Genomic DNA, 83,490 nt, shown 5'->3' with positions numbered 1-83,490 from the left:
AGAAAATTAAGCCTGCTACCTTAGCAGGCTTAATGATAAGAAATATAGGGGCGTAGCTCAGTTGGTAGAGCACCGGTCTCCAAAACCGGGTGTCGCGAGTTCGAGTCTCTCCGCCCCTGCCAGAAACAATCCTTAGCATTTTTGCTAAGGATTTTTTTTATCTGAAAATCACGCCACCTTCATACTGTTTATTTCCTGTTTCCGGCATCCTTGCCAGCGTCCATTTTAATCATCCAGAATATTCGTTTTCAGCAGATCGCAGATAAGCGTATGTTTATCGCTATTTTGTAGCCAGACCGCATACAACGGACGTGAAAGTGTCGTGCTGTCAGAAACTATATGGAGATCGCTTTTTGTTTTCGCCCAACACACGGGAAGCCAACTAAAACCCTTCAGTACAGGAAGTTGCTGTCTTGCTAGCTCAGCAGAACTGGTGGTTAGCACTGGTACTTCGTCGCCGGCAACTAATCCCGCTTCGTGTTGTTGAAAATCAGGTCCCCACTCCAGACGCAGATAATTCAGTTCATCTTTTGTTTGTGATGGAGCGCTGCAATAGAGCGCCAGCGTGAAATACCCCAGTAGTTGACTGCTAAATTCGTCCATTTTTGGGGATTCAGTAGTAATCAGCAGATCAAGCTGTCGTTCATGGAGTTGCTTTACTAGCGACTGGCGCTGCGCGATCCTGGCTTCAAACTGCAGGCTGGTTTGCGGCACCTGCGACTGATATAAACGACCCAGCCAGCCATTGAGCATGCATTCCCAAAGGGAAGCGCTGGCACCGATAGAGAACTCATTATGGCGTGAGGTATTTGCGACCTCCTTACGTGCTGCTTGCCACGTATTCATCAGCGTTTCAGCATATGGCAATAATTTTTCACCCGCAGCGGTTAAACGGATATTGTTTCTGTGTCGGGTGAAGAGGTTCACACCCAGTTGATTTTCCAGTTGTCTGATGCGAAAACTGACCGCCGATTGGGTCAAATAGAGCGCTTCAGCTGCCCGGCCAAAGTGGCGCGTTCGGCTAACTTCCAGGAAAGTCTTTAACAATTCCGTATCCACAACTCACTCCATAAAATTATTTGTCGTTATGATTTAAATCTTTTGTTTGACGCTCTGTCAAGCGTAACTAATACTCCGCGCCATAAATAGCTCGGCCAAAGAATTAGGAGCGTGCAGGATGGCGGAAAGCTTTACGACGACTAATCGATATTTCGACAATAAATATTACCCCCGCGGATTCTCCCGTCATGGTGATTTCACCATTAAAGAGGCACAGCTGCTTGAGCGTCACGGTTATGCCTTTAATGAGCTGGATCTGGGCAAGCGTGAGCCGGTAACTGAAGAAGAGAAGTTGTTTGTGGCGGTATGCCGTGGTGAACGTGAGCCGGTTACCGAAGCGGAACGTGTGTGGTCTAAATACATGACGCGTATTAAGCGTCCAAAACGTTTCCACACGCTGTCTGGCGGCAAACCTCAGGTAGAAGGTGCGGAAGATTACACCGAGTCAGAGGATTAATAAAAAAAGGGCGAAAGCCCTTTTTTTATGCCAGTAGTTTCTGTAAATGGATTAACAACCTGTCTATTGCCCGATAGCCAACGGCTTCCTGTAAATGTTGACGGGTGATCTGGTCACATTGCTCAATATCCGCAATTGTGCGAGCGACCTTTATCAAGCGCAGCCATGCGCGGATGGACAATCCAAGATGTGCTAACGTTTCCTCCAGCCAGCGTGCGTCATCCCTGTGTAAGACGCAGAATTGATGTATATCCTGGCTGCCCAGATGCGCATTTAACTTATTTTGCCGCTGATACTGGCGCTCACGCGCGGCCATAACCCGTTTCTTCACCGTCTCACTGTCTTCTCCCTTTGCTGCTCGCTGACTGAGTATACCGGGCGGTGGAAGGGGTATTTCGAGGGACAAATCGAAGCGGTCGAGAAAAGGGCCAGATAAGCGATTGAGGTAACGTAGCGTTTGCTCTGGGGTACAACGGTTGTGGTTTCCCTGATAGTGCCCTGTTGGGCTTGGATTCATTGCTGCTATCAATTGAAAGCGTGCCGGGTAGGTTATTTTTGCCCGGGTGCGTGATAAATGAATCTGTCCGGATTCAATAGGCTCACGCAGGGCATCCAGCGTACGGCGTTCAAACTCGGGCAATTCATCCAGAAATAATATGCCGTTATGTGCCAGAGAAATCTCACCCGGTGCCGGTATCGATCCTCCTCCTACCATTGCGGTTAAGGACGCGCTGTGATGGGGTGAGCGAAAGGGGCGTTGCTTCCACTGTTTTTGTATGGTGTCGGAATTGACCAGGCTGAGAATTGCCGCGCTTTCCAGAGCCTCATCATTACTTAACGGTGGTAACAATCCGCGAAGGCGACTGGCAAGCATCGTTTTTCCCGTACCCGGCGGGCCGATGAGCAAGAGATTGTGGCCGCCTGCAGCGGTAATCTCCAGCCCTCGCTTGCCCTGTTCCTGGCCGATGACGTCACTGAGGTCATCAGATGAGCCTGAAGGTGGAATCTCTACGCAAACAGGCCTTTCTAATTCATGCTTACCTTCGAGAAATGCGCACACGGCTTGCAGGTGATCGGCAATCAGGCAGCCCTCGCCGTGTATTAGCCCCACTTCTGCAGCGTTCTCTTTTGCGACAATAATTCGCCTACCTGCGCGAATTGCTTCAGTTGCGCTGGATATTGCTCCGGGAACGCCACGTAGAGCACCTGTAAGCGCTAGTTCACCGACTAACTCATAAGTATCGAGATTATGTGTTGTAAGCTGCTCTGACGCAGCCAGAAGCGCAATGGCGATAGGTAAATCATATCTCCCTCCTTCTTTAGGCAGATCTGCCGGGGCAAGGTTGATGGTTATCTTCTTGGCCGGAAATTCATACCCGCTATTAATAATCGCACTGCGAACTCGATCTCGAGCCTCTTTCACGGTGGTTTCGGGTAGTCCAACCATGGTTAAACCGGGCAAGCCATTACTAATATGGACTTCAATAGTAATGGGTGGTGCATTGACGCCTAATGCGGCGCGCGTGTGGACTATCGACAGTGACATAACCCCTCCTGATGCAGGCATTATGTCTTAATAGATGGCGACGATATCTTGCTTGATTGATACTTTTAGATGCTGATTCATGTATTTTTATGCAAGGGTTAATATTTTACGTAACCTCTGGAACAACGCTCACAAGCGCCGCTCAAAGTGCCGCCTGCAGAGGGAAAACATGATCGTGTTTACTGAATAACGTGAAATATTTTCATTTTCTATTTTTTGTATAAAAAACAACGCGATTTATAGAAACCGTTAACCGTGTCAGAAAAATGAATGCAGAAATATCTTGTGCCATAGTGAAACTCTATGGTAACTCTTTAGGTATTCCTTCGAACAAGATGCAAGAAAATACAAAAATGACAGCCCTTCTACGAGTGATTAGCCTGGTCGTGATTAGCGTGGTGGTGATTATTATCCCACCGTGCGGGGCTGCACTTGGACGAGGAAAGGCTTAAAAAACAAGCCTTAACGAACTAAGACCCCCGCACCGAAAGGTTCGGGGGTTTTTTTTGACCTTAAAAACTTAAACGAGGAGCAGAAAGTGAACACTAGCATAAAATTCTGTTTCTCAAGATTTACGGCGGGGATGTAACTATGAATGGGGCACAGTGGGTGGTACATGCGTTGCGTGCACAAGGGGTGAAAACCGTCTTTGGCTATCCCGGTGGCGCAATTATGCCGGTTTACGATGCGTTGTACGACGGCGGCGTAGAACACCTGTTGTGTCGACACGAGCAGGGGGCGGCGATGGCGGCGATTGGCTATGCCCGCTCAACCGGTAAAACCGGTGTCTGTATCGCGACTTCCGGTCCTGGTGCAACCAACCTGATCACCGGCCTGGCAGATGCGCTGTTAGATTCCGTTCCCGTTGTGGCGATCACTGGTCAAGTCTCTTCCCCGTTTATCGGCACCGATGCGTTCCAGGAAGTGGATGTACTCGGCATGTCGCTGTCATGTACCAAACATAGTTTCCTGGTGCAGTCGCTGGAAGAGTTGCCGCGTATCATGGCCGAGGCCTTCGACGTGGCGAACTCTGGTCGTCCGGGTCCGGTTCTGGTTGATATCCCGAAAGACATTCAGTTAGCCAGTGGTACGCTGGAGCCCTATTTCACCACCGTCGAAAACGTAGTTGCTTTCCCACATGCTGAGATTGAACAAGCCCGCAAGATGTTGGCGAAGGCACAGAAACCCGTGCTGTACGTAGGTGGTGGCGTAGGGATGGCGCAGGCAGTTCCAGCGCTGCGTGAGTTTATCGCCGCAACGCATGTGCCGGTGGTTTGTACGTTGAAAGGCCTTGGCGCGGTGGATGCAGATTACCCGTACTATCTGGGTATGCTGGGCATGCATGGCACCAAAGCGGCAAACTTTGCGGTGCAGGAGTGCGATTTGCTGATCGCCGTCGGTGCGCGTTTTGATGACCGGGTGACTGGCAAGCTGAACACTTTCGCCCCCAATGCCAGCGTGATCCACATGGATATCGATCCGGCCGAGATGAACAAACTGCGCCTGGCACACGTTGCGCTGCAAGGCGATTTAAATACGCTGTTACCTGCATTGCAACAACCGCTGGCCATCAACGAATGGTGCCAGTATGCCGCCGACATGCGTGCAGAACATGCCTGGCGCTATGATCATCCGGGGGAGGCTATTTACGCTCCGCTGTTGTTAAAACAGCTGTCCGAAAGGAAACATAAGGATAGCGTGGTGACGACGGATGTTGGTCAGCATCAGATGTGGTCAGCACAACACATGACCTACACTCGCCCGGAGAACTTCATCACCTCCAGCGGCCTGGGGACGATGGGCTTTGGCTTACCTGCAGCAGTGGGGGCGCAGGTGGCCCGTCCGAATGATACGGTCATCTGTATCTCCGGTGATGGCTCCTTCATGATGAATGTGCAGGAGCTGGGCACCGTAAAACGCAAGCAGTTGCCGCTGAAAATCGTCTTACTCGACAACCAGCGGTTAGGCATGGTGCGACAATGGCAGCAGCTGTTTTTCCAGGAACGCTATAGCGAAACTACCCTGACCGATAATCCCGATTTCCTTATGTTGGCCGGCGCCTTCGGCATCCCTGGCCAACACATCACCCGTAAAGACCAGGTTGAAGCGGCTCTCGACACCATGCTGAACAGTAATGGGCCATACCTGCTTCATGTCTCAATCGACGAACTTGAGAATGTCTGGCCTCTGGTACCTCCTGGTGCCAGTAACTCAGAAATGCTGGAGAAATCATCATGATGCAACATCAGGTCGCCGTTGAGGCTCGTTTCAATCCGGAAACGTTAGAACGTGTTTTGCGCGTGGTACGCCATCGTGGTTTTCAGGTGTGCTCCATGAATATGAATGCTGCCAGCGATGCGCAGAATATAAATATTGAATTGACCGTTGCCAGCCCACGGTCGGTCGACTTACTGTTTAGTCAGTTAAGTAAACTGGTCGATGTTGCACATGTTGCTATCTGCCAGAGCACAACCACATCACAACAAATTCGCGCCTGAGCGCAAAAGGAAGAGAAATGACGACGAAAAAAGCTGATTTCATTTGGTCTAATGGCGAGATGATTCGTTGGGAAGACGCGAAGGTTCACGTGATGTCCCATGCGCTGCACTACGGTACATCAGTATTTGAAGGTATCCGTTGCTATGATTCTCACAAAGGGCCGGTGGTGTTCCGTCATCGCGAGCACATGCAGCGTCTGCGTGATTCAGCCAAAATTTATCGTTTTCCGGTTTCTCAGAGCGTTGATGAGTTGATGGAAGCTTGCCGTGCGGTGATCCGTAAAAATAACCTGACCAGTGCGTACATCCGCCCGCTGGTGTTTGTTGGCGATGTCGGCATGGGCGTTAACCCACCGGCGGGATACACCACGGATGTGATCATTGCTGCGTTCCCGTGGGGGGCTTACCTGGGTGCTGATGCCCTGGATCAGGGGATCGACGCGATGGTTTCTTCCTGGAACCGTGTCGCACCCAACACCATTCCTACCGCCGCCAAGGCGGGTGGTAACTACCTGTCTTCACTGCTGGTGGGTAGCGAAGCGCGTCGTCATGGTTATCAGGAAGGTATTGCGCTGGATGTGAACGGCTACATCTCCGAAGGCGCGGGTGAAAACCTGTTTGAAGTTAAAGACGGCATTCTGTTTACTCCACCGTTTACCTCTTCCGCGCTGCCGGGCATCACACGTGACGCGATTATCAAACTTGCGAAAGACCTCGATATCGAAGTGCGTGAACAGGTGCTGTCTCGCGAGTCGTTGTATCTGGCCGATGAAGTGTTCATGTCCGGTACGGCGGCAGAAATTACCCCGGTGCGCAGCGTTGATGGTATCCAGGTGGGTGAAGGCCGTTGTGGCCCGGTCACCAAGCGCATTCAGCAGGCCTTCTTTGGCCTCTTCACCGGTGAAACGGAAGATAAATACGGCTGGTTGGATCAGGTTAATCACTAAGTATAAATTTGGGACGGCACGCACCGTCCCATTTAAATAGTCAGACGGGAGTAAATAAAGCATGCCTAAGTATCGTTCCGCCACAACAACACATGGCCGCAATATGGCGGGAGCCCGCGCGCTGTGGCGCGCTACCGGGATGACTGACGATGACTTCGGTAAGCCGATTATCGCCGTCGTAAACTCGTTTACCCAGTTCGTGCCGGGCCACGTGCATCTGCGCGATCTCGGTAAGCTGGTTGCCGAACAGATCGAAGCCTCCGGCGGCGTAGCCAAAGAGTTTAATACTATCGCCGTGGATGACGGTATCGCCATGGGCCACGGGGGCATGCTGTATTCCCTGCCGTCACGTGAGCTGATCGCCGATTCGGTGGAGTACATGGTGAACGCCCACTGCGCCGATGCGATGGTCTGTATCTCTAACTGCGACAAAATCACCCCGGGGATGTTAATGGCTTCCCTGCGCCTGAACATCCCGGTGATCTTTGTGTCCGGCGGCCCGATGGAAGCCGGTAAAACCAAACTCTCAGATCAGATAATCAAACTCGATCTGGTGGATGCGATGATTCAGGGTGCGGACCCGAAAGTCTCTGATTCGCAAAGCGATCAGATTGAGCGCTCCGCCTGTCCGACCTGTGGTTCCTGTTCGGGGATGTTCACCGCTAACTCGATGAACTGCCTGACTGAAGCGCTGGGCCTGTCGCAGCCGGGTAACGGTTCGCTGCTGGCCACCCACGCCGATCGTAAACAGCTGTTCCTCAATGCGGGTTCACGTATCGTTGAGCTGACCAAACGCTATTACGAACAGAATGATGATTCTGCGCTGCCGCGCAATATTGCCAACAAGGCGGCGTTTGAAAATGCCATGACCCTGGATATCGCCATGGGGGGGTCCACGAACACCGTTCTGCACCTGCTGGCGGCTGCACAGGAAGCCGAAATCGACTTCACCATGAGTGATATCGACAAGCTGTCCCGCAAAGTGCCGCAGCTGTGTAAAGTCGCGCCGAGCACCCAGAAATACCATATGGAAGATGTTCACCGCGCGGGCGGTGTGCTGGGGATTTTAGGCGAGTTGGATCGTGCCGAGTTATTGAATCGTGATGTGAAAAACGTGCTGGGGTTGACCCTGCCACAAACCCTGGATCGCTATGATGTCATGCTGACCCAGGATGAGGCGGTGAAAAACATGTTCCGCGCCGGCCCGGCTGGCGTTCGTACCACCCAGGCGTTCTCGCAGGATTGTCGCTGGGACACGCTGGATGACGATCGCGCTGAAGGCTGTATTCGCTCGCTGGAACACGCTTACAGCAAAGACGGCGGTCTGGCGGTACTGTACGGTAACTTTGCGGAAAACGGCTGTATCGTGAAAACCGCAGGCGTGGATGACAGTATCCTGAAATTCACCGGCCCGGCGAAAGTCTACGAAAGTCAGGATGATGCCGTTGAAGCTATCCTCGGTGGCAAAGTGGTTGCTGGTGATGTGGTGGTGATTCGCTACGAAGGACCGAAAGGCGGACCAGGGATGCAGGAAATGCTCTACCCAACTACCTTCCTGAAATCCATGGGGCTGGGTAAAGCCTGTGCCTTGATCACCGACGGTCGTTTCTCCGGCGGGACGTCAGGTCTGTCTATCGGTCACGTTTCTCCGGAAGCGGCGAGCGGCGGTAACATCGCGATTATTGAAGATGGCGACATGATTGCGATTGATATCCCGAATCGTGGCATTGAGCTGTTGTTGAGCGATGCGGAGATCGCGGCCCGTCGTGAAGCGCAGGATGCTCGCGGTGACAAAGCCTGGACGCCAAAAGATCGCCAGCGTCAGGTCTCCTTCGCGCTGCGTGCCTATGCCAGCCTGGCAACCAGCGCTGACAAAGGCGCGGTGCGCGATAAATCGAAGCTGGGGGGCTAATACCATGGCTGATTCACAACCCCTGTCCGGCTCTCCTGAGGGGGCAGAATATCTCAGGGCGGTGCTGCGTGCGCCGGTCTATGAAGCGGTGCAGGTTACGCCGCTGCAAAAAATGGAAAAACTCTCTTCGCGCCTCGATAACGTGGTCCTGGTGAAGCGCGAAGACCGACAGCCGGTACACAGTTTCAAGCTGCGCGGGGCCTACGCGATGATGGCGGGCCTGACTGAAGCGCAAAAAGCGCAGGGCGTGATCACCGCGTCGGCAGGAAACCATGCTCAGGGCGTGGCCTTCTCCTCTGCGCGCCTTGGGGTGAAGGCGCTGATCGTCATGCCAACGGCTACCGCGGATATCAAAGTCGATGCCGTTCGCAGTTTCGGTGGCGAAGTGCTGCTGCACGGTGCCAATTTTGATGAAGCGAAAGCCAAAGCGATTGAACTGGCACAGCAACAAGGTTTCACCTGGGTTCCGCCATTCGATCACCCGATGGTGATTGCCGGGCAGGGCACACTGGCGCTTGAGCTGCTGCAGCAGGATGCGCATCTCGATCGGATATTTGTTCCGGTTGGCGGCGGCGGTCTGGCGGCGGGTGTGGCGGTGCTGATTAAACAGCTGATGCCACAAATCAAAGTTATTGCCGTGGAAGCCGAAGACTCAGCCTGCCTGAAGGCGGCACTGGATGCGGGCCACCCGGTCGATCTGCCGCGCGTAGGCCTGTTTGCTGAAGGCGTGGCGGTGAAACGCATCGGTGATGAAACCTTCCGCCTGTGTCAGGAATACCTCGACGACATTATCACCGTTGATAGCGATGCAATCTGCGCGGCGATGAAAGACTTGTTCGAAGACGTGCGTGCGGTGGCGGAGCCGTCTGGCGCACTGGCGCTGGCGGGGATGAAAAAATACATCGCCCAGCACAATATTCGTGGTGAACGTCTGGCGCACGTGCTGTCCGGTGCCAACGTCAATTTCCACGGCCTGCGCTATGTGTCTGAACGCTGCGAGCTGGGTGAACAACGTGAAGCGCTGCTGGCGGTGACCATCCCGGAAGAAAAGGGGAGTTTCCTGAAATTCTGCCAGCTGTTGGGTGGACGTTCGGTGACCGAATTTAACTACCGGTTTGCCGATGCGAAAGATGCCTGCATTTTTGTCGGCGTACGCTTGAGCCGCGGTCTGGAAGAGCGCAAAGAAATCCTCCAGTTGCTTAGCGACGGCGGTTACAGCGTGGTGGATCTGTCCGATGATGAAATGGCCAAGCTACACGTGCGCTATATGGTCGGTGGACGCCCCTCGAAACCGCTACAGGAACGTCTTTACAGCTTTGAGTTCCCCGAGTCGCCAGGGGCGCTGCTGAAATTCCTGCATACCTTAGGGACCCACTGGAATATCTCGTTGTTCCATTATCGCAGTCACGGCACCGACTATGGTCGCGTGCTGGCGGCGTTTGAATTGGGCGATCATGAGCCGGATTTTGAAACGCGGATCAACGAACTGGGCTACGACTGCCATGATGAGAGTCATAACCCGGCGTTCAGGTTCTTTCTGGCAGGGTAGGCCGGATAAGGCGCTTGTGCCGCCATCCGGCATTAGTGGCCAGGCAGCAAGCTCCAGAATGCCTCAATCAGCGGCTCATGCAGCCGCTTTTTTTGTACGCAAACGCCCAGCTCAAACGGCGTTTTCTCGTCGCTACGTTCTAAAATCATCACGCGGTTACGCACCGGCTCCGGACTGTTTTCCAGCACCACTTCCGGCAGCAGTGCCACGCCGCAGCCCAGCGCCACCATCGAGACCATCGCCTCGTGACCGCCGACCGTGGCATAGATTGATGGATTACTGATTTTATGACGGCGGAACCACAGCTCAATGCGGCGGCGTACCGGGCCCTGGTCGGCCATGATAAACGGCACAGTGGACCAGTCGGGATCATCGATGGACACCTGATTGCGTACCGGGCACGGCAATGCCGGAGCAATTAACACCACCGCCAGATTTTCCAGCATAGAGAATGCCACCGCACCAGGCAGGGTTTCCGGTTTCCCGGCTATTGCCAGATCCGCTTCTCCGGTGACCACTTTTTCCATCGCATCGGCGGCATCGCCGGTGGACAGTTTAATTTCGACCGACGGGTGTTCTGCGCGAAAGCGATCAAGGATTGGCGGCAGATGGCTGTAGGCGGCGGTGACCGAACAGAAGATATGCAGCTCGCCCGACAGCGAGGGTCCCTGCTGATCGAGGGTGTGGCGCAGTTGCTGATACTGCAATAACGTCTGCTGGGCAAAAATGCGCAGCTCTTCACCCGCTTCGGTCAGCGTGACCGTGCGGTTATCCCGCACGAACAGTGCCTGGCCAAGATCCTCTTCGAGTCGCTGAATCTGCCGGGAAAGCGTGGAGGGACTGACGTGCATCGCCCGCGCGCTGCGGCCAAAGTGGCGGCTTTCCGCCAGGTGCAGGAAGGTTTTTAGATCGCGTAAATCCACGGCTCGCACTCCACGATTTTACATTGCATAAATTGCAACGTGACGTTGTTAATATATCAATTTCCGCAATAAATTTCCTGTCATATAGTGGGTTCATTCTCGCAAAAGCGAACCGAACAATAAGACACACAACATCACGGAGTACACCATCATGGCTAACTACTTTAATACACTGAACCTGCGCCAGCAGCTGGCACAGCTGGGTAAATGTCGCTTTATGGGCCGCGATGAATTCGCCGATGGCGCGAGCTACCTTCAGGGTAAAAAAGTGGTCATCATCGGCTGTGGCGCTCAGGGTCTGAACCAGGGCCTGAACATGCGTGACTCCGGTCTGGATATCGCCTACGCACTGCGTAAAGAGGCGATTGCTGAGAAGCGCGCTTCATGGCGTAAAGCGACCGAAAACGGCTTTAAAGTCGGTACCTACGAAGAGCTGGTTCCGCAGGCTGACCTGGTGGTTAACCTGACGCCAGACAAACAGCACTCCGACGTGGTGCGTTCCGTACAGCCGCTGATGAAAGACGGCGCGGCGCTGGGCTATTCCCACGGTTTCAACATCGTGGAAGTGGGCGAACAGATCCGTAAAGACATTACCGTCGTGATGGTTGCGCCGAAGTGCCCGGGTACCGAAGTGCGTGAAGAATACAAACGCGGTTTCGGCGTACCGACCCTGATTGCGGTTCACCCGGAAAACGACCCGAAAGGCGAAGGCATGGCAATTGCTAAAGCCTGGGCAGCCGCAACCGGCGGTCACCGTGCGGGTGTGCTGGAATCCTCTTTCGTCGCGGAAGTGAAATCTGACCTGATGGGCGAGCAGACTATCCTGTGCGGTATGCTGCAGGCCGGTTCTCTGCTGTGCTTCGACAAGCTGGTGGAAGAAGGAACTGATCCGGCATACGCGGAAAAACTGATTCAGTTCGGCTGGGAAACCATCACCGAAGCGCTGAAGCAGGGCGGCATCACCCTGATGATGGACCGTCTGTCTAACCCAGCTAAGCTGCGTGCTTACGCGCTGTCCGAACAGCTGAAAGAAATCATGGCGCCGCTGTTCCAGAAACATATGGACGACATCATCTCCGGCGAATTCTCTTCCGGCATGATGGCTGACTGGGCTAACGACGATAAGAAACTGCTGACCTGGCGTGAAGAGACCGGTAAAACCGCGTTCGAAACCGCCGCTCAGTTTGACGGTAAAATCGGCGAGCAGGAGTACTTCGATAAAGGCGTTCTGATGATCGCGATGGTGAAAGCGGGCGTTGAGCTGGCATTCGAAACCATGGTGGATTCCGGCATCATCGAAGAGTCGGCTTACTACGAATCACTGCATGAGCTGCCGCTGATTGCCAACACTATCGCCCGTAAGCGTCTGTATGAAATGAACGTGGTGATCTCCGATACCGCTGAGTACGGTAACTACCTGTTCTCTTACGCTTGCGTACCGCTGCTGAAAGAGTTCATGACCACGCTGCAAACTGGTGACCTGGGCAAAGCCATTGCTGAAGGTGCGGTAGATAACGCTCAGCTGCGTGACGTCAACGACGCTATTCGTAGCCATGCGATTGAAGACGTTGGCCAGAAACTGCGCGGCTACATGACTGACATGAAGCGTATCGCCGTCGCAGGCTAATTCCCCGTCGTCTTTCAACTTGCTGATGCGTTGGCTACGTTCGTACACCCCAGTCACATAGTTATCTATGTGACTGGAGATGAACTTCCTTGCCGCCTTCCGCTAAGACGAAATGCATAGAAGAATGTCATATTTATAGAATTTAGTAGGCCTGATAAGCGAAGCGTCATCAGGCAAAAAAGCCCGGAGGTTTATACTCCGGGCTTTCTATTAGTTGCGGTACAGCACTTTAATGATGTGGTAACCGAACTGGGTGTGCAGCGGGCCTGTTGGCTCCAGCACCGGGCAGGAGAAGACCACTTTATCAAACGCCGGAACCATCTGGCCCTGACGGAATTCACCCAGGTGACCGCCTTTCTTACCTGACGGGCAGGTGGAGTGTTTCTTCGCCAGCTTCTCGAAGTCGGCACCATTTTTAATTTGCTCCAGAAGATCCAGTGCCAGTTTCTCTTCTTTAACAAGGATATGCAGTGCTGCTGCTGTTTTTGCCATGATCGTGCCTTGAGTGGGGTGGTTGAGGCTGGCTATACTACCATGCTCTAAATCTCCCCTCCCGACTTTCATTGAGTGATCTTTATGCGTTTAAACCCCGGACAACAACAAGCCGTCGAATTCGTCACCGGACCCTGCCTGGTGCTGGCGGGTGCTGGCTCCGGCAAAACCCGCGTGATCACCAACAAAATTGCGCACCTAATCCGCGTTTGCGGCTATCAGGCACGGCATATTGCGGCGGTGACCTTTACCAACAAGGCCGCGCGTGAGATGAAAGAGCGTGTGGCGCAGACGTTGGGCCGTAAAGAGGCGCGCGGGCTGATGATCTCCACCTTCCACACCCTAGGGCTGGACATTATCAAGCGTGAATACGCAGCGCTGGGCATGAAGTCGAACTTTTCATTGTTCGATGACACCGACCAGGTGGCGTTGCTGAAGGAGTTGACCGAAGGGCTCATCGAAGACGATAAGTTGATCCTCCAACAGCTGATCTCGACGATCTCCAACTGGAAAAACGATCTGATGACGCCTTCACAGGCGGCAGCCAGCGCCAAAGGCGAGCGCGATCGTATTTTTGCCCACTGCTACGGTTTGTACGACGCGCACATGAAAGCGTGTAACGTCCTCGATTTTGACGATCTGATTTTGCTGCCTACGCTGCTGCTTCAGCGCAATGAAGAGGTCCGTGAACGCTGGCAGAACAAGATTCGTTATCTGCTGGTGGATGAATATCAGGATACCAACACCAGCCAGTACGAGCTGGTAAAACTGCTGGTGGGTAGCCGTGCGCGCTTTACCGTGGTGGGCGATGACGACCAGTCAATCTATTCCTGGCGCGGTGCACGTCCGCAAAACCTGGTGCTGCTGAGCAAAGATTTCCCGGCGTTGCAGGTGGTTAAGCTGGAACAGAACTACCGTTCTTCCGGACGTATCCTGAAAGCGGCAAACATCCTCATTGCCAACAACCCACATGTTTTTGAAAAACGACTTTTTTCCGAGCTGGGTTACGGTGTCGAACTTAAGGTATTAAGCGCCAATAACGAAGAACATGAAGCAGAGCGCGTGACCGGCGAACTGATTGCCCACCACTTTGTTAACAAGACGCAGTATAAAGATTACGCGATTCTGTACCGCGGTAATCATCAGTCGCGGGTGTTCGAAAAATTCCTGATGCAGAACCGCATCCCGTACAAAATTTCTGGCGGCACGTCGTTTTTCTCCCGTCCGGAGATTAAAGATCTGCTGGCCTATCTGCGGGTACTGAGTAACCCGGATGATGACAGCGCATTTCTGCGTATTGTGAATACGCCAAAACGTGAAATTGGCCCAGCGACGCTGCAAAAACTGGGTGAGTGGGCGATGACGCGTAATAAAAGCTTGTTCACCGCCAGCTTTGATATGGGGCTTAGCCAGACGCTAACCGGGCGCGGCTATGAGTCGCTGACCCGCTTTACACAGTGGTTGGGTGAAATTCAGCGCCTGGCCGAGCGTGACCCGATTGCGGCTGTGCGCGATCTGATCCACGGCATTGACTACGAATCGTGGCTCTATGAAACCTCACCCAGCCCGAAAGCTGCCGAAATGCGTATGAAAAACGTCAATACACTCTTCAGTTGGATGACGGAAATGCTGGAAGGTAGTGATATTGATGAACCGATGACGCTGACCCAGGTTGTTACCCGCTTTACCCTGCGCGACATGATGGAACGTGGCGAGAGTGAAGAAGAGTTGGATCAGGTACAACTCATGACGTTACATGCCTCCAAAGGACTGGAGTTCCCGTACGTGTTTATGGTGGGCATGGAAGAAGGCTTTTTGCCACATCAGAGCAGCATTGATGAAGATAACATCGATGAAGAACGTCGTCTGGCCTATGTTGGCATCACTCGCGCGCAGAAAGAACTGATTTTTACACTGTGTAAAGAGCGTCGTCAGTACGGTGAACTGGTGCGCCCGGAGCCGAGTCGTTTTCTGCTGGAATTACCGCAGGACGATATTATCTGGGAGCAGGAGCGAAAAGTGGTCAGCGCTGAGGAGCGGATGCAGAAAGGGCAAGCCAGCATCGCGAATATTCGGGCAATGATGGCGAAAGCAAAAGAGAAGTAGGTTTTTGTAGGCCGGATAAACGTAGGCTATCCGGCAATACTTGAGGGTTAGTGCACTTCTAAAGGCCAATGGACATAGCTTTGCCACTGGCTTTCCTGATCGATAAGCTCTTTACCCAGCGGATGATGCACCAGCCAGCCTTCAGGCAGTGTTATCGTAAGATGTTCATTCTTTGCTTCGAGATGAATTTCCGGAACTAAATCGTCCCGGCGACGGCTGGCAAAAATGATCGCCAGACGGAGCAAACGGCAAAGATGTTCCGCAATACGCGGCGGCACCGCGTTTTGCTGGTGGAGCGAAGAGAGATCGACCGGGTTGGTTTGGTTGAGTAACAGCGTGGCTAACAGTTTTTTCTGTGCGGGGGTAAATCCCGGAAGATCGAGATTGCGCACCAGATAGGCCGCATGCTGCGGCGCTTGCTTAAAATCGACGCTAAGTCCAATTTCATGCAACTGACAGGCACTAATCAGCAGTTCGCGGCTGATAGCTTCCAAATGCCACTTTTTCTCTACTTGATCGAGGAACTTACTTGCCAGGTTAGCGACACGATGCGCCTGATCGGTATCGACCATAAATCGACGCTGAATATTTCTCAACGTGCGACTGCGAATGTCCTGGTCCACGGCCAGATGCAGCATGCCATAGACCAGACCTTCACGTAATGCGCCGCCAGCAAGGGTCATACACTGGATATTGAGCTCTGTGAAAATGGCGATCAGGATTGCCAGTCCGCTGGGGAACACCAGCGCACGTTCCAGCGTTAACCCTTCGATTTCCAGCTCTTCAAGACGTCCGCAATGAATGGCGCGCTGCTTTAGTTGCTGAAGTTTTGCCAGCGTAATGCGCTCGTCCATGCCCTGCGCCATCATTATTTCCTGCAGTGCCTGTACGGTGCCAGAAGCCCCGACACACACTTTCCAGCCGTGAAAACGTAGATTGTCAGCGACAGGACGCAAGACTTCACGCGCCGCCTTCTCTGCCTCGTCAAAGTTTTCCTGCGCCAGATTTCGATCGGTAAAGTACCGTTCGAGCCACGTGACGCAGCCCATTGACAGGCTAAACAAGGAGGTGGTTTGTGCACCAGAGCCGGTGACCAGTTCGGTACTGGCTCCGCCGATATCGACGACCAGACGCTGATCGGCACCGCCGGTGGTGTGGGCAACCCCCTGATAAATCAGCCGGGCTTCTTCTTCACCGCTAATAACCTGAACGGCACAGCCGAGGATCTCTTGCGCTTTGGCAATAAAAATGTCGGCATTGGTGGCGATACGCAGTGTTGCCGTGGCAACCACGCGAATTTGTGGCTGAGGAATATCCTGCAGGCGCTCTGCAAACAGGCGTAGACACTGCCAACCGCGCTCCATGGCTTCAGCAGAGAGCGCATTATCACTATTCAGGCCAGCGGCCAGACGCACTTTGCGTTTAATCCGCGTGAGCGTCTGGATGCTTCCCGCTACCTCGCGTACAACCAGCATATGAAAACTATTGGAGCCGAGATCGATTGCTGCATACAACGAGGTAGAATTCATACACTTCATCCTTCAACCTGTATCTGTGTTGGCTGCGTTTTCTCACCGCCTTGATACAGGCTGAATGATTTTGTGTATGGCATAACGTTTCTTAACCTGAACGACGACGATTACGCGGAGCACCACCGGTGCGGCGTGGGCCATTGCCAGGGCGCGTTCGCGTCAGGCGAAGCGGCTTCGGCAAATCGGTCATCAGTGCATCCGGGTTATACTTGCTGACCGGAATCGAATGGCCGATATAGGTCTCGATGGCAGGTAAATTCAACGCGTACTCTTCACAGGCCAGGCTGATGGAGTGTCCGCTTGCGCCTGCACGACCGGTACGACCAATACGGTGTACGTAGTCTTCGCAGTCATCCGGCAGGTCATAGTTAAATACATGCGTAACAGCCGGAATATGCAGACCACGCGCGGCAACGTCGGTTGCAACCAGAATGTCGAGATCGCCACGGGTGAACTCTTCCAGAATGCGCAGACGTTTTTTCTGTGCCACGTCACCGGTCAGCAGACCGACGCGATGACCGTCAGCGGCAAGGCTGCCCCAAATATCTTCGCAACGGTGCTTGGTGTTTGCAAAAACAATGGCGCGATCTGGCCACTCTTCTTCGATCAGCGTTTGCAGTAAACGCATTTTCTCTTCGTTTGAAGGATAGAAGAGCTCTTCTTTGATACGGTGGCCCGTCTTCTGTTCCGGTTCGACTTCTACGTACTCGGCGTTGTTCATTTGTTCGAACGCCAGTTCGCGAACGCGGTAAGAGAGGGTCGCGGAAAACAGCATATTCAGACGCTGGTTGGTTGGCGGCATCCGACGGAACAGCCAGCGGATATCTTTAATAAAGCCCAGATCGTACATGCGATCGGCTTCATCCAGTACCACGACCTGAATGGCACCCAGGTTGATGTGGTTCTGTTTTGCGTAGTCAATGAGACGGCCCGTGGTGCCGATAAGGATATCGACGCCGCTTTCCAGCACTTTCAGCTGTTTGTCGTAACCGTCGCCGCCATAAGCCAGGCCTAATTTCAGACCGGTAGTTTGCGCCAGCGGTTCCGCATCGGCATGGATCTGCACGGCTAACTCACGCGTTGGCGCCATAATTAGCGCACGCGGTTGGTTCACCTTGCGATCGGCAATCGCGGGATGAGAGAGAAGATAATGAAACGTTGACGTCAGAAACGCCATCGTTTTCCCGGTTCCGGTTTGCGCCTGTCCTGCGACATCACGACCTGCCAGCGTTAGCGGGAGGGCCAGTGCCTGAATGGGCGTGCAATTATGAAACCCTTTATTTTCAAGGGCTTCTATCACCTGTGGGTGCAGTGCGAAGTCGGAAAACTTCTGTTCTGTTAAATGTGTTTTGCTCATAGTGTGGTAGAATATCAGCTTACTATTGCTTTACGAAAGCGTATACGGTGAAATAAAGTCAACCTTTAGTTGGTTAATGCTACACCAACACACCAGGCTTTTTCCTGTGGAGTTATTATGAGCGATAAAATTATTCACCTGACAGACGACAGTTTTGACACGGATGTACTCAAAGCGGACGGAGCTATCCTCGTTGATTTCTGGGCAGAGTGGTGCGGTCCGTGCAAAATGATCGCTCCAATTCTGGATGAAATCGCTGACGAGTATCAGGGTAAATTGACGGTTGCGAAACTGAACATTGACCAAAACCCAGGCACCGCACCGAAATATGGTATCCGTGGTATCCCGACCCTGCTGCTGTTTAAAAACGGCGAAGTTGCGGCGACAAAAGTCGGCGCACTGTCCAAAGGTCAGCTAAAAGAGTTCCTCGACGCTAACCTGGCGTAAGATGGAATTATCAAGTTCGGGCGACCTGATTCCAAAATTCTTCGGATGACTGGACGCCCGACTTGAGTCGTGCTAAGTTAGTGTTGACTTCGTATTAAACATACCTTATTAAGTTTGAATCTTGTTTATCCAATGCTTCCCGTTGTTTCTCGCGCGAGAAGTGGACAGATTCCTGGCTTGTCGCTCAATCCGTCTTGTCGTTTCAGTTCTGCGTACTTTCCTGTGACCAGACAGCGAACAGACATGAGTCGATGGCCGTAAACAGGCATGGATGACCCTGCCATACCATTCACAACATTAAGTTCGAGATTTACCCCAAGTTTAAGAACTCACACCATTATGAATCTTACCGAATTAAAGAATACGCCGGTTTCTGAGCTGATCACTCTCGGCGAAAATATGGGCCTGGAAAACCTGGCTCGTATGCGCAAGCAGGACATTATTTTTGCCATCCTGAAGCAGCACGCAAAGAGTGGCGAAGATATCTTTGGTGACGGTGTGCTGGAGATATTGCAGGATGGATTTGGTTTCCTTCGTTCTGGAGACAGTTCCTACCTCGCAGGCCCAGACGACATCTACGTATCCCCTAGCCAAATCCGCCGTTTCAACCTCCGCACTGGTGACACCATTTCCGGTAAGATTCGTCCTCCTAAAGAGGGTGAGCGTTACTTTGCATTGTTGAAAGTTAACGAAGTTAACTACGACAAGCCGGAAAACGCGCGTAATAAGATTCTGTTCGAGAACTTAACCCCGCTGCACGCAAACTCACGTCTGCGTATGGAACGTGGTAACGGTTCTACAGAAGACTTAACGGCTCGTGTCCTGGATCTGGCGTCTCCGATCGGTCGCGGCCAACGTGGTCTGATTGTGGCACCACCGAAAGCCGGTAAAACCATGCTGCTGCAGAACATTGCACAGAGCATCGCGTACAACCACCCAGACTGCGTGTTGATGGTACTGCTGATCGACGAACGTCCGGAAGAAGTGACTGAGATGCAGCGTCTGGTTAAAGGTGAAGTGATTGCTTCCACCTTTGACGAACCCGCATCTCGCCACGTTCAGGTTGCGGAAATGGTTATCGAGAAAGCGAAACGTCTGGTTGAGCACAAGAAAGACGTTATCATCCTGCTTGATTCCATCACCCGTCTGGCGCGTGCCTACAACACTGTGGTACCGGCTTCCGGTAAAGTGTTGACTGGTGGTGTTGATGCCAACGCCCTGCACCGTCCGAAGCGTTTCTTCGGTGCGGCACGTAACGTGGAAGAGGGCGGCAGCCTGACCATCATCGCGACTGCGCTGGTCGATACCGGCTCTAAAATGGATGAAGTTATCTATGAAGAGTTTAAAGGTACCGGCAACATGGAACTGCACCTCTCGCGTAAGATTGCTGAAAAACGCGTCTTCCCGGCTATCGACTACAACCGTTCCGGTACCCGTAAAGAAGAGCTGCTCACCACTCAGGAAGAGCTGCAGAAAATGTGGATCCTGCGCAAAATCATTCATCCGATGGGTGAAATCGACGCGATGGAATTCCTCATTAACAAGCTGGCAATGACCAAGACCAACGACGACTTCTTCGATATGATGAAGCGCTCTTAAGTCGGGCATCCTCTGAAAACGCCACGTTTTACGTGGCGTTTTGCTTTTACGATTCATCCTAATGCCTGGCCAGATAAACTTGTCATGATATGGCGCTCACAATGAGCAACATGAACAACAAGTGGGTCAGTAGTGTAATGTTTTAAATGGTCTCTTCAAGGGATCGTCGTAACGCATTATACTTTAAGGAAATGATATATGCTGAGAGCACATGCGCTGTGAATTTACTCGCTGCTTTTTCTGAGTTAATCAGTATCTTTTTATTCACCACAATTTTTATTTTTTTTGCGCGAAAAGTAGCCATAAAAATAGGGTTGGTGGATAAGCCAAATTTCCGTAAACGGCACCAAGGCATCATTCCTTTAGTGGGCGGGATTTCTGTGTTCGCAGGAATCAATTTTATGTTTGGTCTTTCGGACTATTACATTCCACATGCCTCGTTATACCTCTTTTGTGCTGGTGTGCTGGTATTCGTTGGTGCACTGGATGATCGTTTTGACATAAGCGTAAAAATACGCGCTGTTGTTCAAGCTGCGATTGCTATTGTGATGATGATAAAAGGCAATCTGTATCTGAGTAGTCTGGGATTTATCTTTGGCCCCTGGGAGTTGCTACTTGGTCCTTTTGGTTATTTCCTGACTCTTTTCGCAGTCTGGGCTGCGATTAACGCTTTCAATATGGTTGATGGTATTGATGGCTTGTTAGGTGGACTGTCCAGTGTGTCCTTTGCAGCGATGGGATTCATCCTGTGGTTTGATGGACAAACTAGCCTGGCAATCTGGTGCTTTGCGATGATTGCCGCCATTCTGCCGTATATTCTGCTCAACCTCGGCGTGTTAGGTCGTCGCTACAAAGTGTTTATGGGCGATGCGGGTAGTACGCTGATTGGTTTTACCGTTATCTGGATTTTGCTGGAAACTACACAGGGTAAAACCCATCCTATTAGCCCAGTCACTGCGCTGTGGATTATCGCCATTCCCTTGATGGACATGGTGGCCATCATGTACCGCCGTTTGCGTAAAGGTATGAGTCCTTTCTCCGCCGATCGCCAGCATATTCATCATTTGGTGATGCGTGCCGGGTTTACTTCCCGGCAGGCATTTGTTCTGATTACATTAGCAGCGGCTATTCTGGCCGCTATTGGCGTACTGACAGAGTATTTTCGTTTAGTCCCAGAATGGGCCATGCTGTTATTATTTTTACTGGCGTTTGGGCTTTATGGTTACTGCATTAAGCGAGCATGGAAGGTGGCAAGATTTATTAAGCGAGTTAAGCGTAGACTGCGAAGAAACCGCGAAAACAAACCAAACTTAACCAAGTAAATGAGGATGCGATGACACAGCCATTACCGGGAGAGCGTGCCGTGAACACAGAAAATGAACTGGACATCCGTGGGTTGTTTCGGACCTTGTGGGCAGGGAAGGCATGGATTGTCGGTATGGCCCTCGTCTTTGCGCTTGTTGCTCTCGCTTATACGTTTTTTGCGCGGCAGGAGTGGAGTGCGACCGCCATTTCTGACCGGCCTACGGTGAATATGTTGGGGGGTTATTACTCTCAGCAGCAGTTTTTACGTAACCTGGATATTAAGGCTAGCCTGGCTCCCGCGGATCAACCGTCGGTGATGGACGAAGCGTATAAAGAATTTGTCATGCAGGTTGCCTCGTGGGATACGCGCCGTGAGTTTTGGCAGCAGACCGATTACTTTAAGCAACGGATGGTCGGCAACAGTAAAGCCGATGCGGCATTGTTGGATGAGTTGATTAATAACATTCAGTTTATGCCTGGTGATGCACAGCGCAACACCAATGACAGTGTGAAGCTGATTGCGGAAACGGCGCCAGATGCTAACAACCTGCTGCGCCAGTATGTGGCATTTGCCAGCCAGCGTGCAGCACGCCATCTGAACGATGAGTTAAAAGGCGCGTGGGCTGCGCGCACGGTACAGATGAAAGCGCAGGTTAAACGCCAGGAAGAGGTGGCGAAATCACTCTTTTCTCGTCGGGCTCACAACATTGAACAGGCGCTCAAAATAGCCGAGCAACATAATATTTCTCGCACTTCAACCGATGTACCTGCGGAAGAATTACCGGACTCTGAGCTGTTTTTGCTCGGACGTCCTATGCTGCAGGCGCGACTCGAAAACTTGCAGGCCGTTGGTCCAGAGTTCGATCTGGATTATTTCCAAAACAGAGCCATGCTCAATACGCTGAACGTCGGTCCTACTCTGGACCCACGTTTTCAGACCTATCGTTATTTGCGGACGCCGGAAGAACCGGTAAAACGTGATAGCCCGCGCCGTGCCTTCCTGATGATTATGTGGGGCATTGTTGGGGCCTTGATCGGTGCCGGTGTCGCGTTAACCCGTCGCCGCCCGATTTAGCAATACCGTTGCAGTGAGGGGCTGGGCCCTCGCTGCCAATCCGAAGAGAATCGATGTGAAAGTACTGACTGTATTTGGCACGCGACCGGAGGCCATCAAGATGGCACCTCTGGTTCATGCGCTGGCAAAAGATCCTGATTTTGAGGCGAAAGTTTGCGTCACCGCGCAGCATCGGGAGATGCTTGATCAGGTGTTGAACCTCTTTTCCATTGTGCCTGACTACGATCTCAATATTATGCAGCCCGGTCAGGGACTCACCGAAATTACCTGCCGAATCCTTGAAGGGTTAAAGCCGATTCTGGCTGAGTTTAAACCGGATGTCGTACTGGTACATGGTGATACGACGACGACCATTGCCACCAGTCTGGCCGCGTTTTATCAGCGTATTCCTGTCGGACATGTTGAGGCTGGGTTGCGAACCGGCGATCTCTATTCTCCCTGGCCGGAAGAGGCAAACCGCACGCTGACTGGGCGTCTGGCGATGTATCATTTTGCACCTACTGAAAACTCGCGGCAGAACCTGTTACGCGAAAACATTGCCGATAACCGCATTTTTGTCACCGGCAATACGGTGATTGATGCGTTGATATGGGTTCGCGATCGCGTACTGGCGAGGGATGAACTGCGGGCCGAACTGGCTGAGCATTATCCTTTCCTGAGCGCGGATAAAAAGATGATCCTGGTGACCGGTCATCGTCGGGAAAGCTTTGGTCGCGGTTTTGAGCAAATCTGCCATGCGCTGGCAGAAATTGCAGCGGCGAATCAGGATGTGCAGATTGTCTACCCGGTGCACCTGAACCCTAACGTCAGCGAACCGGTTAATCGCATCCTGGGTCACGTTGACAATGTGATTTTGATCGAGCCGCAGGAGTACCTGCCGTTTGTCTGGCTGATGAACCACGCCTGGCTGATCCTGACCGATTCTGGCGGTATCCAGGAAGAAGCCCCATCTCTGGGCAAGCCAGTGCTGGTGATGCGCGAAACGACGGAGCGCCCGGAGGCCATTACTGCAGGCACGGTGCGGCTGGTGGGGACCGATCCGCAGCGTATTGTGGAAGAAGTCACGCGCTTGCTGCATGACGAAGATGAATATCAGGCCATGAGCCGAGCCCATAATCCGTATGGCGATGGGCAAGCGTGTGGTCGCATTTTAGACGCGTTAAAAAACAATCGGATATCGCTATGAGTTTTACGACCATTTCTGTCATTGGGCTGGGTTATATCGGGCTGCCAACCGCAGCTGCTTTTGCTTCCCGTCAAAAACACGTGATTGGCGTAGATGTTAATCAGCATGCGGTGGACACCATTAACCGTGGTGAGATCCATATCGTTGAACCCGACCTCGGTGCGGTGGTGAAAACAGCTGTAGAAGAGGGGTATCTTCGGGCGACCACCAAACCCACGGAAGCGGATGCGTATTTAATCGCTGTGCCTACCCCGTTCAAAGGGGAGCATGAACCCGATATGGTGTACGTCGAAGCGGCGGCGAAGTCAGTGGCACCGGTGCTTAAAAAAGGCGCGCTGGTGATCCTCGAGTCAACGTCACCCGTCGGGGCGACCGAGCAGATGGCCGCATGGCTTGCCGAAATTCGGCCTGATCTGACGTTCCCGCAACAGGCTGGGGAACAGGCAGACGTCAATATTGCCTATTGTCCAGAGCGCGTGCTGCCGGGCCAGGTGATGGTCGAGCTGATTAAAAACGATCGCGTGATTGGCGGGATGACCCCCGTCTGTTCCGCGCGCGCCAGCGAGCTGTACAACATCTTCCTTGAAGGTGAATGTGTGGTGACTAACGCCCGCACGGCGGAAATGTGTAAACTTACTGAAAATAGCTTCCGCGACGTGAATATCGCCTTTGCCAATGAACTGTCGCTGATTTGCGCCGAACAGGAGATTAACGTCTGGGAACTGATTCGCCTGGCGAACCGACACCCGCGCGTCAATATCCTGCAACCTGGCCCCGGCGTTGGCGGTCACTGTATTGCAGTCGATCCATGGTTTATTGTGGCGCAGAACCCGCAGCAGGCGAAATTGATCCGCACCGCCCGTGAAGTCAATGATGGCAAACCTCACTGGGTTGTTGATCGGGTAAAAGCCGCCGTAGCGGATTGTCTGGCGAAGACAAACAAACGCGCCAGCGAGGTAAAAATTGCCTGTTTTGGCCTGGCATTTAAACCGAATATTGACGATTTACGTGAAAGCCCGGCGATGGGTATCGCGCTGAGTATCGCCCAGTGGCACGGCGGTGAAACGCTGGTGGTGGAACCGAATGTTCATCAACTGCCAAAAAAACTGGATGGCCTGTGTATGTTGGCGAAACTGGACGACGCACTGGCAAGCGCTGATGTGCTGGTGATGCTGGTCGACCATAATGAATTTAAAGCGATTAAAGGCGATGCGGTACACCAGCAGTACGTGGTTGATACCAAAGGAGTCTGGCGATAATGAAACGAATTCTGGTCACCGGTGGCGCCGGATTTATCGGCTCCGCGGTTGTACGGCATATCATTAACGAGACGCAGGATGCTGTGGTGGTGGTCGATAAACTGACCTATGCCGGCAACCTGATGTCGCTAACGCCGGTCGCACAGAATGACCGTTTTGCCTTTGAGAAAGTTGATATCTGCGATCGGGCTGCGCTTGACGCTGTCTTTCAACAGTATCAGCCAGACTGCGTCATGCACCTGGCGGCGGAAAGCCACGTTGATCGTTCCATTGATGGTCCGGCTGCGTTTATCGAAACCAATATTGTGGGTACCTACACCCTGCTGGAAGCGGCGCGCGCTTATTGGAACGTATTAACCGATGAGAAAAAATCGGCGTTTCGTTTCCATCATATTTCGACCGATGAAGTGTATGGCGATCTCCATTCTACGGATGATTTTTTCACTGAAACCACGCCGTATGCACCAAGCAGCCCTTATTCCGCATCGAAAGCCAGTAGCGACCATCTGGTCCGTGCCTGGCTACGTACGTACGGTTTACCTACGCTGATTACCAACTGCTCCAACAACTACGGCCCGTACCACTTCCCGGAAAAGCTGATCCCACTGACGATTCTTAACGCGTTGGCGGGCAAACCGCTGCCGGTATACGGCAACGGGCAGCAGATCCGCGACTGGCTGTACGTGGAGGATCATGCCCGCGCGTTGTATTGCGTAGCGACCACCGGGGCCGTGGGTGAAACATATAACATCGGCGGGCACAACGAGCGTAAGAATCTGGACGTAGTCGAGACGATTTGCTGTCTGCTGGAAGAACTGGCCCCCAACAAGCCACAGGGCCTTGCGCAGTACCGCTCACTGATCACCTTTGTTGACGATCGTCCTGGTCACGATCAACGTTACGCCATTGATGCGTCGAAGATTGCACGTGAACTTGGCTGGATGCCGCAGGAAACGTTTGAGAGCGGCATGCGCAAAACCGTGCAATGGTATCTGGCGAATGAGGCGTGGTGGAAGCCCGTGCAGGATGGCAGCTACCAGGGTGAACGTTTAGGTCTGAAGGGTTAATTTCCGGAGGAGGTACGCATGAAAGGTATCATTTTGGCGGGAGGGTCGGGTTCTCGCCTGTACCCCATTACGCGTGGCGTATCGAAACAGCTATTACCGATTTACGACAAGCCGATGATTTACTACCCGCTATCGGTGCTGATGTTGGCGGGGATCCGTGAAATCCTGATTATCACCACGCCGGAAGATAAAGGCTATTTCCAGCGTTTGCTGGGCGATGGCTCTGAGTTTGGCATTGAGTTGCACTATGCCGAGCAGCCAAGCCCGGACGGACTGGCGCAGGCGTTTATCATCGGCGAAACGTTCCTTAACGGTGAGCCTTCCTGTCTGGTTTTAGGTGACAACATCTTCTTTGGGCAGGGATTTAGTCCAAAACTGCGCCACGTTGCTGCCCGAACGGAAGGGGCGACGGTATTTGGCTATCAGGTTATGGATCCTGAGCGTTTCGGCGTGGTGGAATTTGACGACAATTTCCGCGCCGTCTCGCTGGAAGAGAAGCCGAAAGAACCGAAATCTAACTGGGCGGTGACGGGACTCTATTTCTACGACAGTAAGGTGGTGGAGTACGCAAAACGCGTGAAGCCTTCCGAGCGTGGAGAGCTGGAGATTACCTCCATCAACCAGATGTATCTTGACGCGGGTAACCTGACGGTGGAACTGCTCGGCCGTGGTTTTGCCTGGCTGGATACCGGTACGCATGACAGCCTGATTGAAGCGAGTATGTTCGTACAGACGGTTGAGAAACGTCAGGGCTTTAAAATTGCCTGCCTGGAAGAAATCGCCTGGCGCAACGGCTGGCTGGATGATGAAGGCGTGAAGCGTGCCGCCAGTTCTCTGGCTAAAACCGGTTATGGTCAATATCTGCTGGAGCTACTCCGTGCTCGTCCGCGCCAGTATTGAGCCGCTGAATTGGGAGAATACGTTCTTTGGCGTGAAGAGCGCCATTGTGCGTGTTGACCCGCATGCGCCGGTTCTGACTGCGGATTCGTTGCAGCCCTGGGAGCGGGTACAGGCGAAAATTCCTGCGGCGAACGCCCAGGAGTTAGATGCATTGCAGCAGCTGGGTTTCTCGCTGGTCGAAGGGGAAGTGGATTTAGCGCTGTCGGTCACGGGAGTTTATGACAATCCCAGCGCGCAGGTCGCACAAACTGCAGATATCCCGGCGTTACGTCAGCTGGCGGGGCAGGCGTTCGCGCAAAGCCGTTTTCGTGCGCCGTGGTATGCGCCCGATGCCAGCGCGCGTTTCTACGCGCAGTGGATTGAAAATGCCGTACTGGGCACGTTCGACCATCAGTGTCTCGTTTTTCGCACACAGGCTGGCGATATTCGTGGCTATGTCTCACTGCGTGAACTGAATGAGACCGATGCGCGTATTGGCCTACTGGCTGGTCGCAGTGCGGGCGCAGAACTGATGCAGGCTGCGCTGTGCTGGGCGCAGGCTCGCGGTAAAACAACATTGCGCGTGGCGACCCAGATGGGCAATATCGCCGCGCTTAAACGTTACATACAGAGCGGTGCCAATGTAGAAAGCACCGCGTACTGGTTATACAGGTGACAACATGATCCCATTTAACGCACCGCCGGTGGTGGGCACCGAGCTTGAATACATGCAGTCTGCGATGAGCAGCGGAAAACTGTGCGGTGACGGCGGCTTTACCCGTCGTTGCCAGCAGTGGCTGGAGCAACATTTTGGCAGCGCGAAAGTGCTGCTGACACCCTCCTGTACCGCCTCGCTTGAGATGGCGGCATTGCTGCTGGATATCCAGGCTGGTGATGAAGTGATCATGCCGAGCTACACCTTTGTCTCCACCGCCAACGCCTTCGTGCTGCGTGGGGCCAAAGTCGTCTTTGTCGATATCCGCCCGGATACCATGAACATTGACGAGACGCTGATTGAAGCGGCGATCACCGACAAAACCCGCGCTATCGTACCGGTGCATTACGCGGGCGTTGCCTGCGAAATGGACACCATTATGGCACTGGCGGCTAAGTACAACCTGTTCGTGGTGGAAGATGCAGCTCAGGGCGTGATGTCGACCTACAAAGGCCGCGCGCTGGGAACGATTGGTCATATTGGCTGCTTTAGCTTCCACGAAACCAAAAATTACACCGCGGGTGGCGAAGGTGGAGCCACGCTGATTAATGATAAAAAATTAATCGAACGTGCTGAGATCATCCGCGAAAAAGGGACCAACCGTAGCCAGTTTTTCCGTGGCCAAGTGGATAAATACACCTGGCGAGATATTGGTTCCAGCTATTTGATGTCCGATCTGCAGGCCGCCTATCTGTGGGCACAACTGGAAGCGGCGGATCGTATCAACCAGCAGCGTCTGGCGCTGTGGCAGAATTATTATGATGCGCTGGAACCGCTGGCACGCGCCGGGCGTATTGAACTGCCTTCCATCCCGCAGGATTGCGTGCAAAATGCCCATATGTTTTATATCAAGCTGCGCGATATCGACGATCGCAGTGCGCTGATCAACTTCCTGAAAGAAGCCGAAATCATGGCGGTATTCCATTATATCCCGCTGCACGATTGCCCGGCTGGCGATAAATTTGGTGAGTTTGCCGGAGTTGATCGTTACACCACTCAGGAGAGCGAACGTCTGCTGCGCCTGCCGCTGTTTTACAATCTGTCGCCGGTCAACCAGCGCACAGTGATTACGACCTTACTGAACTACTTCGCCTGATATGTCGCTTGCTAAAGCGTCCCTGTGGACGGCAGCCAGTACGCTGGTAAAAATTGGTGCGGGCCTTCTGGTGGTGAAACTGCTGGCGGTTTCATTTGGCCCGGCCGGTGTGGGGCAGGCGGGTAACTTCCGCCAGATGGTTACTGTGCTCGGTGTACTGGCGGGGGCCGGAATATTCAACGGCGTCACGAAGTACGTCGCACAGCATCATGACGATCCGGCGCAGTTACGCCGTGTGGTCGGTACCTCTTCGGCGATGGTGCTGGGATTCTCCACGCTGATGGCCGCCCTTTTTCTGCTGGCTGCAGCGCCGATCAGCCAGGGTTTATTTGGTCATACGCATTATCAAGGGTTAGTGCGGCTGGTTGCACTGGTACAGATGGGCATAGCCTGGGCGAATCTGCTGCTGGCGCTGATGAAAGGTTTTCGCGATGCTGCCGGCAATGCGCTATCGCTGATTGTCGGTAGCCTGGTGGGCGTGGTGGCCTATTATGGTTGCTATCGTCTCGGGGGTTACGAAGGTGCGTTGTTAGGGCTGGCGCTGGTGCCTGCGCTGGTAGTGATCCCCGCTGCTGCGATGTTGATTAAGCGTGGAACTATCCCACTGCGCTACCTGAAACCCTGCTGGGATAACGGTCTGGCCGGGCAGTTAAGCAAGTTCACGCTGATGGCGTTGATCACCTCCGTGACGCTGCCGGTGGCGTACGTAATGATGCGAAACCTGCTGGCAGCCCATTACAGCTGGGATGACGTGGGGATCTGGCAGGGGGTGAGCAGTATTTCCGATGCGTATCTGCAATTTATCACCGCCTCATTCAGCGTTTACTTGCTGCCGACGCTGTCGCGCTTAACTGAAAAGCATGACATTTCGCGCGAGGTCGTAAAGTCGCTGAAGTTTGTGCTACCGGCGGTTGCTGCCGCGAGTTTCACCGTCTGGCTGCTGCGTGACTTTGCTATCTGGCTGCTGTTTTCGGCTAAATTTACCGCGATGCGCGATCTGTTTGCCTGGCAGCTGGTGGGCGATGTCCTGAAAGTAGGGGCTTACGTTTTTGGCTATTTGGTGATCGCGAAAGCGTCGCTACGGTTTTATATTTTGGCTGAAATTAGTCAGTTCACGTTATTGACGGCATTTGCCCACTGGCTGATCCCTGCGCATGGCGCTCTGGGAGCAGCCCAGGCATATATGGCAACCTATGTGGTCTATTTTTCTCTCTGTTGCGGCGTATTTTTACTCTGGCGTAGGCGGGCATGACAGTACTGATTCACGTTCTGGGATCGGATATCCCTCACCATAACCAAACCGTATTGCGGTTTTTCAACGACTCGCTGGCTGCGACGAGCGAGCACGCGCGCGTGTTTATGGTTGCCGGTCAGGATGCGGGATTCAGCGAAAGCTGCCCGGCGTTATCGCTGAGTTTCTATAGCGGGAAAAAGGCGCTGGCAGAGGCGGTTATTAAGAAAGCGAAAGCGGATCGTCAACAGCGTTTCTTCTTTCACGGTCAGTTCAATACCAGCTTATGGCTGGCACTGCTGAGTGGGGGAATTAAACCCGAGCAGTTTTACTGGCACATCTGGGGCGCCGATCTGTATGAAGTCTCCAGTGGACTGAAATTCCGCCTGTTTTATCCGCTTCGTCGGCTGGCGCAAAACCGCGTGGGCTGCGTGTTTGCCACGCGGGGTGATTTGCGCTATTTCGCTGGGCTGCATCCGCGCGTGCGCGGTGAGCTGCTGTATTTCCCGACGCGCATGGATCCATCGCTCAATACGATGAGCGACGGGCGTGAACGCAGCGGGAAAATGACCATTCTGGTGGGAAACTCCGGCGACCGCAGCAATGAACATATTGCCGCGCTGCGCGCCGTGCATCAGCAGTTTGGCGATACGGTGAACGTGATTGTGCCCATGGGTTACCCTGCCGATAATGCGGCGTATATCGATGACGTTCGTCAGGCTGGACTGGCATTATTTCGTGCGGAAAACCTGCACATTCTCAGCGAAAAGCTGGAATTTGAGGCTTATCTGGCGTTACTGCGTCAGTGCGATTTGGGCTACTTTATTTTTGCTCGTCAGCAGGGGATCGGCACCTTGTGTCTGTTGATCCAGGCCGGTATTCCGTGTGTGCTTAACCGCGAAAACCCCTTCTGGCAGGATATGGCAGAGCAAAACTTGCCGGTATTGTTTACCACCGATGAACTCAATGAAAGTATTGTGCGCGAAGCGCAGCGTCAGCTGGCCTCGGTCGATAAGAGCGCCATTACCTTCTTTAGCCCGAATTACCTACAGCCGTGGCATAACGCGCTGAAAATTGCTTCCGGAGAAACGGTATGAGCCTGATGCAATTCAGCGGTCTGCTGGTGGTGTGGCTGCTCTCCACACTGTTTATCGCCACGTTGACCTGGTTTGAGTTCCGACGGGTACGCTTTAACTTCAATGTGTTCTTCTCATTGCTGTTTTTATTGACGTTTTTCTTTGGCTTTCCGCTGACCAGCGTGCTGGTATTCCGCTTCGACGTGGCGGTGGCCCCGCCGGAAATTCTGCTGCAGGCGCTGCTGTCAGCCGCCTGTTTCTATGCTGTCTATTACGTGACCTATAAAACCCGTTTACGCAGGCGAACGGCGGAAAGACCGCGTAAGCCACTGTTTACTATCAACCGCGTTGAGGCTCATCTGACGTGGATAATATTGATGGCGATTGCGCTAGTGAGCGTGGGCATATTCTTTATGCACAACGGCTTCCTGCTGTTCAGACTGCAGTCCTACAGCCAGATCTTCTCCAGTGAAGTTTCCGGTGTGGCGTTGAAGCGCTTCTTCTACTTCTTCATCCCAGCGATGCTGGTGGTGTACTTCCTGCGTCAGGACAGCAAAGCGTGGCTGTTTTTTCTGGTAAGCACCGTCGCGTTTGGCTTGCTGACCTATATGATTGTGGGCGGCACGCGCGCCAATATCATCATCGCCTTTGCCATCTTCCTGTTTATCGGCATTATTCGCGGCTGGATTTCGCTGTGGATGCTGGCGGCCGCTGGCGTGCTGGGCATTGTGGGGATGTTCTGGCTGGCGCTGAAGCGCTACGGCATGAACGTCAGCGGAGACGAAGCGTTCTATACTTTCCTGTATCTGACGCGCGACACCTTCTCGCCGTGGGAAAACCTGGCATTGTTGCTGCAGAATTACCACAATATTGAGTTCCAGGGTCTGGCGCCGATCGTGCGTGACTTCTATGTGTTTATCCCCAGTTGGCTGTGGCCTGGGCGACCGAGCATCGTACTCAATTCGGCGAACTACTTTACCTGGGAAGTGTTGAACAACCACTCGGGGCTGGCTATCTCGCCAACATTAATTGGCTCGCTGGTGGTGATGGGCGGGGCGTTGTTTATCCCGTTAGGCGCGATTGTGGTTGGACTTATCATAAAATGGTTCGACTGGCTGTACGAGTTAGGTAACCGGGAAACAAACCGCTACAAGTCGGCGATTTTGCACAGTTTCTGTTTCGGTGCCATTTTCAATATGATCGTGTTAGCACGTGAAGGACTGGATTCGTTTGTCTCGCGAGTGGTCTTTTTCCTCGTGATTTTTGGTGTCTGTTTGCTGGTGGCAAAACTGTTGTTCTGGCTGTTTGACAGTGCCGGACTGATTCATAAACGCATAAAATCGCTGCCCCGGACACAGGTTGAAGGATAGTAATGACTGATAACACCACTGCGCCGTTGTATTCACTGCGCGGATTACAACTGATTGGCTGGCGCGATATGCAGCATGCGCTGAATTACCTGTTTGCAGAAGGGCATCTTAGGCAGGGGACGCTGGTGGCGATCAATGCTGAGAAGTTGCTGACAGCGGAAGATAACCCTGAGGTACGCGCGCTGATCGATGCCGCTGAGTTCAAATACGCCGATGGGATCAGCGTCGTGCGTTCCGTGCGAAAAAAATTTCCACAGGCCCAGGTTTCACGTGTGGCCGGTGCCGATCTGTGGGAGGCCTTAATGGCACGAGCAGGCCGGGAAGGAACGCCGGTCTTCCTGATTGGCGGCAAGCCGGAGGTGCTGGCGCAGACGGAAGCAAAACTGCGTACACAATGGAACGTGAACATTGTGGGCAGCCAGGACGGCTATTTTACGCCGCAGCAGCGTCAGGCGCTGTTCGAGCGGATTCACGCCAGCGGTGCGCAGATTGTTACCGTAGCGATGGGGTCACCGAAACAAGAAATCTTTATGCGTGATTGCCGCCAGGTTCATCCCGATGCGCTGTATATGGGCGTGGGTGGAACCTACGACGTCTTTACCGGCCATGTAAAACGTGCGCCTAAAGTCTGGCAAAACCTCGGGCTGGAGTGGCTGTACCGCTTGCTGTCGCAGCCGAGCCGTATCACGCGTCAACTTCGCTTATTACGTTATCTGCGCTGGCACTATACCGGCAATCTCTGATCTCCTCCCTTCTTTGGTATGTAGCGCATTCTGCTGAGTGCGCTACTTATTCACAACATAATCGCTGCTTTCTCAAACAATCTATTCATTTTTTGAATGCTTTAATTGCCATTTAAGTGATTTTAGGAAACCATTCGCAACAATCATGATAGTGCCGTGGTGTTTTGGGTGCCAACCGTCAAGCGGTCGGCGCCGTATGGCCTGTTATGGCAAAAAAACGATGTACCCATAACGATAACCGGTCATACCGGAAAGCATACAAACACAACAAGAGGATTTATGGCAGAAAGTAAACCTGAGCTACAGCGTGGGCTGGAGGCTCGTCATATCGAATTAATTGCCCTTGGGGGCACTATTGGCGTTGGATTGTTTATGGGCGCCGCCAGCACCCTCAAATGGGCGGGGCCATCAGTTCTGTTGGCCTATATTGTCGCCGGGCTGTTCGTCTTTTTCATTATGCGTTCCATGGGCGAGATGCTGTTTCTGGAGCCGGTTGCCGGTTCATTCGCGGTGTATGCCCACCGTTATATGAGCCCCTTCTTTGGTTATCTCACTGCCTGGTCGTACTGGTTTATGTGGATGGCGGTGGGGATCTCGGAAATTACCGCCATTGGCGTCTACGTGCAGTTCTGGTTCCCGGATATGGCACAGTGGATACCCGCGCTGATTGCAGTCGGGTTAGTGGCGTTGGCAAACCTGGCGGCGGTTCGGCTGTACGGTGAAATTGAGTTCTGGTTTGCGATGATCAAAGTGACCACCATCATTGTGATGATCGTCATTGGGGTCGGCGTTATCTTCTTTGGCTTTGGTAATGGCGGCCAGGCGATTGGTTTCGGCAACTTGACCGAGCACGGCGGCTTTTTTGCCGGTGGCTGGAAAGGCTTCCTGACCGCGTTATGTATCGTGGTGGCCTCCTACCAGGGGGTGGAGCTGATCGGCATCACGGCGGGTGAAGCCAAAAATCCGCAGGTCACATTGCGTAGCGCGGTAGGGAAAGTGCTGTGGCGTATCCTGATTTTCTACGTCGGCGCGATATTTGTGATCGTCACTATCTTCCCGTGGAATGAGATTGGCAGCAACGGCAGCCCGTTCGTTCTCACGTTTGCCAAAATTGGAATTACCGCTGCGGCCGGGATTATCAACTTCGTGGTCCTGACCGCCGCGCTGTCTGGCTGCAACAGCGGGATGTATAGCTGTGGTCGTATGCTGTACGCGCTGGCGAAGAACCGTCAACTACCTGCCGTTGTTGGAAAAGTCTCTCGTCATGGCGTGCCGGTTGCTGGCGTAGCGATTTCTATCGCTATCTTGCTGATTGGCTCATGCCTGAATTACGTTATTCCGAATCCGCAGCGTGTCTTTGTGTATGTCTATAGCGCCAGTGTGTTGCCGGGGATGGTACCGTGGTTTGTTATCCTGATTAGCCAACTGCGTTTTCGTCAGGCACACAAAGAGGCGATTGCCAGCCATCCTTTCCGCTCCATTCTGTTCCCGTGGGCGAATTATTTGACGATGGCGTTCCTGATTTGCGTATTGATCGGCATGTATTTTAATGAAGATACCCGAATGTCGCTGTTTGTGGGTATGGGCTTCATACTGGCTGTGACGCTCATTTATAAGGTTTTTGGTCTGAATCGGCATGGGGAAAGCCAAAAATTGGAGGAATAAGCGACAAAACGCACATTCCGTGACCAAACGGTAATTTATTTTAAAAAAGCACTAGACAGCAGACCGAGACCTCCGTAATATCCAGCCCCGCAACGGCGCTAAGCGCCCGTAGCTCAGCTGGATAGAGCGCTGCCCTCCGGAGGCAGAGGTCTCAGGTTCGAATCCTGTCGGGCGCACCATTTAGTAGGGTGCCAGAGCTGCGGTGGTTTTAATACCGCGTAAAAGATTTGCAGTGGTGGCTATAGCTCAGTTGGTAGAGCCCTGGATTGTGATTCCAGTTGTCGTGGGTTCGAATCCCATTAGCCACCCCATTAATTTAAAGTTGTGAAATGCGAAGGTGGCGGAATTGGTAGACGCGCTAGCTTCAGGTGTTAGTGTCCTTAGGATGTGGGGGTTCGAGTCCCCCCCCTCGCACCACGACTTAAAGAATTGAACTAAAAATTCAAAAAGCAGTAAAACGGCGAGTAGCGCAGCTTGGTAGCGCAACTGGTTTGGGACCAGTGGGTCGGAGGTTCGAATCCTCTCTCGCCGACCAATTTTGAACCCCGCTTCGGCGGGGTTTTTTGTTTTCTGATTTTCTCTTCTTTCAGGCACTTACACAAAGAAAGACCTGTGTGATATCGTTGCCATGTCCCGAATTACCTGATGTCTTAAAAAGTCCGAATAACTAGTTTTTGCAGTGCAATCATGGCATGCCTTGTGCAATAATATGCGTGTAGATGCTCATTCCATCTCTTATGTTCGCCATCTGGCCTCATAAACTCAGGAATGACGCAGAGCCGTTTCCGGTGCTTATCGTCCACTGACAGATGTCGCGTTAGCCTCATCAAACACCATGGACATAACGTTGAGTGAAGCACCCATTTATGTTGTCATACAGACCTGTTTAACGCCTGCTCCAAAAGAGCGGGCGTTTTTTTATGCATATACACGTCATCCTTCAAGCTGCCTCTTTGTTGACTACGCCTGGGTTATTCGGCCCATCCCTGGGCCTCACCCCTACGGGGCCGCCGCAAACAGCGTTCAAATCTGTTCCTGACAGATTTGTCTCCCCAGTCACTTACTTATGTAAGCTCTTGGGGATTCCCAGACTTGCCACCTTGATGCATCTTGAATGATTTTGTGTATACGATTGCCCGGTAAGCGAAGTGCCACCGGGCAAGAGGGAATCACTGCGAAGGAGTGTTGTTCTGTAGCGTCAGCATCAGGCCATCACGACGCATCGTGGCGGCTTCTTCCGGTTGATGCAGTCTGTCCAGCGCGTCGGCCAGCCAGGCGTAGTCGTAGGCATCCGGACGCTGTTTAAGGGCCGCACGGAAGGCGATCGTTGCCTCCTGCCATTCACCGTGCTTCATCAACGACTGACCAAGCGTACTCCACAGAAGCGGGCGATCGCCCACGGCTTTAATCTGCTGGCGCAGCACTTTTTCTATCTGCTCAGGGTTGTTGGTTTTCAGACGCGGGATAGGCAGTACCAGGCGGTCGTCATACTGGCGTTTCAGACCCTCAATGATGATTTGCTGTGCCGTATCATGATCGTCGCACTCAATCAGATGCTCAGCCATAGCGACCTGCAGGGCAACCTGATGACGGGTTTTACGGTTCTGGTTTTTCCACCATGCGCGTAGACCCTCACTACCCTGATCGGCGCGAACCTGATCCATCAGGCCCACCCAGGCTTGTTGTTCCAGCATGGCACGGTGTTCTTCATCACCCACGCGTGCTTTGGCCATAGAAGGAATGATATCCAGTAAGGAACTCCATGCACCGGTGCGAATGTAAGCCTGCTCAGCCAGACGCAGAACTTCCGGGTGACGCGGCGTCACTTCCAGCAGCTTGTCGACGCTGTGGCGCGCGGCGTGGTCCTCATTGCGGGCCAACTGTAGGCGAACACGGGTGATGTCCACCGGGATTGTATCGTTCCCGGCCAGTTCAGCTGCACGTTCAAGGTGCTGATTAGCGCGAGCTTCATCACCACGCTGCTGAGCCGCTTCTGCTGCCAGAAGATAATTGACTACCGGCTGTTCCGCGTGATCGGCATTTTTCGACATCAGTTTTTCAACCTGCTGATAGTCGCCTTCTGCCAGCTTGAGCAGAGCCTGCTCGGTCTGCTTACGTGCACGGCGGCGCTTGCGACCCACAAACCAGCCGCGCGTATGCGCACCGGTGCGGAAAATACGGCGCAGCAGCCATTCAATCGCAAACAGAATGACCATGGCGACGATCAGGATGATCACCAGACCCGTCACGCTGGTTTCAATGTTGTAGTTGTCTGTTTGGATCAGCACGTATCCCTGATGACCGGCGATCATTGGGCCGACGACGATCCCGGCGATCAGCAGCACAAAGAGCAATAATACTTTTAGCATCATTATTCTCCCTGCGGCGCGGTTGCCGGCGTGTCAGCCTGAGGTGCAGGTGCAGGTGCAGGTGCAGGTGCAGGTGCAGGTGCAGGTGCAGTTTCAGCCTCGGCTGGAGAGGTTGTTGGCTGTGCCAGTAAATTACGCACGCGGGTTTGCATGAGCTTCTCGAGAATGGTCTGGCTCTGCAACGTGTCTGGCACGTTCATACTGATGCTTTGCTGGCTCAGCTGATCCACTTCATCAAGAAACGCTTTGGTGGTTGCATCGTCGGTGTCGTAATAGGCGCGTACCCAGGTGGAGACATTCTCCAGCGCCTGGCGATAGGTTTCTTCCTGATGACGTGGCACGGCTTGTGCGGCCACTAACAGGCGAGAACGGATATTTTCGCGCAGGTAAACGTCCTGATTTGGTGCCAATAGCGGAACGGCAGTTTCATCGCGACGGCGAATGGTAATAAAGCTGTCCATAAAGTTCTGCCAGCTTTTTTGCAGATTGACGCGCCATTCGCTAATAGAGCTGGAAAGCTCACTGCTGTCGGAATCCATCGGTGAATCGTCGGTGTTGTTGTCCGCCAGGCGTAGGTTATCAATCTGGTTAGAGAGCTGATTTACCTTGAGGATAATGCCGTCGTAGTCGACCTGTGAAACCGCAGACAGGCTGGCGATATCATCGGTGATGGCGCGACGGGCGGTAATCAAACTGGGATCGTTCATGTCTGCCAGGCTGGCATCGGCGCTTTTCAGCAGCGCTGCCGCAGACGTAACGTCCTGATCGCTCCATAATTTACGTCCGGCCAGTTTCACCAGGAAATCAGCCTGTGCCAGCAGCCAGGTTTTTGCATCACTGCCGGAGATGGTGGCGACCTTCTGCTGGACTTCATCAAGCTGTTTGACCAGCGCGGCCTGCTGTCGACTGGCTTCATCCAGCTGTGTGGCCTGCTGTTTAATAATGCCTTCCAGCTCGCTCTTCTGACTTTCCTGCGCTTTTTGTAGCGCGATGAGCTGAGTCGCCAGCGCATCGCTGGTTGCTGTTTGCGTTGTTGCCTGCTGTTTCGCCCAGCCATACAGACCCACGCCCGCCGCCAGTGCAATCGCAATTGCCACTGCGCTCAGGATCAGTGCGGTGTTGTTGTGGTTCTTTTTTTCTGCTTTGACTGGCTGTGGCGTTGTTTCCACGGCCTCCCTGGTCTCTTCAACCACGGCGGAGGATTTTTCTTGTTCCGTCATTATGGCATCCCATTATGAGAGTTATTGTAATGCGCGCAGTAGCGCATCGTTGTCGGCGTTATCAGCGACCTTAATATCTTGCCAGCCCAGTTCCCGGGCGAGGTGCGCCAGACGCTCACTGACGACCAGCAGCCGACAGCGTAGTAACCAGTGCTCACGATACCACTGCGGAATAAGAGACCAGAGCTGTTGCAGCATCTCTCCGCTGGTGACAACCACCGTCGTCACACCGCGTGAATGCCAGCGCATCGCCTCTTCTGCACCATCGTAATGTTTTGCACTGCGTTGATAACATTCACAAAAATCAACATCTGCACCACGAGCTGTTAAGGTTTCGCCTATCAGCTCACGACCGCCGTTGCCGCGTAAAATAAGCGCGCGTTTTCCCGCAATATTTTGTAATTCAGGTAATTGTAGCAAGACTTCGCTGATTTCCCGATCCAGCGGATAGTGAATATTGCATCCGCTCACGGTATGCAATGCCAGCGCTGTTGTGCGACCGATAGCAAAATAGCGCGGGAGAGTGGGCCAGTTTGCCCCCTGCTGCGAAAGCTCTGCGTCGGCAAAGGTGACGGCATGCTGCGAGAGAGCAAAGACCAGATCGTTTTCCGTGAGCGCCGACAGCCGGGAGGCTAGCGTTGCCAGTTCCCGACCGGGCGAAAACTCGATAAGCGGAAAACTCCAGGCCACCTGCCCCAGTGTGCGCAGACGGCTCACTAACTCTTCCCCTGCGGGAGACGGGCGGGTGACCAGAATACTCATGCCGGTGCTTCTCCGTTATAAACGTCAGCCAGAATGGTGCGCGCACCGTTCTCTAACAGTTCTTCCGCCAGGGAAATGCCCATTTGTTCGGCATCCTGCGGTGCACCACGACGCTCTCCACACACCATCTGCGACCCGTCAGGTGCACCGACCAGCGCACGTAGCCAAATCTCACCGTTGATGAGTTCTGCATAGCTGCCAATAGGCACCTGACAGCCCCCTTCCAGGCGGGTGTTCATGGCGCGTTCCGCTTTGACGCGCAGGGCGGTTTCTTCATGGTTGAGCGGGGCCAGCAGCGCCTGGGTACGTAGATCGTCAAGTCGACATTCTATGCCCACAGCACCTTGCCCGACAGCTGGCAGAGAGACCTCTGGCGGCAGCGCGGTCCGGACGCGTGACTCAAGCCCTAAACGCTTTAGCCCGGCGACGGCAAGAATAATGGCGTCATAGTCGCCGTTATCCAGTTTGCTCAGGCGTGTGCCCACGTTGCCACGCAATGAGCGGATAACAAGATCCGGGCGCTGCTTCGCCAATTGGCACTGGCGACGTAGGCTCGACGTCCCAACGATGCTGCCTTCCGGGAGGTCATCCAGTGAGTTAAATTTATTTGAGACAAACGCATCGCGTGGATCTTCGCGTTCACAGATAGTAACCAGCCCAAGTCCTTCAGGGAACTCGACCGGCACATCCTTCATGGAATGCACGGCGATATCGGCGCGTTTTTCTAACAGCGCGACTTCCAGCTCTTTGACAAATAAACCTTTCCCCCCGACTTTCGCCAGCGGGGTATCCAGGATCACGTCGCCACGGGTCACCATAGGGACCAGTTCAACGACCAGACCGGGGTGATTTGCCATTAAAGCGTCTTTGACATAATGTGCCTGCCAGAGCGCAAGGGGGCTTTGGCGTGTGGCAATTCTCAAAACATTGTCTAACATGCTTGTTACCGTCATTATCAATCATTAACCATCCTAACATCCTTATCAAAGGGATGTCAGCGTTACGCTCAAACGTAGTGAGACGAAAAGGCGCTGCATCATCACTGGCAGTGATTAATGACGAGATACCTCCCGACCGTATGAAGGAATTTACACGCAACGAACGGTGCTACACTTGTATGTAGCGCATCTTTCTTTACGGTCAATGAGCAAGGTGTTAAATTGATCACGTTTTAGACCATTTTTTCGGCTGTACTCCCTAAAAAAAGTGCGGAGAAAAAAAGGTAACGGTTATTTTTGACATACGGTTTATCCGAATTGCTGAAGAGTGTTGGTAAGCGCATGCGCTGCAGCAGTCGACACCATGACGGATAGCAAAATCAGGCGATACGTCTTGTACCTCTATATTGAGACTCTGAAACAGAGACTGGATGCCATAAATCAACTGCGTGTCGATCGCGCGCTTGCTGCCATGGGCCCTGCTTTCCAGCAGGTATACAGTCTGCTGCCGACATTATTGCACTACCACCATCCGCTGATGCCGGGTTACCTCGATGGTAACGTTCCCAAAGGCATATGTTTTTACACGCCTGATGAAACCCAACGTCACTACCTGAATGAGCTGGAGCTGTACCGCGGCATGTCGCCGCAGGACCCCCCGAAGGGTGAACTGCCGATTACCGGCGTTTACTCGATGGGCAGCACCTCTTCAGTCGGGCAAAGCTGTTCCTCTGACCTGGATATCTGGGTCTGCCATCAATCCTGGCTGGATAGCGAAGAGCGCCAGTTGCTGCAGCGTAAATGCAGCCTGCTGGAAAGCTGGGCCGCCTCGCTGGGCGTGGAAGTCAGTTTCTTCCTGATTGATGAAAACCGTTTCCGTCACAATGAAAGCGGCAGTCTGGGTGGTGAAGACTGTGGCTCAACGCAGCACATCCTGTTGCTTGATGAATTTTATCGCACCGCCGTGCGCCTCGCGGGCAAACGTATTCTATGGAATATGGTGCCGGGCGACGAAGAAGAGCATTACGACGATTACGTTATGACGCTCTACGCACAGGGGGTGTTAACGCCAAACGAATGGCTGGATCTGGGTGGGCTCAGCTCGCTTTCCGCCGAAGAGTACTTTGGCGCCAGCCTTTGGCAGTTGTACAAGAGTATCGACTCCCCGTACAAAGCGGTGCTGAAAACGCTGCTGTTGGAAGCGTATTCCTGGGAATACCCCAATCCACGCCTGTTGGCGAAAGACATTAAACAGCGCCTGCACGACGGCGAGATCGTCTCTTTTGGTCTCGATCCGTACTGCATGATGCTGGAGCGCGTGACCGAGTACCTCACGGCAATCGAAGATCCGACGCGCCTCGATTTAGTTCGTCGATGTTTCTACTTAAAAGTGTGCGAGAAACTGAGCCGCGAGCGCGCCTGTGTGGGCTGGCGTCGTGAAGTGCTAAGTCAGTTAGTGAAAGAGTGGGGCTGGGACGACGCCCGTCTGACCATGCTGGATAACCGCGCCAACTGGAAGATTGACCAGGTTCGTGAAGCGCACAACGAACTGCTCGATGCAATGATGCAGAGTTACCGTAACCTGATCCGCTTTGCACGTCGTAACAACCTCAGCGTCAGCGCCAGCCCGCAGGACATTGGCGTGCTGACCCGTAAGCTGTACGCTGCGTTTGAGGCCCTGCCGGGCAAAGTGACGCTGGTGAACCCGCAGATCTCACCGGACCTCTCGGAACCGTATCTGACCTTTATCCATGTGCCGCCGGGTCGTGCTAACCGTTCAGGTTGGTATCTCTACAACCGTGCGCCCAACATGGATTCGATCATCAGCCATCAGCCGCTGGAATATAACCGCTACCTGAACAAACTGGTGGCGTGGGCGTGGTTTAACGGTCTGCTGACATCACGTACGCATTTGTTTATTAAGGGCAACGGCATTGTCGATCTGCCGAAGCTGCAGGAGATGGTCGCTGACGTATCGCACCACTTCCCGCTGCGCTTGCCGGCACCTACGCCGAAAGCGCTATACAGCCCGTGTGAGATTCGCCATCTGGCGATTATCGTCAACCTTGAATACGACCCGACGGCGGCATTCCGCAATCAGGTGGTGCATTTTGATTTCCGTAAGCTGGACGTCTTCAGCTTTGGCGAAGAACAAAATTGCCTGGTCGGTAGCGTAGACCTGCTGTACCGCAACTCGTGGAACGAAGTACGTACGCTGCACTTCAACGGCGAGCAGGCGATGATTGAAGCGTTAAAAACGATTCTCGGCAAAATGCATCAAGATGCGGCACCGCCGGACAGCGTCGAGGTCTTCTGTTATAGCCAGCATTTACGTGGTCTGATCCGTACACGCGTCCAGCAACTGGTGTCCGAGTGCATTGAGCTGCGCCTTTCCAGTACACGCCATGAAACCGGTCGCTTCAAAGCGCTGCGCGTTGCCGGGCAGACGTGGGGACTGTTCTTTGAGCGTTTGAATGTGTCGGTACAGAAACTGGAAAACGCCATTGAGTTCTACGGCGCAATCTCACACAACAAGCTGCACGGTCTTTCCGTTCAGGTTGAGACCAATCACGTGAAATTGCCGTCTGTAGTGGATGGTTTTGCCAGTGAAGGGATCATCCAGTTCTTTTTCGAAGAAACGGGTGATGAACAGGGCTTTAATATCTACATTCTGGACGAGAGTAATCGGGTCGAGGTGTATCACCATTGCGAAGGCAGCAAAGAAGAGCTGGTTCGCGATGTTAGCCGCTTCTACTCCTCGTCGCACGATCGCTTTACCTACGGCTCCAGCTTCATTAACTTTAATCTGCCGCAGTTCTATCAGATTGTGAAAACCGATGGTCGCGCGCAGGTTATCCCGTTCCGTACCCAGCCGATTAACCCGATCCCGCCGGCTAATCAGGATAATGACACGCCGATGTTGCAGCAGTATTTTTCGTGATTATTGTGCCGGATGGCGGTGTAAACACCTTATCCGGCCTACAATTGACGCGAAACGGGTAGGCCGGATAAGCAAAGCGCATCCGGCACAAGACCTCAACGGAAGCTCACGGCTTCTCCCGCCTGTTGCGTTGCAGCCTGCTCCAGCAGATCCCAGAAGCGTTCACCGCTACGGTCGCAAATCCATTCGTCACCTTTCAAGTTAAAATGGTAGCCACCCTGTTTGGTCGCCAGCCACACCTGATGCAGCGGCTCCTGACGGTTAATAATAATCTTGCTGCCGTTTTCAAAGCTGATGGTCAGCACGCCGCCGTTGATCTCACAGTCGATATCGCTGTCGCCGTCCCAGTCGTCCAGACGCTCTTCAATGGTTATCCACAGGGTGTCGGCAAGGCGGTGAAATTCACTGTCGTTCATTGGTGTTTTTCCGTTTTTTCATGATGGCGAGAGTATAACCTGAAAGAATTCACGTTGCAGTTTTAGCCAAACTCTTGCTTTTACGTCTTCTCCTGCGATGATAGAAAACAGAAAGTATGAACTTTACGGGCAATCCATAATGAAAAACGTGTTTCAGGCACTCGCTGTACTTCTTACTCTGTTCAGCCTGACGGGCTGTGGTCTGAAAGGTCCACTCTATTTCCCGCCAGCAGATAAAACCGCGCCGCCACCGACGAAGCCAGTTGAAACGCAATCGCAGTCCACAGTGCCCGATCGAAACGATCGAGCAACGGGAGATGGGCCTTCCCAGGTAAACTACTAAAGCGAAGTCTCTGTACCCGCGTGAACGGAGTGAACGATGCAATTCTCTAAAATGCATGGCCTTGGCAACGATTTTATGGTCGTCGACGCGGTAACGCAGAATGTCTTTTTTTCACCTGAGCTGATCCGCCGCCTGGCCGACAGGCATCTTGGTGTGGGATTTGATCAGCTGCTGGTGGTTGAGCCTCCGTATGATCCGGAGCTGGATTTCCATTACCGTATCTTTAATGCTGACGGTAGCGAAGTGTCGCAGTGCGGTAACGGTGCCCGTTGTTTTGCGCGTTTTGTACGCCTGAAAGGGCTGACCAATAAACGTGATATCCGCGTCAGTACGGCGAATGGCCGCATGGTATTAACTGTGACGGACGATGAGCTGGTGCGGGTCAATATGGGCGAGCCCAATTTTGAACCCTCGCAGGTGCCTTTTCGCGCCAATAAAGCAGAGAAGACCTATATTATGCGGGCGGCCGAGCAGACAGTATTGTGCGGCGTGGTATCAATGGGGAATCCACACTGTGTCATTCAGGTTGATGATGTGGATACGGCCACGGTGGAAACGCTGGGACCGGTTCTGGAAAGCCACGAACGCTTTCCTGAGCGCGCCAATATTGGATTTATGCAAGTGGTGAAACGCGAGCACATCCGGCTGCGCGTCTATGAACGTGGGGCGGGTGAAACGCAGGCCTGTGGCAGCGGAGCGTGCGCTGCTGTCGCTGTTGGTATTCAGCAGGGCCTGCTGGCAGAAGAAGTGCGCGTGGAACTACCGGGCGGTCGCCTTGATATCGCCTGGAAAGGCCCGGGTCATCCGTTGTATATGACTGGCCCGGCGGCACATGTCTACGACGGATTTATTCATCTATGAAGCAACCAGGGGAAGAACTACAGGAAACGCTCATGGAACTTGACGATCGGGCGGTCGTCGAATATCTACAACGTCACCCTGAGTTTTTTATCCGTAATGCGCAAGCGGTTGAAGCGATGCGCGTCCCGCACCCGGTGCGGGGTACGATCTCTTTAGTTGAATGGCATATGGCTCGAGCGCGTAATCACATCAACGTGCTTGAAGAGAACATGACGCTATTGATGGAACAGGCTAACGCCAACGAAAGTCTGTTTTATCGCCTGTTAAATCTGCAAGGACGGCTGGCGGCGGCCAGCAGCCTCGACGATATGCTGATGCGATTTCATCGCTGGGCACGTGAGCTGGGGCTGGCTGGCGCGACGGTTCGTCTGTTCCCGGATCGCTGGCGGCTTGGTGCCCCTTCAAAGTTTACCCATCTGGCATTAAGTCGTCAGGCCTTCGAGCCGCTGCGTATTCAGCGTCTCGGGCAGTCACAGCACTATCTGGGTCCGCTCAATGGCCCGGAACTGCTGGTGATGATGCCGGAGGCGAAAGCGATTGGTTCGGTAGCCATGTCGATGCTGGGGCAAGATGGTTCCCTTGGCGTCATGCTGTTCAGCAGCCGTGATGTTAATCATTACCAGCAAGGGCAAGGCACGCAGCTATTGCAGGAAATCTCGCTGATGTTGCCGGAACTGCTGGAGCGCTGGATTGAACGCGTATGACCGACTCACCTCTTTCTCAGGACGTTGCACGCTTCTTACGCTATCTGGGCGTGGAGCGTCAGCTTAGTCCCATCACGTTACTCAATTATCGGCGTCAGCTGGATGCCATCATCGCGATAGCCGAAGAAACCGGCCTGCAAAGCTGGCAACAATGTGATGCAGCAAGGGTGCGCAGTGTTGCTGTGCGCAGTCGCCGCAACGGTCTGGGACCGGCGAGCCTGGCATTGCGCCTCTCCGCCTTACGCAGTTTCTTCGACTGGCTGGTGAATCAGGGTGAGCTGAAAGCCAACCCGGCAAAAGGTATTTCTGCGCCGAAGGCACCGCGGCATCTGCCGAAAAATATTGATGTGGATGACGTTAACCGACTGCTGGATATCGATCTCAACGATCCCCTCGCCGTGCGCGACCGGGCTATGCTGGAGGTGATGTACGGCGCGGGACTGCGTTTGTCGGAACTGGTTGGCCTGGATATTAAACATCTCGATCTCGACACCGGCGAAGTGTGGGTGATGGGTAAAGGCAGCAAAGAGCGCCGCCTGCCAATTGGCCGCAATGCGGTGGCTTGGATTGAACACTGGCTGGATCTGCGCGGGCTTTTCGGCAGTGACGAAGACGCGCTTTTTCTGTCAAAACTGGGCAAACGTATCTCCGCGCGTAACGTGCAGAAACGTTTTGCCGAATGGGGTATCAAGCAGGGGCTGAATAGCCATGTGCATCCCCATAAACTGCGCCACTCGTTTGCGACGCATATGCTGGAGTCGAGCGGCGACCTGCGCGGGGTACAAGAGCTGTTGGGACACGCCAACCTCTCTACCACGCAAATCTATACCCATCTTGATTTTCAACACCTGGCTTCAGTGTACGATGCGGCGCATCCGCGCGCCAAACGGGGGAAATAATGCGTTTTTACCGGCCTTTGGGGCGTATTTCTGCGCTCACCTTTGACCTTGATGACACCCTTTACGATAACCGTCCCGTTATCACGCGCACCGAGCAGGAAGCGCTCGCGTTTGTGCAAAATTATCACCCGGCGCTGAGCTCCTTACAAAATACCGACCTGCAGCGCCTGCGCCAGGCTGTGCGCGACGCCGAGCCGGATATTTACCATGACGTCACCCAATGGCGTCATCGTGCCGTAGAGCGCGCTATGCTGGAGGCTGGCCTGTCGGCGGCAGAGGCGAAAATGGGGGCGAACGCGGCGATGATGAACTTCGCCAAATGGCGCAGCCGCATCGACGTCCCGCAATCTACGCATGACACGTTGAAGGTACTGGCCCGCAAGTGGCCGCTGGTGGCGATCACCAACGGTAACGCGCAGCCGGAGCTGTTTGGTCTGGGCGAATATTTTGAGTTTGTGCTGCGTGCCGGCCCCGATGGGCGATCAAAACCGTTCAGCGACATGTATTTGCTGGCGGCGGAAAAACTGAATATGTCCATGGGTGAGATCCTGCACGTCGGTGACGACCTGACGACAGATGTCGCCGGGGCCATCCGCTGTGGCATGCAGGCCTGCTGGATCAAGCCGGAAAATGCCGACCTGATGCAAATCGCTGACAGCCGTTTACTGCCGCATATCGAAATTTCACAGTTGGCATCTCTGACCTCGCTGATATAATCATCAACAACTCTGTATAAATTCCCAGGGGTCCGGCTGGGCCCTGTTGATTCCGGCGGTGCCAATGGACGTTTCTTACCTGCTCGATAGCCTCAATGACGAACAGCGCCAGGCTGTGGCCGCGCCACGCAGCAACATGCTGGTTCTGGCAGGCGCGGGGAGTGGTAAAACGCGCGTGCTGGTACACCGCATCGCCTGGTTACTGACGGTTGAAAACAACTCGCCATACTCGATTATGGCGGTGACCTTTACCAACAAAGCGGCGGCAGAAATGCGCCACCGTATTGGTCAGATCATGGGAACCAGCCAGGGCGGTATGTGGGTCGGTACCTTCCACGGTCTGGCACACCGCCTGCTGCGTGCGCACCATATGGATGCCAACCTGCCGCAGGATTTCCAGATCCTCGACAGCGAAGACCAGCTGCGCCTGCTGAAGCGTCTGATCAAAGCGATGAACCTCGATGAGAAGCAGTGGCCAGCGCGCCAAGCTATGTGGTTTATCAACAGCCAGAAAGACGAAGGGCTGCGCCCGCACCATTTGCAGAGCTACGGCAATCCGGTCGAGCAAACCTGGCAGAAGGTTTACCAGGCCTACCAGGAAGCGTGCGATCGCGCCGGGCTGGTGGATTTCGCCGAGCTGCTGCTGCGCGCGCATGAACTGTGGCTCAACAAACCGCACATTCTGCAGCACTACCGCGAACGTTTTACCAACATCCTGGTGGACGAATTCCAGGATACGAACAATATCCAGTACGCCTGGATCCGCCTGCTGGCGGGTGACACCGGCAAGGTGATGATCGTCGGCGATGATGATCAGTCAATCTACGGTTGGCGCGGGGCGCAGGTGGAAAACATCCAGCGCTTCCTCAACGACTTCCCCGGTGCTGAAACTATTCGTCTGGAGCAGAACTACCGCTCGACCAACAATATCCTTAGCGCGGCTAACGCCCTGATTGAGAACAATAACGGGCGTTTGGGTAAAAAGCTGTGGACCGAGGGCGTCGACGGTGAGCCGATCTCACTCTATTGCGCGTTCAACGAACTCGATGAAGCGCGTTTTGTGGTTAACCGCATCAAAGCCTGGCAGGACAATGGCGGTCAGTTGACACAGTGCGCCATTCTTTATCGCAGCAACGCCCAGTCGCGCGTGCTGGAAGAAGCGCTGTTGCAGGCCAGCATGCCGTACCGTATTTACGGTGGAATGCGCTTCTTCGAGCGTCAGGAAATCAAAGACGCGCTCTCTTACCTGCGTCTGATAGCTAATCGTAACGACGACGCCGCGTTCGAGCGTGTGGTGAATACCCCCACGCGCGGTATCGGCGATCGTACGCTGGACGTGGTGCGGCAGACCTCGCGCGACCGCCAGCTGACAATGTGGCAGGCGTGTCGTGAACTGCTGCAGGAAAAAGCCCTGGCCGGGCGTGCCGCCAGCGCACTACAGCGCTTTATGGAACTTATCGACGCACTGGCGCAGGAAACCGCCGATATGCCGCTGCACGTGCAGACCGACCGGGTAATAAAAGACTCCGGCCTGCGCATGATGTACGAGCAGGAAAAAGGTGAGAAGGGCCAGACGCGTATCGAAAACTTAGAGGAACTGGTGACGGCAACGCGCCAGTTCAGCTACAACGAAGAAGACGAAGACTTGATGCCGCTACAGGCGTTCCTCTCCCACGCGGCGCTGGAAGCGGGCGAAGGGCAGGCGGATACCTGGCAGGATGCGGTCCAGCTAATGACCTTGCACTCAGCCAAAGGTCTGGAGTTCCCGCAGGTGTTTATTGTCGGAATGGAAGAGGGCATGTTCCCCAGCCAGATGTCACTCGATGAAGGTGGGCGCCTCGAAGAGGAACGCCGACTGGCCTATGTGGGCGTTACCCGTGCGATGCAGAAACTGACGTTGACCTACGCCGAAACGCGTCGCCTGTACGGCAAAGAGGTTTACCACCGTCCATCCCGGTTTATTGGTGAATTACCAGAGACCTGCGTGGAAGAGGTTCGCCTGCGCGCCACGGTCAGCCGTCCGGTAAGTCATCAACGGATGGGTACGCCGATGGCGGAGAACGACACTGGCTATAAGCTCGGTCAGCGTGTGCGTCACGCCAAATTTGGCGAGGGCACCATCGTCAACCTGGAAGGTAGCGGTGAACACAGTCGTTTGCAGGTCGCGTTCCAGGGGCAGGGGATCAAATGGCTGGTTGCTGCCTACGCCAGACTAGAAACCGTTTGATCGCCTGATGGCGCTACGCTTATCAGGCCTGCATGTCGCTTAATATTATGATTTGTAGGCCGGATAAGGCGAAGCCACCATCCGGCAATCTTTCGGTTAATATTCTGAAATCATAGATAAATCCCCCCGTTCTGCTAACCTTGCAGCATGAGGGGAAATTATTACTTTTTCGCCATCTGTTGCGTGTTGACGTCAAAATTTTGCTGGCGTAACATGCGCGCACGATTACGCTAAGAGGACATTCGCCTTGGACACACCCAGTAGATACTGGCTCATTATCCTGTCATCCAGGATCAACTCCTAAGGCTATCCCTTTTTGCTGATAGCCTTCGCGGTTGTCAGCGACCTTCTGTTTTTTCTCGTCGCGCCGAGTCAGGCTGTTTAATGGTCTGAAACCCAATTTGTTTCTGTGTGCCCACCGAACTGTCCGATAATTTTTTGCATTGGGAGTCCCGGTCATGCTGAGCGCATTTCAACTGGAAAACAATCGTTTAATACGTCTTGAGGCGGATGAAATTGATCATCTCGCCAGTTCGGTTTGGGTCGATTTAGTCGAGCCGGATGACGATGAACGAAACCGTGTGCAAAAGGACTTGGGCCAGAACCTGGCTACGCGCCCTGAACTGGAAGACATCGAAGCATCCGCACGTTTTTTTGAAGACGAAGACGGCCTGCACATCCACTCCTTCTTCTTCTATGAAGATGCCGACGATCATGCGGGCAACTCAACCGTGGCATTCACCATTCGCGAAGGTCGTCTGTTTACCCTGCGCGAGCGCGAACTGCCAGCGTTTCGCCTGTACCGTATGCGTGCGCGCAGCCAGTCGATGGTCGACGGCAACGCTTACGAGCTGCTGCTCGATCTGTTCGAAACGAAAATTGAACAGCTGGCGGATGAAATAGAAAATATCTACAGCGATCTGGAAAAACTCAGCCGCGTGATTATGGAAGGGCGTCAGGGCGATGAATATGACGAAGCGCTCTCCACGCTGGCGGAACTGGAAGATATCGGCTGGAAAGTTCGTCTGTGTCTGATGGATACCCAGCGCGCATTAAACTTCCTGGTGCGTAAGGCGCGACTGCCGGGCGGTCAACTGGAGCAGGCGCGCGAGATCCTGCGAGATATCGAATCCCTGCTGCCGCACAATGAATCCCTGTTCCAGAAGGTTAACTTCCTGATGCAGGCGGCGATGGGCTTTATCAACATCGAACAGAACCGCATCATCAAGATCTTCTCGGTGGTTTCCGTCGTGTTCCTGCCGCCGACGCTGGTGGCATCCAGCTACGGCATGAACTTTGAGTTCATGCCGGAACTGCACTGGAGCTTCGGTTACCCCGGAGCGATTGTTTTTATGATGCTCGCGGGCCTGGCGCCGTATTTGTACTTTAAGCGCAAGAACTGGCTGTAGCAGAGAATTATTAACGCTCCCGTAGGCCTGATAAGCGCAGCGCCATCAGGCAGAAAGATGCCGGATGGCGACGTAACCGTCTTATCCGGCCTACAAAATCAGTGCCATCAGGCGCAATCACAGCCCCCTTCGCGTTCTGCGTAGGGTATAAATCGCATCCATCACGAATATCGCCAGCGCGACCCAGATAAAGGCGAACGTCACCATCTTATCTGCGCCCGGTACTTCACCGTAGAATGTTACCGCCAGCAGGAACATCAGCGTCGGCCCGATATACTGGAAAAAGCCCAGCGTGGACAGACGCAGACGGGTCGCTGCACCGGTAAAGCACAGCAGTGGAATGGTGGTCACGACCCCTGCTGCAATCAGCAACAGATTGAGCGACATGGGGTTCTGTCCCATATGGCTGGTTGGGCTGTCGGCAATACCAAACAGATAGATTGCCGCAATCGGTAACAGCCACAAGGTTTCGATCAGCATGCCGGTTTGCGCCTCGACGGCGATCTTCTTACGCACCAGGCCATAAAAAGCAAAGCTGAAGGCCAGTCCCAGCGCAATGATTGGCAGTGATCCAAACGTCCACAACTGTACCAACACGCCGCAGGCGGCGAGCAGTACGGCCAGCCACTGCATGCGGCGAAAGCGCTCACCGAGGAAAATCATGCCCAATACAATATTCACCAGGGGGTTAATAAAGTAGCCGAGGCTGGCTTCCAGCATATGGTGGTTGTTGACCGCCCAAATGAATAGCAGCCAGTTTCCGCCGATGAGCACCGCGGAAAGCGCCAGCAGGAAAACCTTCTTTGGCGTTTGCAGCAGCGTTTTGACCCCTGACCATTGGCGGCTGATGCTCATCAACACCACCATAAAGAAAAATGACCAAATCACACGGTGCGTCAGGATCTCGTCTGCGGGGACGTAGTAAATCAACTTGAAATATGCGGGTGCAATGCCCCAAATAAAATAGGCAGCAAGAGCGAGTAATACGCCCTGCCGCGTTTGCTTAGCATCCATCGGGAAAACTCATTTCAGAAATGTAACAGCAGTTTACCTTGTTTCAGGCGCTTACCCCACCATATACGTTGCGGTGGCGCTGGCGATATAAAGCTGCTCTTCGTTATGCAGCTCCACGCGTGCAACGGCAACTTTATTGCCTGCCCGCAGCAAACTGCTGGTAGCCGTGAAGCGATTCCCCCTGCCTGGGCGCAGATAATCGACGCGGAGATCGATGGTTCCCATGCGCGACATCCGCTGGCGCAGCTCGTCCTCGCTGATGGTTTCATGACGGGTCAGCGTACTGCCCACGCACACCAGTCCGGCTGCTACGTCCAATGCTGAGGCAATCACGCCACCATGCAGGATGCTTTGCGCCCAGTTGCCGACCATCATCGGTTGGTTATTAAAGGCCAGTTGGGCAAACTCTTTTTCGTAACGTTCCAGCTCCAGCCCCAGCGCCCGGTTAAACGGCATATGGTAGACAAACATTTCGCCCACTAATTTCAGTGCTTGCTCAGCAGTCAGTACGGCAGACATACAATCCCTAACTCTCGATGGTTAATGAGGTGTTGATATTATGCTTCTTAATTGTTGTTTTCTACTTTGGGACGGGATAACTAACGAAGAGCGCACTAAGTATGTAAAATGCTATCAATAAAATCTTACAATTCATCAATATTTTAGTTCAGGAGAACATGACCGATGCGGGCGATTCTGGGATGGTTACTACCAGCAGTTATGCTGCCGTTGACCGTGTATGCGCAGGAAGCGACGGTGAAAGAGATTCATGATGCACCCGCTGTGCGCGGCAGTATTATTGCCAACATGCTGCAAGAGCATGACAATCCTTTCACGCTTTACCCTTATGACACCAACTACCTCATCTACACCAATACCAGCGACATGAATAAAGAGGCCATCAGCAGCTATAGCTGGTCTGAAAATGCGCGTAAAGATGAGGTGAAGTTTCAGCTGAGCCTGGCGTTTCCGCTGTGGCGCGGGATTTTAGGCCCGAACTCCGTGCTTGGTGGTTCCTATACCCAGAAATCCTGGTGGCAGCTTTCTAATAGCGAAGAATCGGCACCGTTTCGCGAAACTAACTACGAACCACAACTGTTCCTCGGTTTCGCCACCGATTACCGCGTTGCCGGCTGGACGCTACGTGATGTGGAAATGGGATACAACCACGACTCTAACGGTCGTTCCGAACCGACCTCGCGCAGCTGGAACCGCCTGTATACCCGCCTGATGGCAGAAAACGGTAACTGGCTGGTAGAAGTGAAGCCGTGGTACGTCATCGGCAGCACTGACGATAACCCTGATATCACTAAATATATGGGCTACTATCAGCTCAAACTGGGTTACCACCTCGGTGACGCCGTGTTAAGCGCGAAAGGTCAGTACAACTGGAATACCGGCTACGGCGGCGCTGAGTTGGGTGTCAGCTACCCCATCACCAAACATGTTCGTCTTTATACGCAGGTCTACAGTGGTTATGGCGAGTCGCTGATTGACTATAACTTTAATCAGACGCGCGTTGGCGTGGGCGTAATGCTCAACGATATCTTCTGATCGGCATTGAGAGTATTTTAATCATTGCAGTTTCTCTCTCAGGCGCTGAAAATAGCGCCTGTTTTTATTTAAGGTTAACGGGGTTAATGTGGCGCAGGCGGAAGTGTTGAATCTGGAAATGGGCGCTAAACAGGTTTTGCAGGAAACCTTTGGCTACCAACAGTTTCGCCCTGGTCAGGAAGAAATCATCGACACCGTGCTCTCTGGCCGCGACTGCCTGGTCGTTATGCCAACCGGTGGTGGTAAATCCCTTTGTTATCAAATTCCCGCATTATTGCTGAACGGCCTCACCGTTGTTGTCTCGCCGCTGATTTCCCTGATGAAAGACCAGGTCGATCAGCTGCTGGCAAACGGTGTAGCGGCGGCGTGTCTGAACTCCACCCAGAGCCGTGAACAGCAGCAAGAGGTGATGGCAGGCTGCCGTAGCGGGCAAATCCGCCTGCTGTACATTGCGCCCGAGCGCCTGATGCTGGATAACTTCCTTGATAATCTGGCGCACTGGAACCCGGTACTGCTGGCGGTAGATGAAGCGCACTGTATTTCCCAGTGGGGGCATGATTTCCGCCCGGAATATGCCGCGCTGGGTCAGCTGCGTCAGCGTTTCCCTGCGCTGCCGTTTGTGGCGCTCACGGCCACCGCCGATGACACCACCCGGCTGGATATTGTGCGTCTGCTCGGGCTTAACGATCCCCTCATTCAGATCAGCAGCTTTGACCGTCCCAATATCCGCTACATGCTAATGGAGAAGTTTAAGCCGCTCGATCAACTGATGCGCTACGTGCAGGAACAACGCGGAAAGTCCGGCATTATTTACTGTAACAGCCGCGCGAAGGTTGAAGACACCGCGGCGCGTCTGCAAAGCCGTGGGATCAGCGCTGGGGCCTATCATGCCGGGTTGGACAACAACGTGCGCGCCGACGTGCAGGAGAAATTCCAGCGCGACGACCTGCAAATCGTTGTCGCGACCGTGGCGTTTGGCATGGGAATTAACAAACCCAACGTGCGCTTCGTGGTGCATTTTGATATCCCGCGTAATATCGAGTCCTACTATCAGGAAACTGGGCGTGCCGGGCGTGATGGCCTGCCCGCAGAAGCGATGCTGTTTTACGATCCGGCCGATATGGCGTGGCTCCGCCGTTGTCTCGAAGAGAAACCCGCCGGACAGCTGCTGGATATCGAGCGTCACAAGCTCAATGCGATGGGGGCCTTTGCCGAGGCGCAAACCTGCCGTCGTCTGGTGCTGCTGAACTATTTTGGCGAAGGGCGTCAGGAGCCGTGCGGCAACTGCGATATTTGTCTCGATCCGCCAAAACAGTACGACGGCTTAATGGATGCGCGTAAAGCGCTGTCGACGATCTACCGCGTTAACCAACGTTTTGGTATGGGCTATGTCGTCGAGGTTCTGCGCGGGGCGAATAACCAGCGCATTCGTGAGATGGCGCATGACAAGCTGCCGGTCTACGGTATTGGTCGTGAACAGAGCCACGAACATTGGGTGAGCGTCATTCGCCAGCTGATTCACCTCGGACTGGTGACGCAGAATATTGCCCACCACTCCGCGTTGCAGTTAACCGAAGCTGCGCGCCCGGTACTGCGCGGCGTTGTGCCGCTACAGCTTGCCGTGCCGCGTATTGTGGCGCTTAAACCACGCGCAATGCAGAAATCCTTTGGCGGTAACTACGATCGTAAGCTGTTTGCCAAACTGCGTAAGCTGCGTAAAGCCATTGCCGATGAAGAGAATATCCCGCCGTATGTGGTCTTTAACGACGCCACGCTGATTGAAATGGCCGAGCAAATGCCGGTGTCACCGAGCGAAATGCTGAGCGTCAACGGCGTGGGAATGCGTAAACTTGAGCGTTTTGGCAAAGAGTTTATGGCACTTATCCGCGCACATGTTGATGGTGACGACGAAGAGTAGTCAGCCAGGCAAAAAAGTGCCAGGATGGTGACTCTCTGAACTATTTCCCCGCGAGTCATTTTTATGTTAACGCTATTTTTTACTGTTGCGTTGGTACACATCGTAGCGCTGATGAGTCCTGGCCCCGATTTTTTCTTTGTTTCGCAAACGGCCGTTAGCCGCTCGCGCAAAGAGGCGATGATGGGTGTGCTGGGTATTACCTGCGGCGTCATGGTCTGGGCGGGCGTGGCACTGCTCGGTCTGCATCTGATCATCGAAAAAATGGCCTGGCTGCACACTATTATTATGGTCGGCGGTGGTCTGTATCTGTGCTGGATGGGGTATCAGATGCTGCGCGGCGCGTTTAAAAAACAGGACGTTGCGGCACCCGCGCCGCAGGTTGAGCTGGCGCAGAGCGGTCGCAGTTTTTTAAAAGGTCTGCTGACCAACCTGGCGAATCCCAAAGCCATTATCTATTTTGGCTCCGTCTTTTCGCTGTTTGTCGGCGACAACGTCGGTACCGCTGCCCGTTGGGGTATTTTCGCGCTGATTATCGTCGAGACGCTGGCGTGGTTTACCGTGGTCGCCAGCCTGTTTGCGCTGCCGAAAATGCGTCGTGGCTATCAGCGTCTGGCGAAGTGGATTGACGGCTTTGCCGGCGCGTTATTCGCGGGCTTCGGCATTCATCTGATTATTTCGCGTTAACGTTGTTACCCGCCTGGGGGGCCCAGGCGGAATACGGTTTATTGCGCAAGCTTTTGTAATTCGTCCTTCGAAAGGCCGGTCATTTCCATAATTGCGTTGGTATCAAGACCCCGCTTGAGCATCGCTTTTGCGACATCTGTCAGAGCAATGCGCTTGCCCTCTTCGCGGCCTATTTGCTTTAGTTGATCCGCCATTGTCATCAATTTATCTCCATGCTGCGGCACACGTTGTGCCAGCTTATACAATAATGTCTGAACATCTTGTGTATTCCCTGCTTGCACCATGTAGTTTACCAGTACGGTTACTTGTTGTCCGCTCATCTTCTCCAGCGTAAACAGGCGGGTAAGTTTATCCAGCAACTGCGCCATGTCGCGCTGGCGAATATGTTTTTGTACTAACGTCAGTGCCGCCATACTGCGATGTTGCATGATCTCATCATCTGGAATAACCGTCACATCCACCAACGGAAACGGTGTGCTGTAAAGCTGACCGGCGGTAGCCGGATCCTCAAAGTGATCCAGCCAGCTCATTGAACCCTGCCAGGGGCTTTGCTTCCCATGGTAAAAAAGCACAGGAATGACCAGCGGCAGGCGGTCGTGTCCTGCTTCAAGGTGACGCTGCATGGCAGCGATAGCATAGCGCATCAGTCTAAACGACATATGTTTGTCTGGTGAGCTTTGGTGCTCAATGAGCACATGTACATAGCCGCAGCCGCTGGTCGTTTCGAGTGAATAAAGTACGTCACTGAAATAGGGACGTAGATCGTCCTCCACAAAGCTGCCTGATTCCAGATGTAGCGTTTCCAGTTTGCAGATTTTGAGTAACGAGGGCGGAAGATGGAGTTCGATAAAGTCCCGGGCGGTTTCTACACGGGAGAGGAAGGTCTTAAATACTGCGTCATGAGGTGTGGTTGCTTCCGCCATTGTTCATCATCCCTGAGTGGTGAATATGGCGGCATTCTGGCATTAGCACTCAACACCTGACAGCACAGAATAAAAGATGTTTCTCCCTTTGTAGCGAGTTTCGAGAAGTCATATAGCGATGTTCAGATCGTTCGCATTTCATTGCGAGCACGATTCCAGTTATCTAGGCATGCCGTGCTGACGCCAGCAGGGCACCTATCAGCATAAACAGCGAACCAAACACTTTGTTCAGCGCCTTCATTTGCTTTGGCCCTTTAATCCAGCCTGCAATGCGGGTGGCCAGCGTCGCATAACCGATCATCACAATAATATCGACCACGATGGTGGTCACGCCCAGCACCACGTACTGCATCAACTGCGGCTCCTGCGGCATGATGAACTGCGGGAACAGGGCGGCGAGAAATACAATGCTCTTTGGGTTGGTCAGGTTGACGAAGACGGCGCGCTTGAACAGGCGACTGCGTGATTGCGTATTGGCGATGGTGTTCAGGTCGATGGCTCCCGCCGCGCGCCATTGCTGAATGCCCAACCAGATAAGATAGGCTGCCCCCGCCCACTTTAGTACCTCAAAGGCGATCACTGACCGTGAGAATAGCGTTCCTAGCCCAACACCGACCAGCACGATATGAATGCCAAGCCCGGTCTGCAAACCGGCAATCGACGCCGCTGCTCCCCGATAACCATGGCTGATGGCGGTTGTCATGGTGTTGATCGCCCCTGAACCTGGCGACAAGCTCAAAACAATGGACGTCAGCAGGTAGGCGAACCACCATTCAAAGGTCATGAGAAACTCCCGACTTGTCTATTTTTATGCCACAATACGCTACTGCCGATGCGTTGTAACAGGCTCGGCAAAAAAAACGATTTTACTTGGTCAACGAGGCTGGATACCCGATGTTTCAGCAGCAAAAAGACTGGGAAACAAGAGAAAACGCGTTTGCCGCTTTTTCCATGGGGCCACTGACAGATTTCTGGCGTCAGCGGGAGGAAGCGGAATTCACTGGCGTAGATAATGTTCCCGTACGCTTTGTTCGCTTTCGTGCAGAAAAAAACGATCGCGTCATCGTCGTTTGTCCCGGGCGCATAGAAAGCTACGTAAAATACGCTGAACTGGCGTATGACCTGTTTTATTCTGGTTTTGACGTCCTCATTATCGACCATCGTGGCCAGGGGCGTTCCGGGCGGATGCTCTCGGATCCGCACCGTGGCCATGTGGATAACTTTAATGACTATGTCGACGATTTGACCGCCTTCTGGCAGCAGGAAGTGCAGCCAGGTCCATGGAGAAAACGCTATATACTGGCGCATTCCATGGGAGGCGCTATTGCCACGCTGTTCCTGCAGCGCCACCCTAATCAGTGTGATGCTATTGCCCTCAGCGCCCCGATGTTCGGGATTGTGATGCGCTTTCCCGACTGGATGGTGCGCCATATTCTTGACTGGGCTGAAGGGTATCCGCGCATTCGCGAAGGCTATGCCATGGGGACCGGTCGCTGGCGGGCGTTGCCGTTTGGGATGAATGCGCTCACCCATAGCCGACAGCGCTATCGGCGTAATCTGCGCTTCTATGCTGATGATCCGCAGTTGCGCGTAGGCGGCCCGACCTATCATTGGGTGCGTGAAGGCATTCTGGCGGGTGAGCAGGTGTTGGCCGGGGCCGGAGGTGATGCGACCCCGACGTTGCTTATTCAGGCTGAAGAAGAGCGTGTGGTGGATAACCGCATGCACTATCGTTTTTGTGAACTCCGCGCTGCAGCGGGCCATCCTGTAGAAGGAGGTCAACCGCTGGTCATAAAAGGCGCCTACCATGAGATCCTTTTTGAAAAGGACGCAATGCGCTCAGTCGCGCTCAACGCCATTGTTGAATTTTTCGACAGGCATAACTCATCCAGCGGACACCGCTTTGCTTAGAGGTTTAATTTTTTATGTATCAGGTAGTTGCATCTGATTTAGACGGTACGCTGCTTTCCCCCGACCATACCCTGTCCCCGTATGCCAAAGAGACGCTGAAACTGCTGACGGCTCGTGGTGTGAATTTTGTGTTCGCGACCGGCCGTCATCATATTGATGTAGGGCAAATTCGCGACAATCTCGGCATTAAGTCCTACATGATCACCTCCAACGGTGCGCGCGTACATGATACTGACGGGAATCTTGTGTTCTCGCATAACCTGGATCGCGACATTGCCAGCGATCTGTTTGGTGTGGTGAATGCGAACCCGGATATCGTGACCAACGTGTATCGCGACGATGAGTGGTTTATGAACCGCCATCGCCCGGATGAAATGCGTTTCTTTAAAGAAGCGGTGTTTAACTACTCACTGTTTGAACCTGCGCTGCTGGAGCCGGAAGGCGTCAGTAAAGTGTTTTTCACCACCGACTCTCACGAAATCCTGCTGCCGCTGGAGCAGGCGATTAACGCCCGTTGGGGTGATCGTGTGAACGTCAGTTTCTCCACGCTGACCTGTCTGGAAGTGATGGCGGGTGGCGTATCAAAAGGCCATGCGCTGGAAGCGGTGGCAAAAGCGATGGGCTTCAGCCTGAAAGACTGTATCGCCTTTGGTGACGGCATGAATGACGCCGAAATGCTATCGATGGCGGGAAAAGGCTGCATTATGGGTAATGCACATCAGCGCCTGAAGGATCTGCACCCGGAGCTGGACGTGATTGGGCTTAATGCCGACGATGCTGTGCCGCATTATCTGCGAGAACTGTTTTTACAGTAACGGAACCGCTCATTAGTTAGTCAGTTGTCAACCGTGAACTTCGCTACAATGGGTGTATCTTTTGTTCAGAGACATCTATTGTGGCGCTACTCATCATTACCACTATTCTGTGGGCCTTTTCCTTTAGCCTGTTTGGCGAGTACCTTGCTGGTCATGTCGATAGCTATTTTGCCGTGCTGGTGCGGGTCGGACTGGCTGCGCTGGTGTTCCTGCCATTTCTGCGTACCCGCGGCCACAGCGTAAAAACTATTGGTCTGTACATGCTGGTGGGTGCCATGCAGCTTGGCATCATGTATATGCTGAGTTTCCGTGCTTATTTGTACCTGACGGTTTCCGAGCTGCTGCTATTTACCGTCCTGACACCGCTCTATATCACACTGATTTATGACCTTATGAGCCGACGCCGTTTACGCTGGAGCTACGCGTTTAGCGCACTGCTGGCGGTGATTGGGGCGGGGATCATTCGTTACGATCAGGTGACCAGTCATTTCTGGACCGGTCTGCTGCTGGTACAGCTTTCCAACATCAGCTTTGCCATCGGCATGGTGGGCTATAAGCGTCTGATGGAAACCCGTCCCATGCCGCAGCACAACGCCTTTGCCTGGTTTTATATGGGGGCATTACTGGTGGCGGTCGTTGCCTGGCTTATAGTAGGGAATGCGCAAAAAATGCCTGAAACTTCGCTGCAGTGGGGGATTCTGGTGTTCCTTGGCGTGGCAGCATCGGGCATCGGTTACTTTATGTGGAACTACGGCGCGACGCAGGTAGATGCAGGCACACTGGGTATCATGAACAATATGCATGTGCCTGCGGGGCTGTTGGTTAATCTGGCCATCTGGCACCAGCAGCCTCACTGGCCAAGCTTCATCATTGGTGCGGCTGTTATAGTGGCCTCACTGTGGGTGCATCGAAAGTGGGTCGCTCCGCACTCCGCACAAACGGCAGGTGATCGCAGGCGTGATTCCGCGCTGAGCGAATAAATGCTTCCGTGACCGGCTGACGCTGCTCGCCATCGCGCACAGCGGCGTACAGTCGGCTCCATAATCCATCACCCAGGGTTTTGGTCACTACCAGGCCCTGGCGTTCAAAACTCTCCACTACCCAGTGCGGCAGCGCTGCAATACCCATTCTGGCGGCGACCATCTGGATCAGCAGCAGGGTGTTATCCACGCTCTTCAGCGACGGGCTAACGCCAGCAGGCTGCAGGAAATGCCGCCAGACATCCAGTCGGCTGCGCTGTACAGGATAAATCAACAGGGTTTCGCTGGCTAAATCTTCCGGCGTTACCTGCGTTTTGCTGGCCAGTGGGTGATCGGGCGCCAGTATCAGACGGACTTCAAAATCAAACATCGGTGAATAGTGCAGGCCGCTGCGCGGCAGAATGTCGGATGTCATCACCAGGTCCAGCTCATCCTGCTGCAGGGCTGGTTGCGGATCGAAAGTCACGCCGGATTTAAAATCCATCTCTACCTGTGGCCAGTTAGCACGGAAATTCTCCAGCGCGGGGGTCAGCCACTGAATACAGCTGTGACATTCAATGGCGATGCGCAGCCGGGTTTGCTGCGGTTCGTTGCATGCCTGAAGCGCGCGACCGATTTGTGGCAACACCTGATTGGCCAACTGCAACAAAATTTCACCCTGTGGCGTAAAACGTAGCGGCTGGCTTTTACGCACAAATAGCCGAAAGCCGAGGCGTTGTTCCAGATCGCTGAACTGGTGAGACAGGGCGGATTGGGTCTGATGCAACGTCGCTGCTGCGCCTGCCAGCGACCCACTGTTCCGCAACGCCTGTAGCGTTTTCAGATGCTTAATCTCGATCATGAAAGTCCTTCACTTCGGCATGAATAAATTGCGCTTGAGGAATATACAGTAACCGCCAATTATGGATGTGTAAACATCTGGACGGCTAAAATCCTTCGTCTTTTAAATTTATGGTGCGTTGGCTTCGTTTCCCCACCCCAGTCACTTACTTCAGTAAGCTCCTGGGGATGAGCAAACTTGCCGCCTTCCCTAAATTCAAAATCCATAGGATTTACATATAATTAGAGGAAGAAAAATGACAATATTGAATCACACCCTCGGTTTCCCTCGCGTTGGCCTGCGTCGCGAGTTGAAAAAAGCGCAAGAAAGCTACTGGGCGGGTAACGCCTCTCGTGAAGAATTGCTGGCAACGGGTCGCGAACTGCGCGCTCGTCACTGGGATCAACAAAAGCAAGCTGGCGTTGACCTGCTGCCAGTGGGCGATTTTGCCTGGTACGATCATGTGCTGACCACCAGTTTGCTGCTGGGTAACGTTCCGGCCCGTCATCAGAACAAAGATGGCTCTGTCGATATCGACACCTTATTCCGCATTGGCCGTGGTCGCGCACCGACCGGTGAACCGGCGGCAGCGGCAGAAATGACCAAATGGTTTAATACCAACTATCACTACATGGTGCCTGAATTTACCAAAGGTCAGCAGTTCAAACTGACCTGGACTCAACTGCTGGATGAAGTGGACGAAGCGCTGGCGCTGGGCCACAAAGTGAAGCCCGTCCTGCTGGGTCCGGTCACCTACCTGTGGCTGGGGAAAGTGAAGGGTGAGCAGTTTGATCGCCTGAGTCTGCTGAACGACATCCTGCCGGTTTACCAGCAGGTGCTGGCTGAGCTGGCGAAACGCGGTGTTGAGTGGGTACAGATTGATGAACCTGCGCTGGTGCTGGAGTTGCCCCAGGAATGGCTGAACGCCTTTAAACCGGCGTACGATGCGCTGACCGGGCAGGTGAAGCTGCTACTGACTACCTATTTCGAAGGCGTGACGCCGAATCTGGATACCATCACCGCGCTGCCGGTGCAGGGTCTGCACGTGGATCTGGTTCATGGTAAAGATGACGTAGCCGAGTTGCACTCGCGTTTGCCCGCTAACTGGCTGCTCTCCGCAGGCCTGATTAACGGCCGTAACGTCTGGCGCGCCGATCTGACCGAGAAATATGCACAGATTAAAGACATTGTCGGCAAACGTCCGCTTTGGGTGGCCTCTTCTTGTTCTCTTCTGCATAGCCCAATTGATCTGAGCGTCGAAACCCGCCTTGATGCCGAAGTGAAAAGCTGGTTTGCCTTCGCCCTGCAAAAGTGCGGTGAACTGGCGCTGCTGCGTGATGCGCTGAACAGCGGCGATACCGCAGCGTTGGTTGAGTGGAGTGCGCCAATTCAGGCGCGTCGTCAGTCAACCCGCGTCCACAATGCGGCAGTCGAAAAACGTCTGGCGGCAATCACCGCGCAGGACAGTCAACGTTCTCACGCTTACCCGGTACGTGCCGAAGCTCAGCGTGCGCGCTTTAACCTGCCAGCGTGGCCGACCACGACGATCGGATCTTTCCCGCAAACCACGGAAATCCGCGGCCTGCGTCTGGATTTTAAAAAGGGTAACCTGGATGCGGGCAACTACCGTACCGGTATCGCCGAGCATATCAAACAGGCGATCGCTGAGCAGGAACGTTTAGGCCTGGACGTACTGGTACACGGCGAAGCTGAGCGTAACGACATGGTTGAATACTTTGGCGAGCATCTGGACGGCTTTGTCTTTACTCAGAATGGTTGGGTACAGAGCTACGGCTCCCGCTGCGTGAAGCCGCCGGTAGTGATTGGTGACGTGAGTCGTCCGGAAGCGATTACCGTTGAGTGGGCAAAATACGCCCAGTCGCTGACTGACAAACCGGTCAAAGGCATGCTGACAGGCCCGGTGACCATTCTTTGCTGGTCATTCCCACGCGAAGATGTGACTCGCGAAACCATCGCTAAGCAGATTGCGCTGGCACTGCGTGACGAAGTCGCCGATCTGGAAGCCGCCGGTATTGGCATCATCCAGATTGATGAACCGGCACTACGTGAAGGTCTGCCTCTGCGTCGTAGCGACTGGGCGGCGTATCTGGAATGGGGTGTCGAGGCCTTCCGCATCAACGCCGCGGTGGCGAAGGACGAAACGCAGATCCACACCCACATGTGTTACTGCGAGTTCAACGACATCATGGATTCCATCGCTGCGCTTGATGCCGATGTGATCACCATTGAAACCTCGCGTTCCGACATGGAGCTACTGGAGTCGTTCGAAGAGTTCGACTACCCGAACGAAATCGGGCCGGGCGTGTACGATATTCACTCGCCGAACGTCCCAAGCGTGGAATGGATTGAGGCCCTGCTGAAGAAAGCGGAACAGCGTATCCCGGCTGAGCGTCTGTGGGTGAACCCGGACTGCGGTCTGAAGACTCGCGGCTGGCCGGAAACCCGCGCGGCGCTGGCGAATATGGTGAAAGCGGCGCAGAACCTGCGTCAGGCTTAATTCGGTGCCCGATCGCCGGGGGCGTTAACGCTGACCCGGCCAACAGGAACGTGCAAGTCGTTGTAAGCCCGGTAAGGCGTAGCCGCCACCGGGCGATTAACATTTATTTCTTCCCGCCATACTGCGTAAACCACGCCAGCATTCTTTGCCAGCCGTCATTGGCGGACTCTTCGTGATAGCTCGGGCGATAATCCGCGTTAAAAGCATGCCCGGCATCGGGATACACCACGATTTCTGCTTTGGCATTCGCCGCGCGCAATGCCTGACGCATGGTTTCCACGCTATCTTGTGAAATGCTGGTGTCCTGCGCGCCATAAAGTCCCAACACGGGGGCGTTAAGATCGGTAGCGATATCGACGGGATGCCTGGGCGAGTTCAGCGTTTTGTCGCCGACCAGTTTGCCATACCATGCCACTGCCGCTTTTAACTGTGGGTTGTGTGCAGCATACAGCCAGGTGATGCGTCCACCCCAGCAAAAACCAGTGATCATCAGTCGGTGTGCGTCACCGCCGTTGCGTGAGGCCCAACTGGCGACGTGGTCCAGATCGGCCAGCACTTGAGAGTCCGGGACTTTGGCCACCAGGCCGCTTAACAGCGTTGAAATATCGGCAAAATCATTCGGATCGCCCTCGCGAAAGTAAAGCTCTGGAGCGACAGCCAGATACCCTTCCAGCGCCAGGCGGCGACAAATATCACGGATGTGTTCATGAACGCCAAAAATTTCCTGCACGACGATAACAACCGGTAGCGGACCTTCGCTGTGCTTCGGGCGTGCATGATACGCAGGCATATCATCGCCTTGAGACGGAATCGACGTTATTCCCGCGATGATTTCGTTATCCGGGGTGTGAACCGCCGTTGCTGCGGGTGGGGATACTGCAGGTGCAAAGCCAGATTGTCGTGTTGTTGCCATGGTATTCTCCGTACCCTTAAGTATTTAGCCAAATAGCGCATCATTAACTATAGACGCGTGCAACGAACCACATTGCCTTAAACGGTCTATCTTTTGTGCAAGGCTTGCCTGTATCGAACAGTTAATGTGATGTTCATCACTATTTGACGGTAATGAAATGCAATTGATTTACATCAAAGTGATGGCTGTCACGAAAATATGTTTATGCCTTCGGTAAAGTGTGTTTTTGCTTCTTCTGACAAAACCGATTCACAGAGGAGTTTTTATGTCTAAGTCTGATGTTTTTCATCTCGGCCTCACCAAGAACGATTTACAAGGGGCTACGCTTGCTATCGTCCCTGGCGACCCTGAGCGTGTGGAAAAGATCGCCGCGCTGATGGAAAAGCCGGTTAAGCTGGCATCTCATCGCGAGTTCACTACCTGGCGTGCTGAGCTGGATGGTAAAGCTGTGATTGTCTGCTCTACCGGTATCGGCGGTCCGTCGACCTCTATCGCCGTAGAAGAACTGGCGCAACTGGGCATTCGTACCTTCCTGCGTATCGGTACGACCGGCGCTATTCAGCCGCATATCAACGTGGGCGACGTGCTGGTTACCACCGCGTCTGTCCGTCTGGACGGGGCGAGCCTGCACTTTGCACCGATGGAATTTCCGGCTGTTGCCGATTTCGAATGCACCACCGCGCTGGTGGAAGCCGCGAAATCTATTGGCGCGACTACCCACGTCGGCGTGACCGCCTCTTCAGATACCTTCTACCCAGGCCAGGAGCGTTATGACACCTTCTCTGGTCGCGTGGTGAGCCGTTTCAAAGGCTCGATGGAAGAGTGGCAGTCCATGGGCGTCATGAACTACGAAATGGAATCCGCTACGCTGCTGACCATGTGTGCAAGCCAGGGTCTGCGTGCCGGTATGGTTGCGGGTGTTATCGTTAACCGTACTCAGCAAGAAATCCCGAATGCTGAAACCATGAAGCAAACGGAAAGCCACGCGGTGAAAATCGTGGTAGAGGCTGCACGTCGCCTGCTGTAATTTTCTCTCCTTTCTGAAAAGGCCGACATGTTCGGCCTTTTTATTTTGCGCAGTACCTCGCAGGAAATTCCTTTTAAACTGGACGTTTATACAGCACAATTCTATTTTGTGCGGGTAAGTCGTTGCTGTAAGGGGGGCGTAGTGGATATTTCGATAATGATAAGTGCCGTCGTGGCGTTAGCTGCAGGGCTGCTTGTGGGCTGGCTGGCGACCAAAGCGCGTGCCGACCAAATCCGCGCGGATCTTATTGAAGAACGGCGTGAACTGGATATTGCGCTAAGCGCCGCACGTCAACAGCTGGCGCAGGAAGCCCACTGGCGCGACGAGTGCGAGCTACTCAACAACGAACTTCGCAGCCTGCAGAGTATTAACACCTCTCTGGAAGCCGATCTCCGGGAAGTCACCACGCGACTCGACGCGACGCAACAGCATGCGGAAGATAAAATCCGCCAGATGATCAACAGCGAACAGCGTCTGAGCGAACAGTTCGAAAACCTGGCAAACCGTATTTTTGAACACAGCAATCGTCGCGTTGATGAGCAAAATCGCCAAAGCCTGAATAGCTTGCTTACACCATTACGTGAACAGCTGGACGGTTTTCGCCGCCAGGTGCAGGATAGCTTTGGCAAAGAGGCGCAAGAGCGTCATACCCTGGCGCACGAAATTCGTAACCTCCAGCAACTGAACGCGCAGATGGCGCAAGAAGCGGTTAACCTGACACGGGCGCTGAAAGGCGATAACAAAACCCAGGGCAACTGGGGAGAAGTCGTACTCACGCGGGTACTGGAGGCGTCCGGTCTGCGCGAAGGCTATGAATATGAAACTCAGGTCAGCATAGAAAATGACGCACGATCGCGGATGCAGCCGGATGTTATTGTCCGATTGCCGCAGGGCAAAGACGTGGTGATCGATGCGAAAATGACGCTGGTGGCCTATGAACGCTACTTTAATGCAGAGGATGACTACACCCGCGAAAGTGCGTTACAGGAACATATCGCCTCCGTGCGTAACCATATTCGTCTGCTGGGCCGCAAAGACTACCAGCAGTTGCCGGGATTACGTACGCTTGATTATGTGCTGATGTTTATCCCGGTTGAGCCCGCTTTTCTGCTGGCGCTGGACAGGCAGCCCGAACTGATTACAGAAGCACTCAGAAATAATATTATGCTGGTAAGCCCGACCACGTTGTTGGTGGCATTGCGCACCATTGCTAATCTGTGGCGGTATGAGCATCAAAGTCGTAATGCGCAGCAGATCGCGGACCGGGCCAGCAAGCTTTATGACAAAATGCGGCTGTTTGTCGATGATATGTCAGCAATAGGTCAGAGCCTGGACAAGGCACAAGATAACTATCGGCAGGCGATGAAAAAATTGTCTTCAGGGCGTGGAAACGTTCTGGCTCAGGCAGAAGCGTTTCGTGGATTGGGTGTAGAAATTAAGCGCGAGATTAATCCTGAACTGGCTGAACAAGCCACGAGCCAGGATGAAGAGTTTCGTTTACGTTCGGTCCCCGAGGCGCAACAAGACGAGACTTACCCCGATGGAGAGGCGGTAAATCAGCAATCAAACTAGCCCGTTTGGGTTAGTTGAACCCGGTAGAAGGGTAGGGCAAATTGGCCCAATCTGTTACACTTCTCGAACATTTTTTGGATGAGCAGGCACTGAGATGGTGGATAATTCACAAGAAACGACGCACTTTGGCTTTCAGACCGTCGCTAAAGAGCAGAAAGCTGACATGGTGGCCCACGTTTTTCATTCTGTGGCGTCTAAATATGACGTTATGAATGACTTAATGTCATTTGGCATTCATCGTTTGTGGAAGCGCTTCACCATTGATTGCAGTGGCGTGCGCCGTGGGCAGACTGTCCTGGATTTAGCCGGTGGTACGGGCGATCTGACGGCGAAATTTTCTCGCATGGTCGGTGAAACCGGGAAAGTGGTTCTGGCGGATATCAATGACTCAATGCTCAAAATGGGTCGCGAAAAACTGCGCAACATTGGCGTGATTGGCAACGTCGAGTATGTCCAGGCGAACGCGGAAGCATTGCCGTTCCCGGACAACACCTTTGACTGCATTACCATTTCGTTCGGCCTGCGTAACGTCACGGATAAAGACAAAGCACTGCGTTCTATGTATCGCGTGCTGAAGCCTGGTGGACGTTTACTGGTGTTGGAATTTTCCAAGCCGATTATCGAGCCGCTGAGCAAAGCGTATGACGCATACTCTTTCCATATTCTGCCGCGTATCGGTTCAATGGTGGCAAGCGATGCCGATAGTTACCGCTATCTGGCGGAGTCCATCCGTATGCATCCCGATCAGGACACGTTAAAAGCAATGATGCAAGATGCCGGGTTTGAAAGCGTTGATTACTACAACCTGACGGCAGGTGTTGTTGCGCTGCATCGTGGTTACAAGTTCTGACAGGAGATCGGGGATGCCTTTTAAACCCTTAGTGACCGCAGGCGTTGAAAATCTGCTCAACACCTTTCTGTATCGTTCACCGGCACTGAAATCAGCCAGAACGCGTTTGCAGGGCAAGGTGCTGCGTGTAGATCTCAAAGGATTTTCGACCCCGCTAGTCCTGGTGTTTAGCGAACGCCAGGTTGATGTACTGGGGGCATGGGAAGGCGAAGCTGATTGCACCGTGATCACGCATGCCAGCGTGTTACCAAAATTGCGCGATCGCCAGCAGCTCACGGCGCTTATCCGCAGCGGCGAGCTAGAAGTACAGGGCGATATTCAAGTGGTGCAGAACGTTGTCGCGTTGGCAGACCTGGCGGAGTTCGATCCCGCAGAACTGCTTGCCCCTTATACTGGCGATATTGTTGCAGAAGGGATCAGCAAGACCCTGCGCGGTGGGGCTACGTTTTTATGCCGTACCGTTCAACGTCAGCAGCGTTATGTTGCCGAAGCGATCACCGAAGAGTGGCGCATGGCCCCGGGCCCGCTGGAAGTTGCATGGTTTGCCGAAGAAACCGCTGCCGTTGAGCGTGCGGTCGACTCCCTGGCCAAACGGCTGGAAAAACTGGAGGCCAAATGACGCCAGGTGAAGTACGGCGCCTTTATTTCATCATTCGCACTTTCTTAAGCTACGGTCTTGATGAACTCATCCCCAAAATGCGTATTACGCTGCCGCTTAGGTTGTGGCGCTACACGTTGTTCTGGATGCCAAACCGGCATAAAGATAAACCGCTGGGTGAAAGGCTGAGACTGGCTTTGCAGGAGCTGGGACCGGTGTGGATCAAGTTTGGTCAAATGCTTTCCACCCGCCGCGACCTTTTTCCTCCGCAAATCGCCGATCAGCTTGCACTGCTGCAGGACCGGGTGGCCCCATTCGATGGGCAACGCGCAAAACAACAAATCGAAGAAGCAATGGGAGGACTCCCTGTTGAAGAATGGTTTGATGATTTTGACATCACTCCACTGGCATCTGCGTCTATTGCACAGGTACACACTGCGCGACTGAAATCGAACGGCAAAGAGGTCGTGATCAAGGTCATTCGCCCGGATATTCTGCCGGTCATCAGAGCCGATTTAAAACTGATCTATCGCCTTGCTCGCTGGGTGCCTCGCTTGCTGCCGGATGGTCGCCGCCTGCGGCCAACGGAAGTGGTGCGTGAATATGAAAAAACGCTGATCGATGAGCTGAATCTGCTGCGCGAGTCGGCGAACGCGATTCAGCTGCGGCGTAATTTTGAAGACAGCCCGATGCTGTACATCCCGGAAGTGTATTCCGACTATTGCAGTCAGAACATGATGGTGATGGAGCGTATTTACGGTATCCCTGTTTCAGATGTTGCCGCGCTTGAGAAGAACGGCACCAATATGCAACTGTTGGCTGAGCGTGGCGTTCAGGTCTTCTTTACTCAGGTATTCCGCGACAGCTTTTTCCATGCGGACATGCACCCTGGGAATATTTTTGTTAGCTATGAACACCCTGAGAACCCGAAATATATTGGCATTGACTGCGGGATTGTCGGTTCGTTGAATAAAGAAGATAAGCGCTACCTGGCGGAAAACTTTATCGCGTTCTTTAACCGCGACTACCGCAAGGTTGCCGAGTTGCACGTAGATTCTGGCTGGGTTCCGCCGGACACCAACGTCGAAGAATTTGAATTTGCTATTCGTACCGTGTGTGAACCGATATTTGAAAAACCGCTGTCGGAGATTTCATTTGGTCACGTGCTGTTGAACCTGTTTAACACCGCACGTCGGTTTAATATGGAAGTCCAGCCGCAACTGGTGCTGTTACAGAAGACATTGTTGTATGTTGAGGGCGTTGGTCGACAGCTGTATCCGCAGTTAGATTTATGGAAAACAGCCAAGCCATTTCTGGAGTCGTGGATTAAAGATCAGGTCGGTATTCCTGCGCTTGTCAGGGCTTTTAAAGAAAAAGCACCGTTCTGGGTCGAAAAAATGCCAGAAATACCTGAACTTGTGTATGACAGTTTGCGCCAGGGCAAATATTTACAACACAGTGTTGATAAGATTGCGCGCGAGCTTCAGGCGAATCATGTTCGTCAGGGACAATCCCGTTATTTATTGGGTATTGGCGCAACGCTGCTGCTAAGTGGGACATTCTTGCTGGTAAGCCGTCCTGAGTGGGGTTTGATGCCTGGCTGGCTAATGGCGGGTGGCGTCATTGCCTGGCTGATAGGCTGGCGCAAAATGCGCTGAATTTTTCATCGCTCAAGGCAGGTCGTGTAACGTATACTACGGTCTTATTAATTCATCATCTATAACAGAGGAACATGTATGGGTGGTATCAGTATCTGGCAGTTGTTGATCATTGCCGTCATCGTTGTACTGCTATTCGGCACCAAGAAACTCGGCTCCATCGGTTCCGATCTTGGCGCGTCAATCAAAGGCTTCAAAAAGGCGATGGGTGATGATGAACCTAAGCAAGATAAAACCAGCCAGGACGCTGATTTTACTGCTAAATCCATCACCGATAAGCAGGGTGAAGTGAAAAAAGAAGACGCCAAAAGCCACGATAAAGAGCAGGTATAATCCGTGTTTGATATCGGTTTTAGCGAACTGCTATTGGTGTTCGTGATTGGCCTCATTGTTCTGGGGCCACAACGACTGCCGGTGGCGGTAAAAACGGTCGCGGGTTGGGTTCGTGCATTGCGCTCTCTTGCAACGACGGTTCAGAATGAACTGACCCAGGAGCTTAAGCTTCAGGAGTTTCAGGACAGCCTGAAGAAAGTTGAGAAAGCGAGCCTGACAAATCTGACGCCGGAGCTGAAAGCTTCGATGGATGAATTGCGTGAAGCTGCGGAGTCGATGAAGCGTTCTTACAGCGCTAACGACCCTGAGAAAGCCAGCGATGAAGCCCACACTATCCATAATCCGGTAGTGAAAGGGAGCGAAGCGCAGCATGAGGGGGTTACCCCGGCTACGGCTGAAGCGCAGGCCAGCTCGCCAGAGCAAAAACCGCAATCCACGGGTGCTAGTACGCCGGAACCGACGGAAGCCGCTTCCGTAACGTTGATGGACGCAGAAAAGAAATCCGCCGCGCCTGTTGTCGAATCCTCCCCTTCGTCGAGTGATAAACCGTAAACATGGCTGTAGAAGATACTCAACCGCTCATCACGCATTTGATTGAGCTGCGTAAGCGACTCCTGAACTGCATTATTGCGGTTCTGGTGATCTTTCTGGCGTTGGTTTATTTTGCCAACGACATTTACCATATGGTTGCGGCACCGCTGATCAAGCAAATGCCGCAGGGTGCGACGATGATCGCCACAGATGTGGCCTCGCCGTTCTTTACCCCGATCAAGCTCACCTTTATGGTGTCGCTGATCCTGTCAGCGCCAGTGATCCTGTACCAGGTATGGGCATTTATTGCTCCCGCGTTATATAAGCATGAACGCCGCCTTGTTGTGCCGCTGCTGGTTTCAAGTTCGCTGCTGTTCTATATCGGCATGGCATTTGCCTACTTTGTCGTCTTCCCGCTGGCGTTTGGTTTCCTTGCCAATACAGCTCCGCAGGGCGTACAGGTGTCGACGGATATTGCCAGCTACCTCAGCTTCGTAATGGCACTTTTCATGGCCTTTGGGGTCTCTTTCGAGGTTCCCGTTGCCATTGTGCTGCTGTGCTGGATGGGTATTACGACGCCTGACGAATTACGTAAAAAACGTCCTTATGTTGTCGTCGGCGCCTTTGTCGTGGGGATGTTACTGACGCCGCCGGATGTCTTCTCGCAAACGCTGTTGGCCATACCGATGTACTGCCTGTTTGAAGTCGGCGTTTTCTTCTCCCGTTTCTATGTCGGTAAGCGGCGTACGCGAGACGAAGATAACGAGGCGGAGAACGAGAAAGCTGAAGCTGCCGATAAAACCGAAGAATAAATTCAACCGCCCGTAAGGGCGGTTGTCATATGGGAGGAAGCATGTTTGATATTGGCGTTAATCTAACCAGTACGCAATTTGCAAAAGACAGGGATGAGGTTGTCGCGCGCGCCTTTGCTGCCGGCGTAAATGGCATGCTTTTGACCGGAACTAACCTGCACGAAAGCCAGCAGGCGTTAAAACTGGCACAGCATTATCCACATTGCTGGTCCACTGCGGGTGTTCACCCGCATGACAGTAGTCAATGGCAACCCTCAACGGAAGAGGCGATTGTGGCGCTGGCAAACCAGTCTGAAGTGGTCGCCATTGGTGAATGTGGGCTGGATTTCAATCGCAATTTCTCCACGCCGCAGGAGCAGGAGCGGGTGTTTGAGGCACAACTGCGTATCGCCGCTGAGTTGCAGATGCCGGTTTTCATGCATTGCCGCGACGCACATGACCGTTTTCTGACGCTGCTCGAACCCTGGCTGGACAGCCTTCCAGGCGCTGTATTGCACTGCTTTACCGGCTCACGCCAGGAGATGCAGGACTGCGTAGACAGGGGGCTGTATATTGGCATCACCGGATGGGTCTGCGATGAGCGTCGGGGCATGGAACTCCGGGAACTGCTGCCGTTTATCCCAGTGGAAAGGCTCCTGATCGAAACCGATGCCCCTTATTTACTTCCCCGCGATTTAACTCCTAAACCGGCTTCACGTCGTAATGAACCTGCGCACCTGCCGCACATTCTTGAGCGTATTGCGCACTGGCGTGGAGACGATCCTCAGCGCCTGGCAGCCGCTATCGACGCCAATGTCAGGACACTCTTCGAAGTCACCTTCTGAAGCGGATTTAGATTTTGCGAAAACCGGTGTTTTTCACGCTCTGCTTAACCTCTTTATTCAGCAGGTTAAGCAGCAGCATGGAGCGTGCCTCGCCATCTGGTTCGGTGAAAATTGCCTTCAGCCCTTCAAATGCACCTTCGGTGATAATCACGCTATCTCCTGGATACGGGGTTTCAGGGTCAATAATCCCTTCTGGTTTGTAGATGGAAAGCTGGTGAATAACGGAAGACGGAACTGTTGCGGGTGTTGAACCAAAGCGGACGAAATGGCTGACGCCACGCGTGGCATTGATGGTGGTGGTGTGGATCACTTCCGGGTCGAATTCGACAAACATGTAGTTAGGGAAAAGTGGCTCACTGACTGTAGTACGTTTTCCACGCACTATTTTTTCCAGGGTGATCATGGGCGTCAGGCAGCTCACGGCCTGTCTTTCCAGGTGTTCCTGGGCACGCTGAAGTTGCCCGCGTTTGCAGTACAGTAAATACCAGGCTTGCATAATAACTCTTATCCGCTTGTTCTGAGCGTAAGCATAACAAAAGCCATGCACTAAGTTAATTATACCCGCCTCAACGCAACCCGAAACGCATTGGGTATATAATCCCTGCGCTTGCATGTACCGCCAGAGTTCACGCTAATTTAACAAAAATACAGCATCGCAATGATGAACGCCGTATAATGAGGCGCTTACGAAGAGGCCACAATGGACGCCATGAAATATAACGATTTACGCGACTTCCTGACGCTGCTTGAACAGCAGGGTGAGCTCAAACGCATTACGCTTCCAGTGGATCCTCATCTGGAAATCACTGAAATTGCCGATCGCACGCTGCGTGCGGGCGGGCCCGCGTTGTTGTTTGAGAACCCTAAAGGCTATTCGATGCCGGTGCTGTGCAACCTGTTTGGCACGCCTAAGCGTGTTGCAATGGGGATGGGACAAGAAGATGTCTCTGCGCTGCGGGAAGTGGGTAAGCTGTTGGCGTTTTTGAAAGAGCCGGAGCCGCCAAAAGGGTTCCGCGATCTGTTTGATAAGCTGCCGCAGTTCAAGCAGGTTTTGAATATGCCGACCAAACGGCTGCGCGGTGCACCTTGTCAGCAAAAAATCGCGTCAGGCGATGACGTCGATCTCAACCGTATTCCCATCATGACCTGCTGGCCGGAAGATGCCGCCCCGCTGATCACCTGGGGGCTCACCGTGACGCGTGGCCCGCATAAAGAACGGCAGAATCTGGGCATCTACCGTCAGCAGCTGATCGGCAAAAACAAGCTTATTATGCGCTGGCTTTCCCATCGTGGTGGCGCGCTTGATTATCAGGAGTGGTGTGCAGCCCATCCTGGTGAGCGTTTTCCAGTTGCGGTAGCGCTGGGGGCCGATCCGGCAACGATTTTGGGCGCGGTAACGCCGGTACCTGACACGTTATCGGAATACGCGTTTGCCGGACTGTTGCGCGGTACCAAGACCGAAGTGGTCAAATGTATTTCCAACGATCTCGAAGTCCCAGCCAGCGCAGAGATCGTGCTGGAAGGCTACATCGAGCCGGGGGAGTTAGCACCGGAAGGTCCGTACGGCGACCATACGGGTTACTACAATGAGGTGGATAGCTTTCCGGTCTTCACCGTCACGCACGTTACCCAGCGTGAAGATGCTATTTATCACTCCACCTACACCGGGCGTCCACCCGATGAACCTGCCGTGCTGGGCGTGGCGCTGAACGAAGTGTTTGTGCCGATTCTGCAAAAGCAGTTCCCGGAAATCGTCGATTTTTATCTGCCACCGGAAGGTTGTTCGTATCGACTGGCGGTTGTCACGATCAAAAAACAGTACGCCGGTCATGCCAAACGCGTCATGATGGGCGTTTGGTCGTTTTTACGACAGTTTATGTACACCAAATTTGTTATTGTCTGCGATGACGATGTCAACGCACGTGACTGGAATGATGTGATTTGGGCGATTACCACCCGTATGGACCCGGCCCGGGATACGGTGTTGGTAGAGAATACACCGATTGATTATCTGGATTTTGCCTCGCCGGTCTCCGGCCTTGGTTCAAAAATGGGCCTGGATGCCACCAATAAATGGCCGGGTGAGACCCAACGTGAATGGGGACGTCCGATTAAAAAAGATCCCGAAGTGACTGCGCGCATTGACGCAATTTGGGATGAACTGGCCATCTTTAATGACGGCAAAAGCGCCTGAGGCGCGATCGTTTTGCCTATTGATCCGACAGAGAGAGCGCATGACAACCTTAAGCTGTAAAGTGACCTCGGTAGAAGCTATCACTGACACCGTATATCGCGTCCGTTTAGTGCCAGACGCGGCGTTTTCCTTTCGTGCTGGTCAGTATTTAATGGTCGTGATGGATGAACGAGATAAGCGTCCGTTCTCCATGGCCTCAACGCCGGATGAGCACGGGTTCATTGAGCTGCACGTGGGTGCCTCTGAGCTTAACCTGTATGCGATGGCCGTCATGGATCGCATTCTCCAGGATCGAGAAATCAACGTGGATATCCCGCACGGCGAAGCCTGGCTGCGTGACGATGAAGAACGACCGCTGATCCTGATTGCTGGCGGCACCGGCTTCTCTTATGCGCGCTCGATTTTACTGACCGCGCTGGCGCGCAACCCAAACCGTGACGTGACGATTTACTGGGGCGGGCGTGAAGAGAAGCATCTCTACGATCTCGGTGAACTGGAAGCGTTGTCTGTTAATCACCCGAACCTGCGCGTTGAGCCCGTGGTCGAACAGCCTGAAGAAGGCTGGCGTGGTCGTACGGGTACCGTACTAACGGCAGTATTGCAGGATCACGGCACGCTGGCTGAGCATGACATCTACATTGCTGGGCGTTTTGAAATGGCAAAAATCGCGCGCGATCTGTTCTGTAATGAGCGTCAGGCGCGTGAAGATCGCCTGTTTGGTGATGCGTTCGCTTTTATTTAAAAATAAAAAACCCGCCCCTGACAGGCGGGAAGAACGGCAACTAAACCTTCTCTCTTCGCCATTGACACCAATAGCTGTGAGATAACATTTTGTAGGCTGGATAAGACGTTTTTTACGTCGCCATCCGGCATCGTTGCCGGGGGCGCTTCGCTTGCCCGGCCTACAAGATGCGGCACTCTGTGATTACACTCTCTCAAATACCGTAGCGATACCCTGACCCAACCCAATACACATCGTCGCCAGACCAAACTGCACGTCTTTACGCTCCATCAGGTTCAGCAGGGTGGTGCTGATACGCGCACCGGAACATCCCAGCGGGTGGCCCAGGGCGATCGCACCGCCGTTGAGGTTGATCTTCTCGTCAATCTGCTCCATCAAGCCCAGATCTTTAATGCATGGCAGGATCTGCGCAGCAAAGGCTTCGTTCATTTCAAACAAACCGATGTCACTGACGGAAAGCCCAGCTTTTTTCAGCGCCAACTTTGAGGCTGGAACCGGGCCGTAACCCATGATTGACGGATCGCAACCGACCACCGCCATTGAGCGAATGCGCGCGCGCGGCGTCAGGCCCAGTTCGCGGGCACGGCTCTCGCTCATTACCAACATAGCAGCGGCACCGTCGGAAAGCGCGGAAGAGGTACCGGCAGTGACCGTACCGCTAACCGGATCAAACGCCGGACGCAGGGTAGACAACGCTTCGATGGTGGTTTCCGGACGGATCACTTCGTCGTAGTTAAACTGTTTCAACACGCCGTCGGCATCGTGACCGCCAGTCGGGATGATTTCATTTTTAAATGCGCCAGACTGGGTGGCAGCCCAGGCGCGAGCGTGTGAACGTGCGGCGAAGGCATCCTGCATTTCACGGCTGATACCGTGCATACGAGAGAGCATTTCCGCCGTCAGGCCCATCATCCCCGCGGCTTTTGCCACGTTGCGGCTCATTCCCGGATGAAAATCTACGCCGTGGCTCATTGGCACGTGACCCATATGCTCCACGCCGCCAATCAGGCAAGCCTGAGCATCGCCGGTCATAATCATGCGCGCCGCATCGTGCAGGGCCTGCATGGATGAACCGCACAAGCGGTTGACGGTGACAGCCGGGACCGAGTGTGGGACTTCCGCCAGCAGTGCGGCGTTACGGGCGATATTGAACCCTTGCTCCAGCGTCTGTTGTACGCAACCCCAGTAAATGTCATCGAGAGCCGCGGGCTCAAGCGCTGGATTCCGCGCCAGCAGGCTACGCATTAAATGTGCGGAGAGATCTTCTGCCCGCACGTGACGGAACGCGCCCCCTTTCGAACGGCCCATCGGGGTACGGATCGCATCAACAATTACAACCTGTTCCATTGTGACTCCTTAAGCCGTTTTCAGGTCGCCAACCGGGCGGGCAGGCTCAACCGAGGGATAGTACGGTTCGTTATGACGCGCTTTATTACGCAATCCTTCCGGCACCTCATACAGTGGGCCGAGGTGCTGGTATTGCTGCGCCATATCGAGGTATTTGGCGCTGCCGAGCGTATCCAGCCAGCGGAACGCACCGCCGTGGAACGGAGGGAAGCCGAGACCGTAAACCAGTGCCATATCGGCTTCCGCCGGGCTGGCAATGATGCCTTCTTCCAGGCAGCGCACCACTTCGTTGACCATCGGGATCATCATGCGGGCGATAATCTCGTCATCGCTGAAATCGCGCTTCGGCTGGCTGACGTCTGCCAGCAGGCCATCGACCGCAGCATCCTCTTCTTTCTTCGGCTTGCCTTTGCTGTCTTCTTTATAACGCCAGAACCCGAGACCATTTTTCTGTCCAAAGCGGCTGGCATCGAACAGGGCATCGATCGCGTCGCGATAATTTTTCTGCATTCGCTGCGGGAAGCCTGCGGACATCACTGCCTGCGCGTGATGTGCGGTATCAATACCGACTACGTCCAGTAAATACGCCGGGCCCATTGGCCAACCGAACTGTTTCTCCATCACTTTATCGACTTTGCGGAAGTCCGCGCCGTCGCGCAGTAACTGGCTGAAACCAGCGAAGTAGGGGAACAGCACGCGGTTTACAAAGAAGCCAGGGCAGTCGTTGACCACAATCGGCGTTTTGCCCATCTTACTGGCCCAGGCGACGACTTTAGCGATGGTTTCATCCGAGCTTTTCTCACCGCGGATGATCTCAACCAGCGGCATCCGGTGCACCGGGTTAAAGAAGTGCATGCCACAGAAGTTTTCCGGGCGCTTCAGAACGCTGGCCAGTTCGCTAATCGGAATGGTAGACGTGTTTGACGCCAGCACGGTATCCGGGCGCACTTTATCTTCGGTCTCTGCAAGCACCGCTTTTTTCACTTTTGGATTTTCAACAACCGCTTCCACCACCACGTCCACGCGCTCAAAGCCGGTGTAGTCGAGGGTTGGTTGGATGGTGGAAATCACGCCCGCCATCTTCAGACCGTCGATCTTGCCGCGCTCAAGTTGCTTATTCAGCAGCTTGGCGGCTTCGGTCATGCCCAGCATCAGCGATTTATCGTTGATATCTTTCATGATAACCGGCACGCCTTTCCATGCAGACTGGTAGGCTATACCGCCACCCATAATGCCTGCGCCCAGAACTGCGGCTTGCTTCGGTGTCTCAATATCCTTCGTTAGTTTTTTCGCTTTCGCTTTGACGTACTGATCGTTGAGGAAAATACCGACCAGCGCACGCGCCTCGTTGGTGTGCGCCAGCGGGACAAAACTTTGGTTTTCCAGGTTCAGCGCTTCTTCACGACCAAAGCGGGCGGCAGCTTCAATCGTTTTCACAGCGGTAATCGGGGCTGGGTAATGTTTCCCTGCCGTCTGCGCAACCATGCCTTTGGCGATGGTAAAGCTCATGGCCGCTTCAATTTTGCTGAGTTTCAGCGGCTCCAGTTTTGGTTGGCGTTTGGCCCGCCAGTCGAGGTCGCCGTTGATTGCCTGACGCAGTACCGCCATTGCGCCCTCGAGCAGTTTTTCCTGCTTCACAATGCCATCAACCAGACCGATTTTCAGTGCCTGCTCGGCACCGACGTCTTTACCTGCGGCAATGATTTCCAGCGCGCTGTCTGCACCCAGCATGCGTGGCATACGCACGGAACCGCCAAAGCCCGGCATGATGCCAAGCTTGGTTTCCGGTAGACCGATGCGCAGGTCCGGGGTTGCCAGACGGTAGTCGGTCGCCAGGACGCACTCGCAGCCGCCACCCAGCGCATAGCCGTTGACCGCAGACAGGGTTGGGACAGGCAGATCTTCCAGGCGATTAAAGACGCTGTTGGCAAAGTGCAGCCACTGGCTTAGCTGTTCTTCAGGAACAAGGAACAGTGAAAGGAATTCGGTGATATCGGCACCGACAATAAAGGCTGCTTTGTTAGAACGCAGCAGCAGCCCTTTTAAATCATGTTGTTTCTCCAGCACATCCAGCGCATGGCCAAGGCTGGCTACGGTTGCCGTGTCGAGTTTATTGACTGAGCCAGGGGCATCGAACACCAGTTCGGCGATGCCATCTTCCAGCCAGTCGAGGTACAGGGTGTCGCCTTTGTAAAGCATGTCAGTCTCCTGAATCCGCAAGGTGATCTGGTCATACCAGATGAATCGAAGTGTGTGTTTTATGTTAATAAAATGCAAATGAATGATTAAAGAAATGACGGGCCGATCACGCTCGGCAGAAATCACGCAGTCACAGGACGATGTGCTAAGATGCGGAGACTTGAGGTCAAAAAAACAGAAGGGTAAATAATGGAATCACTGGCCGCACTCTATAAAAATCATATTGTTACCTTACAGGAACGGACCCGCGATGCGCTGGCGCGTTTTAAGCTGGATGCGTTACTTATTCACTCCGGTGAGCTGGTTAACGTTTTTCTCGACGACCATCCGTATCCGTTCAAGGTCAATCCGCAGTTTAAAGCCTGGGTACCCGTCACGCAGGTTCCCAACTGCTGGTTGCTGGTGGATGGCGTTAATAAGCCTAAGTTGTGGTTCTACCTGCCGGTGGATTACTGGCACAACGTTGAGCCGCTGCCGACCTCTTTCTGGACCGAAGAAGTTGAAATTATTGCGTTGCCAAAAGCCGACGGTATTGGTAGCCAGTTGCCTGCTGCCCGCGGCAATATCGGGTACATCGGCCCGGTACCGGAACGTGCGCTGCAGCTGGACATTGCTGCCAGCAACATCAACCCGAAAGGGGTGATCGACTATCTTCACTATTACCGTGCGTATAAAACCGATTACGAGCTGGCCTGCATGCGCGAAGCGCAGAAAATGGCGGTAAGTGGACACCGTGCAGCCGAAGAAGCGTTCCGTTCAGGGATGAGCGAGTTCGACATCAACCTGGCGTACCTGACAGCCACGGGGCATCGCGATACCGACGTGCCTTACAGCAACATCGTCGCGCTTAACGAACATGCCTCTGTACTGCATTACACCAAGCTGGATCATCAACCGCCATCAGAATTCCGCAGCTTCCTGCTGGATGCCGGGGCGGAATATAACGGCTATGCGGCAGACCTGACGCGGACCTGGTCGGCGAAAAGCGACAACGACTATGCACAGTTGGTGAAAGACGTTAATGAAGAAGAACTGGCGCTGATTGCAACCATGAAAGCGGGTGTCAACTATGTGGATTATCACATTCAGTTCCATCAGCGCATCGCGAAGCTGCTGCGTAAACATCAAATCATCACCGATATGAGTGAAGAGGCGATGGTGGAAAACGATCTTACCGGGCCGTTTATGCCGCACGGTATTGGTCACCCGCTGGGATTACAGGTGCATGATGTCGCTGGTTTTATGCAGGATGATAGCGGTACGCATCTTGCCGCACCGTCGAAGTATCCGTACCTGCGCTGCACTCGCGTGCTGCAACCGGGCATGGTCCTGACCATTGAGCCGGGCATTTACTTTATCGAATCCCTGTTAGCGCCGTGGCGTGAAGGGCAATTCAGCAAACACTTCAACTGGCAGAAGATTGACGCGCTGAAGCCGTTCGGTGGTATTCGTATTGAAGACAACGTGGTCGTCCATGAGAATCATATCGAAAACATGACCCGGGATTTGAAACTGGCGTAATGGACAGTTGGTTAATCCCTGCGGCGCCGGTTAGCGTCGTTGAAGAGATCAAAAAAAGCCGCTTCATTACGTTGCTTGCCCACACGGACGGCGTAGAGGCGGCAAAAGCGTTTGTCGAGTCAGTCAGGGCAGAGCATCCGGACGCCCGCCACCATTGCGTGGCGTGGGTAGCGGGTGCGCCGGATGACTCGCAACAGCTGGGCTTTTCGGACGACGGCGAACCGGCGGGGACGGCAGGTAAACCGATGCTTGCGCAGCTAATGGGCAGTGGCGTTGGCGAGATTACCGCGGTGGTGGTGCGCTACTACGGCGGTATTCTTCTCGGTACAGGTGGACTGGTCAAAGCCTACGGTGGTGGGGTGAGCCAGGCATTGCGGCAATTAACAACGCAGCGCAAGACGCCGCTTACCGAATATACTTTGCAGTGTGAGTACGGCCAACTGGCAGGTATTGAAGCACTGTTGGGGCAGTTCGACGGTAAAATCATAGCCAGTGATTACCAGGCATTCGTTCAGCTACGGGTAGCGCTTCCTTACACGAAAGTGAATGAATTTTCAGCAAGGCTGGCGGATTTTAGTCGAGGTTCATTGCAATTGTTAGCGATTGAAGAATAATCCCCACCTCATTTTAAAGAACTAAGGAAGCGGCAGAGATGCATTTTCGCGCCATTACCCGAATCGTTGGACTACTGGTCATCTTATTCTCGGGGACAATGATCATCCCCGGACTGGTAGCGCTCATCTACCGTGATGGGGCGGGTCGTGCATTTACGCAAACTTTCTTTGTCGCGCTGGCGATTGGCTCCATGCTGTGGTGGCCGAACCGTAAAGAAAAGGGCGAACTGAAATCCCGCGAAGGGTTTCTTATCGTGGTCTTGTTCTGGACCGTGCTGGGCAGCGTGGGTGCGCTACCGTTTATCTTTGCTGAAAGTCCAAACCTCACGATCACCGATGCGTTTTTCGAATCCTTCTCCGGCTTAACTACGACGGGCGCAACCACGCTGGTGGGGCTGGATTCATTACCACATGCGATTCTCTTTTATCGTCAAATGCTGCAATGGTTTGGCGGGATGGGGATCATCGTGCTGGCGGTGGCTATTCTGCCTATTCTTGGCGTCGGCGGTATGCAGCTTTACCGGGCAGAAATGCCAGGGCCGCTGAAAGACAATAAAATGCGTCCGCGTATTGCCGAAACGGCGAAAACCCTGTGGCTTATCTATGTATTGCTGACAGTGGCCTGTGCGCTGGCGCTGTGGTTTGCCGGCATGCCTGCGTTTGACGCTATCGGTCACAGCTTTGCGACCATTGCTATCGGCGGCTTTTCAACGCATGACGCCAGCGTGGGTTATTTCGATAGTCCGACTATCAACACAATTATTGCAATCTTCCTGCTGATCTCCGGGTGTAACTATGGCCTGCACTTCTCTTTATTAAGCGGGCGTAGTCTGAAGGTCTATTGGCGCGATCCGGAATTTCGGATGTTCATTGGGGTACAGCTGACGCTGGTGGCTATCTGTACGCTGGTATTGTGGATCCACAATACCTACGGTTCGGCGCTAACGACAATCAATCAGGCCTTTTTCCAGGTGGTGTCGATGGCGACCACCGCGGGGTTCACCACGGACAGTATTGCTCGCTGGCCGTTGTTCCTGCCCGTGCTGTTGCTGTGTTCTGCCTTTATTGGTGGCTGTGCCGGGTCAACGGGCGGTGGCTTGAAGGTGATTCGTATTCTGCTGCTGTTCAAGCAGGGTAACCGTGAGTTGAAGCGCCTGGTCCACCCGAACGCGGTTTACAGTATTAAGCTAGGTAACCGTGCACTGCCAGAACGTATCCTCGAAGCAGTATGGGGATTCTTCTCGGCCTATGCGCTGGTCTTTATTATCAGTATGCTGGCGATTATCGCGACCGGCGTGGATGACTTCTCTGCATTTGCTTCCGTTGTCGCGACGCTGAATAACCTGGGGCCAGGGCTGGGTGTGGTTGCCGACAACTTTGCCAGTATGAACCCGGTGGCGAAATGGATCCTGATTGCCAATATGCTGTTTGGTCGTCTGGAGGTCTTTACTCTGCTGGTACTCTTTACCCCTACCTTCTGGCGTGAATAATGGAGTAACACGTGAAAACACTGATTCTTTTTTCTTCCCGGGATGGACAAACGCGCGAAATCGCCGAGTATCTGGCTTCTGAGCTCAAAGAGTTGGGCATCTGGGCGGATGTGATGAATCTGCACCGCACCGAAGAGCCTGACTGGCAGCACTATGACAGCGTGGTGATCGGTGCCTCGATTCGCTACGGTCACTACCATTCTGCTTTTCAGACGTTTGTGAAGAAGCACGCTACGCGGCTGAACGCGATGCCGAGTGCGTTCTACTCCGTTAATCTGGTCGCCCGTAAGCCGGAAAAACGTACCCCGCAAACCAACAGCTATGCGCGCAAGTTTCTGATGAGCTCGCCGTGGCGACCCGATCGTAGCGCGGTTATCGCTGGCGCACTGCTTTATCCTCGCTATCGTTGGTATGACCGCGTCATGATCCAACTGATTATGAAGATGTCCGGTGGCGAAACGGATACGAATAAAGAAGTGGTCTATACCGATTGGGAACAGGTTGCGAGTTTTGCGCGAGAAATAGCCCAATTAACCAACAAAGCGTCGTTAAAATAAACGTAAAGAATAAAAAATACGCACTCGGAAAATTATTTTGAATTTCCC

At 53.6% G+C, this 83,490-nt stretch carries 76 protein-coding genes and 5 tRNA genes; 61 read left to right on the top strand and 20 right to left on the bottom strand.

Going from position 1 to position 83,490, the window contains the following annotated elements; genetic code table 11:
* Positions 1 to 46 precede the first annotated feature (46 nt).
* Positions 47 to 122, top strand: a tRNA-Trp gene (locus FCH32_RS22160).
* Between the two features lie 103 nt (positions 123 to 225).
* On the opposite strand, the gene hdfR is transcribed toward FCH32_RS22160, so the two are convergent.
* Positions 226 to 1,059 carry an HTH-type transcriptional regulator HdfR gene (hdfR, locus tag FCH32_RS22155; RefSeq protein ID WP_096758962.1) on the bottom strand — a complete coding sequence of 278 codons (834 nt, stop codon included), beginning with the start codon at positions 1,057 to 1,059 and terminating at the stop codon, positions 226 to 228.
* A gap of 118 nt (positions 1,060 to 1,177) precedes the next feature.
* On the opposite strand from hdfR, the gene maoP reads away from it, so the two are divergent.
* The gene (maoP, locus tag FCH32_RS22150; protein ID WP_096758961.1) at positions 1,178 to 1,516 is read left to right on the top strand and encodes a macrodomain Ori organization protein MaoP; all 339 of its coding nucleotides are present in this window, start codon (positions 1,178 to 1,180) and stop codon (positions 1,514 to 1,516) included.
* Positions 1,517 to 1,541: 25 nt separating this feature from the next.
* On the opposite strand, the gene FCH32_RS22145 is transcribed toward maoP, so the two are convergent.
* Entirely contained in the window at positions 1,542 to 3,062 is a 1,521-nt protein-coding gene (locus FCH32_RS22145) for a YifB family Mg chelatase-like AAA ATPase (protein WP_115259865.1), read from the bottom strand.
* Positions 3,063 to 3,415: 353 nt separating this feature from the next.
* Between FCH32_RS22145 and ilvL the strand changes: the two genes are divergently transcribed.
* The 6 genes from ilvL to ilvA all read left to right on the top strand — a co-directional run bounded on the left by ilvL (position 3,416) and on the right by ilvA (position 9,968).
* Entirely contained in the window at positions 3,416 to 3,514 is a 99-nt protein-coding gene (gene ilvL, locus FCH32_RS22140; RefSeq protein ID WP_001311244.1) for an ilv operon leader peptide, read from the top strand.
* Positions 3,515 to 3,653: 139 nt separating this feature from the next.
* A complete protein-coding gene (gene ilvG / locus FCH32_RS22135) occupies positions 3,654 to 5,300 on the top strand; it encodes an acetolactate synthase 2 catalytic subunit (RefSeq protein ID WP_115259864.1) in 1,647 nt (548 codons plus the stop codon).
* Positions 5,297 to 5,560, top strand: coding sequence for an acetolactate synthase 2 small subunit (ilvM, locus tag FCH32_RS22130; RefSeq protein ID WP_096758958.1), 264 nt, complete (start codon positions 5,297 to 5,299; stop codon positions 5,558 to 5,560). Before ilvG ends, ilvM begins: the two co-directional genes overlap by 4 nt.
* A 17-nt stretch (positions 5,561 to 5,577) precedes the next feature.
* Complete coding sequence (locus FCH32_RS22125) at positions 5,578 to 6,507, top strand: branched-chain amino acid transaminase (RefSeq protein WP_096758957.1); 930 nt, start codon at positions 5,578 to 5,580, stop codon at positions 6,505 to 6,507.
* A 61-nt stretch (positions 6,508 to 6,568) separates the two neighbouring features.
* Positions 6,569 to 8,419 (top strand): dihydroxy-acid dehydratase, encoded by a 1,851-nt coding sequence (gene ilvD / locus FCH32_RS22120; RefSeq protein WP_115259863.1) that lies wholly within the window; start codon positions 6,569 to 6,571, stop codon positions 8,417 to 8,419.
* A 4-nt stretch (positions 8,420 to 8,423) separates the two neighbouring features.
* A complete protein-coding gene (gene ilvA, locus FCH32_RS22115) occupies positions 8,424 to 9,968 on the top strand; it encodes a threonine ammonia-lyase, biosynthetic (RefSeq protein ID WP_096758955.1) in 1,545 nt (514 codons plus the stop codon).
* A gap of 32 nt (positions 9,969 to 10,000) precedes the next feature.
* On the opposite strand, the gene ilvY is transcribed toward ilvA, so the two are convergent.
* A complete protein-coding gene (gene ilvY / locus FCH32_RS22110) occupies positions 10,001 to 10,891 on the bottom strand; it encodes an HTH-type transcriptional activator IlvY (protein ID WP_115259861.1) in 891 nt (296 codons plus the stop codon).
* Positions 10,892 to 11,042: 151 nt separating this feature from the next.
* On the opposite strand from ilvY, the gene ilvC reads away from it, so the two are divergent.
* Positions 11,043 to 12,518 (top strand): ketol-acid reductoisomerase, encoded by a 1,476-nt coding sequence (ilvC, locus tag FCH32_RS22105; RefSeq protein ID WP_174361540.1) that lies wholly within the window; start codon positions 11,043 to 11,045, stop codon positions 12,516 to 12,518.
* 210 nt (positions 12,519 to 12,728) lie between these two features.
* Here the strand turns inward: ilvC and ppiC are convergent, their stop codons facing one another.
* The gene (gene ppiC / locus FCH32_RS22100; RefSeq protein ID WP_015960967.1) at positions 12,729 to 13,010 is read right to left on the bottom strand and encodes a peptidylprolyl isomerase PpiC; all 282 of its coding nucleotides are present in this window, start codon (positions 13,008 to 13,010) and stop codon (positions 12,729 to 12,731) included.
* Between the two features lie 84 nt (positions 13,011 to 13,094).
* On the opposite strand from ppiC, the gene rep reads away from it, so the two are divergent.
* On the top strand, positions 13,095 to 15,116 hold the full coding sequence (gene rep / locus FCH32_RS22095; protein WP_117343783.1) for a DNA helicase Rep: 2,022 nt from the start codon (positions 13,095 to 13,097) through the stop codon (positions 15,114 to 15,116).
* A 47-nt stretch (positions 15,117 to 15,163) separates the two neighbouring features.
* Here rep and gppA read toward each other — a convergent pair whose 3' ends face one another.
* A complete protein-coding gene (gene gppA, locus FCH32_RS22090) occupies positions 15,164 to 16,645 on the bottom strand; it encodes a guanosine-5'-triphosphate,3'-diphosphate diphosphatase (protein WP_135912807.1) in 1,482 nt (493 codons plus the stop codon).
* Positions 16,646 to 16,736: 91 nt separating this feature from the next.
* Complete coding sequence (gene rhlB / locus FCH32_RS22085) at positions 16,737 to 18,005, bottom strand: ATP-dependent RNA helicase RhlB (RefSeq protein WP_096758950.1); 1,269 nt, start codon at positions 18,003 to 18,005, stop codon at positions 16,737 to 16,739.
* Positions 18,006 to 18,122: 117 nt separating this feature from the next.
* Here rhlB and trxA point away from each other — a divergent pair, with 117 nt between their 5' ends.
* From trxA to FCH32_RS21985, 20 genes are all read left to right on the top strand, one after another.
* Complete coding sequence (trxA, locus tag FCH32_RS22080; protein ID WP_001280776.1) at positions 18,123 to 18,452, top strand: thioredoxin TrxA; 330 nt, start codon at positions 18,123 to 18,125, stop codon at positions 18,450 to 18,452.
* Between the two features lie 132 nt (positions 18,453 to 18,584).
* Positions 18,585 to 18,713 carry a rho operon leader peptide gene (locus tag FCH32_RS22075; protein WP_102191218.1) on the top strand — a complete coding sequence of 43 codons (129 nt, stop codon included), beginning with the start codon at positions 18,585 to 18,587 and terminating at the stop codon, positions 18,711 to 18,713.
* 78 nt (positions 18,714 to 18,791) lie between these two features.
* Complete coding sequence (gene rho, locus FCH32_RS22070; protein ID WP_096758948.1) at positions 18,792 to 20,051, top strand: transcription termination factor Rho; 1,260 nt, start codon at positions 18,792 to 18,794, stop codon at positions 20,049 to 20,051.
* A 218-nt stretch (positions 20,052 to 20,269) separates the two neighbouring features.
* Positions 20,270 to 21,373 carry a UDP-N-acetylglucosamine--undecaprenyl-phosphate N-acetylglucosaminephosphotransferase gene (gene wecA, locus FCH32_RS22065; RefSeq protein WP_174361539.1) on the top strand — a complete coding sequence of 368 codons (1,104 nt, stop codon included), beginning with the start codon at positions 20,270 to 20,272 and terminating at the stop codon, positions 21,371 to 21,373.
* Positions 21,374 to 21,384: 11 nt separating this feature from the next.
* Positions 21,385 to 22,431 carry an ECA polysaccharide chain length modulation protein gene (gene wzzE, locus FCH32_RS22060; RefSeq protein ID WP_174361538.1) on the top strand — a complete coding sequence of 349 codons (1,047 nt, stop codon included), beginning with the start codon at positions 21,385 to 21,387 and terminating at the stop codon, positions 22,429 to 22,431.
* A 55-nt stretch (positions 22,432 to 22,486) separates the two neighbouring features.
* The gene (wecB, locus tag FCH32_RS22055) at positions 22,487 to 23,617 is read left to right on the top strand and encodes a non-hydrolyzing UDP-N-acetylglucosamine 2-epimerase (RefSeq protein ID WP_174361537.1); all 1,131 of its coding nucleotides are present in this window, start codon (positions 22,487 to 22,489) and stop codon (positions 23,615 to 23,617) included.
* Complete coding sequence (gene wecC, locus FCH32_RS22050) at positions 23,614 to 24,876, top strand: UDP-N-acetyl-D-mannosamine dehydrogenase (RefSeq protein WP_146716620.1); 1,263 nt, start codon at positions 23,614 to 23,616, stop codon at positions 24,874 to 24,876. The genes wecB and wecC overlap by 4 nt, the downstream gene beginning before the upstream one ends.
* On the top strand, positions 24,876 to 25,943 hold the full coding sequence (gene rffG, locus FCH32_RS22045) for a dTDP-glucose 4,6-dehydratase (RefSeq protein ID WP_135912803.1): 1,068 nt from the start codon (positions 24,876 to 24,878) through the stop codon (positions 25,941 to 25,943). Before wecC ends, rffG begins: the two co-directional genes overlap by 1 nt.
* 18 nt (positions 25,944 to 25,961) lie before the next feature.
* Positions 25,962 to 26,843 carry a glucose-1-phosphate thymidylyltransferase RfbA gene (gene rfbA, locus FCH32_RS22040; RefSeq protein WP_096758942.1) on the top strand — a complete coding sequence of 294 codons (882 nt, stop codon included), beginning with the start codon at positions 25,962 to 25,964 and terminating at the stop codon, positions 26,841 to 26,843.
* Positions 26,821 to 27,498, top strand: a complete 678-nt coding sequence (rffC, locus tag FCH32_RS22035; protein WP_115259853.1) for a dTDP-4-amino-4,6-dideoxy-D-galactose acyltransferase — start codon at positions 26,821 to 26,823, stop codon at positions 27,496 to 27,498. Before rfbA ends, rffC begins: the two co-directional genes overlap by 23 nt.
* A gap of 4 nt (positions 27,499 to 27,502) precedes the next feature.
* Positions 27,503 to 28,633, top strand: a complete 1,131-nt coding sequence (gene rffA, locus FCH32_RS22030; RefSeq protein ID WP_096758940.1) for a dTDP-4-amino-4,6-dideoxygalactose transaminase — start codon at positions 27,503 to 27,505, stop codon at positions 28,631 to 28,633.
* 1 nt (position 28,634) lies between these two features.
* The gene (gene wzxE / locus FCH32_RS22025; protein WP_096758939.1) at positions 28,635 to 29,885 is read left to right on the top strand and encodes a lipid III flippase WzxE; all 1,251 of its coding nucleotides are present in this window, start codon (positions 28,635 to 28,637) and stop codon (positions 29,883 to 29,885) included.
* Positions 29,882 to 30,961: a TDP-N-acetylfucosamine:lipid II N-acetylfucosaminyltransferase gene (locus FCH32_RS22020; protein WP_174361536.1), complete on the top strand. Its 1,080-nt coding sequence runs from the start codon at positions 29,882 to 29,884 to the stop codon at positions 30,959 to 30,961. The genes wzxE and FCH32_RS22020 overlap by 4 nt, the downstream gene beginning before the upstream one ends.
* Positions 30,958 to 32,310 carry an ECA oligosaccharide polymerase gene (gene wzyE / locus FCH32_RS22015; protein ID WP_096758937.1) on the top strand — a complete coding sequence of 451 codons (1,353 nt, stop codon included), beginning with the start codon at positions 30,958 to 30,960 and terminating at the stop codon, positions 32,308 to 32,310. Before FCH32_RS22020 ends, wzyE begins: the two co-directional genes overlap by 4 nt.
* A gap of 2 nt (positions 32,311 to 32,312) precedes the next feature.
* Complete coding sequence (wecG, locus tag FCH32_RS22010) at positions 32,313 to 33,053, top strand: lipopolysaccharide N-acetylmannosaminouronosyltransferase (protein WP_096758936.1); 741 nt, start codon at positions 32,313 to 32,315, stop codon at positions 33,051 to 33,053.
* Positions 33,054 to 33,332: 279 nt separating this feature from the next.
* Positions 33,333 to 34,718, top strand: a complete 1,386-nt coding sequence (gene thrP / locus FCH32_RS22005; protein ID WP_115259850.1) for a bifunctional threonine/serine APC transporter ThrP — start codon at positions 33,333 to 33,335, stop codon at positions 34,716 to 34,718.
* 102 nt (positions 34,719 to 34,820) lie between these two features.
* Positions 34,821 to 34,897 (top strand) — tRNA-Arg (locus tag FCH32_RS22000).
* Between the two features lie 56 nt (positions 34,898 to 34,953).
* A tRNA-His gene (locus FCH32_RS21995) sits at positions 34,954 to 35,029 on the top strand.
* A gap of 20 nt (positions 35,030 to 35,049) precedes the next feature.
* Positions 35,050 to 35,135 (top strand) — tRNA-Leu (locus tag FCH32_RS21990).
* Positions 35,136 to 35,176: 41 nt separating this feature from the next.
* A tRNA-Pro gene (locus FCH32_RS21985) sits at positions 35,177 to 35,253 on the top strand.
* 634 nt (positions 35,254 to 35,887) lie between these two features.
* On the opposite strand, the gene hemY is transcribed toward FCH32_RS21985, so the two are convergent.
* Genes hemY through hemC form a run of 4 tightly spaced genes read right to left on the bottom strand, consistent with a single transcriptional unit; the run spans position 35,888 to position 40,007 of the window.
* The gene (hemY, locus tag FCH32_RS21980; protein WP_174361541.1) at positions 35,888 to 37,087 is read right to left on the bottom strand and encodes a protoheme IX biogenesis protein HemY; all 1,200 of its coding nucleotides are present in this window, start codon (positions 37,085 to 37,087) and stop codon (positions 35,888 to 35,890) included.
* 2 nt (positions 37,088 to 37,089) lie between these two features.
* Positions 37,090 to 38,307, bottom strand: coding sequence for a uroporphyrinogen-III C-methyltransferase (gene hemX, locus FCH32_RS21975; protein WP_115259848.1), 1,218 nt, complete (start codon positions 38,305 to 38,307; stop codon positions 37,090 to 37,092).
* Positions 38,308 to 38,328: 21 nt separating this feature from the next.
* Positions 38,329 to 39,069 (bottom strand): uroporphyrinogen-III synthase, encoded by a 741-nt coding sequence (hemD, locus tag FCH32_RS21970; RefSeq protein WP_096758933.1) that lies wholly within the window; start codon positions 39,067 to 39,069, stop codon positions 38,329 to 38,331.
* Positions 39,066 to 40,007: a hydroxymethylbilane synthase gene (gene hemC, locus FCH32_RS21965; RefSeq protein WP_135912796.1), complete on the bottom strand. Its 942-nt coding sequence runs from the start codon at positions 40,005 to 40,007 to the stop codon at positions 39,066 to 39,068. Before hemC ends, hemD begins: the two co-directional genes overlap by 4 nt.
* Before the next feature lie 394 nt (positions 40,008 to 40,401).
* On the opposite strand from hemC, the gene cyaA reads away from it, so the two are divergent.
* The gene (gene cyaA / locus FCH32_RS21960; protein WP_174361535.1) at positions 40,402 to 42,948 is read left to right on the top strand and encodes a class I adenylate cyclase; all 2,547 of its coding nucleotides are present in this window, start codon (positions 40,402 to 40,404) and stop codon (positions 42,946 to 42,948) included.
* 95 nt (positions 42,949 to 43,043) lie between these two features.
* Here the strand turns inward: cyaA and cyaY are convergent, their stop codons facing one another.
* Entirely contained in the window at positions 43,044 to 43,364 is a 321-nt protein-coding gene (cyaY, locus tag FCH32_RS21955; protein WP_174361534.1) for an iron donor protein CyaY, read from the bottom strand.
* 139 nt (positions 43,365 to 43,503) lie between these two features.
* Here cyaY and lptM point away from each other — a divergent pair, with 139 nt between their 5' ends.
* The 8 genes from lptM (at position 43,504) to corA (ending at position 50,523) form a co-directional block, all read left to right on the top strand.
* Positions 43,504 to 43,707 carry an LPS translocon maturation chaperone LptM gene (gene lptM / locus FCH32_RS21950; protein ID WP_115259844.1) on the top strand — a complete coding sequence of 68 codons (204 nt, stop codon included), beginning with the start codon at positions 43,504 to 43,506 and terminating at the stop codon, positions 43,705 to 43,707.
* A gap of 36 nt (positions 43,708 to 43,743) precedes the next feature.
* Positions 43,744 to 44,568 carry a diaminopimelate epimerase gene (gene dapF, locus FCH32_RS21945; RefSeq protein WP_003017933.1) on the top strand — a complete coding sequence of 275 codons (825 nt, stop codon included), beginning with the start codon at positions 43,744 to 43,746 and terminating at the stop codon, positions 44,566 to 44,568.
* Positions 44,565 to 45,272 carry a DUF484 domain-containing protein gene (locus FCH32_RS21940; protein WP_115259843.1) on the top strand — a complete coding sequence of 236 codons (708 nt, stop codon included), beginning with the start codon at positions 44,565 to 44,567 and terminating at the stop codon, positions 45,270 to 45,272. The genes dapF and FCH32_RS21940 overlap by 4 nt, the downstream gene beginning before the upstream one ends.
* On the top strand, positions 45,269 to 46,171 hold the full coding sequence (xerC, locus tag FCH32_RS21935) for a tyrosine recombinase XerC (RefSeq protein WP_115259842.1): 903 nt from the start codon (positions 45,269 to 45,271) through the stop codon (positions 46,169 to 46,171). The genes FCH32_RS21940 and xerC overlap by 4 nt, the downstream gene beginning before the upstream one ends.
* Positions 46,171 to 46,887, top strand: a complete 717-nt coding sequence (yigB, locus tag FCH32_RS21930) for a 5-amino-6-(5-phospho-D-ribitylamino)uracil phosphatase YigB (protein ID WP_174361533.1) — start codon at positions 46,171 to 46,173, stop codon at positions 46,885 to 46,887. The genes xerC and yigB overlap by 1 nt, the downstream gene beginning before the upstream one ends.
* Before the next feature lie 64 nt (positions 46,888 to 46,951).
* Positions 46,952 to 49,114, top strand: a complete 2,163-nt coding sequence (gene uvrD / locus FCH32_RS21925; protein WP_096758924.1) for a DNA helicase II — start codon at positions 46,952 to 46,954, stop codon at positions 49,112 to 49,114.
* Between the two features lie 247 nt (positions 49,115 to 49,361).
* The gene (gene ysgD, locus FCH32_RS23150; RefSeq protein WP_212723238.1) at positions 49,362 to 49,418 is read left to right on the top strand and encodes a YsgD/CorL family protein; all 57 of its coding nucleotides are present in this window, start codon (positions 49,362 to 49,364) and stop codon (positions 49,416 to 49,418) included.
* Positions 49,419 to 49,572: 154 nt separating this feature from the next.
* Positions 49,573 to 50,523 (top strand): magnesium/cobalt transporter CorA, encoded by a 951-nt coding sequence (gene corA, locus FCH32_RS21920; RefSeq protein ID WP_096758923.1) that lies wholly within the window; start codon positions 49,573 to 49,575, stop codon positions 50,521 to 50,523.
* Positions 50,524 to 50,640: 117 nt separating this feature from the next.
* Here corA and rarD read toward each other — a convergent pair whose 3' ends face one another.
* Together rarD and yigI are read right to left on the bottom strand one after the other, a co-directional pair.
* Positions 50,641 to 51,537: an EamA family transporter RarD gene (rarD, locus tag FCH32_RS21915; protein ID WP_096758922.1), complete on the bottom strand. Its 897-nt coding sequence runs from the start codon at positions 51,535 to 51,537 to the stop codon at positions 50,641 to 50,643.
* Positions 51,538 to 51,588: 51 nt separating this feature from the next.
* Positions 51,589 to 52,056 carry an acyl-CoA thioesterase YigI gene (gene yigI, locus FCH32_RS21910; protein WP_005133301.1) on the bottom strand — a complete coding sequence of 156 codons (468 nt, stop codon included), beginning with the start codon at positions 52,054 to 52,056 and terminating at the stop codon, positions 51,589 to 51,591.
* A gap of 165 nt (positions 52,057 to 52,221) precedes the next feature.
* Here yigI and pldA point away from each other — a divergent pair, with 165 nt between their 5' ends.
* The 3 genes from pldA (at position 52,222) to rhtC (ending at position 55,693) form a co-directional block, all read left to right on the top strand.
* Positions 52,222 to 53,091 (top strand): phospholipase A, encoded by an 870-nt coding sequence (gene pldA / locus FCH32_RS21905; RefSeq protein ID WP_096758921.1) that lies wholly within the window; start codon positions 52,222 to 52,224, stop codon positions 53,089 to 53,091.
* Positions 53,092 to 53,179: 88 nt separating this feature from the next.
* A complete protein-coding gene (gene recQ, locus FCH32_RS21900; protein ID WP_115259840.1) occupies positions 53,180 to 55,009 on the top strand; it encodes an ATP-dependent DNA helicase RecQ in 1,830 nt (609 codons plus the stop codon).
* Positions 55,010 to 55,072: 63 nt separating this feature from the next.
* Positions 55,073 to 55,693: a threonine export protein RhtC gene (gene rhtC / locus FCH32_RS21895; RefSeq protein ID WP_096758919.1), complete on the top strand. Its 621-nt coding sequence runs from the start codon at positions 55,073 to 55,075 to the stop codon at positions 55,691 to 55,693.
* Positions 55,694 to 55,731: 38 nt separating this feature from the next.
* On the opposite strand, the gene FCH32_RS21890 is transcribed toward rhtC, so the two are convergent.
* Together FCH32_RS21890 and rhtB are read right to left on the bottom strand one after the other, a co-directional pair.
* Positions 55,732 to 56,616, bottom strand: coding sequence for an Rpn family recombination-promoting nuclease/putative transposase (locus FCH32_RS21890; protein WP_174361532.1), 885 nt, complete (start codon positions 56,614 to 56,616; stop codon positions 55,732 to 55,734).
* 163 nt (positions 56,617 to 56,779) lie between these two features.
* Positions 56,780 to 57,400, bottom strand: a complete 621-nt coding sequence (gene rhtB, locus FCH32_RS21885; protein WP_096758918.1) for a homoserine/homoserine lactone efflux protein — start codon at positions 57,398 to 57,400, stop codon at positions 56,780 to 56,782.
* A 110-nt stretch (positions 57,401 to 57,510) separates the two neighbouring features.
* Here rhtB and pldB point away from each other — a divergent pair, with 110 nt between their 5' ends.
* The 3 genes from pldB (at position 57,511) to FCH32_RS21870 (ending at position 60,322) form a co-directional block, all read left to right on the top strand.
* The gene (pldB, locus tag FCH32_RS21880; RefSeq protein ID WP_174361531.1) at positions 57,511 to 58,527 is read left to right on the top strand and encodes a lysophospholipase L2; all 1,017 of its coding nucleotides are present in this window, start codon (positions 57,511 to 57,513) and stop codon (positions 58,525 to 58,527) included.
* Positions 58,528 to 58,541: 14 nt separating this feature from the next.
* Positions 58,542 to 59,342 carry a sugar/pyridoxal phosphate phosphatase YigL gene (gene yigL, locus FCH32_RS21875; RefSeq protein ID WP_096758916.1) on the top strand — a complete coding sequence of 267 codons (801 nt, stop codon included), beginning with the start codon at positions 58,542 to 58,544 and terminating at the stop codon, positions 59,340 to 59,342.
* Between the two features lie 80 nt (positions 59,343 to 59,422).
* A complete protein-coding gene (locus FCH32_RS21870; protein WP_115259838.1) occupies positions 59,423 to 60,322 on the top strand; it encodes a carboxylate/amino acid/amine transporter in 900 nt (299 codons plus the stop codon).
* On the opposite strand, the gene metR is transcribed toward FCH32_RS21870, so the two are convergent.
* Complete coding sequence (metR, locus tag FCH32_RS21865) at positions 60,225 to 61,163, bottom strand: HTH-type transcriptional regulator MetR (RefSeq protein WP_115259837.1); 939 nt, start codon at positions 61,161 to 61,163, stop codon at positions 60,225 to 60,227. The genes FCH32_RS21870 and metR overlap by 98 nt on opposite strands.
* 235 nt (positions 61,164 to 61,398) lie before the next feature.
* Between metR and metE the strand changes: the two genes are divergently transcribed.
* The gene (gene metE / locus FCH32_RS21860; protein WP_174361530.1) at positions 61,399 to 63,660 is read left to right on the top strand and encodes a 5-methyltetrahydropteroyltriglutamate--homocysteine S-methyltransferase; all 2,262 of its coding nucleotides are present in this window, start codon (positions 61,399 to 61,401) and stop codon (positions 63,658 to 63,660) included.
* A gap of 103 nt (positions 63,661 to 63,763) precedes the next feature.
* Here the strand turns inward: metE and FCH32_RS21855 are convergent, their stop codons facing one another.
* Complete coding sequence (locus FCH32_RS21855; protein ID WP_174361529.1) at positions 63,764 to 64,573, bottom strand: dienelactone hydrolase family protein; 810 nt, start codon at positions 64,571 to 64,573, stop codon at positions 63,764 to 63,766.
* 265 nt (positions 64,574 to 64,838) lie between these two features.
* On the opposite strand from FCH32_RS21855, the gene udp reads away from it, so the two are divergent.
* The 9 genes from udp (at position 64,839) to tatD (ending at position 72,778) form a co-directional block, all read left to right on the top strand.
* Positions 64,839 to 65,600, top strand: a complete 762-nt coding sequence (gene udp, locus FCH32_RS21850) for a uridine phosphorylase (protein WP_174361528.1) — start codon at positions 64,839 to 64,841, stop codon at positions 65,598 to 65,600.
* Between the two features lie 141 nt (positions 65,601 to 65,741).
* Positions 65,742 to 67,172 (top strand): DNA recombination protein RmuC, encoded by a 1,431-nt coding sequence (gene rmuC, locus FCH32_RS21845; RefSeq protein ID WP_115259834.1) that lies wholly within the window; start codon positions 65,742 to 65,744, stop codon positions 67,170 to 67,172.
* Between the two features lie 94 nt (positions 67,173 to 67,266).
* The gene (gene ubiE, locus FCH32_RS21840; RefSeq protein ID WP_096758910.1) at positions 67,267 to 68,022 is read left to right on the top strand and encodes a bifunctional demethylmenaquinone methyltransferase/2-methoxy-6-polyprenyl-1,4-benzoquinol methylase UbiE; all 756 of its coding nucleotides are present in this window, start codon (positions 67,267 to 67,269) and stop codon (positions 68,020 to 68,022) included.
* Positions 68,023 to 68,035: 13 nt separating this feature from the next.
* A complete protein-coding gene (gene ubiJ, locus FCH32_RS21835) occupies positions 68,036 to 68,641 on the top strand; it encodes a ubiquinone biosynthesis protein UbiJ (protein WP_115259833.1) in 606 nt (201 codons plus the stop codon).
* Entirely contained in the window at positions 68,638 to 70,278 is a 1,641-nt protein-coding gene (gene ubiB / locus FCH32_RS21830) for a ubiquinone biosynthesis regulatory protein kinase UbiB (RefSeq protein WP_115259832.1), read from the top strand. Before ubiJ ends, ubiB begins: the two co-directional genes overlap by 4 nt.
* 78 nt (positions 70,279 to 70,356) lie before the next feature.
* The gene (gene tatA, locus FCH32_RS21825) at positions 70,357 to 70,611 is read left to right on the top strand and encodes a Sec-independent protein translocase subunit TatA (protein ID WP_096758907.1); all 255 of its coding nucleotides are present in this window, start codon (positions 70,357 to 70,359) and stop codon (positions 70,609 to 70,611) included.
* Between the two features lie 3 nt (positions 70,612 to 70,614).
* Positions 70,615 to 71,163, top strand: a complete 549-nt coding sequence (gene tatB, locus FCH32_RS21820; RefSeq protein ID WP_096758906.1) for a Sec-independent protein translocase protein TatB — start codon at positions 70,615 to 70,617, stop codon at positions 71,161 to 71,163.
* 2 nt (positions 71,164 to 71,165) lie between these two features.
* Complete coding sequence (tatC, locus tag FCH32_RS21815; RefSeq protein ID WP_096758905.1) at positions 71,166 to 71,954, top strand: Sec-independent protein translocase subunit TatC; 789 nt, start codon at positions 71,166 to 71,168, stop codon at positions 71,952 to 71,954.
* Positions 71,955 to 71,995: 41 nt separating this feature from the next.
* Entirely contained in the window at positions 71,996 to 72,778 is a 783-nt protein-coding gene (gene tatD / locus FCH32_RS21810; RefSeq protein WP_174361527.1) for a 3'-5' ssDNA/RNA exonuclease TatD, read from the top strand.
* A gap of 7 nt (positions 72,779 to 72,785) precedes the next feature.
* Here the strand turns inward: tatD and rfaH are convergent, their stop codons facing one another.
* Positions 72,786 to 73,274, bottom strand: coding sequence for a transcription/translation regulatory transformer protein RfaH (gene rfaH, locus FCH32_RS21805; RefSeq protein ID WP_174361526.1), 489 nt, complete (start codon positions 73,272 to 73,274; stop codon positions 72,786 to 72,788).
* Between the two features lie 204 nt (positions 73,275 to 73,478).
* Between rfaH and ubiD the strand changes: the two genes are divergently transcribed.
* Positions 73,479 to 74,972 (top strand): 4-hydroxy-3-polyprenylbenzoate decarboxylase, encoded by a 1,494-nt coding sequence (gene ubiD, locus FCH32_RS21800; RefSeq protein ID WP_096758902.1) that lies wholly within the window; start codon positions 73,479 to 73,481, stop codon positions 74,970 to 74,972.
* A 40-nt stretch (positions 74,973 to 75,012) separates the two neighbouring features.
* Entirely contained in the window at positions 75,013 to 75,714 is a 702-nt protein-coding gene (gene fre / locus FCH32_RS21795) for an NAD(P)H-flavin reductase (RefSeq protein ID WP_137399144.1), read from the top strand.
* A 183-nt stretch (positions 75,715 to 75,897) separates the two neighbouring features.
* Here fre and fadA read toward each other — a convergent pair whose 3' ends face one another.
* Both fadA and fadB read right to left on the bottom strand, forming a co-directional pair.
* Positions 75,898 to 77,061, bottom strand: coding sequence for an acetyl-CoA C-acyltransferase FadA (gene fadA / locus FCH32_RS21790; RefSeq protein ID WP_174361525.1), 1,164 nt, complete (start codon positions 77,059 to 77,061; stop codon positions 75,898 to 75,900).
* Between the two features lie 9 nt (positions 77,062 to 77,070).
* Positions 77,071 to 79,260 carry a fatty acid oxidation complex subunit alpha FadB gene (gene fadB / locus FCH32_RS21785; RefSeq protein WP_174361524.1) on the bottom strand — a complete coding sequence of 730 codons (2,190 nt, stop codon included), beginning with the start codon at positions 79,258 to 79,260 and terminating at the stop codon, positions 77,071 to 77,073.
* A 189-nt stretch (positions 79,261 to 79,449) separates the two neighbouring features.
* Here fadB and pepQ point away from each other — a divergent pair, with 189 nt between their 5' ends.
* From pepQ to hemG, 4 genes are read left to right on the top strand one after another with little or no spacing between them, the layout of a single operon-like run.
* A complete protein-coding gene (pepQ, locus tag FCH32_RS21780) occupies positions 79,450 to 80,781 on the top strand; it encodes a Xaa-Pro dipeptidase (RefSeq protein ID WP_096758898.1) in 1,332 nt (443 codons plus the stop codon).
* Positions 80,781 to 81,395, top strand: coding sequence for an IMPACT family protein (locus FCH32_RS21775; protein WP_135912790.1), 615 nt, complete (start codon positions 80,781 to 80,783; stop codon positions 81,393 to 81,395). Before pepQ ends, FCH32_RS21775 begins: the two co-directional genes overlap by 1 nt.
* A gap of 38 nt (positions 81,396 to 81,433) precedes the next feature.
* Positions 81,434 to 82,885 carry a Trk system potassium transporter TrkH gene (trkH, locus tag FCH32_RS21770; RefSeq protein ID WP_115259827.1) on the top strand — a complete coding sequence of 484 codons (1,452 nt, stop codon included), beginning with the start codon at positions 81,434 to 81,436 and terminating at the stop codon, positions 82,883 to 82,885.
* An 11-nt stretch (positions 82,886 to 82,896) separates the two neighbouring features.
* On the top strand, positions 82,897 to 83,442 hold the full coding sequence (gene hemG, locus FCH32_RS21765; protein WP_096758895.1) for a menaquinone-dependent protoporphyrinogen IX dehydrogenase: 546 nt from the start codon (positions 82,897 to 82,899) through the stop codon (positions 83,440 to 83,442).
* The last annotated feature ends 48 nt before the right edge of the window (positions 83,443 to 83,490 follow it).

Origin of the sequence: Citrobacter gillenii, from assembly GCF_013337685.1 — a bacterium.
GTDB lineage: Bacteria > Pseudomonadota > Gammaproteobacteria > Enterobacterales > Enterobacteriaceae > Citrobacter > Citrobacter gillenii.
Note: the sequence above shows the minus strand (reverse complement) of the source record. Positions and strands in the feature narration are given on the sequence as shown.

Bases quoted from the DNA above. Each gene is read 5' to 3' on its own strand.
- yigB (WP_174361533.1), top strand. From the start codon at position 46,171: ATGCGTTTTTACCGGCCTTTGGGGCGTATTTCTGCGCTCACCTTTGAC.
- ilvC (WP_174361540.1), top strand. From the start codon at position 11,043: ATGGCTAACTACTTTAATACACTGAACCTGCGCCAGCAGCTGGCACAG.
- wzyE (WP_096758937.1), top strand. From the start codon at position 30,958: ATGAGCCTGATGCAATTCAGCGGTCTGCTGGTGGTGTGGCTGCTCTCC.
- fadB (WP_174361524.1), bottom strand. From the start codon at position 79,260: ATGCTTTACAAAGGCGACACCCTGTACCTCGACTGGCTGGAAGATGGC.
- wecG (WP_096758936.1), top strand. From the start codon at position 32,313: ATGACTGATAACACCACTGCGCCGTTGTATTCACTGCGCGGATTACAA.
- hemC (WP_135912796.1), bottom strand. From the start codon at position 40,007: ATGTTAGACAATGTTTTGAGAATTGCCACACGCCAAAGCCCCCTTGCG.
- ilvL (WP_001311244.1), top strand. From the start codon at position 3,416: ATGACAGCCCTTCTACGAGTGATTAGCCTGGTCGTGATTAGCGTGGTG.
- FCH32_RS22125 (WP_096758957.1), top strand. From the start codon at position 5,578: ATGACGACGAAAAAAGCTGATTTCATTTGGTCTAATGGCGAGATGATT.
- rhtB (WP_096758918.1), bottom strand. From the start codon at position 57,400: ATGACCTTTGAATGGTGGTTCGCCTACCTGCTGACGTCCATTGTTTTG.
- rfaH (WP_174361526.1), bottom strand. From the start codon at position 73,274: ATGCAAGCCTGGTATTTACTGTACTGCAAACGCGGGCAACTTCAGCGT.
- ubiE (WP_096758910.1), top strand. From the start codon at position 67,267: ATGGTGGATAATTCACAAGAAACGACGCACTTTGGCTTTCAGACCGTC.
- FCH32_RS22020 (WP_174361536.1), top strand. From the start codon at position 29,882: ATGACAGTACTGATTCACGTTCTGGGATCGGATATCCCTCACCATAAC.
- fre (WP_137399144.1), top strand. From the start codon at position 75,013: ATGACAACCTTAAGCTGTAAAGTGACCTCGGTAGAAGCTATCACTGAC.
- hemX (WP_115259848.1), bottom strand. From the start codon at position 38,307: ATGACGGAACAAGAAAAATCCTCCGCCGTGGTTGAAGAGACCAGGGAG.
- rfbA (WP_096758942.1), top strand. From the start codon at position 25,962: ATGAAAGGTATCATTTTGGCGGGAGGGTCGGGTTCTCGCCTGTACCCC.
- pldB (WP_174361531.1), top strand. From the start codon at position 57,511: ATGTTTCAGCAGCAAAAAGACTGGGAAACAAGAGAAAACGCGTTTGCC.
- ilvG (WP_115259864.1), top strand. From the start codon at position 3,654: ATGAATGGGGCACAGTGGGTGGTACATGCGTTGCGTGCACAAGGGGTG.
- pldA (WP_096758921.1), top strand. From the start codon at position 52,222: ATGCGGGCGATTCTGGGATGGTTACTACCAGCAGTTATGCTGCCGTTG.
- rffA (WP_096758940.1), top strand. From the start codon at position 27,503: ATGATCCCATTTAACGCACCGCCGGTGGTGGGCACCGAGCTTGAATAC.
- hemD (WP_096758933.1), bottom strand. From the start codon at position 39,069: ATGAGTATTCTGGTCACCCGCCCGTCTCCCGCAGGGGAAGAGTTAGTG.
- tatD (WP_174361527.1), top strand. From the start codon at position 71,996: ATGTTTGATATTGGCGTTAATCTAACCAGTACGCAATTTGCAAAAGAC.
- FCH32_RS21855 (WP_174361529.1), bottom strand. From the start codon at position 64,573: ATGGCAACAACACGACAATCTGGCTTTGCACCTGCAGTATCCCCACCC.
- ubiJ (WP_115259833.1), top strand. From the start codon at position 68,036: ATGCCTTTTAAACCCTTAGTGACCGCAGGCGTTGAAAATCTGCTCAAC.
- ilvD (WP_115259863.1), top strand. From the start codon at position 6,569: ATGCCTAAGTATCGTTCCGCCACAACAACACATGGCCGCAATATGGCG.
- wecC (WP_146716620.1), top strand. From the start codon at position 23,614: ATGAGTTTTACGACCATTTCTGTCATTGGGCTGGGTTATATCGGGCTG.
- uvrD (WP_096758924.1), top strand. From the start codon at position 46,952: ATGGACGTTTCTTACCTGCTCGATAGCCTCAATGACGAACAGCGCCAG.
- rhtC (WP_096758919.1), top strand. From the start codon at position 55,073: ATGTTAACGCTATTTTTTACTGTTGCGTTGGTACACATCGTAGCGCTG.
- FCH32_RS21775 (WP_135912790.1), top strand. From the start codon at position 80,781: ATGGACAGTTGGTTAATCCCTGCGGCGCCGGTTAGCGTCGTTGAAGAG.
- cyaY (WP_174361534.1), bottom strand. From the start codon at position 43,364: ATGAACGACAGTGAATTTCACCGCCTTGCCGACACCCTGTGGATAACC.
- yigL (WP_096758916.1), top strand. From the start codon at position 58,542: ATGTATCAGGTAGTTGCATCTGATTTAGACGGTACGCTGCTTTCCCCC.
- hemY (WP_174361541.1), bottom strand. From the start codon at position 37,087: ATGCTAAAAGTATTATTGCTCTTTGTGCTGCTGATCGCCGGGATCGTC.
- tatA (WP_096758907.1), top strand. From the start codon at position 70,357: ATGGGTGGTATCAGTATCTGGCAGTTGTTGATCATTGCCGTCATCGTT.
- rffG (WP_135912803.1), top strand. From the start codon at position 24,876: ATGAAACGAATTCTGGTCACCGGTGGCGCCGGATTTATCGGCTCCGCG.
- gppA (WP_135912807.1), bottom strand. From the start codon at position 16,645: ATGAATTCTACCTCGTTGTATGCAGCAATCGATCTCGGCTCCAATAGT.
- rhlB (WP_096758950.1), bottom strand. From the start codon at position 18,005: ATGAGCAAAACACATTTAACAGAACAGAAGTTTTCCGACTTCGCACTG.
- ilvA (WP_096758955.1), top strand. From the start codon at position 8,424: ATGGCTGATTCACAACCCCTGTCCGGCTCTCCTGAGGGGGCAGAATAT.
- metE (WP_174361530.1), top strand. From the start codon at position 61,399: ATGACAATATTGAATCACACCCTCGGTTTCCCTCGCGTTGGCCTGCGT.
- metR (WP_115259837.1), bottom strand. From the start codon at position 61,163: ATGATCGAGATTAAGCATCTGAAAACGCTACAGGCGTTGCGGAACAGT.
- trxA (WP_001280776.1), top strand. From the start codon at position 18,123: ATGAGCGATAAAATTATTCACCTGACAGACGACAGTTTTGACACGGAT.
- ppiC (WP_015960967.1), bottom strand. From the start codon at position 13,010: ATGGCAAAAACAGCAGCAGCACTGCATATCCTTGTTAAAGAAGAGAAA.
- thrP (WP_115259850.1), top strand. From the start codon at position 33,333: ATGGCAGAAAGTAAACCTGAGCTACAGCGTGGGCTGGAGGCTCGTCAT.
- ubiB (WP_115259832.1), top strand. From the start codon at position 68,638: ATGACGCCAGGTGAAGTACGGCGCCTTTATTTCATCATTCGCACTTTC.
- ilvM (WP_096758958.1), top strand. From the start codon at position 5,297: ATGATGCAACATCAGGTCGCCGTTGAGGCTCGTTTCAATCCGGAAACG.
- rep (WP_117343783.1), top strand. From the start codon at position 13,095: ATGCGTTTAAACCCCGGACAACAACAAGCCGTCGAATTCGTCACCGGA.
- wzxE (WP_096758939.1), top strand. From the start codon at position 28,635: ATGTCGCTTGCTAAAGCGTCCCTGTGGACGGCAGCCAGTACGCTGGTA.
- yigI (WP_005133301.1), bottom strand. From the start codon at position 52,056: ATGTCTGCCGTACTGACTGCTGAGCAAGCACTGAAATTAGTGGGCGAA.
- ubiD (WP_096758902.1), top strand. From the start codon at position 73,479: ATGGACGCCATGAAATATAACGATTTACGCGACTTCCTGACGCTGCTT.
- rho (WP_096758948.1), top strand. From the start codon at position 18,792: ATGAATCTTACCGAATTAAAGAATACGCCGGTTTCTGAGCTGATCACT.
- FCH32_RS22145 (WP_115259865.1), bottom strand. From the start codon at position 3,062: ATGTCACTGTCGATAGTCCACACGCGCGCCGCATTAGGCGTCAATGCA.
- xerC (WP_115259842.1), top strand. From the start codon at position 45,269: ATGACCGACTCACCTCTTTCTCAGGACGTTGCACGCTTCTTACGCTAT.
- FCH32_RS21940 (WP_115259843.1), top strand. From the start codon at position 44,565: ATGAAGCAACCAGGGGAAGAACTACAGGAAACGCTCATGGAACTTGAC.
- maoP (WP_096758961.1), top strand. From the start codon at position 1,178: ATGGCGGAAAGCTTTACGACGACTAATCGATATTTCGACAATAAATAT.
- fadA (WP_174361525.1), bottom strand. From the start codon at position 77,061: ATGGAACAGGTTGTAATTGTTGATGCGATCCGTACCCCGATGGGCCGT.
- FCH32_RS22075 (WP_102191218.1), top strand. From the start codon at position 18,585: ATGCTTCCCGTTGTTTCTCGCGCGAGAAGTGGACAGATTCCTGGCTTG.
- rarD (WP_096758922.1), bottom strand. From the start codon at position 51,537: ATGGATGCTAAGCAAACGCGGCAGGGCGTATTACTCGCTCTTGCTGCC.
- tatC (WP_096758905.1), top strand. From the start codon at position 71,166: ATGGCTGTAGAAGATACTCAACCGCTCATCACGCATTTGATTGAGCTG.
- lptM (WP_115259844.1), top strand. From the start codon at position 43,504: ATGAAAAACGTGTTTCAGGCACTCGCTGTACTTCTTACTCTGTTCAGC.
- dapF (WP_003017933.1), top strand. From the start codon at position 43,744: ATGCAATTCTCTAAAATGCATGGCCTTGGCAACGATTTTATGGTCGTC.
- wzzE (WP_174361538.1), top strand. From the start codon at position 21,385: ATGACACAGCCATTACCGGGAGAGCGTGCCGTGAACACAGAAAATGAA.
- udp (WP_174361528.1), top strand. From the start codon at position 64,839: ATGTCTAAGTCTGATGTTTTTCATCTCGGCCTCACCAAGAACGATTTA.
- corA (WP_096758923.1), top strand. From the start codon at position 49,573: ATGCTGAGCGCATTTCAACTGGAAAACAATCGTTTAATACGTCTTGAG.
- FCH32_RS21890 (WP_174361532.1), bottom strand. From the start codon at position 56,616: ATGGCGGAAGCAACCACACCTCATGACGCAGTATTTAAGACCTTCCTC.
- pepQ (WP_096758898.1), top strand. From the start codon at position 79,450: ATGGAATCACTGGCCGCACTCTATAAAAATCATATTGTTACCTTACAG.
- trkH (WP_115259827.1), top strand. From the start codon at position 81,434: ATGCATTTTCGCGCCATTACCCGAATCGTTGGACTACTGGTCATCTTA.